This window comes from Streptomyces sp. NPDC045431 (assembly GCF_040646655.1).
Taxonomy (GTDB): domain Bacteria; phylum Actinomycetota; class Actinomycetes; order Streptomycetales; family Streptomycetaceae; genus Streptomyces.
On the sequence record NZ_JBEZAQ010000015.1, the window covers coordinates 57672 to 168666 of the forward strand.

At 72.3% G+C, this 110995-nt stretch carries 104 protein-coding genes and 4 pseudogenes (2 of these 108 only partly in view); 47 read left to right on the forward strand and 61 right to left on the reverse strand.

Annotated elements, in window-relative coordinates:
- Both AB0A69_RS25660 and AB0A69_RS25665 read right to left on the reverse strand, forming a co-directional pair.
- Positions 1–1263, reverse strand: the 5' portion of a protein-coding gene (locus tag AB0A69_RS25660; RefSeq protein ID WP_361426492.1) for an extracellular solute-binding protein. It extends 303 nt beyond the left edge of the window; only the first 1263 of its 1566 coding nucleotides appear in the window; it begins with the start codon at positions 1261–1263; the stop codon falls past the left edge of the window.
- Positions 1264–1526: 263 nt separating this feature from the next.
- Positions 1527–2543 (reverse strand): LacI family DNA-binding transcriptional regulator, encoded by a 1017-nt coding sequence (locus AB0A69_RS25665; RefSeq protein ID WP_361426495.1) that lies wholly within the window; start codon positions 2541–2543, stop codon positions 1527–1529.
- A 188-nt stretch (positions 2544–2731) separates the two neighbouring features.
- Here AB0A69_RS25665 and rhaI point away from each other — a divergent pair, with 188 nt between their 5' ends.
- The 9 genes from rhaI (at position 2732) to AB0A69_RS25710 (ending at position 15695) form a co-directional block, all read left to right on the forward strand.
- Positions 2732–3901, forward strand: a complete 1170-nt coding sequence (gene rhaI, locus AB0A69_RS25670) for an L-rhamnose isomerase (protein ID WP_361426498.1) — start codon at positions 2732–2734, stop codon at positions 3899–3901.
- Between the two features lie 108 nt (positions 3902–4009).
- Positions 4010–6049, forward strand: coding sequence for a bifunctional aldolase/short-chain dehydrogenase (locus AB0A69_RS25675; RefSeq protein ID WP_361426501.1), 2040 nt, complete (start codon positions 4010–4012; stop codon positions 6047–6049).
- Between the two features lie 149 nt (positions 6050–6198).
- On the forward strand, positions 6199–7728 hold the full coding sequence (locus tag AB0A69_RS25680) for a rhamnulokinase family protein (RefSeq protein WP_361426504.1): 1530 nt from the start codon (positions 6199–6201) through the stop codon (positions 7726–7728).
- Positions 7728–8483, forward strand: coding sequence for a (Fe-S)-binding protein (locus AB0A69_RS25685; RefSeq protein WP_361426507.1), 756 nt, complete (start codon positions 7728–7730; stop codon positions 8481–8483). The genes AB0A69_RS25680 and AB0A69_RS25685 overlap by 1 nt, the downstream gene beginning before the upstream one ends.
- Positions 8480–9904 carry a LutB/LldF family L-lactate oxidation iron-sulfur protein gene (locus AB0A69_RS25690; RefSeq protein ID WP_361426510.1) on the forward strand — a complete coding sequence of 475 codons (1425 nt, stop codon included), beginning with the start codon at positions 8480–8482 and terminating at the stop codon, positions 9902–9904. Before AB0A69_RS25685 ends, AB0A69_RS25690 begins: the two co-directional genes overlap by 4 nt.
- Positions 9901–10539, forward strand: coding sequence for an LUD domain-containing protein (locus AB0A69_RS25695; protein ID WP_361426513.1), 639 nt, complete (start codon positions 9901–9903; stop codon positions 10537–10539). Before AB0A69_RS25690 ends, AB0A69_RS25695 begins: the two co-directional genes overlap by 4 nt.
- Before the next feature lie 304 nt (positions 10540–10843).
- Complete coding sequence (locus AB0A69_RS25700; protein WP_361426516.1) at positions 10844–12325, forward strand: hypothetical protein; 1482 nt, start codon at positions 10844–10846, stop codon at positions 12323–12325.
- A 293-nt stretch (positions 12326–12618) separates the two neighbouring features.
- On the forward strand, positions 12619–13197 hold the full coding sequence (locus AB0A69_RS25705; protein WP_361426519.1) for a hypothetical protein: 579 nt from the start codon (positions 12619–12621) through the stop codon (positions 13195–13197).
- A gap of 284 nt (positions 13198–13481) precedes the next feature.
- On the forward strand, positions 13482–15695 hold the full coding sequence (locus AB0A69_RS25710; protein WP_361426522.1) for an MMPL family transporter: 2214 nt from the start codon (positions 13482–13484) through the stop codon (positions 15693–15695).
- 25 nt (positions 15696–15720) lie between these two features.
- Here the strand turns inward: AB0A69_RS25710 and AB0A69_RS25715 are convergent, their stop codons facing one another.
- Entirely contained in the window at positions 15721–16035 is a 315-nt protein-coding gene (locus tag AB0A69_RS25715; RefSeq protein ID WP_361426525.1) for a beta-ketoacyl synthase N-terminal-like domain-containing protein, read from the reverse strand.
- A gap of 1003 nt (positions 16036–17038) precedes the next feature.
- On the reverse strand, positions 17039–18004 hold the full coding sequence (locus tag AB0A69_RS25720) for a pirin family protein (RefSeq protein WP_361426528.1): 966 nt from the start codon (positions 18002–18004) through the stop codon (positions 17039–17041).
- Between the two features lie 136 nt (positions 18005–18140).
- Here AB0A69_RS25720 and AB0A69_RS25725 point away from each other — a divergent pair, with 136 nt between their 5' ends.
- From AB0A69_RS25725 to trxA, 3 genes are all read left to right on the forward strand, one after another.
- Positions 18141–19775 (forward strand): alkaline phosphatase D family protein, encoded by a 1635-nt coding sequence (locus tag AB0A69_RS25725; protein ID WP_361426531.1) that lies wholly within the window; start codon positions 18141–18143, stop codon positions 19773–19775.
- A 71-nt stretch (positions 19776–19846) separates the two neighbouring features.
- Positions 19847–20302, forward strand: a complete 456-nt coding sequence (locus AB0A69_RS25730; protein WP_361426534.1) for a hypothetical protein — start codon at positions 19847–19849, stop codon at positions 20300–20302.
- 101 nt (positions 20303–20403) lie between these two features.
- Positions 20404–20778, forward strand: a complete 375-nt coding sequence (trxA, locus tag AB0A69_RS25735; protein WP_361426537.1) for a thioredoxin — start codon at positions 20404–20406, stop codon at positions 20776–20778.
- A gap of 82 nt (positions 20779–20860) precedes the next feature.
- Here the strand turns inward: trxA and AB0A69_RS25740 are convergent, their stop codons facing one another.
- From AB0A69_RS25740 to AB0A69_RS25750, 3 genes are all read right to left on the reverse strand, one after another.
- Positions 20861–22045, reverse strand: a complete 1185-nt coding sequence (locus AB0A69_RS25740; RefSeq protein WP_361426540.1) for a thiolase family protein — start codon at positions 22043–22045, stop codon at positions 20861–20863.
- A gap of 106 nt (positions 22046–22151) precedes the next feature.
- Positions 22152–22421 (reverse strand): hypothetical protein, encoded by a 270-nt coding sequence (locus tag AB0A69_RS25745; protein ID WP_361426543.1) that lies wholly within the window; start codon positions 22419–22421, stop codon positions 22152–22154.
- Between the two features lie 81 nt (positions 22422–22502).
- Positions 22503–23525, reverse strand: coding sequence for a LacI family DNA-binding transcriptional regulator (locus AB0A69_RS25750; protein WP_361426546.1), 1023 nt, complete (start codon positions 23523–23525; stop codon positions 22503–22505).
- Between the two features lie 263 nt (positions 23526–23788).
- Here AB0A69_RS25750 and AB0A69_RS25755 point away from each other — a divergent pair, with 263 nt between their 5' ends.
- Positions 23789–24985 carry an MFS transporter gene (locus tag AB0A69_RS25755; RefSeq protein ID WP_361426549.1) on the forward strand — a complete coding sequence of 399 codons (1197 nt, stop codon included), beginning with the start codon at positions 23789–23791 and terminating at the stop codon, positions 24983–24985.
- A gap of 56 nt (positions 24986–25041) precedes the next feature.
- Positions 25042–25740 (forward strand): alpha/beta hydrolase, encoded by a 699-nt coding sequence (locus AB0A69_RS25760; RefSeq protein WP_361426552.1) that lies wholly within the window; start codon positions 25042–25044, stop codon positions 25738–25740.
- A 63-nt stretch (positions 25741–25803) separates the two neighbouring features.
- Here AB0A69_RS25760 and AB0A69_RS25765 read toward each other — a convergent pair whose 3' ends face one another.
- Both AB0A69_RS25765 and AB0A69_RS25770 read right to left on the reverse strand, forming a co-directional pair.
- The gene (locus AB0A69_RS25765; RefSeq protein ID WP_361426555.1) at positions 25804–26604 is read right to left on the reverse strand and encodes a VOC family protein; all 801 of its coding nucleotides are present in this window, start codon (positions 26602–26604) and stop codon (positions 25804–25806) included.
- A 174-nt stretch (positions 26605–26778) separates the two neighbouring features.
- Positions 26779–27618, reverse strand: a complete 840-nt coding sequence (locus tag AB0A69_RS25770) for a TIGR02452 family protein (protein WP_361426558.1) — start codon at positions 27616–27618, stop codon at positions 26779–26781.
- 134 nt (positions 27619–27752) lie between these two features.
- Between AB0A69_RS25770 and egtA the strand changes: the two genes are divergently transcribed.
- Genes egtA through egtD form a run of 4 tightly spaced genes read left to right on the forward strand, consistent with a single transcriptional unit; the run spans position 27753 to position 32114 of the window.
- Entirely contained in the window at positions 27753–29057 is a 1305-nt protein-coding gene (gene egtA / locus AB0A69_RS25775) for an ergothioneine biosynthesis glutamate--cysteine ligase EgtA (RefSeq protein ID WP_361426561.1), read from the forward strand.
- A complete protein-coding gene (gene egtB / locus AB0A69_RS25780; protein ID WP_361426564.1) occupies positions 29054–30364 on the forward strand; it encodes an ergothioneine biosynthesis protein EgtB in 1311 nt (436 codons plus the stop codon). The genes egtA and egtB overlap by 4 nt, the downstream gene beginning before the upstream one ends.
- The gene (gene egtC / locus AB0A69_RS25785; RefSeq protein WP_361426567.1) at positions 30364–31125 is read left to right on the forward strand and encodes an ergothioneine biosynthesis protein EgtC; all 762 of its coding nucleotides are present in this window, start codon (positions 30364–30366) and stop codon (positions 31123–31125) included. Before egtB ends, egtC begins: the two co-directional genes overlap by 1 nt.
- The gene (egtD, locus tag AB0A69_RS25790) at positions 31122–32114 is read left to right on the forward strand and encodes an L-histidine N(alpha)-methyltransferase (RefSeq protein WP_361426570.1); all 993 of its coding nucleotides are present in this window, start codon (positions 31122–31124) and stop codon (positions 32112–32114) included. Before egtC ends, egtD begins: the two co-directional genes overlap by 4 nt.
- Before the next feature lie 173 nt (positions 32115–32287).
- Here the strand turns inward: egtD and AB0A69_RS25795 are convergent.
- From AB0A69_RS25795 to AB0A69_RS25805, 3 genes and pseudogenes are all read right to left on the reverse strand, one after another.
- Positions 32288–32869: pseudogene (locus AB0A69_RS25795) on the reverse strand (lysophospholipid acyltransferase family protein); the annotation flags it as partial.
- Positions 32869–33687, reverse strand: a complete 819-nt coding sequence (locus AB0A69_RS25800; RefSeq protein ID WP_361426573.1) for a GNAT family N-acyltransferase — start codon at positions 33685–33687, stop codon at positions 32869–32871. The pseudogene AB0A69_RS25795 and the gene AB0A69_RS25800, both read right to left, overlap by 1 nt.
- A gap of 524 nt (positions 33688–34211) precedes the next feature.
- On the reverse strand, positions 34212–35471 hold the full coding sequence (locus tag AB0A69_RS25805) for an extracellular solute-binding protein (protein WP_361426576.1): 1260 nt from the start codon (positions 35469–35471) through the stop codon (positions 34212–34214).
- A 263-nt stretch (positions 35472–35734) separates the two neighbouring features.
- On the opposite strand from AB0A69_RS25805, the gene AB0A69_RS25810 reads away from it, so the two are divergent.
- Entirely contained in the window at positions 35735–35962 is a 228-nt protein-coding gene (locus AB0A69_RS25810; protein ID WP_361426579.1) for a dodecin, read from the forward strand.
- Positions 35963–36047: 85 nt separating this feature from the next.
- On the opposite strand, the gene AB0A69_RS25815 is transcribed toward AB0A69_RS25810, so the two are convergent.
- On the reverse strand, positions 36048–36536 hold the full coding sequence (locus tag AB0A69_RS25815; RefSeq protein WP_361426582.1) for a hypothetical protein: 489 nt from the start codon (positions 36534–36536) through the stop codon (positions 36048–36050).
- A gap of 68 nt (positions 36537–36604) precedes the next feature.
- On the opposite strand from AB0A69_RS25815, the gene AB0A69_RS25820 reads away from it, so the two are divergent.
- Positions 36605–37618, forward strand: a complete 1014-nt coding sequence (locus AB0A69_RS25820) for an MsnO8 family LLM class oxidoreductase (protein WP_361426585.1) — start codon at positions 36605–36607, stop codon at positions 37616–37618.
- A gap of 90 nt (positions 37619–37708) precedes the next feature.
- On the opposite strand, the gene AB0A69_RS25825 is transcribed toward AB0A69_RS25820, so the two are convergent.
- From AB0A69_RS25825 to AB0A69_RS25845, 5 genes are all read right to left on the reverse strand, one after another.
- Positions 37709–38536, reverse strand: a complete 828-nt coding sequence (locus AB0A69_RS25825) for a tyrosinase family protein (protein WP_361426588.1) — start codon at positions 38534–38536, stop codon at positions 37709–37711.
- A 17-nt stretch (positions 38537–38553) separates the two neighbouring features.
- Positions 38554–39000 (reverse strand): tyrosinase cofactor, encoded by a 447-nt coding sequence (locus AB0A69_RS25830; RefSeq protein WP_361426591.1) that lies wholly within the window; start codon positions 38998–39000, stop codon positions 38554–38556.
- A gap of 314 nt (positions 39001–39314) precedes the next feature.
- The gene (locus AB0A69_RS25835) at positions 39315–40064 is read right to left on the reverse strand and encodes a succinate dehydrogenase/fumarate reductase iron-sulfur subunit (RefSeq protein ID WP_361426594.1); all 750 of its coding nucleotides are present in this window, start codon (positions 40062–40064) and stop codon (positions 39315–39317) included.
- Complete coding sequence (locus AB0A69_RS25840; RefSeq protein WP_361426597.1) at positions 40061–42007, reverse strand: fumarate reductase/succinate dehydrogenase flavoprotein subunit; 1947 nt, start codon at positions 42005–42007, stop codon at positions 40061–40063. Before AB0A69_RS25840 ends, AB0A69_RS25835 begins: the two co-directional genes overlap by 4 nt.
- A gap of 1 nt (position 42008) precedes the next feature.
- Positions 42009–42713, reverse strand: a complete 705-nt coding sequence (locus tag AB0A69_RS25845) for a succinate dehydrogenase cytochrome b subunit (RefSeq protein WP_361426600.1) — start codon at positions 42711–42713, stop codon at positions 42009–42011.
- A 96-nt stretch (positions 42714–42809) separates the two neighbouring features.
- Between AB0A69_RS25845 and AB0A69_RS25850 the strand changes: the two genes are divergently transcribed.
- Entirely contained in the window at positions 42810–43742 is a 933-nt protein-coding gene (locus AB0A69_RS25850; RefSeq protein WP_361426603.1) for a LysR substrate-binding domain-containing protein, read from the forward strand.
- On the opposite strand, the gene AB0A69_RS25855 is transcribed toward AB0A69_RS25850, so the two are convergent.
- The 3 genes from AB0A69_RS25855 to AB0A69_RS25865 all read right to left on the reverse strand — a co-directional run bounded on the left by AB0A69_RS25855 (position 43682) and on the right by AB0A69_RS25865 (position 48078).
- Positions 43682–45874: an EAL domain-containing protein gene (locus tag AB0A69_RS25855; RefSeq protein ID WP_361426850.1), complete on the reverse strand. Its 2193-nt coding sequence runs from the start codon at positions 45872–45874 to the stop codon at positions 43682–43684. The two genes, AB0A69_RS25850 and AB0A69_RS25855, sit on opposite strands and share 61 nt — an antisense overlap.
- A gap of 2 nt (positions 45875–45876) precedes the next feature.
- Positions 45877–46695: an SAM-dependent methyltransferase gene (locus tag AB0A69_RS25860; protein ID WP_361426606.1), complete on the reverse strand. Its 819-nt coding sequence runs from the start codon at positions 46693–46695 to the stop codon at positions 45877–45879.
- Positions 46696–47031: 336 nt separating this feature from the next.
- Positions 47032–48078, reverse strand: a complete 1047-nt coding sequence (locus tag AB0A69_RS25865; RefSeq protein WP_361426608.1) for an SCO0930 family lipoprotein — start codon at positions 48076–48078, stop codon at positions 47032–47034.
- 217 nt (positions 48079–48295) lie between these two features.
- Between AB0A69_RS25865 and AB0A69_RS25870 the strand changes: the two genes are divergently transcribed.
- From AB0A69_RS25870 to AB0A69_RS25880, 3 genes are all read left to right on the forward strand, one after another.
- Positions 48296–48862, forward strand: coding sequence for a hypothetical protein (locus AB0A69_RS25870; protein ID WP_361426853.1), 567 nt, complete (start codon positions 48296–48298; stop codon positions 48860–48862).
- Between the two features lie 52 nt (positions 48863–48914).
- A complete protein-coding gene (locus AB0A69_RS25875; RefSeq protein ID WP_361426611.1) occupies positions 48915–49679 on the forward strand; it encodes a DUF4239 domain-containing protein in 765 nt (254 codons plus the stop codon).
- 156 nt (positions 49680–49835) lie between these two features.
- Positions 49836–50372, forward strand: a complete 537-nt coding sequence (locus tag AB0A69_RS25880; RefSeq protein WP_361426614.1) for a hypothetical protein — start codon at positions 49836–49838, stop codon at positions 50370–50372.
- Positions 50373–50485: 113 nt separating this feature from the next.
- Here AB0A69_RS25880 and AB0A69_RS25885 read toward each other — a convergent pair whose 3' ends face one another.
- Positions 50486–50986, reverse strand: a complete 501-nt coding sequence (locus tag AB0A69_RS25885; RefSeq protein ID WP_361426617.1) for a hypothetical protein — start codon at positions 50984–50986, stop codon at positions 50486–50488.
- 315 nt (positions 50987–51301) lie between these two features.
- On the opposite strand from AB0A69_RS25885, the gene AB0A69_RS25890 reads away from it, so the two are divergent.
- Positions 51302–51958, forward strand: a complete 657-nt coding sequence (locus AB0A69_RS25890; protein ID WP_361426620.1) for a class F sortase — start codon at positions 51302–51304, stop codon at positions 51956–51958.
- 64 nt (positions 51959–52022) lie between these two features.
- Here the strand turns inward: AB0A69_RS25890 and AB0A69_RS25895 are convergent, their stop codons facing one another.
- Positions 52023–52967: a polysaccharide deacetylase family protein gene (locus tag AB0A69_RS25895; RefSeq protein WP_361426623.1), complete on the reverse strand. Its 945-nt coding sequence runs from the start codon at positions 52965–52967 to the stop codon at positions 52023–52025.
- A gap of 183 nt (positions 52968–53150) precedes the next feature.
- Between AB0A69_RS25895 and AB0A69_RS25900 the strand changes: the two genes are divergently transcribed.
- Positions 53151–54599 (forward strand): amino acid permease, encoded by a 1449-nt coding sequence (locus AB0A69_RS25900; protein ID WP_361426626.1) that lies wholly within the window; start codon positions 53151–53153, stop codon positions 54597–54599.
- Between the two features lie 13 nt (positions 54600–54612).
- Here the strand turns inward: AB0A69_RS25900 and AB0A69_RS25905 are convergent, their stop codons facing one another.
- Positions 54613–55872 carry a CapA family protein gene (locus tag AB0A69_RS25905; RefSeq protein WP_361426629.1) on the reverse strand — a complete coding sequence of 420 codons (1260 nt, stop codon included), beginning with the start codon at positions 55870–55872 and terminating at the stop codon, positions 54613–54615.
- 280 nt (positions 55873–56152) lie between these two features.
- Between AB0A69_RS25905 and AB0A69_RS25910 the strand changes: the two genes are divergently transcribed.
- Both AB0A69_RS25910 and AB0A69_RS25915 read left to right on the forward strand, forming a co-directional pair.
- Positions 56153–56686 carry a sigma-70 family RNA polymerase sigma factor gene (locus AB0A69_RS25910; protein ID WP_361426631.1) on the forward strand — a complete coding sequence of 178 codons (534 nt, stop codon included), beginning with the start codon at positions 56153–56155 and terminating at the stop codon, positions 56684–56686.
- A gap of 170 nt (positions 56687–56856) precedes the next feature.
- Entirely contained in the window at positions 56857–57372 is a 516-nt protein-coding gene (locus tag AB0A69_RS25915; RefSeq protein ID WP_361426634.1) for a hypothetical protein, read from the forward strand.
- A 95-nt stretch (positions 57373–57467) separates the two neighbouring features.
- Here the strand turns inward: AB0A69_RS25915 and AB0A69_RS25920 are convergent, their stop codons facing one another.
- The 5 genes from AB0A69_RS25920 to AB0A69_RS25940 all read right to left on the reverse strand — a co-directional run bounded on the left by AB0A69_RS25920 (position 57468) and on the right by AB0A69_RS25940 (position 62002).
- On the reverse strand, positions 57468–57689 hold the full coding sequence (locus AB0A69_RS25920) for a DUF6296 family protein (protein ID WP_361426635.1): 222 nt from the start codon (positions 57687–57689) through the stop codon (positions 57468–57470).
- A 100-nt stretch (positions 57690–57789) separates the two neighbouring features.
- Positions 57790–59019, reverse strand: coding sequence for a histidine kinase (locus tag AB0A69_RS25925; protein WP_361426637.1), 1230 nt, complete (start codon positions 59017–59019; stop codon positions 57790–57792).
- Positions 59016–60764, reverse strand: a complete 1749-nt coding sequence (locus AB0A69_RS25930) for a cation acetate symporter (protein WP_361426640.1) — start codon at positions 60762–60764, stop codon at positions 59016–59018. The genes AB0A69_RS25925 and AB0A69_RS25930 overlap by 4 nt, the downstream gene beginning before the upstream one ends.
- A complete protein-coding gene (locus tag AB0A69_RS25935; RefSeq protein WP_361426643.1) occupies positions 60761–61174 on the reverse strand; it encodes a hypothetical protein in 414 nt (137 codons plus the stop codon). Before AB0A69_RS25935 ends, AB0A69_RS25930 begins: the two co-directional genes overlap by 4 nt.
- 75 nt (positions 61175–61249) lie before the next feature.
- Positions 61250–62002, reverse strand: a complete 753-nt coding sequence (locus AB0A69_RS25940) for a LytTR family DNA-binding domain-containing protein (protein ID WP_361426646.1) — start codon at positions 62000–62002, stop codon at positions 61250–61252.
- Between the two features lie 136 nt (positions 62003–62138).
- Between AB0A69_RS25940 and AB0A69_RS25945 the strand changes: the two genes are divergently transcribed.
- Positions 62139–62858 carry a zf-HC2 domain-containing protein gene (locus AB0A69_RS25945; RefSeq protein WP_361426649.1) on the forward strand — a complete coding sequence of 240 codons (720 nt, stop codon included), beginning with the start codon at positions 62139–62141 and terminating at the stop codon, positions 62856–62858.
- Positions 62859–62860: 2 nt separating this feature from the next.
- Here AB0A69_RS25945 and AB0A69_RS25950 read toward each other — a convergent pair whose 3' ends face one another.
- From AB0A69_RS25950 to AB0A69_RS25965, 4 genes are all read right to left on the reverse strand, one after another.
- Entirely contained in the window at positions 62861–63733 is an 873-nt protein-coding gene (locus AB0A69_RS25950; RefSeq protein ID WP_361426652.1) for a DNA-formamidopyrimidine glycosylase family protein, read from the reverse strand.
- A 14-nt stretch (positions 63734–63747) separates the two neighbouring features.
- Entirely contained in the window at positions 63748–65208 is a 1461-nt protein-coding gene (locus AB0A69_RS25955) for a wax ester/triacylglycerol synthase family O-acyltransferase (RefSeq protein ID WP_361426655.1), read from the reverse strand.
- A gap of 98 nt (positions 65209–65306) precedes the next feature.
- Positions 65307–67415, reverse strand: a complete 2109-nt coding sequence (locus tag AB0A69_RS25960; protein WP_361426658.1) for a SpoIIE family protein phosphatase — start codon at positions 67413–67415, stop codon at positions 65307–65309.
- 72 nt (positions 67416–67487) lie between these two features.
- Positions 67488–68639, reverse strand: coding sequence for a DUF6777 domain-containing protein (locus AB0A69_RS25965; protein ID WP_361426661.1), 1152 nt, complete (start codon positions 68637–68639; stop codon positions 67488–67490).
- 199 nt (positions 68640–68838) lie between these two features.
- Between AB0A69_RS25965 and AB0A69_RS25970 the strand changes: the two genes are divergently transcribed.
- From AB0A69_RS25970 to AB0A69_RS25980, 3 genes are read left to right on the forward strand one after another with little or no spacing between them, the layout of a single operon-like run.
- On the forward strand, positions 68839–69705 hold the full coding sequence (locus AB0A69_RS25970) for a YndJ family protein (RefSeq protein WP_361426856.1): 867 nt from the start codon (positions 68839–68841) through the stop codon (positions 69703–69705).
- On the forward strand, positions 69702–70244 hold the full coding sequence (locus tag AB0A69_RS25975) for a DUF1990 domain-containing protein (RefSeq protein WP_361426664.1): 543 nt from the start codon (positions 69702–69704) through the stop codon (positions 70242–70244). The genes AB0A69_RS25970 and AB0A69_RS25975 overlap by 4 nt, the downstream gene beginning before the upstream one ends.
- 22 nt (positions 70245–70266) lie before the next feature.
- Positions 70267–71700: a lipase maturation factor family protein gene (locus AB0A69_RS25980; protein WP_361426667.1), complete on the forward strand. Its 1434-nt coding sequence runs from the start codon at positions 70267–70269 to the stop codon at positions 71698–71700.
- A 68-nt stretch (positions 71701–71768) separates the two neighbouring features.
- Here the strand turns inward: AB0A69_RS25980 and AB0A69_RS25985 are convergent, their stop codons facing one another.
- Both AB0A69_RS25985 and AB0A69_RS25990 read right to left on the reverse strand, forming a co-directional pair.
- On the reverse strand, positions 71769–71939 hold the full coding sequence (locus AB0A69_RS25985) for a hypothetical protein (RefSeq protein ID WP_361426670.1): 171 nt from the start codon (positions 71937–71939) through the stop codon (positions 71769–71771).
- A gap of 249 nt (positions 71940–72188) precedes the next feature.
- Complete coding sequence (locus tag AB0A69_RS25990; RefSeq protein ID WP_361426673.1) at positions 72189–73655, reverse strand: SDR family NAD(P)-dependent oxidoreductase; 1467 nt, start codon at positions 73653–73655, stop codon at positions 72189–72191.
- A gap of 174 nt (positions 73656–73829) precedes the next feature.
- On the opposite strand from AB0A69_RS25990, the gene AB0A69_RS25995 reads away from it, so the two are divergent.
- Complete coding sequence (locus AB0A69_RS25995; RefSeq protein WP_361426676.1) at positions 73830–74780, forward strand: DMT family transporter; 951 nt, start codon at positions 73830–73832, stop codon at positions 74778–74780.
- Here AB0A69_RS25995 and AB0A69_RS26000 read toward each other — a convergent pair.
- Positions 74661–75905, reverse strand: a complete 1245-nt coding sequence (locus AB0A69_RS26000; RefSeq protein ID WP_361426679.1) for a transglycosylase family protein — start codon at positions 75903–75905, stop codon at positions 74661–74663. The two genes, AB0A69_RS25995 and AB0A69_RS26000, sit on opposite strands and share 120 nt — an antisense overlap.
- Positions 75906–76200: 295 nt before the next feature.
- On the opposite strand from AB0A69_RS26000, the gene AB0A69_RS26005 reads away from it, so the two are divergent.
- The gene (locus AB0A69_RS26005) at positions 76201–76563 is read left to right on the forward strand and encodes a hypothetical protein (RefSeq protein ID WP_361426682.1); all 363 of its coding nucleotides are present in this window, start codon (positions 76201–76203) and stop codon (positions 76561–76563) included.
- Positions 76564–76746: 183 nt separating this feature from the next.
- Here AB0A69_RS26005 and AB0A69_RS26010 read toward each other — a convergent pair whose 3' ends face one another.
- The 4 genes and pseudogenes from AB0A69_RS26010 to panD form a co-directional block, all read right to left on the reverse strand.
- On the reverse strand, positions 76747–77385 hold the full coding sequence (locus AB0A69_RS26010) for a response regulator transcription factor (protein WP_361426859.1): 639 nt from the start codon (positions 77383–77385) through the stop codon (positions 76747–76749).
- Positions 77382–79166: a histidine kinase gene (locus AB0A69_RS26015; RefSeq protein WP_361426685.1), complete on the reverse strand. Its 1785-nt coding sequence runs from the start codon at positions 79164–79166 to the stop codon at positions 77382–77384. Before AB0A69_RS26015 ends, AB0A69_RS26010 begins: the two co-directional genes overlap by 4 nt.
- 87 nt (positions 79167–79253) lie before the next feature.
- A pseudogene (locus tag AB0A69_RS26020) lies at positions 79254–79981 on the reverse strand (DUF2625 domain-containing protein).
- A 421-nt stretch (positions 79982–80402) separates the two neighbouring features.
- Positions 80403–80831: an aspartate 1-decarboxylase gene (panD, locus tag AB0A69_RS26025; protein WP_361426688.1), complete on the reverse strand. Its 429-nt coding sequence runs from the start codon at positions 80829–80831 to the stop codon at positions 80403–80405.
- Positions 80832–81128: 297 nt separating this feature from the next.
- Between panD and AB0A69_RS26030 the strand changes: the two are divergent.
- Positions 81129–81308 (forward strand): annotated as a pseudogene (locus tag AB0A69_RS26030) (hypothetical protein); the annotation flags it as partial.
- Between the two features lie 283 nt (positions 81309–81591).
- The gene (locus AB0A69_RS26035; RefSeq protein ID WP_361426691.1) at positions 81592–81978 is read left to right on the forward strand and encodes a zinc-binding dehydrogenase; all 387 of its coding nucleotides are present in this window, start codon (positions 81592–81594) and stop codon (positions 81976–81978) included.
- Between the two features lie 85 nt (positions 81979–82063).
- Here the strand turns inward: AB0A69_RS26035 and AB0A69_RS26040 are convergent.
- Positions 82064–82473: pseudogene (locus tag AB0A69_RS26040) on the reverse strand (DUF1345 domain-containing protein); the annotation flags it as partial.
- A gap of 322 nt (positions 82474–82795) precedes the next feature.
- On the opposite strand from AB0A69_RS26040, the gene AB0A69_RS26045 reads away from it, so the two are divergent.
- Positions 82796–83929: an SAVED domain-containing protein gene (locus AB0A69_RS26045; protein ID WP_361426694.1), complete on the forward strand. Its 1134-nt coding sequence runs from the start codon at positions 82796–82798 to the stop codon at positions 83927–83929.
- A gap of 201 nt (positions 83930–84130) precedes the next feature.
- Here the strand turns inward: AB0A69_RS26045 and AB0A69_RS26050 are convergent, their stop codons facing one another.
- The 7 genes from AB0A69_RS26050 to AB0A69_RS26080 all read right to left on the reverse strand — a co-directional run bounded on the left by AB0A69_RS26050 (position 84131) and on the right by AB0A69_RS26080 (position 90084).
- The gene (locus tag AB0A69_RS26050) at positions 84131–85870 is read right to left on the reverse strand and encodes a ThiF family adenylyltransferase (RefSeq protein ID WP_361426698.1); all 1740 of its coding nucleotides are present in this window, start codon (positions 85868–85870) and stop codon (positions 84131–84133) included.
- Complete coding sequence (locus AB0A69_RS26055) at positions 85867–86871, reverse strand: cyclic GMP-AMP synthase DncV-like nucleotidyltransferase (protein ID WP_361426701.1); 1005 nt, start codon at positions 86869–86871, stop codon at positions 85867–85869. Before AB0A69_RS26055 ends, AB0A69_RS26050 begins: the two co-directional genes overlap by 4 nt.
- 653 nt (positions 86872–87524) lie before the next feature.
- Positions 87525–88043, reverse strand: coding sequence for an ImmA/IrrE family metallo-endopeptidase (locus tag AB0A69_RS26060; RefSeq protein ID WP_361426704.1), 519 nt, complete (start codon positions 88041–88043; stop codon positions 87525–87527).
- Positions 88030–88347, reverse strand: a complete 318-nt coding sequence (locus AB0A69_RS26065) for a helix-turn-helix transcriptional regulator (protein ID WP_361426707.1) — start codon at positions 88345–88347, stop codon at positions 88030–88032. Before AB0A69_RS26065 ends, AB0A69_RS26060 begins: the two co-directional genes overlap by 14 nt.
- Before the next feature lie 346 nt (positions 88348–88693).
- Positions 88694–88903 carry a hypothetical protein gene (locus AB0A69_RS26070; protein ID WP_361426710.1) on the reverse strand — a complete coding sequence of 70 codons (210 nt, stop codon included), beginning with the start codon at positions 88901–88903 and terminating at the stop codon, positions 88694–88696.
- 198 nt (positions 88904–89101) lie between these two features.
- On the reverse strand, positions 89102–89458 hold the full coding sequence (locus AB0A69_RS26075) for a hypothetical protein (protein ID WP_361426713.1): 357 nt from the start codon (positions 89456–89458) through the stop codon (positions 89102–89104).
- A 437-nt stretch (positions 89459–89895) separates the two neighbouring features.
- Positions 89896–90084, reverse strand: coding sequence for a hypothetical protein (locus AB0A69_RS26080; RefSeq protein ID WP_361426716.1), 189 nt, complete (start codon positions 90082–90084; stop codon positions 89896–89898).
- Between the two features lie 419 nt (positions 90085–90503).
- Here AB0A69_RS26080 and AB0A69_RS26085 point away from each other — a divergent pair, with 419 nt between their 5' ends.
- Entirely contained in the window at positions 90504–90866 is a 363-nt protein-coding gene (locus AB0A69_RS26085) for a hypothetical protein (RefSeq protein ID WP_361426719.1), read from the forward strand.
- 150 nt (positions 90867–91016) lie between these two features.
- Here AB0A69_RS26085 and AB0A69_RS26090 read toward each other — a convergent pair whose 3' ends face one another.
- The 9 genes from AB0A69_RS26090 to AB0A69_RS26130 all read right to left on the reverse strand — a co-directional run bounded on the left by AB0A69_RS26090 (position 91017) and on the right by AB0A69_RS26130 (position 98643).
- The gene (locus tag AB0A69_RS26090) at positions 91017–91676 is read right to left on the reverse strand and encodes a nucleotidyl transferase AbiEii/AbiGii toxin family protein (RefSeq protein ID WP_361426722.1); all 660 of its coding nucleotides are present in this window, start codon (positions 91674–91676) and stop codon (positions 91017–91019) included.
- Positions 91673–92035 carry a hypothetical protein gene (locus AB0A69_RS26095; protein WP_361426725.1) on the reverse strand — a complete coding sequence of 121 codons (363 nt, stop codon included), beginning with the start codon at positions 92033–92035 and terminating at the stop codon, positions 91673–91675. Before AB0A69_RS26095 ends, AB0A69_RS26090 begins: the two co-directional genes overlap by 4 nt.
- 720 nt (positions 92036–92755) lie before the next feature.
- The gene (locus tag AB0A69_RS26100) at positions 92756–92998 is read right to left on the reverse strand and encodes a DUF5302 domain-containing protein (RefSeq protein ID WP_361426728.1); all 243 of its coding nucleotides are present in this window, start codon (positions 92996–92998) and stop codon (positions 92756–92758) included.
- A gap of 96 nt (positions 92999–93094) precedes the next feature.
- Complete coding sequence (locus AB0A69_RS26105; RefSeq protein WP_361426731.1) at positions 93095–94492, reverse strand: DEAD/DEAH box helicase; 1398 nt, start codon at positions 94490–94492, stop codon at positions 93095–93097.
- 171 nt (positions 94493–94663) lie between these two features.
- Positions 94664–95080: a hypothetical protein gene (locus AB0A69_RS26110; protein WP_361426734.1), complete on the reverse strand. Its 417-nt coding sequence runs from the start codon at positions 95078–95080 to the stop codon at positions 94664–94666.
- A 46-nt stretch (positions 95081–95126) separates the two neighbouring features.
- Entirely contained in the window at positions 95127–95501 is a 375-nt protein-coding gene (locus AB0A69_RS26115; RefSeq protein ID WP_361426737.1) for a protease inhibitor I42 family protein, read from the reverse strand.
- 106 nt (positions 95502–95607) lie between these two features.
- Positions 95608–97191 carry a peptidoglycan-binding protein gene (locus AB0A69_RS26120; protein WP_361426740.1) on the reverse strand — a complete coding sequence of 528 codons (1584 nt, stop codon included), beginning with the start codon at positions 97189–97191 and terminating at the stop codon, positions 95608–95610.
- An 11-nt stretch (positions 97192–97202) separates the two neighbouring features.
- The gene (locus AB0A69_RS26125) at positions 97203–97577 is read right to left on the reverse strand and encodes a hypothetical protein (protein ID WP_361426743.1); all 375 of its coding nucleotides are present in this window, start codon (positions 97575–97577) and stop codon (positions 97203–97205) included.
- A gap of 172 nt (positions 97578–97749) precedes the next feature.
- Positions 97750–98643 (reverse strand): DUF4437 domain-containing protein, encoded by an 894-nt coding sequence (locus AB0A69_RS26130; RefSeq protein WP_361426746.1) that lies wholly within the window; start codon positions 98641–98643, stop codon positions 97750–97752.
- 85 nt (positions 98644–98728) lie between these two features.
- On the opposite strand from AB0A69_RS26130, the gene AB0A69_RS26135 reads away from it, so the two are divergent.
- Together AB0A69_RS26135 and AB0A69_RS26140 are read left to right on the forward strand one after the other, a co-directional pair.
- Positions 98729–99307, forward strand: a complete 579-nt coding sequence (locus tag AB0A69_RS26135) for a TetR-like C-terminal domain-containing protein (protein ID WP_361426749.1) — start codon at positions 98729–98731, stop codon at positions 99305–99307.
- Positions 99304–100047 (forward strand): hypothetical protein, encoded by a 744-nt coding sequence (locus AB0A69_RS26140; protein WP_361426752.1) that lies wholly within the window; start codon positions 99304–99306, stop codon positions 100045–100047. The genes AB0A69_RS26135 and AB0A69_RS26140 overlap by 4 nt, the downstream gene beginning before the upstream one ends.
- 13 nt (positions 100048–100060) lie before the next feature.
- Here AB0A69_RS26140 and AB0A69_RS26145 read toward each other — a convergent pair whose 3' ends face one another.
- Entirely contained in the window at positions 100061–101512 is a 1452-nt protein-coding gene (locus AB0A69_RS26145) for a dihydroorotase family protein (RefSeq protein WP_361426755.1), read from the reverse strand.
- 273 nt (positions 101513–101785) lie between these two features.
- Between AB0A69_RS26145 and AB0A69_RS26150 the strand changes: the two genes are divergently transcribed.
- The 3 genes from AB0A69_RS26150 to AB0A69_RS26160 are packed head-to-tail and all read left to right on the forward strand — an operon-like array spanning position 101786 to position 105253.
- Complete coding sequence (locus tag AB0A69_RS26150) at positions 101786–102982, forward strand: CoA transferase (protein ID WP_361426758.1); 1197 nt, start codon at positions 101786–101788, stop codon at positions 102980–102982.
- Positions 102979–103800 (forward strand): cyclase family protein, encoded by an 822-nt coding sequence (locus tag AB0A69_RS26155; RefSeq protein WP_361426761.1) that lies wholly within the window; start codon positions 102979–102981, stop codon positions 103798–103800. The genes AB0A69_RS26150 and AB0A69_RS26155 overlap by 4 nt, the downstream gene beginning before the upstream one ends.
- Positions 103793–105253: an MmgE/PrpD family protein gene (locus AB0A69_RS26160; RefSeq protein ID WP_361426764.1), complete on the forward strand. Its 1461-nt coding sequence runs from the start codon at positions 103793–103795 to the stop codon at positions 105251–105253. Before AB0A69_RS26155 ends, AB0A69_RS26160 begins: the two co-directional genes overlap by 8 nt.
- Positions 105254–105262: 9 nt before the next feature.
- Here AB0A69_RS26160 and AB0A69_RS26165 read toward each other — a convergent pair whose 3' ends face one another.
- Positions 105263–106123, reverse strand: coding sequence for a CoA ester lyase (locus tag AB0A69_RS26165; protein ID WP_361426767.1), 861 nt, complete (start codon positions 106121–106123; stop codon positions 105263–105265).
- Between the two features lie 291 nt (positions 106124–106414).
- Between AB0A69_RS26165 and AB0A69_RS26170 the strand changes: the two genes are divergently transcribed.
- The 3 genes from AB0A69_RS26170 to AB0A69_RS26180 are packed head-to-tail and all read left to right on the forward strand — an operon-like array spanning position 106415 to position 108809.
- Positions 106415–107467, forward strand: coding sequence for a hypothetical protein (locus AB0A69_RS26170; protein WP_361426770.1), 1053 nt, complete (start codon positions 106415–106417; stop codon positions 107465–107467).
- Positions 107464–108153 (forward strand): neocarzinostatin apoprotein domain-containing protein, encoded by a 690-nt coding sequence (locus tag AB0A69_RS26175; RefSeq protein WP_361426773.1) that lies wholly within the window; start codon positions 107464–107466, stop codon positions 108151–108153. The genes AB0A69_RS26170 and AB0A69_RS26175 overlap by 4 nt, the downstream gene beginning before the upstream one ends.
- A complete protein-coding gene (locus AB0A69_RS26180; RefSeq protein WP_361426776.1) occupies positions 108150–108809 on the forward strand; it encodes a neocarzinostatin apoprotein domain-containing protein in 660 nt (219 codons plus the stop codon). Before AB0A69_RS26175 ends, AB0A69_RS26180 begins: the two co-directional genes overlap by 4 nt.
- 41 nt (positions 108810–108850) lie before the next feature.
- Here the strand turns inward: AB0A69_RS26180 and AB0A69_RS26185 are convergent, their stop codons facing one another.
- Both AB0A69_RS26185 and AB0A69_RS26190 read right to left on the reverse strand, forming a co-directional pair.
- Positions 108851–109522 carry an isochorismatase family protein gene (locus AB0A69_RS26185; RefSeq protein WP_361426779.1) on the reverse strand — a complete coding sequence of 224 codons (672 nt, stop codon included), beginning with the start codon at positions 109520–109522 and terminating at the stop codon, positions 108851–108853.
- A gap of 1 nt (position 109523) precedes the next feature.
- Positions 109524–110717 carry a CoA transferase gene (locus AB0A69_RS26190; protein WP_361426782.1) on the reverse strand — a complete coding sequence of 398 codons (1194 nt, stop codon included), beginning with the start codon at positions 110715–110717 and terminating at the stop codon, positions 109524–109526.
- A gap of 77 nt (positions 110718–110794) precedes the next feature.
- Between AB0A69_RS26190 and AB0A69_RS26195 the strand changes: the two genes are divergently transcribed.
- Positions 110795–110995: the start of a hydroxymethylglutaryl-CoA lyase gene (locus tag AB0A69_RS26195; protein ID WP_361426784.1), read on the forward strand. 804 nt of this gene lie beyond the right edge of the window; the window shows 201 of its 1005 coding nt (coding positions 1–201); its start codon is at positions 110795–110797; its stop codon lies beyond the right edge, outside the window.

A 110995-nucleotide genomic window follows, 5' to 3' on the forward strand; every position in this document is an offset into this window, starting at 1 on the left:
CTGCAGGAACTTCACGGCCGCTTCGAGCTTCTTGCCCTTGACGGTCGACGGAATCATGTAGTTGGTGCCGCCGACACCGGCCCCGAACCTCGCCGGAGCGCCATGGGCGAGCGGCGTGGACTCCTTGGTGATCTGTGGGAACGGCATGCTGGCGAAGTCGAACTTCACATCCTGCAAGGAGGTGATACCGAAGTTGACCCCCCACGCCATGCCGGCCTTGCCGGCCGCGAAGTCACGCAGTCCGACCACGGCACCGTTGAGCCCCTCGGTGTTGCCCGACCACTGCTTGTCGACGCAGGAGTCCCACACCTTCTTGAGGAGCTTGAGCGACTCGGCGGCCTCGGGCGTCTTCGGCGTCAGATCGCCGGAGAGCACGGCCTTGGCGAGCGACTTGTTGGTGACGACGGGTTCGCCCGTCGCCGAGGTCGCCTTTCCGGGCTTGCCGTCCGCCGAGTAGACGTTGAGCCGGTCGACGTGCTTGTCGAGCAACATCCCGCTGATCGCGGTCATCGTCCAGTCGGGGCCCAGGTCGGACCGGTCCATCGCGAGCGGTGTGTAGCCGGCCCCCTTCAGCTTGGCGCACCCGTCGATGAAGTCCTCGAAGGTTTTGAACGGCCCCGTCAGTCCGGCCTTGCCGAACGCCTCCTTGTTGTAGAACAGCCCGGTCCCGGCCAGGTTGAAGGGCACGAACTCAAGCTTGCCCTCAGCGTTCCGGAGCGCCGGATTCTCAAGCCCGTAGTAACGCTTGCGGAAGGCGTCGGCCCACTTCTCGCTACCCGGTCCGGACGTGATGTAGGGGTTGGGTTTCGCGAGGTACTCGTCGAGGGCGTGCACCATGTGCGGCTTGTGAGGTACCTGACTGAACACCAACTCCGGTGCGGTACCGGCGGCAAGGTGCGTGGAGATCGTCTGCGCGAAGCTGTTCAGCGGCAGCACGACGGTCTTGACCTTGATGTTCGGCTCCGCCTTCTGGAAGGATGCGACGAGCTCCTCCCACGGCTTCCCGAACGACGAACCACTCTCGCTCCACTGGTTCGGGCCCTCCAGGGTGATGGTCACGGTGTCCCCGGACGACGAATCGTCCGCGCCGGAACCGCAGGCGGTCAGGCTCAACGCCAGAGCTGCGGTGGTCGCGGTCAGGCTCACCGCGGCCGAACCCCGCGACCGTGGGAATCCGCTGCGTGATCGTTCGCTCAAACCCCATCTGAGCATGCGTACACCCTTCTTAGCCCCGCGACTGTGCAGTCTGGGAGTGGTGCCCAAAGACGCTCTGGATCGTTTCAATTGGCTGGGCGTGAACCTAGGTCCGCGATCCAGCCACTGTCAATACTGTGACGGGATTCACACAGAACTCTGTTGCGGCGCAGGTGGCGGGCCGCATGAGGACCACGAGGCCGGTGTCTCCTCCCCAGCGAGGAGCGGGACGACGCGATGTGTGTACTCACCCGGCTCGCCCAGCGCACGCCCGCCCGCGCCGGCGGCAGTTCTCGACGCTGCGCGGCGGGACCACGGGGGGCGGACTCAGGTCAGGGCCGCGGCATGCTCGACCTGCGCACGACGAGCTCCGGCTGGAGCACGATGCCGGTGTGCCGATGGTCGCGCTCCGGGTCCGACGGCTCGAGCTCCTCCAGCAGGAGTCGTGCCGCGAGACGGCCGATCTCCGCGGCCGGATGGCGTACCGAGGTCAACGGGATGAGGCTCGCCCCCGCGAACTCGATGTCGTCGTAGCCGACGACGGCAAGGTCGTCCGGGACGCGTACGCCCGCATCGAAGGCCGTCTGCATGACGCCCAGGGCCAGAAGGTCGTTCGCGCAGAAGACGGCCGTCGGTCGGGGCGACAGGCCGATGAGCCGGGCCCCGGCGTCCCGGCCGGCGCCGACGTCCAGCTTCTCGACGGGGATGTCGACGATCGCGTCGGCGCCGAGCCCCGACTCCTCCACCGCGCGGACAAGGCCCTCGCGCCGATCCCGGACCTGCTGCAGATGACCGGGGCCGCGCACGTAGGCGATACGCCGATGGCCGGCGGCGAGCAGGTGCCGGCCCGCGAGCTTGCCTCCCAGGACGTCGTCGGCGGCGACGGAACAGGCCGTCTGCGCGTCGACCGCCCGGTCGGCGATGACGAACGGGATCTTCGCGCGGCGCAGCGCCTCCCATGGTTCACCGTCGGACGCGACCGGTGCGAACACGACACCGCGCAGACGCTGCTCGACGAAGAACGACAGGTAGGCCTGCTCGGCCGAAGCGCTCTCGGCACTGTTGCACACCATCACACCGAGGCCCGCTTCGACGGCCACCCGCTCGGTGCCCTGGGCGAGGACGGCGAAGAAGGGGTTCCTGGTGTCCATGACCAGCAGCCCGAGCATGCGGCTCCGGCCGGCACGCAGTTGCCGCGCCGACTCACTGCGGACGTACCCCAGCAGGTCGATCGCTGCGTGGACACGGGCTCGGACCTCACTGGAGACACGCTCGGGCCTGTTCAGGACGTTGGAGACCGTCCCCACGGAGACGCCCGCCTGGCGCGCCACGTCCTTGATGCCCACCACTGCCGACCGCCCTTTCGCCTCGGATCCGTGCGCTCACCATCCTAGGCCGCCTCCACACCCTCCGGGGTGAATCCTTTCATCATGTTTCACTCGGGCCCTTGACCGCTCCGCACGTACATGCTTCGGTATCGATGAAACGATTCACGCGCCGACGCGGTACAGCGCGGCCCTGGTTGCGAGGTTGCCGAATGACTGTCGTGCGGGACGCCGTGAAGGCCGTGCTCAAGGCCCAGACCATCGAGACACCCTCCTGGGGCTACGGGAACTCGGGCACCCGCTTCAGGGTGTTCGCCCAGCCCGGTGTCCCCAGGACGCCGTGGGAGAAGCTCGACGACGCCGCGAAGGTGCACGAGTTCACCGGCATCGCCCCGAAGGTCTCCCTCCACATCCCCTGGGACCGTGTCGACGACTACGCCGAGCTGGCCGCGTATGCGAAGGAGCGCGGCCTGGAGCTGGGGGCGATCAACTCCAACACCTTCCAGGACGACGACTACCGGCTCGGCAGCGTCTGCCACCCGGACGCGAAGGTGCGCCGCAAGGCCATCGACCACCTGCTGGAGTGCGTCGACATCATGGACGCGACCGGCTCGTCGGACCTGAAACTGTGGTTCGCCGACGGAACCAACTACCCCGGCCAGGACGACGTCGTGACGCGCCAGGACCGTCTCGCCGCTGCTCTTGCCGAGGTGTACGAGCGGCTCGGTGACGAACAGCGCCTGCTCCTGGAATACAAGCTCTTCGAGCCGGCCTTCTACACCACCGACGTCCCGGACTGGGGAACGTCCTACGCCCACTGTCTCAAGCTCGGGCCCAAGGCCCAGGTCGTCGTGGACACCGGCCACCACGCGCCGGGCACCAACATCGAGTTCATCGTGGCCTTCCTCCTGCGCGAGGGGAAGCTCGGCGGCTTCGACTTCAACTCCCGCTTCTACGCCGACGACGACCTGATGGCCGGCTCGTCCGATCCCTTCCAGCTGTTCCGGATCATGCACGAGGTCGCGAAGAACGGCGGCCTCGCCCCGGCCGCGAACGTCGCCTTCATGCTCGACCAGTGCCACAACATCGAGGCGAAGATCCCGGCCGTCATCCGCTCCGTGATGAACGTCCAGGAGGCCACCGCCAAGGCCCTCCTCGTCGACGTCGACGCGCTCGCCACCGCCCAGCGCGACGGTGACGTCCTCGCCGCGAACGCGGTGCTGATGGACGCGTACGACACCGACGTGCGCCCGTTGCTGCGCGAAGTCCGCGAGGAACAGGGGCTCGCACCGGACCCCGTCGCCGCGTACGCCGCTTCCGGGTGGCAGGAGCGGATCGCCACCGATCGTGTCGGCGGCGAGCAGGCCGGCTGGGGAGCCTGACCGCCCGGCTTCCCAGGGCTCAGTCCGCAGGACCGTAGGACGCCCGCCCCTCCGGGGCGCCCTCCTTCCCCCTTCCCGCGCACGTCGACTCCGAAGGACCGATCGCACATGGCCACCCACCCCGAAGTCGCCGGGCTCCTCGGCCGCGCGCACCGGCTGGGCTCTGACCCCCGCAACACCAACTACGCCGGCGGCAACGTCTCCGCCAAGGGCAGGGGCACCGATCCCGTCACCGGCTCCGACACGGAGCTGATGTGGGTGAAGGGGTCCGGCGGCGACCTCGGCACGCTCACCGAGGCCGGCCTGGCCGTGCTGCGCCTCGACCGGCTGCGGGCGCTGAAGGACGTGTACCCCGGTGCCGAGCGTGAGGACGAGATGGTCGGTGCCTTCGACTACTGCCTGCACGGCAAGGGCGGCACCGCCCCGTCGATCGACACCGCCATGCACGGCCTGGTGGACGCCCGGCATGTCGACCACCTGCACCCCGACTCCGGCATCGCCCTCGCCTGCGCCGCCGACGGCGAGAAGCTGACGGCGGAGTGCTACGGCGGAAAGGTGGCGTGGGTGCCGTGGCGCCGGCCCGGCTTCCAGCTCGGCCTGGACATCGCGGCGATCAAGGAGGCCCACCCGGAGGCCGTCGGCGTCGTCCTCGGCGGGCACGGGATCACCGCCTGGGGCACCACCTCCGAGGAGTGCGAGACGAATGCCCTGTGGATGGTCCGCACGGCCGAGGCCTTTCTCACCGAACGGGGCGGGAAGCAGCCGTTCGGCTCCCCTCTGGAAGGCTACGCGGCGCTGGACGAGGAGAAGCGCCGGGAGCGGGCCGCCTTGCTCGCACCCGTCATCCGCGGTCTGGCCTCCCAGGACCACCCGCAGGTGGGGCACTTCACCGACTCGGAGGTCGTCCTCGACTTCCTCGCCCACGACCAGCACCCGCGCCTGGCGGCCCTGGGCACGTCCTGCCCCGACCACTTCCTGCGGACGAAGGTGCGCCCGCTGGTCCTGGACCTGCCTCCCACGGCTCCGCCGGACGAGGCCGTGGCCCGGCTGAGGGAGCTGCACGCGGAGTACCGGGAGGAGTACGCCTCCTACTACGAGCGGCACGCCGGCCCCGACGCGCCCGCGATGCGCGGCTCCGACCCGGCGATCGTCCTCGTTCCCGGCGTCGGCATGTTCTCGTTCGGCAAGGACAAGCAGACCGCACGCGTGGCGGGCGAGTTCTACGTCAACGCGATCAACGTCATGCGCGGTGCCGAGGCGGTGTCGGCGTACGCGCCGATCGAGGAGGCGGAGAAGTTCCGGATCGAGTACTGGGAGCTGGAGGAGGCCAAGCTGCGGCGCATGCCGAAGCCGAAGCCCCTCGCCACCCGGGTCGCTCTGGTGACGGGTGCGGGCTCGGGCATCGGCAAGGCGATCGCGCACCGGCTGGTCGCCGAGGGCGCCTGTGTCGTGGTCGCCGACCTCAACGGCGAGAACGCCGCCGCCGTGGCCGAGGAGCTGGGCGGCCCGGACAAGGCCGTGGCCGCCACCGTGGACGTCACGTCCGAGGAGCAGATCAGCGCCGTGTTCCGCGAGGCCGTCCTCGCCTTCGGCGGTGTCGACCTGGTCGTCAACAACGCCGGCATCTCGATATCCAAACCCCTGCTGGAGACGACCGCGCAGGACTGGGACCTCCAGCACGACATCATGGCCCGGGGCTCCTTCCTGGTCTCCCGCGAGGCCGCGAGCGTCATGATCGAGCAGGGCCTCGGCGGCGACATCGTCTACATCGTCTCCAAGAACGCCGTCTTCGCCGGCCCGAACAACATCGCCTACTCCGCCACCAAGGCCGACCAGGCCCACCAGGTGCGGCTCCTCTCCGCCGAACTCGGGGAGCACGGCATCCGGGTGAACGGCGTCAACCCCGACGGGGTCGTACGCGGCTCCGGCATCTTCGCCGCAGGCTGGGGCGCCCAGCGCGCCGCCACCTATGGCATCGAGGAGGAGAAGCTCGGCGAGTTCTACGCTCAGCGCACCCTCCTCAAGCGCGAGGTCCTGCCCGAGCACGTCGCGAACGCGGTCTTCGCCCTCACCGGCGGCGACCTCACCCACACCACCGGCCTGCTCGTCCCCGTCGACGCCGGCGTCGCCGCGGCCTTCCTTCGCTGAGGCCCCTTCGATCGCCCTGGGGCGGGTTGCCGACGCACTCGCCCCAGGTGCCTCCGCGGACCGGCGGCGCACCGCCGTACGGGAACCGGCCCCCACACGGTGCCCGCCGGGCGCCGCCGGTCCGCCCCTTGTTCCCCCTTTGCTCCTCGATGAGCCGCCCGCACCGGAGAGGTATCCACGTGACCACCACTCCCCCGCCGTCCGCCTTCGCGTCCGCCTTCGCCGCGGTCGATCTCGGCGCCACCAGCGGACGGGTGATCGTCGGCCGGGTAGGTCCGGACGACCTCGACCTCACCGAGGTCCACCGCTTCCCCAACACACCCGTGCGCCTGCCGGACGGGCTGCGCTGGGACACCCTCGCCCTGTTCCAGGGCGTCCTCGACGGGCTGCGCGAGGCCGCCCGCTCCGGCGGCGTCGCTTCCCTCGGCGTCGACACCTGGGCCGTGGACTACGGCCTCCTCGACGCGGACGGAGCCCTGCTGGGTCACCCGTTCCACTACCGCGACGACCGGACCGACGGCGCCGCCGCCCGTGTCTGGGCCAAGGTCGGGCCCGAGGAGCTGTACGGCATCACCGGCCTCCAGCACCTCCCGTTCAACACGGTATTCCAGCTCGCCTCCACCGAAGGAACCGCCCAGCGACGGGCCGCCCGCACGCTGCTGCTCATCCCGGACCTGCTGACCCACTGGCTGACCGGGTCCATCGGAGCCGAGGAGACCAACGCCTCCACCACCGGCCTCTTCGACGCCCGCACCGGCGCCTGGTCCAAGGACCTCATGAACCGGCTCTCTCTCGATCCCGGCCTCTTCCCGCCGTTGCGCGCGCCCGGCGACCCGGCCGGCACCCTGCTGCCCCACGTCGCCACGTACACCGGGCTCGATCCCCGGACGCCGGTGACGACGGTCGCCTCGCACGACACCGCCTCCGCGGTCGTCGCCGTGCCCGCGACCGAACCCGGCTTCGCCTACATCTCGTGCGGCACCTGGTCGCTCGCCGGCCTCGAACTCGACACCCCGGTCCTCACCGAGGCCTCCCGGGCGGCGAACTTCACCAACGAACGCGGCATCGACGGCACCGTGCGCTACCTGCGCAACACCATGGGCATGTGGCTGCTCGAAGAGTGCCGGCGCACCTGGGAGAGGGAGAACCTGCCCACCCACATCCCCACGCTCCTCGCCGACGCGGCCCGGGCCGAACCCTTCGCTTCCCTCGTCGACCCGGACGCCCCGGAGTTCCTCGCCCCCGGCGACATGCCGGCCCGCATCCGGGACCACTGCGCCCGCACCGGGCAACGCGTCCCCGGCAGCCAGGGCACAGTCGTCCGCTGCATCCTGGAAAGCCTGGCGCTCGCCCACCGCCGCACCCTGCGCCAGGCCGCCGAGCTCGCCGACCGCGACATCACCCGCATCCACCTCGTCGGCGGCGGATCCCGCAACGACCTCCTCTGCCGGCTCACCGCCGACGCCACCGGCCTGCCGGTCATCGCCGGCCCCACCGAAGCCACCGCACTGGGCAACATCCTCGTCCAGGCCCGCGCCGCAGGCCTGGTCGGCGACCTCGCCGACATGCGCCGCCTGATCGCCTCCACACAGCACCTGCGGCACTACGCCCCCCAGGGTGACCCCGCCGCATGGAACGCGGCCGCCGCCCGACTCGGCCTCGCCCCGAGGAACCCCTGATGCGCGTCGCCCTCTTCGTCACCTGCGTCAACGACGCGATCCACCCCTCCACGGCCGTCGCCACCGTCAGACTCCTCGAACGCCTCGGCGTCACCGTGGACTTCCCCGCCGCCCAGACCTGCTGCGGCCAGCCCCCGTACAACACCGGCTACCGCCTCGAGACCGAACCCCTGGTCCACCGCATGGCCCGCACCTTCGAGGGCTACGACCACGTGGTCACCCCGTCCGGCTCCTGCGTCGCCATGGTCCGCGACGCCTACCCGAGGATCGCCCGGAGGGCCCGCGCCGAAGGCCGCGGCGACACGCTGGCCAAGGCCGCCGACTCCCTCGTCCCGAAGACGTACGAACTGACGGAGTTCCTCGTCGACGTCCTCGGCGTGACGGACGTGGGGGCGTACTTCCCCCACAAGGTGACCTACCACCCCTCCTGCCACGGCCTGCGCCTGCTCGGCCTGGGGGAACGCCCGCGCCGCCTCCTTCAGGCGGTGAAGGGCCTGAGGCTGGTGGAGCTGCCCGGGGCGGAGGAGTGCTGCGGCTTCGGCGGCACCTTCGCGGTGAAGAACCCGGACGTGTCGGCGGCCATGGGCGCCGACAAGATCCGCAACTCCCTGTCCACCGGCGCCGCGGTCCTGTGCGGCGCCGACAACTCCTGCCTGATGCACCTCGACGGCATGCTGCGCCGCCAGGACGCCCCGCAACGCGCCCTGCACATCGCCGAGATCCTCGCGAGCACGGAAGAGGAGCCACTGGCATGAGCGGGACCTTCATCGGCATGCCGGCCTTCCCCAAGGCCGCGCACGACGCCGTACGCAACGACACCCTGCGCGCCAACCTGCGCCACGCCACCCGCACCATCCGCGACAAGCGAGCCATGGCGGTGTCCGAACTCGCGGACTGGGCCGGGCTCCGCGAGGCCGGCAAGCAGATCAAGGACCTCACCCTCAGCAGACTCGACCACTACCTGCTCCAGCTGGAGGAAGCAGTCACCGCGGCCGGCGGCACCGTGCACTGGGCGGCGGACGCGGCCGAGGCCAACCGGATCGTCGCGGACCTCGTCAAGGCGACCGGCGAAAGGGAGGTCGTCAAGGTCAAGTCGATGGCCACGCAGGAGATCAGCCTCAACGAGGCGCTGGAGGCCGAAGGGATCCGGGCCTACGAGACCGACCTCGCCGAGCTGATCGTCCAGCTCGGCGACGACCGGCCCTCCCACATCCTCGTCCCCGCGATCCACCGCAACCGCGGCGAGATCCGCGACATCTTCCGTACGGAGATGGGCACGTGGGGCCGGGAGGCACCCGACGGCCTCACCGACAGCCCGGCCGAACTGGCGGAGGCGGCCCGGCTGCACCTGCGGGAGAAGTTCCTGCGCGCGAAGGTCGGGATCTCCGGGGCGAACTTCATGGTCGCCGAGACAGGCACCCTCGTCGTCGTCGAGTCCGAGGGCAACGGCCGCATGTGCCTCACCCTCCCCGAGACCCTCATCTCCGTCGTCGGCATCGAGAAGGTCGTCCCCGCCTGGCGGGACCTGGAGGTCTTCCTCCAGACGCTCCCCCGCTCCTCGACGGCCGAGCGGATGAACCCGTACACGAGCATGTGGACCGGAACCACCGACGCGGACGGGCCGACGGCCTTCCACCTCGTCCTCCTCGACAACGGCCGGACCGACACCCTCGCCGACGAGGTCGGCCGCCAGGCCCTGCGCTGCATCCGCTGCTCCGCCTGCCTCAACGTCTGCCCGGTGTACGAGCGGACCGGCGGCCACGCGTACGGCTCCGTCTACCCCGGCCCGATCGGCGCCATCCTCACCCCTCAACTACGGGGCACGCAGAGCGAGATCAACGCCTCCCTTCCGTACGCCTCCTCCCTGTGCGGGGCCTGCTACGACGTGTGCCCGGTCGCCATCGACATCCCCGAGGTCCTCGTCCACCTCCGCGAGAAGGTCGCCGGGGAGGGCGGGAAGGGACACCGGCTGGAGAAGGCGGCGATGAAGGCCGCCGGCTGGGTCCTCAACCGCCCCGGCGTTCTCGCCGCCGGCGAGCGCGTCGCGTCGAGGACGCGCGCGCTGCACCCGAGGAAGCTGCCCGGGCCGGGCGTCGGCCCGTGGTCGGAGAGCCGCGACCTGCCCGAGATGCCCGCCGAACCGTTCCGTGACTGGTGGAAGAAGAACCGCACATGAAGCAGAACTCCCGCGAACGCGTCCTGGACCGCATCCGCCGGGCACGCGCCGACGCGCCACTCGCCCCGGAACCGGCACGCGGCTACCTCACCACCCACACCCCCGACACCCCGGACACCATCCTGGACCTCCTCCACGAGAACCTGGCCGACTACCGCGCGATCGTTCATCGCACCACGGAGACCGGGCTCCCCGCTCTGGTGGCAGAACTCCTCGACCGGCACGACGCCCACACCGTCGCTGTGCCCCCCGGGTTGCCCGCCGCATGGCTGTCCGCGACGACGGCCGAGCAGCACCACGACGCGGACACCACGCTCACGCCACACGAGCTGGATACCACAGACGCCGTGGTCACCAGCTGCGCCCTCGCCATCGCCGAGACCGGCACGATCGTCCTGGACGGCGGCCCCGGCCAGGGCCGCCGCGCCCTCACGCTCGTCCCCGACCTACACGTCTGCGTCGTACGCGCCGAAGACCAGGTCGTCGCCTCCGTCCCTCAGGCCCTGCCACGCCTCGACCCGACCCGCCCCCAGACCTGGATCTCCGGCCCCTCCGCCACCAGCGACATCGAACTCGACCGCGTCGAAGGCGTGCACGGCCCACGACGACTCGATGTGGTGATCGTCACCCGCTAAGACGTCGTTGCTCCAACAGCAGCGGTGACGGCGGCTTCGTAGGACTGGGCGCTCTTGTCGTAGCGGGCGGCGATGCCGCGCCACTGCTTCAAGCGCATGCTGAAGTCCGATGGAGTCGAGGCGGGGTGGCGCCGTGAGCGGGCCGCCCGGGAGTCGGACCCGCACGGCGGATCCGGCTGCGGAGGCGCGACGCGGGCCGGGCGCGGGCCCGGCGCGGGCCGGGCGCAGGCCGGGAGCGGGCCGGGCGCAGGCCGGGAGCGGGCCGGGCGCGGGCCCGGCGCGGGCTGTCGGTAGAGTCGGGCCCATGCAGCGCACCACCGTCGACGGTGTCACCGTCCTGTGGGCCCCGGGCCCGGCTCCCCTCAGCGCGACGCTCACCTTCGGGTGCGGTGCCCGGGATGAGAGTTTCCGCACCATCGGTGTCACCCACCTCATCGAACACTTGGTGATGAGCACGCTGCCCCGCCTGCACCACGAACACAACGCCTCCGTCGACCTGGAAGCCACCCGCTTCACCGCTTCCGGACGTCCGGAACAGATCACCGCTTTCCTGGCGGCGGTCTGCGCCGCCCTGTCCGACCTGCCGCTGGACCGGATCCAGCACGAGGCGGGCATTCTGACCGCCGAGGCGTCCTCGGTCACGTCCCCGGCCGCCGCCTTCCTGCTCAACCAGCGGTTCGGGGCCCGGGGTCCGGGCCTTGCGCCCTACACCGGGCCAGGCTACGACCGGCTTTCCGCGGACGCCGTCCAGGCCCACGCCGCCGCGTACTTCACCCGCGCCAACGCCGTCCTCCAACTCACCGGTCCTCCGCCCCGGGACCTGCGGCTCCCCCTGCCCGAGGGCCGGTCGCCGCAACGCACGACCCCGGCCGCACGTACCGGTGCGTCCTGGGACGAGGCGCCGATCGAGGGCGCCGCCCTCGCCCTGACCATGCCCCTGGGCTCAGCGGCCGCCGCTCTCGGCGTCGCGCTCCTCGAGCACCGGCTCACCGAGCTCGCACGGCACCGCCGGGGCCTGAGTTACGCGGTCCAGGTCGAGTCGAGCCTGCGTGACGGGCACACCCTGGACACCCTGCTCTCACTGGACTCCCGCCCCGGGCAGGACGCCGAGATAGCGGAGCTGCTCTGGCAGGAGGCACTGCGCCTGGGCCGGGAGCTGCCCTCCGAGGACGAGCTCAAGGAGGAGATCGAAGGCTTCCGGGAGAGCTACGCTCACCCGCGCGCCGTGGAGGCGGAGCTGGACCTGGCTGCCGCTTCCCTTCTGTTCGGACTGCCGTCACGGGACGCCGCGGCCCGGCTGGCCGCCCTTCGTGCCGTAGTACCCGAGGACGTACGAGCCTGCTTCGCGCAGGCCCTGGTCACCGCGCAGCTGGCCGTGGCGCCGGATGTCGAGCCCCGGCTGACTGCCCTGGACGGACGGCCACTGCCTCGAGGGGCCTGCTGTGAGGACGGCGGGCTGCCGGCAGGCGAGGTGTTCCGGCCGCCACTGCTGGCGCGCGCGAAGTACGGCGCGGCGCGTCGCTCCCGACTGGTGCTGACCGACGACGGCGTGGCGGAGCTCGACGGGGACGGGCGACTGCACCGCATACGCTTCGACGAGATCGTCGGCGTGGAGATGGATGGTGAGGACCGCACGCTCTTCGGGGCGTCCGGCTGCCTGATGGAGCTGTCGCCCCAGAAGTACAGCGGGTGCGACAAGGTGATCCGGGCGGTGGACGCCGCGGTGCCGACCGGCCTCGCGTACGAAGCCTCGGCCCTGGCACCGCGAGACCCCGAGAAGCAATAGGGGCAAGCCTGGCCGTCGACGAAGACCAGTTGGTGATCGGGTCCGGCACCGGCCACCCGCTGACGTTCGTGCCCGCGTCGTTCCCGGAGCGCGGCTTCGCACCGCGCCGTCCACGGACCAGCCAACTCCTCGATCAGATAGCCGAGATGTGCACGGTCAAGGCCGCAGAAGGCGGGGTGGGGCATGACCGCGCGGGCGGAGAAGGGCGTCACAATCCACTCAACCCGCGCGACCATCGTCATGTCACCGCCGGCCCCGCGCCACCGGGTAACAAGTTGTCAGGCTCTTGATCCGTGAGCATCCCACCGTCGACCGACTGGGCTGGCCTGTACCACGCCTACGGCCGGGCCGCGGACGTCCCGGGTCATCTGGCGGCTCTGTCCAGCTCCGACCCGGCCGTACGCCGTGCGGCCACGTCGGCCCTCACCAGTAGCGTCTACCACCAGGGCACCCGGTGGCCAGCCAGCGCGCGTGTGGTGGCTCCGCTCGTCGCCCTCGTCGACACTCCCTCGACTCCCGACCGGGACACCGTCCTCCACGTACTGCATGCCGTCGCCATCGGCAACCTGCGCGACGACGAACTGCCTTTCAACCCCACGCGGGCCTTCGCCGACGCCGACCGGGTACGCCCGGCGGACGAGGATGCGGTGCTCCGGGTTCTCTTCGAGGAGGAGGACCCGGACATCGATGCCGTCGCCGACGTGGCCGACGCCGTGGCACTGCACTGGGCCGCCGAGGCCTACCGTGCGGCCGAGCGTCATACGGCCTCCTTCCTGAGGTGGCTGCACGATCCCGACCCCGCCGTGGTGACCCTCGCGGCGGGCGGCCCCGCCCTGCTGCGCCTGTCTGCCCTCGCCGGCCGTCGTACCTGAGGGCGCCTGCAGGGAAGGGGGTCAGCAGCACGCCATCGCTGGTCACGGTGGTCATATCAGCCCTGGATGAGCCGCTGCTGATACACACAGATAGTAGGTGGACACGGCCAAACGAACGGTCGACGTGGCGGCAGACCGCGCAGCTGTCGAGCATCCCCTTCTTGGCAGGATATGGATAGCGGTGTCCAAGCAACACCATGGGATCCGGGGCGGCCGGGAACGCTACTCAGGCAGTCGCTGCAGCTCACCCTTGAGTCTCCCGCACCCAACGGGCGGACGAAGGGATGACATTCGTGCAGTGCCCGACAACGAAGCGTTCTTGTCTGGTGATCACAGGAGCACTGCTCGTCACGCTCTTCGCCGCCGCGTTCATGGTCCCGGCCTTCAACGGACTGGGCTCGGGCGGCACACTCGCCGTCGATACACAGGCCGCGCGTGCGGAGCAGCGAGCCGTAGAACTCGGTATCCCGCCTGCGGACCTGATCCTCTCCCTCTCCATGGGTTCGGCCGCCTTGCACTCTTACCAACCAGTGTCCGCTGGGGACCGGTCGGTGGTGGGTCTGCTCAGCCGGGATGATGCCGTTCTGTCCGTCCGGTCCCACGGTACGACCGGCGATGCGTGGCTGCGCTCGGACGACGGGCGGACAAGCCTGATCACGGTGAGTCTGTCCGGGGACGAACGGCAGCAGGCGCGCGCCGCTGAACGGCTCGTTGGCCAAGTCCGAAGGTTCGTTCCGGAGTTGACGGTAGGGGCAACTGGGCGGGCGTGGATCACCGCGCAGATCGATCGGCAGTGCGCAGTCGACCTGCTGCGTGCCGAGTTGCTGGCTGCTCCTGCGGTCCTGCTGGTGCTGCTCATCGCCTATGGCTCGTTGGTGTGCGCGCTCCTGCCCGTGCTGGTCGCCGCGCTGGCCGTCACGTGCACTGTGCCCGTCGTGGCTCTGCTCGCTCGAGTGGCGGACATCTCCGTCTTCGCGGTCAACGCCGCTGTCGCCATCGGCTTCGGTCTGGCCGTCGACTACACCCTCTTCCTCCTCTCCCGCTACCAGGAAGAACTCCGCCGCGGCGAGAGCCGGGCCGCCGCACTGAGCACCGCCATGCGGACCAGCGGGCGCTCCGTGGCGTTTTCCGCCGGGGCGGTGGCCACCTGCCTGGCGTGCACTCTGCTGGTACCGATTCCCCTGCTGCGTGGTCTCGCCGTGGCCGGGATCACCGTCAGCATGCTGGCCGCGGCAGCGACTCTGCTCGTCCTTCCCAGTCTGCTCGTCCTCCTGGGCGACCACCTGGGCCGGGCCGATCCACTTCGACGGATGCGCCGCTCCGCCTTGGGAGACGCCAGTCGGTTCTGGCGGTCCACGGCCCGCCGCGTCACCACCCGGCCCGTGCTCGCCGCTACGGCGGCCGTCCTGGCACTCGTCGCTATGGCGCTGCCCTTCACCCGCGTCCACCTGGACGTCGTCGATCAGCGCTCACTGCCTGCCACCGCTTCTGGCTCCGTCGACTCCGCGCACGTTTCATCCAGTTTCGCTCATCCTCCCGAGCGCGTACTCACCGTCATCACCGACGTGTCCGCCCCGAGTACGGCAGGTCGCCGCGCATGGGCGGAGTATCGCAAGGCGGTCGCTGCGCTGCCGCATGCCACGAGCATCCGCATCGTGCCGCGCCCGCCCGGTACGCCGTCTGCCGCTCCCGGCGTCGTGCTGGTGGCAACCGACGCCGATCCCGCCAGCCGGGAGGCGGCTGACCTGGTCCACGCCCTGCGCGCCGTACCGGGCACCGCTCTCGTCGGCGGGAGGGCAGCAGAGATCGGGGACACCGTCCGCGCCGTGCGCCAGTCCCTCCCCCAGGTGGCATGGCTGCTGGCAGCCGCGCTCGCCGTTCTGCTGGGCGCGTTCACCCGGAGCGTCGTCATCCCTCTCAAAGCGGTCACGGTGGCGGCACTCAGCCTGGGGGCAAGCCTGGGCGCGCTCGTCGTGGTCTTCCAGTTCGGCCACGGCAGCGGCGTGCTGGGACACTTCACCGTCACCGGCGGCCTGGACGCCTCACTGCTGCTGTTCACTCAGGCCATCGCGCTGGCCCTTTCCGTCGACTACGAGGTCTTCCTGCTGGGACGGATCAAGGAAGCCTTCGACCGTACGGGCGACAACACCGAAGCTGTCATCGACGGCATCGCCCGCACGGGACGCCTGATGACCTCCGCTGCCGCAGCTGTCGCTGTCTCCACCGCAGCACTGGCTACCTCCCAGGTCACCGCCCTGAAGGTCCTCGGCCTCGGCGTCGCCCTCGCTGCTCTCACCGATGCCGTTGTCATCCGCGGCATCCTCGTCCCCGCTGTCATGACCGCCCTCGGGCCCGCCAACTGGTGGCGCCCCACCCTTTATCGCCGCACCCACCAACGCCGACCAGGTGCGGCCAAGCGGCCCGAGTCCCGCGCTTCGCAGCCCTGCCCGTCCAGCTCCACGCCGCCCGCGGCGGCGAGTGACGGCCGACCGGTCTAGGGCCTGTCTTTCGGATCAGGCCGGATTAGGGAGCGGGGTCTGGTGCCGGGCCTGGTGGGGTCCCACTCGCGCGGTCGAGTCCCGCGTCGGCGACTGCCCGGCGGGAGGCGACCATGGCGAGTTGGCAGAAGCGGTCCAGACGCCATGCGTCTCGACCGATCTCGTGTGCTGCGTCGAAATCGTCGATGCGACAGGAGAAGTCCACCGGAAGCCCCGCCATGGTCGGGTCGGTTCGAGCCCGGCTCTCGCCAGCCAGCATAGTGGCCCACGGGGCGGACCAGTCCCGGCCACCAGGAGTGAGGAGGCCGATCCCCGTGATGGCCGGTGTCTGCCGAGTCATGTGGTCACGTGATCCGTGGCCGGCTGGTCTCCTGCCTCCGCCGCAGCTCCGGCCGGCCTTCAGCGTCTCCAACCGGGTGGCAATCGCGGCCAACGTCGTTGCGGGCCCCGGCTGCTCAGGCTGATCGAGGGGGCTGACCCCATAGTTTCTTCCTGGCGGTCGCGACGAGTGCCGAGGCGATGGTGAGCATGGTGGGGTAGCGGGTTGCGAGTGGGCTCAGGTGAAGTACGGCCTCTGTGGTGGCTCGTCGGCTCAGCTCCGGGAGCAGGCAGTTCCGCCATTCCCGGGCCTGCTCCTCCGCGCTCACCCAGTGCGCCTCAAGGAGGGCTGGTCTTCTTCGGGTGCGTACAGGCCGCTGAGCCCTATGTACAGGTCGGCGATGCTGGCCTCACTGAGGGAGTTTGGGATCCGCTCCGCATCAGCCCTCGCGCAGGCTTCGGCCAGTTGCGGCCGAGTTCCGGGTCGGTCGCTGTGAACGTCTTGACGCGGGTCCAATGCGCTTCGGCGTCCGCAGTAAGCAGGGCGTGGGCCGCGACGATGGCGGCCCGTGTGGCAAGCGGAGATTCCCGGGGCTCGTCCAGAGCGCCAGCAATGAGGCTGCGCGCGGTCCTGCTGAAAGCTGTGAGGAGGGAGGCCAGGATGCTGTGCCAAGTACGCAGCGCGGTCTCGCGTGCCTCGTCACTGTCCGGCAGGCGCATGGGGTGGTCTTCGCTCACCGTTGGGCCAGCTCCGGCACCGTGCACGGCCCCCGGCGCGATCCCGAGACCGATGGCAAGCTCAATGGCCAGATGCTCCAGGGCCGTGCGTATTTCCATGGCCCAGCGCGGGTCAACGGGGTTGAGTTCGACGGGCTGTCGGGCGTCAGTGAGTGCCGCCCGTGCCCCCTGGGTAATGCGGAGGGCCAACGATTCGGGTGCCTGGCGGGCGGCCAGGCGCAGGAGGTCAACCCGTGCGGGCTCCATATAGCTGGTTGAGATCCCTGGCCGCAGCATGGCAGGGCAGGTCAGCGAACCCTTCCTCGCGGTTTCAGCGCCACCGGCGGGAGTTCAGGAGCAGGCAGCCGGCCCCCGTCGTAGCCTTCGACTTCGCCGAAGCGGGTGCCTTGCATCCAGTCCTCGCGCGCCTGTTCGATCTCCTCGTGGGACCGGCCGACGAAGTTCCACCACATCACGAGCTCCTCCTCGAACGGCTCACCGCCCAGCAGCATCACGGCCGCGTCCGATTCGGCGCGCAGGGGGAGGGAGGTGCGGCCGCAGCCGAGGTAGAGCATGGAGCCGGGGAGGACCGGTACGCCGTCGACGTGGGTCTCGCCCGACATGGCGAGGACCGCGTACTCGAAGTCGGGCTCAAGCGGCAGATTCGTTTCGGCGCCGCGCGTCAGGGCCAGGTCCGCGCCGATCAGGGGGGTGTACGTGGTGCCGGGCGAGCGGGTGTCGTCGAGTTCGCCGAGCATCACCGTGGCGGTGAGGCCGGGGGCGGTGACGAGGGGCAGGTCGGCGTGGTGCTGGAAGTGGGGTTCCACATGGCGGTGCGCGTCGGGCAGGGCCACCCACAGCTGGGCTCCGTGCAGGAAGCGGGCGTGGGGCCGGGGGCTCTCCTCGGAGTGCGAGATGGCGCGCCCCGAGGTCATCAGGCCCAGCTCGCGCGGGCGGATCGTCTGCAGGCTGCCGGTGCTGTCGCGGTGCAGCACCTCGCCCTCGTGGAGCCAGCTGACGGTCTGGAGACCCATGTGGGGGTGCGGGGGCACCTGCATGCCGGGTTCGTCGGCGATGTCGTCCGGGCCGTAGTGGTCCACGAAGGCCCACGCGCCCACCATGCGGCGGCCGAGGTTGGGAAGCAGTCGTCGCACTTCGGTCGATTCGCCGAGCCGGACCGTGCGGGGGCTCAGGAGTTCGCGTACCGGCTCCGCGACGACGAATCCCCGGCCACCGCAGAGCGAGGGAGCGGCCTGACGATCAAGATTGCTCATGCCGCTCAACCTAGCGAACCCCTCGGCCGCCGAGCAGCGTTATGGGCGGTGACCATACGTCAGGTGGAGGGCGGTCAACGGCACGGACCGCACACCACCCGGATGGGCAGGGCAATAATGATGATGAACCGGGCATATGACGCACCATATGAGAACTCACCTGCCCGAGCTCCGGGCCGCCGCCCAGCGCATCGGCCGCCGCCGGTTCCTCACCGTCGCGGGGGCAGCCGCCGCGTTGGCCTTCACCACCCATCTACCCGCCGCCGGTGCCGCGGGCGCCGCCGAGCTGGACGCCAGGAAGATCACCAAGGATCCCTTCACCCTGGGTGTCGCCTCGGGTGATCCGCTGCCGGGCTCCGTCCTGCTGTGGACGCGCCTGGCGCCGGCTCCGTACGAAGCGGACGGCGGCCTGCCCGCCGAGCGGGTGGAGGTGGAGTGGGAGGTGGCCTACGACGAGGGCTTCGCCTTCGTCGTCGAACGCGGGACCGCCACCGCGCATCCGGAGTTCGCCCACAGTGTGCACGTGGAGGTGCCGGGCCTGATGTCGGACCGGCACTACTACTACCGCTTCCGGGCCGGTACCTGGATCAGCCCGGTGGGCCGTACGCGTACGGCGCCGGGGGACTTCGACTTCGGCTCCCAGCTGTCGTTCGCGGCCGTCGCGTGCCAGGCGTACTTCGACGGCTACTACACGGCGTACCGCCACCTCGCGGGCGAGGAGGTGGACTTCGTGGTCCATCTGGGGGACTACATCTACGAGTACCCCGTCGACGCGGCGGGCGGCCACCGCCGCTACACCGACCGGCAGCTGCCCGCGCACTTCAACCGGGAGACGGTCACCCTGGAGGACTACCGCCTGCGGTACGCCCTCTACAAGACCGACCCCGACCTGAAGGCCGCGCACGCCGCCCACCCCTTCGTCGTCACCTGGGACGACCACGAGACCGAGAACAACTACGCCGGCGCCGTACCCGAGAACGACGTACCGCCCGCCGAGTTCCTGCTGCGGCGGGCCGCCGCCTACCGCGCGTACTGGGAGCACCAGCCCCTCCGGGCCCCGCAGCAGCCGACCGGGGCCGACATGCGGCTGTACCGGCGCCTGCACTTCGGCGACCTCGCGCAGTTCGACATCCTCGACACCCGCCAGTACCGCTCCAACCAGGCCTACGGCGACGGCTGGCAGACCCCCGGCCCCGAGTCGGAGGACCCCGCCCGCACCATGACCGGCGCGGAGCAGGAGCGCTGGCTCCTCGACGGCTGGAAGGACTCCGGCGCCATCTGGAACGTCGTACCGCAGCAGGTCACCTTCGCCCAGCGGCGCAACGCCCCCGGGCCTGGCTACAAGCTGTCCATGGACGCCTGGGACGGCTACCCCGCCTCCCGCAAGCGCATCCTCGACGGCGCCCAGGCCGCCGGGGTGAAGAACCTGATGGTGCTGTCCGGCGACGCGCACGACGCCTACGCCTTCGACCTCAAGGCCGACTTCAACGTCCCCACCTCACGCACGGTCGGTACGGAGATCGGCACGACGTCCCTCACCAGCGGACGGGACGGCATCGACAGACCGTCCAACTGGGACGCCCTCACCCAGGCCAACCCGCACATGAAGTTCTACAACGGCCGCCGCGGCTACACGCTGATCAGGCTCGGGTCCTACGACGCCCGGATCAGCTTCAAGACCGTCTCGGCGGTCACCACGCCCACCGGGACGCTCGCCACGGCCGGCTCCTTCGTCACCCTGACGGACAGCCCCGGCCTGCTGCCGGCCTGAGGCCCGGTGGCGTTCGCCCGTTCGGAGGCATCCGCGGGGCGCGTCACCCCGCCCGGCCGTGCAATGGGGGCATGGGCGTCCACCTCCACTCGTACCGCGCCGCGGCGCGTTCCGCCGCGCTTCTGCTGTGCGCGGCCGGCGCCCTCGCCCTCTCCGGGTGCGCGGGCGCGCGCATGACCCCCGCGGAGGAGGAGCGCGCCGCCACCGACACGCTGTGCGAGGACCTCGGCGGGCTTCGCATGGACGCCGGGAAGCTGGCCGACCTCGGCCTGACGACGACGCGGCTCGACGACGTCAGGGACCTGAGGGACGACGTGGCGTACGCCCTCGACACCGTCACGCACAGCGCGCAACGGGTCGGGAAGGCGAAGGCCGACGCGGTGACGGAGGCGTACGACGGCCTCGCCCGGGCCATCGACGCCCTGCCGCGCGATACCACCGGCGCCCAGGCCGCCGAGCGGATCAGGCCGCAGCTGGAGGCGCTGGACCAGGCGATCGCCGCCTCGCAGGCCTCCGTCAAGTGCTGAGCGTGTACGACGCCACCGCACGGGCAGGGGGAATAGCGCAGGCCCCGGGCACCGTTGTGCGGGGACAGCCATACCGACGGACACCGGGAAGAGGTAGGCACATGAGCACGGTCGAGCTCACCAAGGACAACTTCGATCAGGTCGTCAGTGACAACGATTTCGTTCTGATCGACTTCTGGGCGGAGTGGTGCGGGCCGTGCCGGCAGTTCGCCCCGGTGTTCGAGAAGGCGTCCGAGCGCCACCCGGACCTGGTGTTCGCCAAGGTGGACACGGAGGCACAGACGGAGCTGGCGGCGGCGTTCGAGATCCGGTCGATCCCGACGCTGATGATCGTCCGGGACAACGTCGCGGTCTTCGCCCAGCCCGGGGCGCTGCCCGAGGCCGCCCTGGAGGACGTGATCGGGCAGGCCCGCAACCTGGACATGGACAAGGTGCGCGCGTCGATCGAGGAGGCCAAGACGAAGGGGCAGGGCTGACCTTCCCGGCCCGCAGGGCTGACCTCCCCGCCCGCAGGGCTGACCCTCCGGAGCCGCAGGCCTGCCGCCCCGCCCCGCGTTCCTAGCGTTCCAGTACGAGGGCGAGACCCTGGCCCACTCCGATGCACAGGGCCGCCAGACCGGTGCCGGAGCCCGCGGCGGCGAGCTGGTGGGCGACGGCCCCCGCCAGGCGGGCGCCGGAGGCGCCCAGGGGGTGGCCGATGGCGATGGCGCCGCCGCGCGGGTTGACGACGGCCGGATCGAGGTCCGGCCACTCGGCGAGGCAGCCGAGCGACTGCGCGGCGAACGCCTCGTTCAGCTCGAACGTGGTGAGGTCGGCGAAGGTCCGGCCGGCCTTGGTGAGCGCCCGCTGCACCGCCTCCACCGGGCCGAGCCCGAAGAGCTGCGGTTCGATGCCGGTGACGGCGGAGGTACGGATACGGGCCAGCGGTTCGCGCCCGCAGGCGCGCAGGCCTTCCTCGTCGACCAGCAGCAGGGCGGCTGCGCCGTCGTTGAGCGGCGAGGCGTTGCCCGCCGTGACCGTGCCGTCGGGACGGAACGACGGCTTCAGCTTGGCCAGTGCCTCCATGGACGTGGTGTCGCGGATGCACTCGTCGCGGGTCAGGTCGACACCGTCGTACGGGACGACCTCCCCGTCGTACAGGCCCTTCGCCCAGGCCTCGGCGGCCTTCCGGTGGCTGGCGAGGGCGAAGGCGTCCTGCTGTTCGCGGGTGAGGGCGTGCTTGTCGGCGATCAGCTCGGCGCCCTCGCCGAGGGAGACGGTCCACTCGGCGGGCATCCTCGGGTTGGTCATGCGCCAGCCGAGGGTGGTCGAGTGGAGCTGCTGGTGCCCGGCGGGGAAGGCGCGCTCCGGCTTCTGCAGCACCCAGGGCGCGCGGGACATCGACTCGACGCCGCCCGCGAGGACCACGGAGGCGTCGCCGAGCGCGATGGCGCGGGCGGCCTGGATGACGGCTTCGAGGCCGGATCCGCACAGGCGGTTGACGGTCACGCCGGGCACGGAGACGGGCAGTCCGGCCAGGAGCACGGCCATGCGGGCGACGTCACGGTTGTCCTCGCCCGCGCCGTTGGCGTCACCGACGTACACGTCGTCGATCCGGGCCGGATCGAGGTCGGGCGTACGGTCCACGAGCGCCCTGACGACGTGGGCGGCGAGGTCGTCCGGTCGTACGGAGGAGAGGGCACCCCCGAACTTGCCGATCGGCGTGCGGACGGCGTCGACGATGTAGACGTCGCGGATGCTCATCGGGTTTCTCCCACGTCACCTCGGGCGTTCGCCAGGTGAAATTCTCTTCATCGCTGGCCTCAGCCGAGTTTCCGTTCCGGACCGCCGCCGTGTCAACGCCGACCGCTCAAAAGTCCGTCCGGGCGGACACCCGCGCCGAGAGCCCGTAGTCCAGCTCCGCGCCGTCCACCAGCAGGCCCTCGACCGTGCGGGTCTCCGGGTCGATGTCCGCCTCCATCCCCTCGCCGACGTAGTGGGGGTAGCCGGACACGCCCACCTCGCCGGTGGCGCGCACCACGGCCGAGCGGAGGGCGACCTCTTCGAGGTGCGCCGCGTCACGGCCCTCGGCGTGCTCGGGGACCAGAAGGATCTCGAAGCGCTGCGGAACGGTGCTCATGCAGGCGACGCTAGAGACGTTCGGCGCCGCCCGCACGTCAGCCGTCGGCGGGGGCGGACGATGTTCCCGAGCGGGCGCGGTTCAGGTGGACTCGCGGGGGATCAGCCGGGCCGCCATCAGGTCGTGCCGCTCGGGGGCGGCGTCCGGGTCACGGACGATCCGGTCGACGAGCCCGGCCAGGCGCTGGCCGGTCTCCATGGCGATCCTGACCGTCGACAGCCGGGGCCGCAGCAGCTTGCCGAGGAGGAGGTCGTCGGCGCCGACGAGCGCCGTGTCGCCGGGAATCGCGACGCCCGCGTCCTGGAGGGCGCGCATCAGGAGCATGGCGTACTCGTCGTTGTACGCGAAGACGGCGTCGAGCCCCAGCTCGGGCCAGCGGGCGGCGAGGGCGGCGGCGGACTCCTCGGTGTAGGCGAGCGGGAGTGGCCGGATCTCGGCGCCGGCGCCCGCCGCCGCGGCACGCACACCGTCGAGGCGCGGCCCGGAGAACATCTCCAGACCCGGCTCCTCGGGCACCACCACGCCGATGCGCCGGTAGCCGCGCTCCAGCAGGTGGGCGCCCGCGCACGCGCCCACCTCCCGTTGGTCCATGGCCAGGGTGTGGGCCCCCTCGACGGATTCGGGGCCCAGCGTGATGACGGCCCGGGCGCCCGAGCGCTTGAGGACGTCGACGCCGTACGGGGTCAGGGCCACCTCGCCGAACGACACCACGGCGACCGGGCGCAGCTCCGCCCAGGCGCGGGCCGCCTCGTCACCGTCCAGGCCGGTGCTGCCGTATTGCACGACGGTGTAATCCAGGCGGCGCAGGGCGGCCTGGAGCTCGCTGAGGAAGCGGCTGTAGAGCGGGCCGACGGGGACGTGCGCGGTGGGCAGCAGCACGATCCGGGTACGGCCGGCGCGCAGGCTGCGGGCGGCGGCGTGCGGGACGTAGCCGAGCTCCTCGGCCGCCTGGCGCACGCGCAGGCGGGTCGGTTCGCTGATGCGGACCGCCGAGGTGTTGTTGAGCACGTACGAGACGGTGGCCCGGGAGACACCGGCCAGCCGCGCGACATCGGCGCTGGTCGGGACCGGGCGTTCGGCGGGCTGTCGGGGTGTCTGGCTCATCGCTCGCGTCATCTTTCCAGACCGGTCGGCGCGCGGGTCTGGCGGTTGGCCGGAAGAGGGTGCTAGACAGTGGGCCACACATCACTGACACGTGTCACCAGGTCGATGTCGTCAGGATAAATCCCCATCCTCTGGAGGGCACTGTGGCCGTTTCCCCGCCCCCATCCCCGTCCCCCTCGTCGCCGTCCTCGTCGTCGGCGGCCTCGTCACCGTCCTCGCCGTCGCCGTCGCCGTCTCCGTCTCCGTCTCCGTCCGCGGTCGGCGTGCGCCGGGCGACACCCGGACTGCTGCCGCTGCTGCTCGTCGGGAACGCCGCGATGTACGCGCTGTACATCGGGGTGCCGGGCGTGCTGCTCGCCCTGCACATCGAGGCCATCGATCCCGCCGGGAAGGTGGCGAGCTTCGGCCTGGTGTCCGGCGTCTCGGCGGTCTTCGCGACCGTTTTCAACCCGGTCGCCGGGGCGCTGTCGGACCGCTCCGGCCGCCGCAACCCGTGGATCCTGGCCGGCGGGCTGCTGGCGGTGCCCGTGATGCTGCTGCTCGGCAGCGTCGACACGGTCCTGCTGGTGGCGATCGCCTGGTGTCTGGGCCAGGCGGTGATGAACGTCTACCAGGCCGCCCTCACCTCCGTCGTCCCCGACCGGGTGCCGCTGACCGCGCGGGGCCGGGCGTCGGCCGCCGTCGGGCTGGGGCTGCCGGTCGGGACGACCGTCGGCGCCCTGCTCGGCGCGGCGTTCGCCGACGACCACCGCACCGGCTACCTGGTGTTCGGCGTGATCGTCGCGGCGGCGGCCGTGCTCTTCAGCGGGCTGGCGCGGGAGGAGCGGCTGCCCGCGCGTGCGCCGGTGCCGGTGCGGGCGCAGATCGCCGCGTTCGGCAGTGCGTTGCGGGCGCACGACTTCCGGTGGGCGTTCATCGGGCGGGCGCTGCTGATCCTCGGCTACTTCTCGGTCGCCGGTTTCCAGCTCTACATCCTCAAGGACCACACCGTCCTGCCGGCCGGGATGGCGGCGGAGGAGGCGGTGGCGGTCCTGATGCCGGTCAACGCCGTGGCGATGGCCGTCTCGACCGTCGTGGGCGGCTGGCTGTCGGACCGGTTCGACCGGCGCAAGCTGTTCGTGGGCGCCTCCGCGCTGCTGGCGTCGATCGCCCTGCTGATCCCGGCCGTGTCGACGAGCTGGACCGCGATGCTGGTCTTCTCCGTGGTCAACGGTCTCGGCTTCGGCTGCTACATGGCGGTCGACACGGCGCTCGTCACGATGGTGCTCCCGAAGGCGGAGGACGCCGCCCGCGACATGGGTGTGCTCAACGTCGCCAACGCCGGGCCGCAGATCGTCGCGCCGTTCCTCGCCTCGGTGCTCGTCTCCATAGGCGGCGGATACACGCTGCTCTTCCTCGTCGCCGCCGGCTTGTCGGTGCTGGGCGCGCTTGCCGTGCGGCCCATCCGTACCGTGTCCTGATCCCTCTCCTGTTGTGTTCCTCCACCCCCGACTGACCGCGAACGAAAGGCTTCATCGTGCGGCTGCACACCACCACGTGGGGCGAGGGCGACCGGGTCGCCCTGCTGATCCACGGCATCATGGCGGACCACCGGACCTGGCGCCGGGTGGGACCCGCGCTGGCCGACCAGGGATACCGGGTCGTCGCCGTCGACCTGCGGGGACACGGCGCCAGTGCCCGCGCGGCGTCGTACGCGGCGCGGGAATTCGCCGACGACGTCGTCGAGACCCTGCCGACCGGGGCCGAGCTGGCGATAGGCCACTCGCTGGGCGGGCTGACCCTGTCGCTCGCCGTCGAGCGGCTGGCGCCGCGGCGCGCGGTCTACTCGGACCCCGCCTGGCACCTGCCGGCCGGTGACGATGGCTACCGTGGCGAGCTCTTCGCCCAGGCCAAGGCCGCGACGGCGGAACAGGTCGCCGCGATGAACCCGCGCTGGGAGGCGGTGGACGTCGACATCGAGCTGGAGACCCTGAAGGTGTGGGACGAGGCCACGGCCTACGGGCTGGAGGCGGTCGCCGGCACCGACCTGCTCCCGGCACGGCCGGTCGTGCCGTCGCTGGTGACGCTCGCCGACCCGAGCATGCTCGTGTCGGCGGAGCGCGCCGCGCTGCTGGTGGAGCGCGGCTTCGAGGTACGTACGGTCGCGGGCGCGGGTCACACCATCCACCGGGACGACTTCGACGCCTTCATGGCGGCGCTCGACGGCTGGATCTGAGCACGCTCGGCAGCCCCTGGGCCACGGTCGGATCATCGGCCACGATCAGCCCATCGGCAAGGGTCAGGTCATGGTCGGATCCCCCTTGATCAGGGCGAACGGTGCACCGGCCGGATCCGTCAGCATGGCGATCCGGCCGACGCCCGGCACGGTGACCGGCGGCACCAGAGTCGTGGCGCCGAGGCCGGTGGCCGCGCCGTACACGGCGTCGCAGTCGGCCACGCCGAAGTACGGATGCCATTCGGAGGTCGATCCGGCCAGGATGTTCTCCTTCCCCAGGCGCATGAGCCCGCCCTGTCCCGTATCACCCTCCTTGCCGCCGCCCGGCGCGGAGATGACGCTGTAGACCACGCCGTCGCCCATGTCCATGTCCTGGTACTCCCAGGAGAAGACGGCGCGGTAGAAGTCCTTCGCGGCGTCCGAGTCCGTCGTGTAGAGCTCGGTCCAGCACAGGGCCTTCGGCTCCATGACCACGTCCATGCCCGTGATGTCGCCCGGCTGCCACACCGCGAAGTCGGCGCCTGTGGGGTCGGTGAAAGCGGCCATCCGGCCCGCTGTGAAGACGTCCATCGGCTCGACGCGCACGGAGCCGCCGGCCTGCCGCACCGCGTCCATCGTCGCGTCGGCGTCGCGCGTCGTGAAGTACGTCGTCCAGGCGGAGGACGCGCCCTCCTCCATCAGGGGCCCGACGCCGCCCACCGTCCGGCCGTCGAGCTGGAAGAAGCCGTAGCCCCCGGAGTCCGGGCCGGCCGACTGGACGGTCCAGCCGAACACCGCGGAGTAGAAGGCGACGGCGGCGTCGACGTCCGGGGCGCCGAGATCGATCCAGTTGGGGGTGCCGGGCGCGTAATCGGTCGTCAGCATGGTGATCCTCCGATGCACGGGTCGTGACGCCACCCGGACTCCTGCCAGGCCGGGTTCCACGCCGTGATCCAGCATGGCAGGGGGCACTGACAGTCGCCCTCCCACGACGCCGCGCCGGGTGTCCACGCAGGCCAGAGCCAGGCCGGCGCCGCGCAAGGCCCCGCCCGGCGCCCCTCAGCGGCGGGACGCGAGTCCCGCGAACACCTCCCGGAACGCCCCCAGCGTGGCGCCCTGCGCCGTCCGGTCCAGCACCGCGAACACGACCTCCTCGAAGTGGCCCGCGAACCGCCCGTCCCCCACCAGCAGGGCCCGGAACGCCTCCGCCACCCCCGCCGGGTCGTTGCGGAACACGCCGCAGCCCCACGCGCCCAGCACCAGGCGCCGGTAACCGCCCGCCACCGCCGTCTCCAGCACCCTCTCCGCCCGGGAGGCGAGCGCCGCCGGTACCCGCCCGGCCCGCTCGGGGGTACGGCTGAGGATGACGCCCGCGTTCGGCGCCGGCGAGGTGAGGAACCCGACGGTGAACGGGGCGTCCAGCAGGCGGCCGCGGTCGTCGCGGAAGACGGGGACACCCGGGGAGTGGATCACCCGGTCGGTGTAGAACGGGCTGCGGTCGGCGCGGTGGTGGTCGTAGTACTCGGGGACACGCAGCAGCGTGGCGTGGAGCGCGGAGGCGCGGCAGAGAGCCTCCTCCTGCGCCTGTGCGCCGTTGAGATAGCCGCCCCCGGGGTTGCGCGCGGAGGCGAAGTTCAGGACGGCGACCGGGCGGTCCGGGTCGGCGCCGACGAGACGGTGCGCGGCCTCCAGGCTGGACTCGCCGGTGACCTCGAACCGCGTCGTACGGTCGGAGTCAGGGGTGACGGGCACGGGCTCGGGGCCGTACATCCGGGTGCCGGCCAGGGCGGCGGCCAGCGCGGGTTCGAGGCTCACCTCGCGGCCTCCGGGGGCGCGGTACCGGCCCGCCGCGACGATCTCCTCGGTCTGCTTCGCGATCCCGCGCAAACGTGCACTCATACCCCTGATCCTCATGGGTCAATCAGGGGTGCGGCAAACGATTTACCGCGCCCCGCGCACCACCCCGGGGCACTCTTGTGCGAACGGACAGCGGTGGCTTAGGTGGAACGGAGCCCTTCGACAGGAGGAGTCCCATGCCACCGCGCGACCTGCCGGAGAGCGGCACCCCGCTCTCCGAGGACGAAGCCGAGGACCTGTTGCGATGCATCTGCTTCAAGACGGGCCCTCCGCGTACCACGGGGGTCGAACTGGAATGGTTCGTCCATGAACCGCACGTCCCGCAACTCACCGTCTCCGCCGACCGGTTGCGCGCCGCCTTCACCCGGCTGCGTGCCCTGCCCCTGAGGTCGGCGCTCACCTTCGAACCAGGCGGGCAGCTGGAGCTCAGCTCGCCGCCCGCGGCCTCCCTCATGGAGTGCGTCACCACCGTCTCGGCCGATCTGGCCGCCGTACGCGGCGCGCTCGGCGGTCTCGGCCTCACCCTCGCCGGTTTCGGCACCGACCCCTGGCAGCCGCCGCGCGCCCGGCTGCTGCGCGAGCCGCGGTACGACGCCATGGAGGCGTACCTCGACCGGTCCGGGCCGGCCGGACGGGCCATGATGCGCGACTCGGCCTCCGTACAGGTCTGTCTGGACGCGGGGCACGAGGAACCCGGGCCGCTCGGGTTCGAGCGGCGCTGGCGGCTGGCGCACGCGCTCGGGCCGGTCCTGGTGGCCGCGTTCGCCAACTCGCCGTCCCTGCACGGCACCCGCACCGGGTGGCGTTCGACGCGGCAGTCGCTGTGGTCGGCGCTCGATCCGGTACGGGGCATGGCGCCGCCCCTCGCCACCGAACCGCGCGCGGCATGGGCCGCGCACGCGCTGGACGCACCGGTGATGTGCGTGCGGGGCGACGACGGGCCGTGGGCGGTCCCGGACGACCTGACGTTCCGGCAGTGGCTGCGCGACCGGAGCCCCAGGGCCGCCACCCGCGCCGACCTCGACTACCACCTGACCACCCTCTTCCCGCCCGTACGGCCGCGCGGTCACCTCGAACTACGCATGATCGACGCCCAGTCCGGTGAGGACGGCTGGATCGTCCCGCTCGCCGTCACGGCCGCACTGTTCGACGACCCGGAGGCCGCAGACGCGGCGTACCACACCGTCGGCCCCCTGCTGGACGACACCGGGCCCGTCGGCCCGCCGCGTGACGCGCTGTGGACCACCGCCGCCCGGGACGGGCTCACGCATCCGGCGCTGCACGCCGCCGCCGTCTCGTGCTTCGCGCTCGCCCTGGAGGCGCTGCCCCGTATGGGGGCCGGCCCGGCCGTACGGGACGCGGTGGCCGCCTTCCACGAGCACTACGTCGTACGGGGCCGGTGCCCCGCAGACGACCACCTCTCCCCCATGACCGGCACCGGGACCGGCTCCGGCACCCCCGGGAAGGACGTCCTTACATGACCGACCCCGACACGCTCCGGCGGCGGGCGCTCGACGCGCTGACCACCGCCCGGGCGCGCACCGCGCTGCTCACCGACTGCGTGGACGACGCCGAACTGACCGCGCAGCACTCCCCCTTGATGTCCCCGCTGGTGTGGGACCTGGCGCACATCTCCAACCAGGAGGAGCAGTGGCTGCTGCGGGCCGTCGCCGGCCGCGAGGCGCTGCGCCCCGAGATCGACTCGCTGTACGACGCGTTCGAGCACCCCAGGGCCACCCGCCCCTCGCTGCCGCTGCTCGCCCCGGCGGAGGCACGCGCGTACGCCGCCGACGTGCGCGGCCGGGCCCTGGACGTCCTCGAACGCACCCCGCTGGAGGGGCGGCCCCTCGTGGACGCCGCCTTCGCCTTCGGGATGATCGCCCAGCACGAACAGCAGCACGACGAGACCATGCTCATCACACACCAGCTGCGGCGCGGCCCGGCCGCGCTGGACGCCCCCGCGCCGCCGCCGGCGACGGACACGCGCGGACTGCCGGCCGAAGTGCTGGTGCCGGGCGGGCCGTTCACCATGGGCACCTCGGCCGAGCCCTGGGCGCTGGACAACGAACGCCCCGCCCACGCGCGCGTGGTGCCGGATTTCCTCATCGACACGGTGCCCGTCACGAACGGCGCGTACCTGGCCTTCATCGAGGACGGCGGCTACCGCGACGAGCGCTGGTGGGCCCCCGAGGGCTGGGCGCAGATCCGTACCCACGGCATCGGCGCGCCGCTGTTCTGGCGCCGTGAGGGAGGCCAGTGGCTGCGGCGGCGCTTCGGGGTCGTCGAGCCGGTGCCCGAGGAGGAGCCGGTGGTGCACGTCAGCTGGTACGAGGCCGACGCCTACGCCCGCTGGGCGGGCCGGCGCCTGCCGACCGAGGCGGAGTGGGAGAAGGCCGCCCGCCACGACCCGGTCACGGGCCGCTCCCGCCGCTACCCGTGGGGCGACGAGGACCCCACCCCGGCGCACGCCAACCTGGGCCAGCGGCATCTGCGCCCCGCGCCGGCCGGCAGCTGCCCGGCGGGGCGGTCGCCGCTGGGCGTACGGCAGTTGATCGGCGACGTGTGGGAGTGGACGTCGAGCGACTTCCTGCCGTACCCGGGATTCGTCGCCTTTCCCTACCGCGAGTACTCGGAGGTGTTCTTCGGCCCGGCGCACAAGGTGCTGCGCGGCGGTTCCTTCGCCGTCGATCCGGTGGCGTGCCGGGGCACCTTCCGCAACTGGGACCTGCCCGTGCGGCGCCAGATCTTCGCCGGGTTCCGTACGGCGAGGGACGCGGAGGGAAGCTGATGTGCCGACACCTCGCCTACCTCGGCCCCGAGGTGCCGCTCGGGGACGTGCTCGTGGAGCCGGCGCACGGCCTGTACCGGCAGTCCTGGGAGCCGCGCCGGCAGCGGCACGGGACGGTCAACGCGGACGGCTTCGGTATCGGCTGGTACGCGGACGGGGGCGCGGACCCGGTGCCCGCCCGCTACCGGCGCGCCGGGCCCATCTGGGCGGACCTGTCGTTCGCCGACCTGGCCAGGGTGGTGCGCAGCGGTGCCCTGCTGGCCGCCGTGCGGGACGCCACCCTGTCGGGCGCCGACGCGGAGGCCGCCGCCGCGCCGTACACGGCCGGGCGGTGGCTGTTCAGCCACAACGGCGCGGTGCGGGGCTGGCCGGGCTCCCTCGCGCCCCTGGCCCGGCAGCTGCCGGGGGACGCGTTGCTGTCCCTGGAGGCCCGGAACGACTCGGCGCTCGTGTGGGCGCTGGTCCTGCACCGGATGCGCTCCGGGGACGAGCCGTCCGACGCGCTGGCGGCCACGGTGTACGAGGTCGCCGCCGCGGCCCCCGGGTCGCGGCTGAACCTGCTGCTCACGGACGGCGAGACCATCACCGCGACCGCCTGGGGGGACACCCTCTGGTACCTGACCGGCCCCGGCCGTCGCGTGGTCGTGGCCTCGGAGCCGTACGACGACGATCCCCGGTGGCGCGAGGTGCCCGACGGCACCGTGCTGACCGCCACCCGTACCGACGTATCGACGAACCCGCTCAAGGAGCCGCCCGCGTGAGCCCGTTCCTGCTGACCCGCACCCTGCCCGAGGACGCCACCGGGGCGGATCTGCGCGCCGACGTCCTGCACGGTCTGACCCGTACGCCGAAGGAGCTGCCGCCGAAGTGGTTCTACGACGCGCGGGGCAGTGAGCTGTTCGAGGAGATCACCCGGCTGCCCGAGTACTACCCCACCCGCGCGGAGCGGGAGATCCTGATCGCCCGGGCCGGTGAGATCGCCGCCGCCACCCGGGCCCGCACCCTGGTGGAGCTCGGTTCCGGTTCGTCCGAGAAGACCCGCCACCTCATCGACGCGCTGCTGCCGGCCCTGGAGGGCTACGTCCCGGTGGACGTCAGCGAGAGCGCGCTGCGCGGCGCCGCCGAGGCGCTGAGCGCGGAGCGGCCCGGGCTCCAGGTGCACGCCCTGGTCGCCGACTTCACCCGGGGGCTCGCCCTGCCGGGCACCCCCGGTCCGCGTCTGGTCGCCTTCCTCGGCGGCACGATCGGCAACCTGCTGCCGGAGGAGCGGGCCGTCTTCCTGCGCTCCGTACGGACGCTGCTCCAGCCCGGCGACGGACTGCTCCTGGGCACCGATCTGGTCAAGGACGAAGGGACGCTGGTCGCGGCGTACGACGACGAGGCCGGGGTGACGGCCGACTTCAACAAGAACGTGCTGTCCGTACTGGCCCGGGAGCTGGGCGCGGACGTCGATCCGGACGACTTCGACCACGTGGCCGTGTGGGACCGGGAGCGGGAGTGGATCGAGATGCGGCTGCGCGCGCGTGAGGCGGTGACCGTGAAGATCCCGGAGCTGGATCTGGCGGTGCCGTTCGAGGCCGGCGAGGAGCTGCGTACGGAGGTGTCGGCGAAGTTCCGTCAGGAGGGCGTACGCCGGGAGCTGGCGGGCGCGGGGCTGGAGCTGACGCACTGGTGGACGGACGCGGAGGGGAGGTTCGCGCTGTCGCTGGCCACGCCGGCGACGCCCGGGACGGCTGCCACGGCGCTCTGAGCGGCGCGCGCCAGGGAGCGGCGGTCGGGATGGCGGTCGGCGGGGATCGGGGGCAGGATCCGGATCTCCGCCGTCAGCCCCCGGGCCGCCGCGACCCGCCACAGCGATGCGGTGAGCGGGTCGTCGCCGACGAAGGCGGCCGGACCGGCCGGCGCGTAGGCGATGCGTACGGGCTGGACGCCGGCGCCCGCGTCCAGCGCCGCCTGGAAGGCGGCCGGGCGGAAGCGCCCTCCGGCGCGGCCGCACCAGGTCGAGCCCTCGGGAAACACGACCACGCGCGCGCCGCCGCTCAGCGCCCCGGCGAGCTCGCGGACGGTGGCGGGCAGGGCGCGCAGCCGGTCGCGTTCGAGGAAGAGGGTGCCGCCCCGGGCGGCGAGCGCCCCCAGCAGGGGCCAGCGGCGCACGTCGCTCTTGGCCAGCATGCGGCCGGGCAGGACGGCGGCGACGAGCGGGATGTCCAGCCAGGAGATGTGGTTGGCGACCACGAGCCGCGCGCCCGTCCCTTCCGGGGGCGTACCGGTGATCCGTACGCGCACGCCGAAGGCGCGGAGCACCGCCCGGCACCACAGCCGCGTCAGACGCCCTCGTACGGCCCGCCCGAGCGGCACGGTGAGCGGCGCGCACACCACCCCGGCGAGCACGGCCAGGACCCCCGCGGCCAGCCGGAGGACGGCCCGCGGGAACGGGGCGGGCGGTCCGGGGTGGCGGGTGCAGTGGTCCGGGGTGCAGGGGGAGGCGGGCAGCCAGGCGCTCATCAGGCGGGGGCGAGGGAGAGGAAGTGCCGCAGGTAGCGGGGGTTGGTGCGGCGCAGCGACAGCAGGACGTAGAGGTCCGCGACGCCGAACTCGGGGTCGTGGGCCGGGGCCCCGCACACCCAGGCCCCCAGGCGGAGGTATCCGCGCAGCAGGGGCGGGAGTTCGGTGCGGGCCGCGTGGCGGGGCGCGCCGTCGGCGGACCAGAGCTTGTGCGGGGTGACCCAGTACTCCTCGGATGCGAGGTGGCGGGCCCTGACCGTGTCCCAGGTGGCGGCGGCGAGGGCGCCGCCGTCGGCGAGCGGGACGGAGCAGCAGCCGGCGAGCCAGTCGTGTCCGGTGCGGGTCATGTAGCGGGCTATGCCGGCCCAGATGAGGGAGATGACGGCGCCGTTGCGGTGGGCGGGGTGCACGCAGGAGCGGCCGACCTCGACCAGGTCGTCGCGGATGGGGGCGAGCCGGGAGAGGTCGAACTCGCCCTCGGAGTAGAGCCGCCCGGCGACGCGGGCCCGGTCGGGCGGCAGCAGCCGGTAGGTGCCGACGACCTCGCCCGTCGCCTCCTCCCGTACCAGCAGGTGGTCGCAGTACGCGTCGAACGCGTCGCCGTCCAGGCCGGGTTCCGGCCCGTCGAGACGGGCTCCCAGCTCCCCCGCGAACACCAGGTGGCGCAGCCGCTGCGCCGCCCGTACCTCGTCCTGCTCGCGGGCGAGGGAGACGGCGTACCGGGGGCGGGGTCCCGCGTGAGCCGGCGCTGGGGTGGGCACGGGGGCGGGGGCGGCCGCGGGAACGGGGAGGGGGGCGGCTGTCGGGGATGCGGTCATGGCGGTCTCCTCTGCCGGAGGGAAGGCGGCGGGCCACGACTGGGCCGGCCCGGCCCCCTACTTCTCCCGCGGCAGGCTGGATTCGACATGACCGTCCGGCGGAGCGCGGATGTGCGCCTGCTGAATCCCGGGTACGCGCGCGGGCGACGGCTCCGGGCTGCGGTGACCGCGTACGCGCGGGCCGACGGCAGCGGGCCCCGGCGGCCGGGTACGCGCGCGGGCGGGCCGCACCAGGCTCCGGCAACCGGCTACGCACGTGGGCGGGCCGCACCGGCCTCCCGCGCGGCTACGGACGCGGGTCCCACGCCGGGCCCCCGGCGACCGCGTACACGCGGGGCGACGACACCGGCTCCGGCAACCGGGTACGCACGCGGGTCCCACGCCGAGCTCCGGCCACCAGGTCCACTCGCGGGCCGGCCGCACCAGGCTCCGGCGCGCGGCTACGGATGCGGGCCGCCGCACCGGGCTCCGCGCGTGGGCAGGGACGCGTGCCCCGCGCCCGGATCCGGCCGCGTGCGGGGCGGTCAGTGGGCGAGCGCCCTGGTGATCCGGTCCGACGCCGCCTTCGCCGCCCGCTTCGGGTCCTGGCCCTCCAGGACGGCCGTCATGTAGGGCTTGATGGGGTTGGCCTCCTCGACCGCCGCCCACTGGGGCGCATTGGGCGTGGCCCGGCCGCGCGCCGCGCCCACGGCCATGGCGGCGGTGGCCTCCTGGCCTTCGACGACCCGTGCCAGGGAGGTCTTGTTGGGCACGTAACTCATGGTCCGGGCGAGGTCGGTCTGCCACTTCTCGCCCGCCAGCGCCGTGACGACCTCGATGGCGGCGTCCCGTTCCCTCGCCTTCTCCGGGACGATCAGGTCCGAGCCTCCGGTGAAGACGGCGCAGGGCGTGTCGGCGGTCTTGCCGGGGATGGGGAAGAAGCCCAGCTTGCCCTTGAGGGCCGGGGTGCGCTCCTCGATGGCGGCGGCGGCGCTCGGCGGCGCGATGATCTGGGCCACATCGCCCTCGGCGAAGACGCCGGCCTGGGGCGGGGTCTCCTCGTCCGCGCCCTTCGGGCCGGGGCCGAGTGCCTGGAGGCGCTGGTAGAAGGCCATGCCGCGCAGGGCGGCGGGGGTGTCGAGCGCGCCGGTCCACTCGCCGCCCTTCTCGACCGCCAGGTCGCCCCCCTCGTCCCAGATGAACCCGGCGAGGGTGTACCAGTCCTGCCCCGCCAGGTAGATGCCGTGCCGTCCGCCGCCGCCGAGCTTCTCGGTGACCTCGATCCACTCGTCGCGGGTCTTCGGGGGCGTGGTGATGCCGGCCTCCGCGAAGAGGTCCTTGTGGTAGATGACCACCCGGTTGGCCGCGTACCAGGGGATGCCGTACTGGACGCCGTTGATGCTGCCGGGCTCCTTCAGGCCGGGCAGCCAGTCCGCCTGCCCCAGGTCCCGGACCGATTCCAGCGTGAGGTCGTACAGCAGGCCGGTCGCGGCGTACCGGGCCACCTGGGTGTTGCCGACCTCGATGACGTCGGGGGCGTCGCCGCTGTGCAGGGCGGCGGTGACCTTCTTGCCGATGCCGGTCCACTCCTGGAGGGTGATCTCGAGGTCGACGGCGTGTTCGTCCTCGTACGCGCGGGTGAACCGCTCCAGGAAGTCGTCGGAGACGCTGCCCTTCATCAGCCAGACACGGACGGTCGGCGTTCCGGCTTCGTCACCGGCGAGAGCGCCGCAACCGGTCGCCGTCATGGCCATGATCATGGCTGTCGTCAGCGCGGCGGCGCGGGCGAGGATGCGCTTCTTCACGTAGGGCACCTTTTGCGTGAACAGGAAGTGGACCCGGCGTGGGGGAAGCGAACGAATTCGCCACGGGCGTGATGGCTGGATTTTGGTATGTACCAATGGGCGGGTCAACCCCTGGAGCTCTCCCCGAGCAGCGTGCGTTCCCCCGTGTGCCCCTCGGCGCGCCGCCGACGCCTCGCGGTCCCCGGCGCCGTGGGGCACCGTGGAAGGAGGCACCGCCGGGCGAAGGCTCCGGCCGAAGGCACCGGGCGAACGAGGAGACCTCCATGTCGCACCACACCTACCGCGTCACCGAGATCGTCGGCACCTCGCACGAGGGCGTGGACGACGCCCTGCGCAACGGCATCGCGCGCGCGGCGGAGACGCTGCGCAATCTCGACTGGTTCGAGGTGACGCAGGTCCGGGGCCACATCAAGGACGGCCGGATCGCGCACTACCAGGTCGGCATGAAGGTCGGCTTCCGTCTGGAGGAGCCGTCGGAGCACGGCGCCTGAACACGGCCTCCGACGGAGCACGGCGCCTGAACGCGGCGCCTCGACGCGGCCTCCGACGACGGCGTCCGACCACGCCCCGCCGGGCTCAGGTACGGCCCTCCCTCTCCTGGGCCTGCTTCAGCTCGTCGGAGCTCTCCGCCCAGCGGGCCCGTACGACCGGGAAGCCCGCCCGTTCGGCCGCATCGCAGACCAGCTCGTCGTCGTCGACGAGCATGCGGACCTCCCGGCGCTGCGCCAGCCTGCGCAGCGTCTCCAGCTTGGTGTGGCGCGCCGGCCGCCGGTCGTCGTTGCGCCGCATGTGGATGCGGCCCTCGGGCAGGCCGTGCTCCGCCAGCCACGCCACGGTGTCCGCCCGGCACCGCTCGGGCCGCCCGGTGAGGTAGACGACCTCGCACGTGTCGGCCGCCTCCCGGCACATGGCCACGCCCCGCGCGAGCGGCGGGTCCTGTGTCGCCGCGGCGAAGAAGGCGTCCCAGTCGCGGGGCCTGCGCTCCAGGAAACGCTGCCGGTGGCGGGCGTCGGACAGGGTGTTGTCCAGGTCGAAGACGGCCAGGGGTCTGCTGTTTCGCGTCACGCGCCCCAGCGTAGGCACGTCCCCGGCCCCGTGGGGAATCCTCGCGCGCGCCAGGCGTTGAAAGGGGCGTGAGCTCATTGATCGCTTCGGCCAGGTTCTCCGTGCTGGACCGTTCCCGCACCCGCGAGGGGCAGGACGGTCCCCAGGCGCTGCGTGACACGGTGCGCCTCGCCCAGGAGGTGGAGGCGCTCGGGTACCACCGGTTCTGGGTGTCGGAGCACCACGGGGTGCCGGGGGTAGCGGGTTCGGCGCCGACCGTGCTGGCGGCCGCCGTCGCCGCCGCGACGCGGACGATCCGGGTCGGTACGGGCGGGGTGATGCTGCCGAACCACCAGCCGCTGGTGGTGGCGGAGCAGTTCGGGGTGCTGGAGTCGCTCTTCCCGGGCCGGATCGACATGGGGCTGGGCCGTTCGGTGGGCTTCACGGACGGGATACGGCGGGCCCTCGGCCGGGACAAGGAGGACGCCGACGACTTCGCCGCCCAGCTGGCGGAGCTGCTGGGCTGGTTCGACGGTACGCAGTCGGCGCACCCCCGGGTGCGCGCGCGTCCCGCCGAGGGTCTGCGGGTGCCGCCGTTCGTCCTGGCCACCGGTGAGGGCGCGGAGATCGCCGCGGCGGCCGGCCTGCCGCTGGTGATAGGCGACCTGAAGGGGCGGCCGAAGGTGGTGGCCGCGATCGAGCGGTACCGGGCCGCCTTCCGCCCGTCCGCGTGGGCCGAGGAGCCGTACGTCGTCGTGGCCGGCACGGTGGTGGTCGCGGAGAGCGAGGAGCAGGCGGCGCGGCTGCTGACACCGGAGGCGTGGTCGCTGGCGTACTCCCGTACGAAGGGCGACTTCCCGCCGCTCGCGCCGCCGGAGCGGGTCGCGGGCCTGGAGATGACGCCGAAACAGCGGGAGTTCTACGAGGCGGGGCTGCGGGGGCACATCCACGGCACCGAGGAGCAGGTGCGGGACGCGCTGGAGGAGGCGGTGAAGGAGACCGGCGCGGATGAGGTGCTGGTGACGACGAGTACGTACGACGGCGCGGCGCTGGTGGACTCCTACCGCCGCCTCGCCCGCCTCGCGGGCCTGGCCCCGCGCTGAAACCGCCCTCGCGGGCCTGGCCCCGCGCTGAGACCGCCCTCGCGGACCCGGCGCCACACCGGCGCCAGGCCCGCGAGGGGGCGCGGCGGCTCAGGCCGCCGTGTCGTAGGTGTAGTGGCGGGTGTGGTCCAGCATGTCCGCCGGGGTCACGTCGTTCCAGGGGCGCATGGTGTCGCGCAGGTCCACGACGTTCGGGGTGCCGGCGGCCGGGAGGTAGCCGGATCCGGGGTGGCGGGCCTGCCAGTCGGCCCACAGCTTGTCGATGAACGCGTGGTGCAGCCAGAACACGGGGTCGTTCGGCGAGGCCCCGGTGGCCATGTGGCCGCCGACCCAGACGTGGACGCGGTTGTGCAGGTTGACGCCGCGCCAGCCTTCGAGGTGGTTGCGGAAGCCGTCGGAGGAGCTGTTCCAGGGCGCCATGTCGTACGTCGCCATGGCCAGGACCGAGTCGGCCTCGGCGCGCGTGGGCAGCTGGCGGCCGCCCGCTCCGAGGGCGCGGCGCAGGTAGTCGCGGCCGTCCACGCGGACGGTGATGGTCCAGCGGCCCCCGGAGGCGGCGAACGGCCCGTCCATGACCTGGCCGTCGCGGGCGCGGCCGGTGCCGCCCATGAAGTCGGGCGCCCAGAGGGAGGAGGACGCCGTGCGGTCCGCGGTCCAGTCCCAGTAGGGCAGGGCGACGGCCGGGTCGACGGCCTGGAGCGCCTGCTCGAACTGGAGCAGGAACCTGCGGTGCCAGGGCAGGAAGGACGGCGAGCGGTGTCCGACGCGGTCGCCGCTGTCGGTGTCGCTCATGATGAAGTCGTTGTGGGTGGAGACGAAGGAGTCGTACCGGCCACTGCGCTTGAGTTCGAGCACCGCGTCGACGAAACGCTTCTTCTCGGCGGCGGTGAGCTGGGACTGGTTCTTGCGTACGGTCATGGTGCTGTGGCTCCGGTTCAGGACGTGGCGAGGGGGACGAGCGAGGCGCCCTGGAGTTCGCGGACGGCGGCGCGGGCCACGGCTCGGGGCGTGGCGACCGGCTCGTAGTGGTTGATCACGCTGATCCAGGTGCCGTCGGCGTTCTGCATGACGTGCAGTTCCTCGCCGTCGATGCGGACGGAGTAGCCGGAGCCGTGGCCGCCTCCGTGGTGGCCCCCGTGGTGTCCGCCCCCGCTCTGCGTGGGGCCGCCCTGGATGCGGCGGCCCAGGAATATCTCGTCGAAGGGCGCGGGACCGGCGCCGTGCGCCGATGCCGCGTCGGACGGGACGGAGGCGGCCGTACCGGAAGACGCCCCACCTGCGGCGGTGGTCTCGGGCGCGGCCGTGGCACGCCCCGCGGCGGTAAGGCCGAGCGCCGCGCCGGCAGTGACGCTCATGGCCTGGCGGCGGGTGATTCTGGACATGGAAAACCCCCTGATGGTGCGGTGGTGCGGTGATGTGCTGCCACCGGGGGCTTGGTCATTTTCCCCCGGCACATGCCATGCCTATCGGGGGTTGTCGGAGCCCGGAATTCCGCAGGGGCGGGTTGGCCGTTATACGGACAACACGCCATCATTAGTACGATGTTGAACGGAATTGATCTTGCTGTTCGCAGGCACGGAAACGCCCCGGAACGGAAGTCTTGCGGCGAATGTGGCGAACTCGCGCAGGATCTTCCGTTCCGGGGCTCCGGACGTGTCCCGGGTCACGCCCGGGAAGTGGCTTGAATCAGCTTGCGTCAGCTGCGGCGCACCTTGCGCGTGGCCCGCAACCACTCCTTGTTCATGGCGGCGATCGACGGCAGCGGAATGCCCTTCGGGCAGGCCGTCGCGCACTCGCCGGTCAGCGTGCAGCCGCCGAAGCCCTCGGAGTCCATCTGGGCCACCATGTCGAGCACCCGCGTCTCGCGCTCCGGCGCGCCCTGCGGCAGCACGTTGAGGTGGTTGACCTTCGCCGAGGTGAAGAGCATCGCCGAGCCGTTCGGGCAGGCCGCCACGCACGCCCCGCAGCCGATGCACTCGGCGTGCTCGAAGGCGAAGTCCGCGTCCGCCTTGGGCACGGGCGTGGCGTGCGCCTCCGGCGCGGAGCCGGTGGGGGCGCTGATGTAGCCGCCGGCCTGGATGATCCGGTCGAAGGCGGACCGGTCCACCACCAGGTCCTTGACCACCGGGAAGGCGGCGGCGCGCCACGGCTCGACGTCGATCGTGTCGCCGTCCTGGAAGGACCGCATGTGCAGCTGGCAGGTGGTGGTGCGCTCCGGCCCGTGGGCGTCGCCGTTGATGACGAGCGAGCAGGCGCCGCAGATGCCCTCGCGGCAGTCGTGGTCGAAGGCGACCGGATCCTCGCCACGGAGGATGAGCTCCTCGTTGAGGGTGTCGAGCATCTCCAGGAAGGACATGTCGGACGAGATGTTGTCCACCTCGTAGGTGGCCATGGCGCCGGGGGCGTCGGCGTTCTTCTGGCGCCAGACGCGCAACTTGAGCTTCATGCGTAGCTCCGCTGAGTGGGGTGGACGTACTCGAAGACGAGGTCTTCCTTGTGCAGGACGGGCGCCTCGCCGGTGCCGCCGAACTCCCAGGCGGCGGCGTACGAGAACTCCTCGTCCTTGCGGGCCGCCTCGCCGTCCGGCGTCTGGGACTCCTCGCGGAAGTGGCCGCCGCAGGACTCGGTGCGGTGCAGCGCGTCGAGGCACATGAGCTCGGCGAGCTCCAGGTAGTCGACGATGCGGTTGGCCTTCTCCAGCGACTGGTTGAGCTCCTCGCCGGTGCCCGGCACCTTGATCCGGCGCCAGAACTCCTCGCGGATGGCGGGGATCCGCTCCAGCGCCTTGCGCAGGCCCTCGTCGGAGCGGGCCATGCCGCAGAACTCCCACATGAGCTCGCCCAGTTCGCGGTGGAACGAGTCGGGGGTGCGGTCGCCGTCGACGGCGAGCAGCCGGGCGAGCCGGTCCTCGGTCTCCCCGACCACGTCCCGTACCACCGGGTGGTCGGCCGTGACCGGGTCCGTCAGCGGGTTGCGGGCGAGGTAGTCGTTGATGGTGGACGGCAGGACGAAGTAGCCGTCGGCGAGGCCCTGCATCAGCGCGGAGGCGCCGAGGCGGTTCGCGCCGTGGTCGGAGAAGTTCGCCTCACCGATGGCGAAGAGGCCCGGGACGGTCGTCTGGAGGTCGTAGTCGACCCACAGGCCGCCCATCGTGTAGTGCACGGCGGGGTAGATCCGCATCGGCACCTCGTACGGATCCTCGTCGGTGATCCGCTGGTACATGTCGAAGAGGTTGCCGTACTTCGCCTCGACGGCAGCCCGTCCCATCCGCTGGATGGCGTCCGCGAAGTCCAGGTACACGCCTTGCCCGCCGGGGCCGACACCGCGGCCCTCGTCGCAGACGTTCTTGGCGGCGCGGGAGGCGATGTCACGCGGGACGAGGTTGCCGAAGGAGGGGTAGATGCGCTCCAGGTAGTAGTCGCGCTCCTCCTCGGGGATCTCGTGCGGCGGCCGGGTGTCGCCCTTCGCCTTCGGCACCCAGATGCGGCCGTCGTTGCGCAGCGACTCGCTCATGAGGGTCAGCTTGGACTGGTGGTCGCCGGTGCGCGGGATGCAGGTGGGATGGATCTGGGTGAAGCAGGGGTTGGCGAAGTACGCACCGCGCCGGTGCGCCCGCCACACGGCGGTGGCGTTGGAGTTCATGGCGTTCGTCGACAGGTAGAAGACGTTGCCGTAGCCGCCGGAGGCCAGCACCACCGCGTCCGCGAAGTGCGTGGTGATCTCGCCGGTGATCAGATTGCGGGCCACGATGCCGCGCGCCCGCCCGTCGACCACGATCAGGTCGAGCATCTCGGTGCGCGGGTGCAGCTCGACGTTCCCGGCCGCGACCTGCCGGGAGAGCGCCTGGTACGCGCCGAGGAGCAGCTGCTGGCCCGTCTGGCCGCGGGCGTAAAAGGTGCGGGAGACCTGGACGCCGCCGAAGGAGCGGGTGTCGAGGAGGCCGCCGTACTCGCGGGCGAAGGGCACGCCCTGGGCGACGCACTGGTCGATGATCTCCACCGATATCTGCGCGAGGCGGTGGACGTTGGACTCGCGGGCGCGGAAGTCGCCGCCCTTGACGGTGTCGTAGAAGAGGCGATGGACGGAGTCGCCGTCGTTGCGGTAGTTCTTCGCGGCGTTGATGCCGCCCTGCGCGGCGATGGAGTGGGCACGGCGCGGCGAGTCCTGGTAGCAGAACTGGACGACGTGGTAGCCCTGCTCGGCCAGCGTCGCACCGGCGGAGCCGCCCGCGAGGCCGGTGCCGACGACGATGATCGTGTGCTTGCGGCGGTTGGCGGGGTTCACCAGCTTCGCCTCGAAGCGGCGCCTGTCCCAGCGCTCGGAGATGGGGCCCTCGGGGGCCGCCTTGTCGACGACCGGCTCGCCGGTCGTGTAGTCGAGGTAGCTCATGTCAGCTCACCACTCCGGTCATGACGGCGACGGGTACGGAGACGAAGCCCGCGGTCAGCACCAGCGCGAGCCCGTTGGCGAGGGTCTTCAGCGCGCGGTCGCGGGTGGCGTTGCCCACGCCGAGGGTCTGGGCGGCCGACCAGAAGCCGTGCCGGATGTGCAGCCCGACGGCGAGCATCGCGACGATGTAGATCACGTTGCCGTACCAGGTGGAGAAGGTCGCCACGACGTTCTCGTACGGGTGGCCGGCCTGGGCGTTCGGGTTCACCGTGAGCGTCGTCAGGTCCAGGATGTGCCAGACGATGAAGAGCGCCACGATCACCCCGCCCCAGCGCATGGTGCGGGTCGCGTAGCTCGCGCGGCGGCGCTTGTGCGCGTACGCGGTCGGGCGCGCCTTGATGTCGCGCCGGCTCAGCTGGTACGCCGAGACACCGTGGGCGACGACGGCGGTGAGCAGCACCACGCGGGCGATCCACAGGCCCCACTCGTGGTGCAGCACCGGCGCGCCCATGGTCCGCAGCCAGTGGCCGTACGCGTTGAACTCGCCGGGGCCGAAGAAGACCTTCAGGTTGCCCATCACGTGCGCGACGAGGTAGCCGATCATGATCAGCCCGCTGACGGCCATGACCGTCTTCTTGCCGACGGTGGATCGCCAGAAGGTGCGCGTGAGGGACGGTTGTCGATCCGTCCGCGTTGCCAGAGCCATGCACTCGACGCTAGGCGGGACAGGGGTGAGAGGTCCAAGACATGGTGCCGCTGATCTCCATAGGGAGTGACTATCGAACGGGCCTATCGTGGAGATATGCAGTTCCAGCAGCTCGTCTATTTCGTGGCGGTCGCCGAGACCCGGCACTTCACGCACGCCGCCGAGCGCGTGCACGTCTCCCAGCCCTCGCTGTCCCAGCAGATCAGGGCCCTGGAGAAGGAGCTGGGCGCGGAGCTGTTCAGCCGGGCACGGGGCAACATCGCGCTCACGGACGCGGGCGAGGCGCTGCTGCCGCTGGCCCGCCGCATCCTCGCCGACACCGACACCGCGCGCCACGAGGTGCAGGAGGTGGCGCAGCTGCGGCGCGGGCGGGTGCGGCTGGGCGCGACGCCGAGCCTGTGCACCGGCCTGCTCCCCGATGTGCTGCGCACCTTCCACGACCTGCATCCGGGGATCCAGCTGCTGATCGAGGAGAGCGGCTCCCACGATCTCGTACGGGAGCTGGCGCGCGGCGCGCTCGACCTGGCGCTGGTGGTGCTGCCGCTGCCGACCCCCTCCCCCGCACTCACCACCATCGAGCTGCTCCAGGAGGACCTGGTGGTGGTGTCGTCCGCGGCCTCGCCGCCACCGCGCCGCCCGGTGCGGATCGCCGATCTGCGCGACCAGCCGCTGGTGATGTTCCGGCACGGCTACGACCTGCGGGAGCTGACGGTCGCGGCGTGCCGGGCCGCGGGCTTCGAGCCGTCGTTCACGGTCGAGGGCGGCGAGATGGACGCGGTGCTCGGCTTCGTACGGGCGGGGCTCGGGGTGGCCGTCGTACCGAGCATGGTGGCGGCCAGGGCGGGCCGCGACCTGCGGGTGACGGCCCTGGCACGGCCCGGGCTGCGCCGGACGATCGCGCTCGCGCACCGCAGCGACGTGGCACCGCCGCGGGCGGCGCGCGAGCTCCAGAAGGTCCTGCTGCGGTCTCAGACCGCGTCGGCCAGCACCAGCGAGTGGATCCGGTCGGGGGCGCCCGGGCGGGCGTAGTACCAACCCTGGGCGGTGTCGCAGCCCAGCTCCCGCAGCTGCTCGGCCTGGACGCCGGTCTCCACGCCCTCCACCGTCACCGCGAGGTCCAGGCTGTGGGCGAGGGAGACGATCCCCTCGACGATCTTGAGGTCGACGGGGTCGGCCGGGTGCCGCTGCATGCCCTGGGTGAAGGAGCGGTCCAGCTTCAGCACGCTCACCGGCAGGCGGCGCAGGTTGGCCAGGTTGGAGTAGCCGGTGCCGAAGTCGTCCAGGGCTATGTCCACGCCCATCTCGGCCAGCTGCCGCAGCGGCTTGAGCAGGTCCTCGTCGGCGCCGATCAGGGCCGACTCGGTCACCTCCAGGCACAGCGCCCCGGGCTCCAGCCCGAAGCGGTCCAGTACGTCGACGATGTCGGCGACCAGGCCGGTGTGGTGCAGCTGCGTCGGCGACAGGTTGACGTTGATCCGCAGCGGCCCGCCGTCGGAGTGGCGCCGGTTCCAGAACCTGGCCTGGCGGACCGCCTCCTGGAGCACCCAGCGCCCGAGCGGCACGATGAGCCCGGTGTGCTCGGCGAGCGGGATGAACCGGTCGGGGCCGAGCACCCCGTGCTGCGGGTGGCACCAGCGCACCAGTGCCTCGGCGCCGTGCACGCTGCCGTCGCCGAGGTGGACGAGCGGCTGGTACTCGATGAAGAACTCCTCGCGCTCCAGCGCCGCCGGCAGCGCGGTGGTCAGCCCGTGCCGGGTGATGGCGCGGGCGTCGGCCTCCGGGTCGGCACGCTCGAAGCGGTTGCCGCCCGCCGACTTGGCCCGGTACATGGTGATGTCGGCGCTGCGCAGCACCTCCGCGGAGCCGCGTTCCCCCGCCGGCCCCTCGACGATGCCGACGCTGCCGCGCACGGTGAGCTCCCGGCCGTCCAGCCGGATGGGCGTGGCGAGGGCGGCGAGGATGCGGTGGGCGAGCTCGTCGGCCTGCCGCTCGGTGTCCGTGCCGGTGGTCAGCGCCACGAACTCGTCGCCGCCGAGGCGGGCGACCATCTCCCCCGGCCGGGTCGCGACCGACTGGAGCCGGTCGGCGACCTCCACGAGCAGCCGGTCGCCGGCCGCGTGGCCGAGGCTGTCGTTGATGGCCTTGAAGCCGTCCAGGTCGAGGTAGCAGAGCCCGAAGCGGGCGCCGTCCCCGGCCGAGAGGGCCTTGTCGAGCCGCTCGAAGAACAGCGTCCGGTTGGGCAGCCCGGTGAGCGCGTCGTGGGTCGCCTCGTACCGCAGCCGCAGATTCAGCAGGCGGCGTTCGGTGGTGTCCTCCATCAGCGCCAGGGTGTACTGCGGGTTGCCCTCGGTGTCCCGCAGCAGGGAGACGGTGAGGTTGGTCCACAGGACGGTCCCGTCGCCCCGGTAGAAGGGCTTCTCGACGCGGAAGTGGTCGCGTTCGCCGCGTACGAGCTCGCCGTAGAGGTTCCAGACGTGCGGTGCGTCCTCGGGGTGGACCCACTCGGACACCTTGCGGCCGCGCACATGGCGCTCCAGGCCGCCGAACATGCGGGTGAGGGCCCCGTTGACCTCCAGCACGTTGCCCTCGAGGTCGGCGATGCCGATGCCGATGGCCGCGCCCTCGAAGACGGCCCGGAAGCGGGCCTCGGTGGCGTGCAGCGCCCGTTCGGCGAAGCTGCGGGCCGAGAGCGCCGAGCGGGCGATGGACTCCTGCTCGGTGCGGGTGCGCTCGCGCAGCGCCTGGGCGAAACCGGCGGCCAGGGCGTGCTGGAGCCGGGCGCAGCGGGCCCGGAGCTCCTCGGCGGGGAGGTCGGGCGGCCCGGGCGGGCCCGGCGGCGCTTCGGCGTCCCGGCAGTACAGCACCAGGTAGGAGTCGACCACGCCGAGGGTGCGGCTGAGCGCGTCGGGGTCGGTGCAGTGGGCGGCCACCAGGGCGGCGCCGACGCCGTGCGCGGGCGCCGGGTCGAACGGCCGGGCGTGCAGAGCGCCGCTCAGCTCCCGGGCGAGCGGCAGCAGGTGCCGTTCGAATTCGGGGCGGGTCAGCGACGTGGCCGTGACCGGGAAGATCGCCCGGCTCCAGATCGTCGCGAACCGCCGGAGTCTGTCCTCGAGGCCGTCCGGCTCCGCGCCGGAGCCGGCCCCGGGTTCCTGCGGCGGCACGCTCACGCCTTGCGCCCCACCCCTGCGAAGCCCGCGAAGGCGTATGGATCCTCCTGCTCGACCGGGCTGTCCGGCTCGGGCCGCCAGTGCGGCATCGACACGACGCCGGGCTCGACGAGCTCGAACCCGTCGAAGAACCGCGTGACCTCCTCCTGCGAGCGCATGACCAGTGGGTTGCGGATGTCGCGGTAGACGCCCACCGCGCCGCCCGCCCGCTCCTGGGGCACGGGGACGCCCTCGTACGAGGCGTGGGTGACGATCAGCAAGCTGCCGGGCGCCAGGGCGTCGCGCAGCTCGGCGACGGAGCGCTGCGGGTCGTCGGCGTCCTCCAGGAAGTGCAGGACGGCCACGAGCAGCAGTGCGACCGGGCGGTCCAGGTCGAGCAGCGCGGTCGTCTCGGGGGCGGCGAGGATGTCCTGGGGCTTGCGCAGGTCGGCGGCGACGACGGCGGCGTGCTCGTTGCCCTCCAGGACGGCCTTGCTGTGGGCGACGGCGACGGGATCGTGGTCGACGTACACCACGCGGGCGTCGGGGCGGGCACCCTGGGCGATCTCGTGGACGTTGCCGAAGGTGGGGATGCCGGAGCCTATGTCGAGGAACTGGGTGATGCCCTCGCTCACGGCGTACCGCACCGCGCGGCGCATGAACGCCCTGTTCGACTGCATGATCTTGGGCAGTCCAGGCATGAACTCCATGGCCCTGCGGGCGGCTTCCCGGTCTACTTCGAAATTGTGCGAGCCGCCCAGGTAGTAGTCGTAGATGCGGGACACGCTCGGCACCGAAATGTCGATACCCGGCGGGACCCAGGCGGGACGCTCCATCGATGTCTCCAACAAGTAGCCACGGGGGTTGCGGCCGTGTTCATGGCCGGTGTTCGAGCCGAGGCTACTGATCGCCCGCCAGGAGGGCGAGAGGAAACGGAAAATAGCGGTCCGTTCTTGGTCACACGCCTTTGGCACGTGCGGAGTTCGAGCAGCATACGGGCGGTGCGGGACGGGGTGCACGAGCGGGCGGGCCCGCCGGTCCACGCGGGGGGCGTGGACCGGCGGGCCGACGGGGTGTCCGGCCGGTGGGAGACCGGCCACCCGGGGCCGGAGGCGCGTGGGGACTGCGCTGGGCGCTCCGGCCGGCTGTGGGGGGAATGGGGGGGCGACGGGCTACTTGACGAGCTTGCCGTCGGGGGAGACGGCGAACCAGGTGCCGCCGACGCCCTGGCCGTTGGTGTCGCCGGGCTTCCTGTCGCCCGCGAAGGTGTAGATCGGCCAGCAGTCGATGGTCTGCTGCTTGATGCCGTCGGGCCGGTTGAAGGTCACGAAGCCCTTGAGCTTGACGCCCTCGGTGTCGTTCTTGTCGACGGGGGCGACCACCGGCCACTTCTTGAGGCAGTCGCCGGTGCAGGCGGTCTTCATCGGCCAGGCGGAGTCCTTCTGGAACCGGTAGACCGTCATGCCGTTCTTGTCGACGACGATCTCGCCCAGCTTGGGGTCCTTGCGGACCGACAGGCCGGCCGGGTCGGCCGGGGTGCCGGCGTCCTCACCGCCGCCTTCGCCGCCGCCCTCGCCGGTCGCGGGCTCCTCCGGCTTCTCCGCGTCGCCGGAGCCGCCCGAACCGCCGGAGCCGCCGTTGCCGGGGGCCGCCTTCTTGCCGTCGGGGGACGCCGCGTACCAGGTGCCGCCGACGCCCTGACCCTTGGCCTCGCCGGGCTTGGTGTCCTTGGCGTACCGGTACATCGGCCAGCCGTCGACGGTGAGTTGCTTGGTGCCGTCGGCGCGGGTCACCGTGCCCATCAGGGAGGCGTCGACACCGGCCGGGGGCTTGGCGCCGTCGGCGGAGACGACCGGCCAGGTCTTGGCGCACTCGCCCTCGCAGTTCGACTTGGGCGGGCTCGCCGTGTCCTTGTCGAAGCGGTAGAGCGTGAAGCCCTCGCTGTCGGTGAGGACCTTGCCGAACTCCTTGCTGTCCCAGACGGCGAGTTGACCGGCCGGCTTGGCCGCGGCGGCACCGCCCTGGGCCGCGGCGCCGGCGCCGTAACCGCCGTCGGAGCCGTAACCGCCCGCGTTCTCGGCGGGAGCTCCGGCGGGTGCGGCGGCACCGACGGCCTGGCCGTTGGGGCTCTGCGTGCCCTTCTCCTGACCGCACGCCGTCGTCAGCGCCAGCACGGCCGCCGCGGTCACCGCGAGCGAGGCGTTCCGCCAGGTCTTCATGTCAACTCCCGTTGGGTTCTAGCCGGTTGTCGGCGCCGCGTGTGCGCCGTTCACGGTCCTAGGTACGGGCGGGGAGGTGGCCGGTGTTCAACGCGGCGAGCGAAAATTTCTCCGCCGGGCAAACACAGGTCGCCGCAGAACCGCTCCTTCAGGGGAATCACCCTGGTTCGCGCCCTGCCGCGCCACCGGTCTGATCATGCTGTTCGGCGTGTACGCAATGATCGTCTCGCGGCTGGTTCCGGCCGCCACCCTCGCCTGGCTGCTGGTGGCCCCGCTGCCCGCCGCCGCCGACAGCTGCGCCCACGCCGTGATCGGGCCCTCGGGACCGGAGAACGCGGTGGCGATCGCGGGGAGCGACACCTGCACCCCGTCGCCGTCCCCTTCCCCGACGCCCACTCCCACGCCGACACCCCCTCCCCCACCGCCGCCGCCACCGCCACCGGAGCCCGTACCGCCCCCCGCGCCGAAACCGACGCCGAAGCCCAAGCCGAAGCCGAAACCGAAACCCAAGCCCCCACCGCCGGCTCCCGTACGGCTCGCGCCGGTGCCCCCGCCCCCTCCCCCGCCGCCACCGGCACCGAAACCGGCGCCGCCGTCCGTGCGGCCACCGAAACCGCCGGCTCCGGCGCCGCCGCCGTCCCCGTCCCCCGTACCGCTGCCCGCCTACCAGCGCATCGCGCCGCCGGAGCCGGACGGCGGCCCGTCCCCGGTGTCCGTGATGCTCCTGGTCACGGCGCCCGCGGTGCTCGCCGCCGCCGCGCTGCGCGGCCGCTCGTCCCGCTGATCCGGGCTCACCCGCACTCATCCGCACTCACAATCACCGACGGAGAGACGCCTTGTCGGAATGGCTTGTTCTGTCCATCGCGATGGCCGCCGCGTGCGCCGTCGTCCTCACCATCGTCGTCATCAACAACCGGCGGGTCGGCGATGACGACGATCCGAGCGAGACCCCGGACGTCATCGAGTACATGACGATGATGATCGGCGTGGTGTACGCGATCGTCCTCGGCCTCGCGATCGCCGGCGTCTGGGAGGGCCGCGGCGCCGCCCAGGACACCGTCCGCCAGGAGGCCCAGGCCCTGTACCAGGTGGACCGACGCGTCGAGGTGTGGCCCGAGGCCGTGCGCGAGGGCGTGCGCGACGACGTACGGGCGTACGTGTCCCACGTCGTCGACACCGAGTGGCCGCACATGGCCGAGCGGGGCGAGCTGACCGAGAAGGGCACCGAGCTGCTGGAGCGGCTGCGGCGGAGCGTCACCGACTACCGGCCCGCCGACGCGCACGAGGGCGAGGCGTACCAGCCGCTGGTGGACCAGGTGGCGCTCGTGGACGACGCCCGCGCGGCGCGCGCCGAGAGTGCGGGCGCCACCATGCCGGGGGTGGTGTGGTTCGGTCTGATCATCGGCGCCCTGGTCACCGTCGGCATGATCTTCATGCTCCAGATCCGGCGTACGTTCCGCGAGCTGCTGCTGGCCGGTCTCTTCAGCGCGCTCATCGCGTTCCTGCTGTTCCTGATCTGGGCGTTCGACGCGCCGTTCGGCCGCGGGGTGTCGGCGACACCCGACCCGCTCCTCGCCCTCTTTCCGCACGTGCGGAGCTGAGAGTATCCGCCGTCCGGGGGACTCCGGTGCCCCATTCGCCCGTCTGGGATCGCGGGTGTGGTACGGCGCTCCTAGCGTGTCGGGCATCGAGGTGCATATCAGACCCTTTGTGGAAATCCGTTCCGCAGCTGCCCCTCGGGACCCGGAGGATCGACCATGCGCGCGATACGTGCCGCGTCCGCCGCTCTGCTGGGAGCGGCCGCTCTCGCCCTCGCCACTCCCGCCGCCGCGCAGCAGGGCGACTTCCTGATCAGCCCGACGAGCGTGCAGCCGGGCGGCAGGATCACGCTCTCCGCCCCCGGCTGTCCGGGTACGGCCATGGCGTCGGCGGGCGTCTTCGACACGGTGACCATCCCGGCCGGCGGGTCGGCGACGGCCACCGTCGACTGGGACGCCAGGCGCGGCGCCGTCTACACGGTGAACTTCACCTGCGCGGGGGGCAGCCCCGGCTCCGTGGACCTCAGGATCGCCATGGCCACCTCCACCCCGACGACCAGGTCCACCGCCGTTCCGACCGTCACCAGAACGGCCACCGCGACGGTCGCACCCACCCGTGGCGCGCGCGGCGGCCTCGGCGGCAGCATCGGCGGCTGGCACACCGGCCAGCTCGCCCTCGGTACGGGCCTGGTGGTGGCCGCGGCCACCGGCGTCATCTTCGTGGTGCGCCGCCGGGCCGACCACCGCCGCCACTGACCGAAAGCACCGAAGCACCGAAGGAAAAGCACCCGCGGGAAGCCCGTCGCCCCGAGCCCTCAGCGAGGACTCGGGGCGACGGGCGTATTCGGCCGACCGGGAGGTTCGGCCGGTCAGACCTTTCCGCCGCTCAGGCGGCGCCGGCTGATGAACAGCCCGCCGCCGAGGGCCGCCGTGCCGACGAGCGCGGCGCCGATGGCCATCTCGGTGGAGCTCGGGGCCATGGAGCCGCCGAGGCCGCCCTGCGCGCCGCGGCCGGCGATGACCGTGAAGGTGCGGGTGACGACCAGGGCGCTGTCGTTGCACTTGACGGCCAGGTTGTACTGGCCGGGCGTGGCGTGGTCGTAGATCCGGGGGGTGGCGGCGGAGTTGCCGGAACGGTTCAGGGTCAGTGCGGTGGGAGGGAAGGCGTTGGACGTGACGCTGCCGCCGCGGTTGCACCCCGAGGCGCTCACCGCGAGCTGGCCGCCCTGGTGCACCTGCGTGGGACGGACGGTGACGTTGGTGGGACCGTTGCCGCCGGTACCACCACCGGTGGCGACGGCCGCCGGAGCGCAGACTCCGACGGCCGCGAACGCGGTGGCGGCCACCGCGAGAGCGCGTGAAGCACGCATGGTTGAACCTCCAGTGGAAGACGCCCCGAAGCGGCGCTCCGGGAAATTCGACGAGTACGTCTCTCCACGTCGAACCATCACAAGCCGGTCGGATCACCGCATTTTGGGCATTGGTCCACACCGGTGAAGCGACACACCGGCGCCGCGCCGACGGAGCTGACGGAGTCGCAGGTCACAGACCGTCAGGCCGGTGGTGGACGACTACACGTATGGGTCATCACCCGTCCGGCACCCCCGCCACCCGTTCGCGCCTCACTGATCGCCCGCCCCTTGCGCCGCCCTTACCGTGCGTACAGACGCCTCGAAGGGAGAACCATGGGTCTGGACCACACCGGCTTCGACTGGCGGAGACGCCCGCCGTGGGGCGCACTGGCCCTCGTCATGCTCACCGGTCTCGCGATGGTGCGGAACGGCGTTGACGACCAGCTCGGTCCGCCGCAGCCCGCGGCCCTGGCGACGCCTTCGGAGCGCGGTGTCGCCGCGGCCCCCACGCCGCCGGCCTCGCTGCAGACACTGGCATACGCGCCCGCGTCGCGCATCCGGATCGAGGCGGTCAACGTCGACGCCCCGATCATGGACGTGGGTCTGGACAAGGAGGGCTGGATCGACGCCCCGCCGGCCCAGGACCCGAACCTGGCGGGCTGGTACCAGAACGGCATCTCGCCGGGCCAGCGCGGTACGGCGGTCGTCGTGGGCCATGTCGACAACGAGTCGGGGCCCGCGGTCTTCTACCGGCTCGGCTCGGTCAAGCGCGGCCAGCTGGTGGAGGTCACGCGCTACGACGGCCGGGTGGCGGTCTTCGAGGTGTACGGCATCGAGGTGTTCTCCAAGCAGGACTTCCCCGGCGTGCGCGTCTACGGCGACACCGGCCACGCGGAGCTGCGCGTGATCACCTGCGGCGGCGGCTACTCGAAGGCCGGCGGGTACGACGGCAACGTGGTGGTCTTCGCGCGGATGGTGCAGGCCCGCTGAGCTCCGCCGCGCACGCACCGGCCGCCGGGGTACGTACCCCGGCGGCCGGTTTCGTACGCAGCCGTCATCTGCGCGGCACGGTCACGTGGTAGCCGGCCTCCAGCAGCCGGGGCAGATAGGTCTTCAGCGCCGCCACGCTCTGCGAGCGGTCGCCGCCCGCGTCGTGGGAGAGCACCACGACGCCCGGCCCCGCCCCGTCGAGGACCCGGCTGACGATGCTCGCGGTCCCGGGCTCGGTCCAGTCCAGGGTGTCGACGGTCCAGGCGAGCGGCTCCATGCCGAGCTCGGCGCCGATCTCGAACGAGTGCCGGTTCCAGGCGCCGTACGGGGCCCGGTACCACAGGGGCGGGGAGCCGGTGACGCGCGCGATCACGTCGCTGGTGGAGCCGAGCTCGTCACGGATGCGCGAGGGGGGCAGCTTGGTGACGTTCGGGTGCGACCAGGAGTGGTTGCCGACGACATGGCCGTCGGCGGTCATCTCGCGCAGCAGGTCGGGGCGTGCGGCGGCCAGTTCACCGCAGACGAAGAACATCGCGCGCACGTCGTACGCGCGCAGGGTGCGCAGCACGGCGGGGGTGTAGCGGGGGTCGGGCCCGTCGTCGAAGGAGAGGACCATCGTGCGGCCGGTGCCGGACATCCGCAGGAAGGGCCGCTGCCGCACCGGCGGCAGGGCGCGCCGGAAGCGGGCGGGGCTGTCCCCGGCCATGGGTTGGAGGCGGTACGCGGAGGGGGCGAGGCGCGCGCGGGCCCGCGCCTGGGGCCCGGCGGCCGCGGGCGGCGCGACGGCGGCCCGCCCCGGAGCGCCGGCGGCATCGGGGACGCCCGGGGCGCCGGGGCCGCCCGGGAGGCCCGGGGTGAGGGGGGACGTGGACGGGCCGGGCGCGGAGGTGGTGCGCCCGGGCGACGCGAACCGGTCCGATGCGAAGAGCCCGACGGTGGTGGTGGCCCCGAGCGCGGCGGCGATGCGCAGCACCATCCGCCGCCCCGTGGGCATCTGATCGTTTTTCATGATTAATAACTCGCATGGCGGATGCCCTCTCCCCCTGACCCACACCGGCCGGGGCCTCCGATTGCACTCGTTGGGACGAGTGGCGCAATCGGGGCCCCTGGTGTGTGGTGTCTTCCGCCCGGCCTGCGGCTGAGCCATCATGATCGGCCGTCAGCCGATGCCGTATGCAAAGAGGTGACGCCCATGGCCGGACTCCGCGCGGGGCAGGGGATTCTGCGCCGCAAACCGATCGAGCACATCGAAGAGGGCGAGGCGGCGGAACGCCTCACCAGGACACTGGGCCTGTGGCAGCTCACCGCCATCGGCGTGGGCGGCATCATCGGCGCGGGCATCTTCACCCTCGCCGGCACCGTCGCCAACGGCACGGCCGGTCCGGCGGTGCTGATCTCGTTCCTCATCGCGGGGGTGGCGAGCGCGGCCGCCGCGTTCAGCTACGCCGAGTTCGCCGGGCTCATCCCGAAGGCGGGGTCGGCGTACACGTACGGCTACGCGGTCCTCGGCGAGATCGCCGGCTGGTTCATCGGCTGGGACCTGCTGCTGGAGTACACCGCCATCGTGTCGGTCGTCGCGATCGGCATCTCGGGCTACTTCACCTTCCTGCTGGACGAGGTGGGCGCGGAGCTGCCCGCCTGGATGCTGGGCGCTCCGGGCACGGGTGAGGGCCACAAGGTGGACCTCTTCGCCGCCCTGCTCTGCCTGCTGATCGCGTACCTGCTCACGCTCGGCATCAAGAACGCGGCCCGCGTCGAGACGGTCGTCGTGGTGCTGAAGGTGCTCGTGGTGCTCCTGGTGATCGTGGTCGGCTTCTTCCACATCACGACCACGCACTACAGCCCGTTCTTCCCGTTCGGGGTGAGCGGGGCGTTCACCGGGGCGGCGACCGTCTTCTTCGCGGTGTTCGGCTACGACGCGATGTCGACGGCGGCGGAGGAGTCCAAGGACGCCCAGCGCCACATGCCGAAGGCGATCGTGTACTCGCTCGCCGTCTCGATGGTGCTGTACGTGCTGGCCTGCCTGGTGCTCACCGGCATGCAGAAGTACTCCGAGATCGACAAGGAGAGCGGCTTCTCCACGGCGTTCCAGTCGGTGGGCCTCGACGCGCTCGCGGACGTCATCGCGGTGGGCGCGATCATCGGCATCCTCACCGTGATGTTCACGTTCATGCTGGGCGCCACCCGTGTGTGGTTCTCCATGTCCCGGGACGGGCTGCTGCCGCAGTGGTTCGCCAAGACGCACCCCACGCGCCACGTGCCGGTCCGGGTGACGTGGATCGTGGGCATCGCGTCGGCGCTGATCGCCGGGTTCCTGCCGATCAACGAGGCGGCCGAGCTGACCAACATCGGCATCCTGCTGGCCTTCGTGGTCGTGTGCATCGCCGTCATCGTGCTGCGCTACAAGCGGCCGGAGCTGCCGCGCACCTTCCGTACGCCCGGGATGCCGTTCGTGCCGGCGCTCGGTGTGGTGTTCTCGCTCTGGCTGATCACGTTCCTGCAGTGGCAGACCTGGGCGCGGTTCGCCGTCTGGTTCCTGCTGGGGCTGGTGGTGTACTTCGGCTACTCCTACCGCCGGTCCCACCTGGCCGGGAGCGAGGCCCGGACGGGGCAGGCGCCGCCGCCCGGGCCGGAGGCGTAACGCTACCTCCGCGTCACTTCCCCATCAGCAGGCCGTCCTTGTCCGCGCCTCGGCTGAGGACGGCCTGCCGGATCTCGTCGCGTACGGCGGTGAGGCTCTTCTCGCCCCGCTCGATCGCCGCGTTGACGTTGATCACCCGGCCCGTGGCGGTCTTGAACCAGTGCGGGAGGTACTCGGCCTTCTGGACCTCCCACCGGCCGCCGGGCTTCGCGGGCGGCGCGAAGGTGAAGCGGCCGATGGTGCCCTGGTTGCCGCGCGGGTCGAAGGCGCCCTGGTTGTTGATCATGTCACCGGCGATCTGGTCGCCCATGCCGTAGACCACCCACGTGCCGTTCACCTTCTCGTAGGCCTGCGGGGCGTGGACGTGTGTGCCGATGATGAGGTCGATGTCGGGCCGGCCGCCCGCGCCGGAGGCGGTGAGGGAGCGGGCGAGGCTCAGCTGCTGCTGGTCGACTTCCGTCTGCCACTCGGTGCCCCAGTGCATGCTCACCACGACGACGTCGGCGCCGGCCTCGCGGGCCGCCCGCGCGTCCGTGACGATCCTGTTCTCGTCGATGAGGTTGACCGCCCAGGACTGCTCCTGCGGCAGCGGGTCGGCGTTGGTGCCATAGGTGTAGGCGAGGTGGGCGACGGTGGCGCCGCCGGCCTTCAGCAGGGTGGGCCGGGCGGCCTCGTCGGCGGAGCGGGCGGACCCCGCGTGCCGGACGCCCGCCTTGTCGAGGGCGTCCAGGGTGCGGCGCAGGCCGTCGAGGCCGTCGTCCAGGGTGTGGTTGGAGGCGGTGGAGCAGGAGTCGTAGCCGGTCTCGCGCAGCGCGGTGGCGATCTGGGGCGGCGACTTGAAGGACGGGTAGCCGGTGTAGGGGCCGCCCTCGGGGCCGTACACCGTCTCCATGTGGCAGATGGCGAGGTCGGCCGCGGAGACGACGGGCTTGGCGCCGGAGAGCATCGGGCCGAAGTCGTATCCGCCGCCCGCGCCCGTAACGTTCGCGTCCGCCTGGGACTGGCGGATGATCGAGGCGTGCGGCAGGACGTCGCCGCTGGCGACGAGCGTGAAGCCGCGCCGCTCGGAGTGGGCGGCGGCGCCGCCGGCGGAGGACGGCACGGCTGCGGCCGACCGGTCGTGGGCCCCGTTCTCGTGCCGTGCCGCGGCGGGCGCGCCGGAGGGCTGTGCGCCCGCACAGCCCGCCGTCACGGAGAGTAGTACGGCGGTCGCGGCCACCGTCTTGCGTCGGATGCGTGGGCGGGTGCGCGGGGTGGTCATGGCGGTGGTCATGGCCGGGCTCCGTAGGGCTTCGGGTGGGGGTGCACCAGGTGCTGGCTCCCTGGAATCCCTACGGGATCCAGGAATCATTCAATCCTTTAAGTCGGAAAATCACACAAATTGCCTGAACCGGACCAAGGGCATCAACGCACCGCGGCCGACCGTTCGCCGCACCATTCGTCGCTCGGTGCGACCGCTCGTCGCAGATCGCGGTGCGCCGCCTGTCCCTCCGCGCCCGGATGCGTTCGGATACGGACCGAGCGACGCGGCACGGCGCGAAGGGATGTGAACGATGACGACGGCGACGGCGACGCCGACCACCGACGAGCGGACCCTGGCGGAGCTCCAGCGAGAGCACGGCAACGCGCTGCTGAACTTCCTGCTCGGCCTGACGTACGGTGACCGGCAGCGCGCCGAGGACCTGATGCAGGAGACGCTGGTCCGCGCCTGGCAGCACCCCGAGGCCTTCGAGGCGCCCTACGAGTCGATGCGGCCGTGGCTCTTCACGGTGGCACGGCGCCTCGCGATCGATGCCCGCCGCTCCCGTCTGGCCCGCCCCACCGAGATCGGCGACGGCGCGCTCGCCGCCACCCCCGACCCGGCCGACGCCACCGAGTCGGCGATGGCGGCCCTCGACGTCCGCGCCGCGGTACGGGAGCTGAGCCCGGAGCACCGCGCGGTGCTGGTCCGGATCTACTTCGACGGCCTGTCGGTGAAGGAGGCGGCGGCGGAGCTGGGCATACCGGCCGGGACGGTCAAGTCGCGCTCGCACTACGCGCTGCGGGCGCTCGGCCGGTGCCTGCCGGGCTACCCCGAACGCCCCTGACGGCCCTGGTTCCCCCCGGCCCCCGTGGGTCACGGCCGCGGCCGGAACGTATTCGAAACCACAGCACCGAGTTGGGCAAAAGCGCACCCCCGGCCGTGTCCCACGGTGGAGGCTCGTCGTCTGGAAACACGCACCGCGCACGCAAGAACGTCCGGAAGAAGGTGGGAACGTTGCGGCCCGAGAGCACGAACGGCACCGACGGGGGCGGGCTGGCGGTCCCCATGGCCTGGCTGTGTGCCGAGTACTTAGCCGATGAGCTGCTGCGCTCGGGCGGACTGGTCGCGCCCGGTTCGCTCGAATACCGGGCGGGCCGCCGGACGCTCGCGCTCACGTTCTACCTCTGCGACGGGGTCGCCGTGGTCTCCTCGGAGGCCGGGACGGAGGCCCGGCTGGACGAGTGGCTCGCGCTCACCGCGTACGGGCACCCCTGGGACACCTGGGTCCGCGAGCGGCTCGCCGCGCGGCGCGCGGCGGACGAGGAGCTCGCGCGCCCGCAGGACGCGGGGCTCGCGCTCGCGCACGAGACCTGGCGCCTGCTGGACTCCACGCAGCTGCTGGCCACGGACCTCGGCGCGCTGTCCGCCGCCCCGGCGGCCGGCCTCGCGGTGGACGAGTCGGCACGCGTGTGGCTGCCCGCCTGGCAGGTGGGCCTACCCCTCGGCCACCTGGCGCTGCGCCTGTACTGAGCGCGCGCCCGTGACCGTGCGCGTACGCGTGCGTCGGCGGCGATCGTATGCGATGCGCCGCACGCGGGCGCGGCACGTGGGTGTCGGCGCGGGTGTCAGTGCGGCTGGACGGGACGCGCCCGGACCCTCGCGGCGGGGTCCTGGTGGCCGCCGCTCGCCATCATCCGCACTTCGCCCTGGTCGCTGATCTCCGCCAGGACGATTCCCGTGTCGTCGGCGTACACCGGGTGCCCGCCGGCGCCGGTGCGGTCCGTGCGGTGCACCTCCACCACTGTGTCCTGCCCGAAGTCCAGCTCGTAGTGGTCATGGATGGGCATGGCTGCCTCCCGGTGGCTGCCTTCCGGTGGATACCTCCCGGTGGCTGCGATCGCGTGGAGCGGTCGCCGCCCTGCACCCGCGTCCCCAAAACGGGACTTTTCATACCTGGCCGGACATGGGTGGGGTGCGGTGCACACCCGCGTGATACTTCGGGACACGCACCGTCACCTTCATGCCCGCGCCCACGGCCGTCTCCACCACCAGCCCGTAGTCGTCCCCGTACACCTGGCGCAGCCGTTCGTCGACGTTGGACAGCCCGATGCCGGAGGACCGGGGGCGCTCGCCCGCGAGGATGGCCCGCAGGACGGCGGGGTCCATGCCGACGCCGTCGTCCTCGATCGTGACGACCGCCTCGGCGCCCGCGTCGCGCGCGGCGATGGTCACACGGCAGGTGGTGCGCGAGTCCTCCAGGCCGTGCTTGACGGCGTTCTCGACGAGCGGCTGGAGGCACAGGAACGGCAGCGTCACCGGCAGCACCTCCGGCGCCACCTGCAGGGTGACCTGGAGCCGGTCGCCGAAGCGGGCCCCGGCGAGCGCCAGGTACTGCTCGATGGAGCGCAGCTCGTCGGCGAGGTGGGTGAAGTCGCCGTGCCGCCGGAAGGAGTAGCGGGTGAAGTCGGCGAACTCCAGGAGGAGTTCGCGGGCGTGCTCGGGGTCGGTGCGGACGAACGAGGCGATGGCGGCGAGCGAATTGTAGATGAAGTGCGGGGAGATCTGGGCCCTCAGGGCACGGATCTCGGCCTCGATGAGCCGGGTGCGGGACAGGTCGAGCTCGGCCAGCTCCAGCTGTACGGAGACCCAGCGGGCCACCTCGGTCGCGGCCCGCACGAGTACGGCCGACTCGCGCGACCCGTACGCGACGAGGGCGCCGAGCACGCCCTCCTCGCCGGTGAGCGGGGCGAGGACGGCCCAGCGCAGCGGGCAGTCCAGGTCGCCGCAGTCGGTGCGCACGCTCTGGCTGCGGCCCGAGTCGAGGAGCTCGGCGACCCGTTCCATCACCTGGTCGCGGTGGTGGTCGGCGCCGGGCCCGTCCCAGGCGAGGACGGCGGTGCGGTCGGTGAGGCAGAGCGCCTCGGTGCCGAGCAGCGGCCGCAGGCGCCGGGCGGCCTTGCGGGCGGTGTCCTCGGTGAGCCCGGCGCGCAGCGGCGGTGCGGCGAGGGACGCGGTGTGCAGGGTGTGGAAGGTGGCGCGTTCGACGGGGGTGCCGAGGTCGAGGACGTCCCGCCCGGCGCGGCGGGCGGTGAGCCGGCCGAGCGCGAATCCGGCGGCGAGGAGCACGGCCCCGGCGGCGGTGAGGGCGGCGAGCAGGGTCCCGGGGGTACCGCTCATCGCTCGGCCCCCTCGCGGTCGGGGCGGCCGACGAGCCCCTCCGGCAGGTGGAGCCGGGCCAGGATCGCCGGCGTCCCGGCGGGCACGTGGCGGGGCGTCGCCAGGGAGACGCCCACCATGGTGAGGAAGCCGAGCGGCACGGACCAGACGGCGGGCCAGGCCATCAGGGTGTGCGGCCAGCCCTCGGGGGCCAGGCCCGCCCGGGTGGCCATGACGGCGGTGAGCGCGGCCCCGCCGCCGGTGACGAGCCCCGCCATGGCGCCGGGCGGGGTGAGCCGCCGCCACCAGATGCCGAGCACCAGCAGCGGGCAGAGCGACGACGCCGACACCGCGAACGCCAGGCCCACCGCGTCCGCCACCGGCACCTTCGTCGCCACCAGGCTCAGCCCCAGCGGTACGGCCATGGCGAGCGGTGCGGCGAGCCGGAAGTGGCGTACGCCGCGTGAGGGGAGCACGTCCTGGCCGAGCACCCCGGCCACCGACATGGTCAGCCCGGAGGCCGTCGACAGGAACGCCGCGAAGGCCCCGCCCGCGAGCAGCGCGCCGAGCAGGTCCCCGGTGAGCCCGCCCACCACCCGGTCGGGCAGCACGAGGACGGCGGCGTCCGCGGCGCCGGTCAGCGCGAGCTCGGGCGCGTAGATCCGGCCGAGCGCGCCGTAGACGGGCGGCAGGAGGTAGAACACGCCGATCAGGCCGAGGACGACGAGGGTGGTGCGGCGCGCGGCGCGGCCGTGGGGGCTGGTGTAGAAGCGGACGGCGACGTGGGGCAGGCCCATGGTCCCGAGGAAGGTGGCGAGGATCAGCCCGTACGTGGCGTACAGCTGCCGCCCGTCGGGCTGGCCGCCGTCGCGCCCCCCGGCCAGGGGCTGCGACCAGCCGAGGGGGTCGGTCCCGGTGGCGGCGCGCTCGGGGACGCGGGCGCCCGCGGGGAAGCCGAGCGTGGTGCCGGCCTCGACGTGGTGGGTGCCCTCGGTGAGGGTGACGCGGCCGCCGTCGTACGCGACCCGGTCGACGCGGCCGGAGACGGTGAGGGTGAGCGGGGCGTCGACGTCGATGCGTACGGTGTCGTCGACGCGGACCTGCGTGTGCTCCCGGAAGACGGCGGGCGCGTCGAAGCGGGCGCGCGGGGCGTCGTCGCCGAGCCAGGCCGTGACGAGGAAGAGGGCGGGCACCAGCAGGGCGGTGAGCTTGAGCCAGTACTGGAACGCCTGGACGAAGGTGATGCTGCGCATGCCCCCCGCCGCCACGGCTCCGGTGACGACGACGGCGACGACGAGCCCGCCGACCCACTCGGGCGCCCCGGTGAGGATCTCCAGCGTCAGCCCGGCGCCCTGGAGTTGCGGCAGCAGGTACAGCCAGCCGATGCCGACGACGAGGAGGCTGGCGAGCCGCCGGGCGCGCGGCGACTCCAGCCGGGCCTCGGCGAAGTCGGAGAGGGTGTACGCGCCCGAGCGGCGCAGCGGGGCCGCGACGAGGACCAGCAGGACCAGGTACCCGGCGGTGTAGCCGACCGGGTACCAGAGCATGTCGGGGCCCTGGAGCAGGACGAGCCCGGCGACGCCGAGGAACGAGGCGGCGGAGAGGTATTCGCCGCTGATGGCGGCGGCGTTGAGGCCCGGGCGCACGGTGCGCGAGGCGACGTAGAAGTCGGAGGTGGTGCGGGAGATGCGCAGGCCGAGGGAGCCGATGAGCACGGTGGCGAGGACGACGGTGGTGACGGCGGCCACCGCGTAGGTCTGGTTCACCGCCCTTCCAACCGGCCTTCCAGCAGCCCGGTGAAGTCGCGTTCGTTGCGCTCAGCGCGGCGCACGTACCAGTGGGCGACGAGCCACATGACGGGGTGGACGCCGACGCCGAGGGCGGCCCAGACGAAGGGCGCGGGCGACGGCGCGGTGGAGTCGAGGGCCTGGGGCAGCGCGAACAGCAGCGGCAGGGTGCCGACGACCAGGGCGAGGGTGGCGAGCGCCGACAGCGCGGCGCGCAGCTGGCTGCGCATCAGGGAGCGTACGTAGGTGTGGCCGAGGGAGGTCTGCTCGCTGATCTCGGAGCGGGCCGGGGCGTGACCGGGCGGGCGGGGCGGCCTTCGGGCGGAGCGCGGCACGCCGGTCACGGTCTCGCGGCGCGGGCGGCGCGCGGTGGGCTGCTCTGCGGGCATCGTCGTCCGGGGCTGGTGGGTCGGGGGCAGGGGTTGTGGAGTCTACGCAGCAGGTCCGGCCCGGGGTAGGGGGTTTCAGCCCCGGACGCGCCGCATCAGCAGCTCGCGCAGCTGGCGGGCGTGGCGGCGGCTGACCGCGAGCTCCGCGCTGCCGACGCGCACGGTGGTCGCCCCGGCGTCGAGGCGCAGTTCGTCGATGCGGCCGAGCGCGACGAGGTGGCTGCGGTGGATCCGTACGAAGCCGCGCTCCGCCCACCGCTCCTCCAGCGTGGACAGCGGGATGCGCACGAGGTGGCTGCCCTCGTCGGTGTGCAGGCGCGCGTAGTCGCCCTGCGCCTCGACGTAGGCGATGGCGTCGACCGGTACGAAGCGGGTGACGCCGCCGAGTTCGACCGGTATCTGCTCCGGGGCTGCGGCGACGCCCGGCCGGTCGGCGGGGGCGGTGAGGTCGGCGACGCGGCGTACGGCTTCGGCGAGGCGCTCCGTGCGGACCGGCTTGAGGACGTAGTCGACCGCCTTGAGGTCGAACGCCTGGACGGCGAAGCCCTCGTGGGCGGTGACGAACACGATCAGCGGCGGCCGGGCGAAGCCGGCCAGCAGCCGGGCGACGTCGAGGCCGGTGAGCCCGGCCATGTGGATGTCGAGGAAGACGACGTCGATGGCCTCCTCCCCGCCGGGCCCCGCCTCCAGGGCCCGGCCGATGCGGCGCAGGGCCTCGGTCGCGTCGGTGGCGCCTTCCGCACTGCGCACCCGGGGGTCGCGGCGGAGCAGGTAGAGCAGCTCCTCGAGGGCGGGCTTCTCGTCGTCGACGGCCAGTACGCGCAGCATGGTGCGGAGTGTAGGCGCGGGGTGATTGAGCGAGAAGCCGCTCGTCTGCGTACTCGTTCACGACGGCACAGCGGGACGATCCCGGCACCGACGGGACGCTGACGAACGACGACGATACGGGGAATGGGGCACAGCCATGGGTCTGCGGGAGCGGCACCACGATGCCGCCGATGCCGCCGATGTCGCCGCCTATGCGCTGGGCGTGCTGGAACCGGCGGACGCGCTGCGCTGCGAGGAGCACCTCGCGGCGTGCGTGCCCTGCGCCATGCGGCTGGCGGACCTCACCGGGACGGTGGCGGCGCTGGCGCAGCTGGCCGGCCGGGAGCCGCCGAGGCCGGGACGGGTGGCGGGACGGGTGGCGGGCCCGGGGCAGGGCCGGGGGCCGGGGCGGAGGACGCGGCGCGGGCGGGGGCACCGGCGCGGCGCCGCGCGGCTTCCGCGGGTACGCCGGTGGCGCGGGCGCCTGGTCGCGGCGGCCGCGGCACTCGCGGTCGGCGTGCCCGGAGCCGCCCTCCTCGTGGCCGGCGACGAGCCGGCGTCACCGGGGCGGGCCGCGGTCGCGGCGACCGACCCGGCCACCGGGGTGACGGCGGCGCTGGCGCTGCGGGACCGGGCGTGGGGCACGGAGCTGGCCGTGCGGGTGGCGGGGGTGCGGGGGCCCCGCGTCTGCGACCTGGTGGCGGTGGGGAGGGACGGGCGGGAGTGGCCGGTGATGAGCTGGGCGACGCCCGTGGACGGTCACGAGGACGGTGACGAGCCCGTCATCGAGGGCGGTACGGCGCTGCGGCGCGACGAGATCGCCCGGCTGGAGGTGCGCGACCGCGAGGGGCGGCGGCTGGTGTCGGTGCTGCCGTAGACCTACTTCAGCAGGCGGGACAGGCGGCGGTCGGCGAGCGGCTTGCCGCCGGTCTGGCAGGTGGCGCAGTACTGCAGCGAGGAGTCGCTGAAGGAGACCTCGCGGATGGTGTCGCCGCAGACCGGGCAGGGCTCCCCGGTGCGGCCGTGGACGCGCAGCCCGCTCTTCTTCTCCGCCTTGAGCCGCCCGGCGGCCAGCCCGTGCGAGCGCTCCACCGCCTCCCGCAGGGTTGCGCGCATCGCCTCGTACAGCGCGGTCGTCTCCTCCTGCGTGAGGTTCCGGACGGGCTTGAAGGGCGACATGCGGGCGGCGTGGAGGATCTCGTCGCTGTAGGCGTTGCCGATCCCGGCGATGAGGCTCTGGTCGCGCAGCGCGCCTTTGATCTGGCGCCGTTCCCCGGCGAGGAGCGCCGCGAAGGCGTCCCGGTCGAAGTCGTCGGCGAGCGGGTCGGGGCCGAGGCGGGCGACACCGTCCACCGCGGCCGGATCGCGTACGAGGTGGACGGCGAGGCGCTTGGTGGTGCCGGCCTCGGTGAGGTCGAAGCCGTCACCGCCGGTGAGCGCGACGCGCAGCGCCAGCGGCCCCTTGCCGGGGCGGGGCGGGCCGGAGGGCAGGACGTCCCGCCACTGCAGCCAGCCGGCGCGGGCGAGGTGGATCACCAGGTGCAGCTCTCCGGCCGGCCCGGCCGTCGCGATGTCGAGGAACTTCCCGTGCCGCGCCACGCCGGTGACCTCGCCGCCGTCGAGGGCGCCGAGCGGCGGGTCGTACGTCTTCAGCACGCTGATGGCGACGGGCAGGGCGCGGGCGATCTCCTTGCCGACGAGGTGCTCGTCGAGGAACTCGCGCAGCGCTTCGACCTCGGGCAGTTCGGGCATGGTTCCAGCTTGCCTCAGGACCCGGAGGAACGGTCGGTGGCCTTGACCAGCGCGGCGAGTTCGGTGTGCAGGGCGTGCGCGATGCGGTCCAGGTCGGGCAGGGCCCGGCCGTCGGCGACGAGTCCGGTGTGGACGCGTCCGCCGTACGGCGACATGGCGATGGCGAGGGCCTGGCCGCGGGCGAGCGGGGCCATCGGGTACAGGGCGCGCAGCGGGCTGCCGGCGAGGGAGAGCGTGGAGCGGGGCAGGGGCACGTTGGTCACCAGGAGGTCGAACAGCATGCGGGCCGCGCCCCCGGCCAGCGGTGTGCCGAAGCGGTGGGCGAGCGGCGGCAGTTGGTCGGCGAGTACGGCGACGGCCCCGGGCCCGCGCGAGGGCCCGGCCGCCTTGTTGCGGTCCATGCCGCGGCGTACGGCGGCGAGGCGGCTCAGCGGGTCGGGGTCGCCGAGGGGCAGGTCGAGGAGGTACGCGGAGAACCTGTTGCCGCAGTCGGGCGGCGAGCCGGAACCGGAACCTGCACGGACACCGGGCCTGCGCCGCGAGACGGGCACCAGCGCGCACGGGTCGGCGGCGGGGAGCGGGTCGCCGCGCTCCAGGAGCCAGTGGCGCAGCGCGCCGGCGACCACGGCGAGCAGTACGTCGTTGGCGGTGCCGCCGGTCACCCGGCGTACCCGGCGCACCTCCTCCAGGTCCAGTTCGGCGGTGGCCAGGCGCCGTGTGCCGCTGGTTTCCGCGGCCAGCGCCGGGGTCCCGTGGGGGTCGTGGCGGCCGGCCCGTACGGCGGAGGCGCCCAGGACGGAGGCGCCGACGCCGAGGGCGCGGCCGAGCTCCTCGGCCCGGCCGCGAACGGCGCCCGCGACACCGGCCACGTGCCAGGGGCCGGGGAGCCACGAGCGGGGCGTCGCCGGGCGCGGACGGCGGACGGTGGTGGTGGTGGTGGTGGTGCGGGGCCGTGCGTCGGCGATCTCGTCGAAGATCCCGGCGCCGATGGCGACGGCGCGCATGCCGTCGGCGAGGGCGTGGTGGAGTTTGACGAGTACGGCGAAGGGCCCACCGGGGGTCCCGGTCAGCAGGTACATCTCCCACGGCGGCAGCTCGCGGGCGAGCGGGCGCTCCATCAGCTCCCCGGCGAGCCGCGTGGCGGCGGCGGCGAAGTCGCCGTCCTGGTCCTGGGGGAGCCGGACGTGGCGTACGTGCCGGTGGACGTCGAAGGTCTCGTCCACGCTCCAGCGGGCGCCGCCGACCGGCAGCAGGACGTCCCGCACCCGCATCCGCAGGCGCGGGATGGCGGCGGCGCGCTCGGCGAGCAGCGCGAGCACGGACGCGGCGTCACCGGCCGCGGCGCCCGGCGCGGAGTCGGGCGCCTCACCCGGTGCGGGGTCGAAGCGGGCCAGCGCACCGAGGTGCATGGGGTGGCCGGCCGATTCGAGATGCCAGAAGGCCAGATCGAGAGGTGCCAGCAGATCGCTGCTCAAGGAATCCCCAGGTCGTCGAGGGCGGGGCCACGGAACGGCAGTCAATCGCCTTCGGTCGGTTACCGTCAAGCACGATCGCTCTACAGACAGTTAACAAATCATGTCGGTCGGGTTTCCGCTATGACGGAAGACCTGTGCACCTCCGGCCGTTCCGCCACACCGAACTCGCACCACACGCACTTGCCGCCGCCGCGGGACTCCACGCCCCAGACGTCGGCGAGCCGGTCCACCAGCAGCAGGCCCCGGCCGGATACCCCGGAGTCCCCCGCCTCCCGACGGCGCGGCAGCACGCTGGAGCGGTCCTCCACCTCGACCCGCAGCCGCCGCTCGTGGCCGGCCAGCATCCGCAGGGTGACGATCGCGCCGCCGTCGGTGTGGAGCAGCGCGTTGGTGATCAGCTCGTCGGCGACGAGCTCGACCTCGTCGGCCCGCTCCGCCGCGCCCCAGGCGCGCACCGCCGCCCGGATCATGTGGCGGGCCGAGCGCAGCGCCTCGGGATCGCTCTGCCCGACGTGCTGCTGGAGCCGTCCGCCGGCCTGCGGGGTGTAGCCGCCCCTGCGGCGCAGCAGCAGGACTGCCACGTCGTCGTCGCCGCCGCGCTCGTCGACCACGTCGCACAGGTGGTCGGCGAGCAGCTGGAGGTCGTCCGGACCCTGCCGTACGACCGAGGTCAGCCACTGCATGCCCTCGTCGAGATCGGAACCGGGCTGCTCGACGAGCCCGTCCGTGTACAGCAGCAGGGCCTGGCCCGGGTCCAGCTCCAGGATGGAGACGGGGTAGTCCAGCCGCCCGAACTCCGCCGAGAGGCCCAGCGGCATACCCCCCTGGACGGGCACCCGGCGGCAGCTGCCGTCGGTGTCCCTCAGCAGCGGGTCGACGTGGCCCGCCCGCACGATCTGCACCACGCCCGTCGCCAGGTCCGCCTCCAGGTAGGTGCAGGTGGCGAAGCGGTCGGTGTCCAGCTCGTGCAGGAAGACCGAGGCCCGCGCCATCACGGTGGCGGGGGTGTGCCCCTCGGCCGCGTACGCGCGCAGCACGATGCGCAGCTGCCCCATCACGGCGGCCGCGTGCGTGTCGTGCCCCTGTACGTCACCGATGACGGCGCCCACGCGGCCGCCGGGCAGGGGGATGACGTCGTACCAGTCGCCGCCGATGTCCCGGCCGAGCCGGGCGGAGCGGTAGCGGACGGCGATGTGCGCCCCGGCCACCTGGGGGATCCGGCGCGGCAGCATCGCCTGCTGGAGGCCCTCGGCGAGGTCGTGCTCCTGCTCGAAGAGCATGGCGCGCTGGAGGCTCTGGGCGATGCTGCTGCCGAGTGCGACCAGGACGTTGCGGTCCTCGGAGGAGAAGCCGTACTTGTCGCTGTAGAGCAGCCCGAGCGCGCCGATGGGCCGGGCCTGGGCGATGAGCGGCAGATAGGCGGCGGAGGTGATGCCGAGGCCGCTGATGTGCGGCCAGAGGATGGGGTACGAGTCGGCGAAGTCCTCGGGGGACTCGATGAACCGCGGCGCGAGGGTGCGGATCACCTCGCTCATCGGGTACTGCTCCTCCACCCGGGTGTACCGGGTTCCCGGCACGAAGGAGCCGTCCGGACCGTCGGCGACCAGGTGGATGCGTCCCGACTCCAGCAGGCCCATGACGACGCTGGTCGCACCGAGGTGTTCGAGGCCGTGCGAGTCGCGCAGGACGTCGATGACGTCCTGGACGGTGCGGGCGTGCGCGAGGGCCGCGGTGGTGGACTCCACGACGCTGGTCTGGCGGCGCCGCTCGGCGTCCACCTCGATGCGCGCGGTGGACTCGGTCAGTTCCTGCGTGGCGTCCCGGACGATGCCGATGATGCGGCGCGGGCGGCCGGTCTCGTCGCGCCGGATGAAGCCCTGGGTGTGCGTCCAGCGGAGGTTGCCCTCGCGGTCGCGGATGCGGAAGTACGCGCCGTAGTGGCTGCTGCCGCTCTTCAGCGCCTGGGTCACCATGCCGTCGAGGCGGATCGCCTCGCTCGGTGGGACGCGCGGGGCGAGGCTCTCGGGCCGTCCGTCGTACTCGTCGGCGTGCACCTGGAACACGCCGAGGGCGGCCTGGTCAAGGTGCATCAGCCCGGTGTCCAGGTCCCAGTCGAAACTGCCCATGCGGTTGAGGGACAGACTCAGATCCGGGCGGGCGGGCCAGTCCTCGGGAAGCGACAGGGCATCCGCTGCCGGATCAACCATGGGGCCACTCTGCCATCATTTGTCGGCTTTTTCGACCGCGCGCGAGAGCGTGGGGAGCGTTCACGAAGGCCGTCAGCCCTCGTGGGGCTCCGGCTCGACGGCCGCGTTGTCCGGCCCCATGAGGTGGCTCTGGTCCTGGTCCGCCTCCTGGCCCTGTACGCCTTCGTCTTCGCCGGCGTCCTGGGGGGCGCCGCCGCCGGCCTGGAACTCGGTCTCGGCTTCGGCCTCGGCCTCCGGCTCCGGCTCCGGCTCCGGGCCCGGGTCGAGGGGTTCGGGCGCCGCGGGCTGCGGCGCGGCGGGCTCGGGGGCCGGAGGCTGCGGCGCGGCGGGCTCGGGGGCCGGGGGCTGCGGCGCGGCGGGCTGTGGCGCGGCGGACGGAGAGGTGGCCGATTCGGGGGAGCGCGCGGCCGCGAGGACGCTTTCGTCGGTCACGATGCGGTCCTGCTCTCCCTCGGTGCCGGCCTTGCGCTCGATCAGCGTGTTGCTGACGACACTGACGATGAACAGGCTGTCCACGACGTGATGGGTGGCGTTGACCGTCACGACCCGTCCGGGGTCGAAGCCGGGCCAGGGCTGCCCCTTGTGCTCGACCGCGCCCTCCTCGGGGACCGGCGAGCGCAGCGGGCTGCCGGAGGCGCAGCGCACGCGCGGCGCACCGTACTCGTCCACCAGGACGGCGGTTCCGGCCTGGAGGACGGCCTGGAAGTCGGCGGCCGAGCCGTCGCGGTAACCGTGTCCGGTGACGCGGGTGTCGGACCGCAGCACCACGGGCGTGAGGCCGTCCAGCCAGTCGGCGAGCCGGGTGTGGGCGACGCCGGCGGCCTGGGCGAAGGCGGCCGCCTTGGCGTCGTCGGAGGTGAGGAGGCGGGTCTGGCGGGCCACGTCGCAACTGGCGACCGAGCGCGCGCCGCCGTACAGGCCGGGGGTGGCGCCGGAGACGATGCCGGTCGCCGGTGCGGTGCCGGGCTCGGCCGACGGCGGGGAGCCGGGCGCGTCGGGTGAGGGCCTGACCGTGGAGGGGGTGAACGGGGCGGGGCCGTGGGCGGAAACGGCCTGGAGCAGCACCTCGCCCGGCCCGGGAAGACCCTCCACCGCTCCGCCGCCACGGGGTTTGCCGCCGTCGCCGTCGCCTCCGCAGCCGGTGGCCAGCACTCCAGCGGTGACGGTGGATGCGGCGAGCGTGGCGAGCGCGCCGTACCGGCGACGACGTGGGGTGGTACGCACGGAGGCCCTCCCGCCTTTCAACACTCGCTTCAGTCTTGCTTGCCCGGGTTGCCCCGGTTGCCCTCTATGTCTGCCGGATCCGCCCTCACCCCGCAACCGGAAGCACCCACCCTCCACACGACTTGAACGCGTTCAATGAAGCCTCTAGGCTCAGCCCGAGAGTTGAACATGTTCAACCGAGGGGAAGGGGGTGGGTGCGTTGTCCGTGCTCGTCGGGCTGATCGTGGCGCTCGGCATGCTGGTGATCGTCCCGGCGGGTCTGCGCCTGATCGATCCGGAGGACGGCGGGGGGACGGCGGCCGTCCGGACGGTCTGGCCACTGTTCGCGCTGCCGGGAGCGGCGTCCCTGTGGTTGCCGCGCGGCATCGCCGCCACCGCGCTCGCCTGCTGCTACGCGGTCGGCACCGCGCTCCTGGCACTGCACGCGCCGGGCCGCCTGGTCCGTACGTCCGCGTCGGCACCGCCGGTCCGGATCGCCGTGGCGACCGCGCTCGTGAGCCCGTCGGTCGCCGCGGTGGCGCTGGTCGCGGAGCGCCTCGGGCACCCGCTGTTCGGCTTCGACCTGGAGATCCTGGCGCTGACCGTGCCGCACTTCCACTTCGCCGGTTTCGCCGCCGCCCTGGTGGCCGGTCTCGTCTGCCGGGCCACGGACCGGCCCGCCGGGCGCTTCGCCGCGCTGAGCGTGCCGCTCGGCACCCTGCTGGTGCTGCTCGGCTACTTCCTGGACGACTGGGCCGAACTGGCCGGGGCACTCGTGCTCACCGCCGGCATGTGGGCCGTCGCCCTGCTCACCTGGCAGGATGTCCGGAGCGACGGGCCCGACCGGCTCACGAGAGCGCTGCTCGCCGTCTCCGCCGCCGTCCTCGTGGCGACCATGCTGCTGGCGCTCAGCTGGGCACTCGGGGAGGCCACCGGACTCCCCCACCCGAGCCTGACCTGGATGGCCGCCACCCACGGCCTCGGCAACGCCCTCGGCTTCGCCCTCTGCTCGGTACTCGCCTGGCGACGCCTCGCCCGCACCACATCCCCCGCCCGCGCCACATGCCTCAAGGAGCCCGTGGCATGACCCGCCTCATCCGCAGCCTCGCCACCGCCGGTCCGCCCCCGCTCAGCTACCCCGAGGTCGGCGCCACCCGCACGCGCCCGCTCCCCGCCGGCTACCACCACCTGCGTGTGGAGGTCCCGATCGGCAGCGGCAGGGACGTCTTCCGCACGGCAGGCGCGGCCGTCACCACCTGGCGCGTGCATCGCGCCTCGGGCGCCCGGATCCGCGCCGAGTCGCCGCGCGCGGAGCCCGGCGCCGGCGTCGAGGTCTCCCTGGGCCTGGGCCCGCTGCGCCTCACCGCGCCCTGCGAGGTGGTGTGGACGGTGTACGAGGACGACCGCGCGGGCTTCGCGTACGGCACCCGACAGGGCCACCCGGAGCGCGGCGAGGAGTCGTTCGTCGTGGATCTGCGCGCGGACGGGTCGGTGTGGTTCACGGTCACGGCCTTCAGCCGGCCCGCCCGCTGGTACACGCGCGCGGGCGGACCGCTCGTCCCCGTGGTGCAGCGCTGGTACGCGCGGCGACTCGGCCGGACGCTGCGAAAGATCGCGGCGGGATGATCCACGGCCGATACTGGAACCGATGGAGTGGTTCTGGTTCACCTCGTCCGACTACTGGCTGAGCAGACTGGTCTTCCAGCGGGCGCTCGCCGGGATCTACCTGGTCGCCTTCCTCTGCGCCGCGCTCCAGTTCCGCGCGCTGATCGGCGAGCGGGGCATGCTGCCCGTCCCCGCCTACCTGCGGCGCGTGCCGCCGCGCCGCGCGCCGAGCGTCTTCCACTGGCACTACTCGGACCGGTTCTTCGCCCTCTGCGCCTGGAGCGGCGCGGCGCTCGCCGCCGCGCTGATCGCGGGGGCGGGCGACGCGGTGCCGCTCGCGGTGGCGATGCTGATGTGGGCGGTGCTGTGGGCGCTGTACCTGTCCATCGTCAACGTCGGACAGACCTGGTACGGCTTCGGCTGGGAATCGCTCCTCCTGGAGACCGGCTTTCTGGCGATCTTCCTCGGCAACGAACGCACCGCGCCGCCCGTGCTGATCCTGTTCCTGCTGCGCTGGCTGCTGTTCCGGGTGGAGTTCGGGGCCGGGCTGATCAAACTGCGCGGCGACCCCTGCTGGCGGGACCTGACCTGCCTGTACTACCACCACGAGACGCAGCCGATGCCCGGGCCGCTGAGCTGGTTCTTCCACCGTCTCCCGAGGCCCCTGCACCGGGTGGAGGTCGCGGCCAACCACGTGACGCAACTGGTCGTCCCGGTGCTGCTCTTCACGCCGCAGCCGGTGGCGAGCGTGGCGGCGGGCATGGTCATCGCCACACAGCTGTGGCTGGTGCTCTCCGGCAACTTCTCCTGGCTGAACTGGATCACGATCGTGCTCGCCGCCTCCGCCGTGGACGGCTCGCTCGTCGCCGACCCGCCCGCGCTGCCCGCTCCCCCGCTCTGGTACGGAATCCTCGTCCTCGCCGTCACCGCCTTGGTGCTCTTCCTCAGCCGGCGCCCGGTACGCAACCTGCTCTCCCGCCACCAGGCGATGAACATGTCCTTCGACCCGCTGCACCTGGTCAACACCTATGGCGCGTTCGGCACGGTCGGCCGCGTACGCCACGAGATCGTCATCGAGGGGACGGACGAGCCGGTCCTCCACGCGGGGACGGTGTGGCGGGAGTACGAGTTCAAGGGCAAGCCCGGCGACGTCCGCCGGCTGCCGCGCCAGTTCGCCCCGTACCACCTGCGGCTGGACTGGATGATGTGGTTCGCGGCGCTGTCCCCCGCGTACGCCCACTCCTGGTTCGGCGGGCTGGTGGAGCGGCTGCTCGACGGGGACCGGGACACGCTCCGGCTGCTGCGGCGCAACCCCTTCCCGGACGCGCCGCCGGTGGTCGTCCGCGCGCGGCTCTACCGGTACCGGTTCACGACCTGGCGCGAACTGCGCGCCTCGGGCGCCTGGTGGCACCGGACGTACGTCCGCGAGTTCATGCCGCCGACGCGGCTCGCCGGTGCGGACGAACGGGAGCGGTGACGACACGCGCGTGCCCTCCGGCAGAAGACGGAGGGCACGTGGGCGAAGCGTGTGAATCGCAATCCGGCTCAGTCGATGCCGGGCAGGATGTGCGGCTCGGCGAGGTCGTCCTCGTATCCGGCCAGGCGGATGGGGGCCGAACGGGCCCACACTTCGAGGCTGCCGAGCGTGTCCGATGGACCGGACCCGTCGCCGTCTCTCGCCGAACGCTCTTCCTGCTTCGTCAGTTCTGGTGTCACCGCGCACTCCTTCGTGTCGCGAACCTATGAGGACATAGCTGCCGATCGGTCGCGGTGGCGCCGGTACTGGGGCGGGACCGCAGCCTTGGTGGCAGGCCTTGTCCCCGGGTCGGCCTGAAGGGGGTTTCGTGGATCCCTGTCGGCCGACCGTCGCTCCAGGTTAACCAAATGAGCACGCTTGCGCTCGATGGAACGCGTCACATAGGCAGGTTCCGGACACTCCGCAAGCATCCGGTCACCGGACGGCGCTCACCAGTTGGCGGGCGCGTAGTCCTTGAGGAAGCAGCCGTACAGGTCCTCGCCCGCCTCGCCGCGCACGATCGGGTCGTAGACCCGGGCCGCGCCGTCGATCAGGTCGAGCGGGGCGTGGAAGCCCGCCTCGGCGAGCCGGACCTTGTCCGGGTGCGGCCGCTCGTCGGTGATCCAGCCGGTGTCGACGGCGGTCATCAGGATGCGGTCGGACTCGAACATCTCCTGGGCGCTGGTGCGCGTGAGCATGTTCAGGGCGGCCTTGGCCATGTTGGTGTGCGGGTGCCCGGCGCCCTTGTAGCCGCGGCTGAAGACGCCCTCCATCGCGGAGACGTTCACCACGTACGTACGCCGGGCCGGGGAGGCCGCCATCGCCGAGCGCAGCCGGCTGATCAGGATGAAGGGCGCGGTGGAGTTGCACAGCTGCACTTCGAGGAGCTCGACCGGGTCGACCTCGGAAACCGTCTGGATCCAGCTGTTGGTGTCCGCCAGGTCGGGTACCAGGCCGCCCGCGTCGATCGCGGTGCCCGCGGCGATCCGCTCCAGCGACGCGGAGCCGCTGACAAGAGCGAGCTCTGCCACCTCCTGGGCGGACAGCCCGCTGCCGTTGCGCGACGACGGCAGGGCCGCCATCGTCTCCACGGCGCCGCTGCCGAAGGTGCCGATGATCTCGGCGGGCGGCAGCTCACCGGCCGGCAGCGGCGCGGACTCGGCGGCGACGAGCTCGCGGTAGGCGCCCGGCGAGCGGCGCACGGTCTGCGCGGCGTTGTTGATCAGGATGTCCAGCGGGCCCTCGGCGGCGACCGAGTCGGCGAGCGCGACGACCTGGGCCGGGTCGCGCAGGTCGATGCCGACGATCTTCAGTCGGCCGATCCACTCGTCGCTGTCCGGCATCGCCTTGAAGCGGCGGATGGCGTCCTTGGGGAAGCGGGTGGTGATGGTGGTGTTGGCACCGTCACGCAGCAGCCGCAGCGCGATGTACATGCCGATCTTGGCGCGGCCGCCGGTGAGCAGCGCGCGGCGGCCGGTCAGGTCGGTACGGGCGTCGCGGCGGGCCCGGTTCTCGGCGGCGCACTTCGGGCACAGCTGGTGGTAGAACGCGTCGACCTCGACGTACCGGGTCTTGCAGATGTAGCAGGAGCGGGGGCGCTGGAGGATGCCCGCGATCTCGCCGCTGACCGAGGAGGAGGGCAGCAGGCCCTGCGTCTCGTCGTCGATGCGCTCGGCGGAGCCGGTGGCGGTGGCCTCGGTGACCGCCTTGTCGTGGGCGGTCTTGGCGGCCCGGCGCTCCTGGCGGCGGCGCTGCTTCACGGTGCGGTAGATACCGGCCGTGGCGCGGCGGACGGCGATCGCGTCCGGGTGGTCGACCTCCAGCTTGTCGAGCTCCTCGAGGACGCTCAGGCAGACGGCCAGACGCTCGGGGTCGATGCCCGGCCCGTACGCCTGGTTCTCTTCAGTCACCGTCATGGCCTCTTCGGTTCCTCGATCACTCGTCTGGCACGTTTCAAAAGCCGAACTTTACGTCAGCGCGGGGCCTCGCCGCCAAACGGCCCTCTCGTACTCCCGTACTCCATCGGGAGTACGACCGATGGAGTGCTCAGGGACGACGACGGGAACGATCTCGGGCGCCATCGTGAGGGCATGAGCCTCCTCGCCCTGTCGGTGCTGTTGTCGCTGGTCTCCGCGGTCGCCTACGCGGCCGGGGCGGTCACGCAGGAGCGCGTCGCGGCGCGCCCGGGTGCGCCGACGCGCTCCGCCGCCTGGTGGGCGGCGGTGCTGCTGAACGGTCTCGGCGCGCTGCTGCACGTCGTGGCGCTGGCGTACGGGCCGCTGAGCCTGGTGCAACCGCTGGGCGCGCTGACAATCGTGTTCGCGCTGCCCCTGGCCGCGCTCTTCACCCGGCGGCGGGCGGGGGCGGCCGCTTGGCGCGGCGTGGTCATGGCGACGGCGGGGCTGGCCGGGCTGCTCGCGCTGACGGGGCAGGCGGGGGCGCCGTCGGTGGACGGCGGGGCCCGGCTGCTGCTGGCGGGGCTCGGCGCGGGGACGATGGCCGTGCTGTACGCGGCGGCGCGGGGCCTGGCCCGGCGGCCGGGGGCGCGCGGCGTGCTGCTGGGCGCCGGGGCGGGCGTGGCGTTCGGGACCGCGTCGGTGTTCACGAAGGCCGTCGCGGCCGGCTTCGTCTCGGTCGGCTCCGTCGCGCGCGACCCGCTGGGCCAGTGGCCGAGCCTGTTGGCCGTCGCCGTGTTCGCGACGGCCGGGCTGGCACTGTCGCAGGCGTCGTACCGGGGCGCGGGGCTGACGGCGCCCCTGGCGACGGTCACCGTGGTCAATCCGGTGGTGGCCGCCGCCGTGGGGCTCACGCTGTTCGGCGAGGAGTTCCGGTACGGCGTGCCGGGAACGGTGCTGGCGCTGGGCTGCGGTGTGGTGGCGGCGGGCGGCCTCGTCCTGCTGAGCACGGTTCCCGGCGGGGGGTCAGAGCCGTACGCCACCCGACCTGAGGTACGCGAGGGGGTCGATGTCGGAGCCGTACCCCGGCCCCGTCCGCACCTCGAAGTGGAGGTGCGGTCCGGTGCTGTTGCCGGTCGATCCTGAACGGGCGATCCGCTGGCCGCTGTTGACGCGCTGCCCTTCGCGGACGGTGAGCGCGGACAGGTGGGCGTACTGGCTGTACCTGCCGTCGTCGTGCCGGATGACGACCTCGTAGCCGTACGCGCCGCCCCAGCCGGCGGACACCACGCGCCCGGGCGCAACCGCCTTGACGGCGGTGCCGGTGGGGACGGGGAAGTCGATGCCCGTGTGGTAGCCGCTGGACCAGGAGGAGCCCGCCTTGCGGTACGCGGTACCGGGGTTGGCCTCGACGGGGGCGCTGAAGCCCACGCTCCGGGGCTTCGTGGCGGAGGCGGGTTTGGCGGCCGGCTTGGCCGCGGGTTTGGCGGCCGGCTTCTTCGCGGCCGGGGGCTTGGGTGCGGGCTGCGGCGCGGGCCTCGTGGCGGGCTTCTTCGCCGCCGGTTTCGACGGGGCCGGCGGCTTCGCGGACGGGGTGGCCGGCGGCTTCGCCGGCGCCGTACGCAGCGTCAGTTTCTGGCCCGGCATGATGAGGTCCGGATCGCCGCCGATGACCGCGCGGTTGGCGGCGTACAGGCCCCGCCACCCGCCCTTGACCTTCCGCTCCTCGGCGATGCCGGAGAGCGAGTCGCCGCGCGCCACCGTGTAACTCTCGCGCTGCCCGGGCACGGTGGTGGGCGTCGCGGGGGCGGAGCGTGGTCTGGCGGGCGGCGTGGCGCGGCTCGTGGCGGGTGCCGCGGCCTTCGCCTGCGGCGCGATGTCCGGCGCTTCGCCGCCCCGGGTGAGGCCCGCCTTCACCGAGCAGGTGGGCCAGGCGCGCGGGCCCTGCCCCTTGAGCACCTTCTCGGCGACGGCGATCTGCTGGTCCTTGGTGGCGAGGTCGGCGCGCGGGGCGTAGCGCGTGCCGCCGTACGCCTCCCAGGTGGACTGGGTGAACTGCAGCCCGCCGTAATAGCCGTTGCCAGTGTTGATCTTCCAGTTGTTGGTGGACTCGCAGGCCGCGACCTTCTCCCACACGTCCACGGACGCCGCGTGCGCCGCGCCCGCCCCGAGGAGCGGGAGCGCCATTCCGGCACCGCCCGCGGCGACGGTGAGCGACGCCTGGTTGATCCGGCTCGGCTGGTACCGGCGGTGTCGTCCGCGTACGGCCATGGTCCCCATTCCCCCCTTGCCTTGCACACAGCGGCAGGCGCCCAAGCTATGGGCAGCGACGGGCGGTGACAAGGGGGCATGCGGGGCACGGCGGGGCGCTCAAAAACCCGTTCGTGCCGAACGGTTCGGCCCGGCTCAGGGCTAGCCCTGATGTGCCCCGGGGCGCGGAGCCCTAGATTCGGTGTCGCGGGTCGGCGGGCACCGCGAAGTCGCGACTCCTGGACGGGGGAAGGGTGTTGCGGCCGGGTGCCCGCCGATGACCGCGCTGATGACCACGAACTGGGGGAAGCTCCACATGAACAGGACCAGGAAGCTCGTGCGCAGCGCCACCGTGGGGATCGCGTCCATCGGCCTGGCCGCGGTGACGCTGTCGGGCGCCACGACCGCCAGCGCCGGCAGCAACGGCAACAAGCTCAAGGTGCACACCACCTATGCCGACCAGATCCAGCTCGAGGGGTACAACCAGCACGGCGACAAGGTCACCACGCGCTGGATCGCCACCCCGGATGCCTGGACCTGGGTCCATGGCTGGTGGTGGAAGGGCAACGTGAAGGTCAAGGGCACCGGCATTTACAAGGGCAAGAAGGTGTCCAAGACCGTCACCTGCTTCGTCCCCGGCGAGGCGGCCGACGACTGGATCAACTGCCGCGCGCTGTGATGCGCCTCTGACGCTCCTGTGTGCGCCCGGGGACCGTACGTGAGGGGACAGGGGGCCACGTACGGCGGCGGGGGACGCGGCCGGACGGCGTGGCGCGGGTTTGGGGGCCCACGCCCGTCACACCGGCCGGCCGCGTCCGCGACGTCCGTGGGGCCGCGGCACACGCCGCCGCACACCGCTTCGTCAGGCCTGGAGGTACGCCAGGACGGCCCGGACCCGCCGGTGCTCGCTCGGGTCGGGTTCGAGGTGGAGCTTGGTGAAGATGCTGCGGACGTGGGTCTCCAGCGTCTTGGCGGCGATGTGCAGGCAGGCGCTGATGCCCTCGTTGGAGCGCCCCTCGGCCATCAGGGCCAGGACCTCGCGCTCGCGGGGAGTCAGCGTGTCCAGCAGACAGGCCGGCCCGGGGCGGCGCATCAGCCGTGCCACGACCTCCGGATCGAGGACGCACTCGCCGCAGGCCACCCTCTTCAGTGCGTCGAAGAGCTCCTGCGCGTCCGTGACGCGTTCCTTCAGCAGATAGCCCACGCCCTGTCCGTCGCGGGTGAGCTCCTCCAGCACGCTGCCCGTCTCGACGTACTGGGACAGCAGCAACACCCCGGTGCCGGGCCGGCGCAGGCGGATGGCCCGCGCGGCCCGCAGGCCCTCGTGGGTGTGGGTCGGCGGCATCCGGATGTCGAGGACCACCACGTCGGGCCCGGTCCCGTCCACGAGCTCCACGAGCCCTTCGGCGTCACCGCGCTGCGCGACCACGGTGATGCCGCAGTCCTCCATCAGGCGGACCAGGCCCTGCCGCAGCAGAGCGGAGTCCTCGGCGAGAATCACGCGCACGGCAGCTCCGCCTCGATCCGCGTGCCGTCACCGGTCGGGGAGCTCACCCGCAGGCTGCCGCCGACGGCGGCCACCCGGTCCGCCAGCCCGCGCAGGCCGCGGCCCTCCGGATCGGCCCCGCCGACGCCGTCGTCCACCACCTCGACCACCACCCACAACCCTTCCCTGCGCACGGTGACCGTCACCGCCCGCGCCCCCGAGTGCTTGCCCGCATTGGACAGGGCCTCGCTGACCACGTAGTACGCCGTGGCCTCCACCAGCTCCGGCAGCCGGACCGGATCGGCCATCACCACCACCGGTACCGGCGACTCGTCGGCCAGCCCGGTCAGTGCCGCACGCAGCCCTTCGCGCGCGAGTACGGCCGGGTGCAGCCCCCGGGCCAGCTCCCGCAGCTCCGTCAGTGCCGTGCGCAGCGTCTGCTCGGTCTCGTCGACCGCGGCGCGCAACTGCGGGTCGCGGCCCCACTGGGTGCCGATCCGGCGGAGCCCCATGAGTGCGAACACGAGCCGGCCCTGCGCTCCGTCGTGCAGGTTCCGCTCCAGGCGCCGCCGCTCCTGCTCCTCCGCGGACAGCAGGCGCAACTGCAGCTCCCGCGCCCGCTCGGCGTTCCGTGCGGCCCGTTCGGCGAGCTGCATGGTGCGCAGGCACAGCCCCACGGACGCGGAGACCGCTTCGAGCAGCTCCGGTTCCTGCGCGAGCGCCCGGTCGTGCACCAGCACGGCCGGCGGCGTACAGCCGGGTCCGAGCGGTGTCACGGCGGCACCGGCGCCCGGGCGGCCCCGCGACGCCGGCCCGCCGATCGCGCGCCCTTCGGGGTCGGTGTACAGGCCGGACACGGTGGCGTGCGGGATCCCGAGCCGCAGCGTCGGGTCTCCCAGGACCTCACGCAGCGCCGTCTGCAGCTGGGACGGCGTCGGGTCGGGCCCGGCGGCGATGACCAGGTTCCCGACGTCGGCGCGTCGCAGGCGTATCCGGAACAGTCCCACCAGGAAGGCCGCGGGGAGCGCGACCTGTGCCAGGTCCGACAGCACCAGGGGCAGCAGTTCGCCGCCGCGCAGCAGCCCGGGGTGGAGGACGTACACCACCTCCCAGCCGACGAAGGCGACCGTGAGCGCCAGCGGCACGGCGACCGGCACCAGGACGCGGCGGTACGCGGGGCTGCCCGCCAGCCACCGGCTCACCATGAGCACCGCCACCCACAGCGTGAGCGCGGCCCCCACCCACCGGTAGGCGAGGTCGACACCGGCGAACACGGCGGGATCGCGCACGAGGAGCAGCGCGTTGCCGCGGCAGTCGTCGCAGAGGAGGTACGAGCTGCCCGGGTCGGCCGCCGGGTCGTAGCTCAGGGCCCGCACGAGTCCGCCCACCGCCACCAGCGTGTACGCGGAGCCCACCGTGATCCGGGCCCGGCGCGGCGCCACCCGCCCCTCGGGGAAGGCCAGCAGCAGGTGGGCCAGTACGGCGAGGTTCAGCGCCTCCCACCAGGCCCCCATGCCGACCAGCAGCGGCTGGTCGAAGCCCTGCAGGTTCCCGATGAACCAGGTGAGCCCCTCGGCGAGCATCAGCCGCCCGGTGCCGTTGGCGGGCCGCCGCCAGAGCGCGATGAGGCCCGCGGTCGCGTAGGTGAGGCCCGTCAGCACGTCGACGACCACCGCCGACGGCTCGGCGCCCGTACGCGCGTACCCGACGGTGCCGACGGTACCGGCGGCCACCGCGGCGACCGCCCATGCCATCAGCCGCCCGGCCTCGCGGCTCGCTCCAGGCCTGTGTTCCACCCCAGCGTCCCCCGCGTATTCCGACCGTGCTCGCGCCGGCCGCCATTGTGTCATCGTCGGCGGTGGTCGCCGCGCGGGGAGGGACGGCTACACGGCACCGAGGAAGCCGGGGTCGGCCCCGTCGAGCTGCCGGCAGGAGGCGCGGCTCGCACCGAGGAGCTCGGCCATCGGCACCGCGCGCCGGCCGGCGGCCGACAGGTCACGCCGGGCCTCGGCCGTCCACAGGGGCGGGAAGAAGGACAGCCCCTGCCCGGCGGTCAGCGCGCGCACCTCGTCGCGCCAGTCCGGCCGGCGCAGTGTCCCGTAGAACTCCTCGAGCGCACCGGAGAGGATCCACGACAGCCATGCCCCGTGTCCGGCGCCGAGTGCCTCCCAGCGGAGGGAGTCGGGCGCGAAGTACACCACCTCGCCGGGCGCCCCGGGCCGTCCGGCCTCCTCGGGCGCGGCGCCGTTGACGGCGAAGACGCCGCCGAGGACGTCGTGCGCGATGACCAGCCCCGCCTCGGCCTGCCAGTCGGCGTCGAACGCCGCGGGGAAGCCGTTGGCCCGGGCCAGGGCCGGCAGGCCCTGGGGGTTCGCGGGCGCGGGGCTTCCGTAGACGCGCAGCCAGCCGTGGTCGAGCACCAGGCCGCCGCAGTGCAGGACGAGGCGCCCAGGTAGGACCTGGCCGTGATCTGCAGCTGCAGGAGCGCGGTGCGTCCCGCCCGGCCATCGGCGGGCACGGCTTCGACCGGCACCCGGCTGGAGGCCAGCTCCTGCCGGATCTCGGGCCAGGCGGGGTCGTCGACGCCGATCACCTCGGGCAGCTCACGCACCGCCGCATCCTCGCACGGCCGCCGGTCAGCTCATCGGGCCGGGCTCCGGTTCCGGCCCCGGCACGGGATCGGGTCCGGGCGGCTTCGGCACCGGATCCGGCGCCGGCCCGGGCGGCGGCGGCCCCGGATGCGGCGGAGCCGGTACGGGACCGGGCGCGGGGCCCGGCTCGGGCCCCGTCGGCCCGGGCTGGGGCACGGGCGTCGGCGGCACCGGGTCGGGCGGCACCGGGCTCGGCGGCGTCGGCGACGGGGGTACGGGGTCGGGGGTCGGCGGATTGGTCATGGCGTCCATCCCCTCGGTGATCGAGCGGACCCGATCAAGCGGGCCCGTTCCAGCCTCTCGCGCTGCGCGTTCCCCGGCGCGCCCGGATCACTCATCAGGGTGGCGACCGCCGCCGCGCGCCCCGCCGGGTCCGGCCGCTCAGCCCCGCGCGGCGGGAACGGCGTGCGGGCTGCGCGCGGTGTCGCTGCCGGGCACGGGTGCGGAGGCGTCGGAGCCGAGCTCCACGATCCGGTTCGCGGCGTCGACGTGCACCACCCGCGGCACGAGCGAGCGGGCCTCTGCGTCGTCGACCTGGGCGTAGCTGATCAGAATGACCAGGTCCCCGGGGTGCACGAGATGCGCCGCAGCCCCGTTGATCCCGATGACCCCGGAGCCGCGCTCGCCCTCGATGACGTACGTCTCCAGGCGCGCGCCGTTGTCGATGTCGACGATGTGCACGAGCTCGCCGGGGAGAAGGTCGGCGGCCTCCATGAGGTCGGCGTCGACGGTGACCGATCCCACGTAGTGCAGGTCGGCCTGGGTGACGGTGGCGCGGTGGATCTTGGACTTGAACAAAGTACGCAGCACTTTGGACTCCCTGAGGACGGCTCCCTGCCTGCTTTCTGCAGGTCAAGGGCGATATCACTCTACAACTGGGACGCGCCTGACTCGAAGATTGTGAGGAACATCGCTTCACTTCGGTGAGCCGGCTCACTGCCTGGGCTTCCGTGCGAACCAGGCTGTTGTGGCTCTTCGAATACGCCCCTACCCGAACACTCTTCGCGGAACGCGCCAGGACCGATGCTGACGAAACGCTGACTTACCTGACGGCATATCAGGAGCCTGAGGGCATAGGGCGGGTCACTGCCCAAAGGGGCCGCGCCCATGAACGCCGTGCGGCCACGAGCGAGTCGGGCGCCGCTTCCGTCTCCGTACCGAACTCTGAGCCCCTTCTACCCCATCGGCGCCGTCAAGGACTCCGTCGCCATCACGCCCGGCCACGAGGTGGCCGGCGTCGTCCACACCGTCGGCCCCGAGGTGAAGGGCGACTGGACCCCCGGCCGGCGGGTCGTGCTCCAGGCCGGGCAGGCGTGCGGCGACTGCGCTGACTGCTTGCGCCACATGCTCTGCCGCCAACCCCTGGCCGGGGAGTGGACTACGACGGGGGCTGGGCCCAGTACGCCCTCGCCCGGGAGGACACCCTGCTCCCCATCCCAGACCACCTGCCGTTCGACCAGGCCGCGATCACCCCCGACGCCGTCTCCACCCCGTACGCCGCGATCGTGGACACCGGCGCGGTCCGCCCCGCGCAGGCCGTCGCTTCGGCGCCGACCACGCGCTCGACCCTATGGCCGGAGACTTCGCCGAGGCGGTGCGCGAGGCCACGGCGGGCCGGGGCATCGACGTCGCCTTCGAGTTCGCCGGCGTCGGAGCGGCCCGCGCCCAGGCCACCACCGTGCTCGGTCCGAACGGCGTCCTGGTGCTCGCTGGCCTCACCCCGGAGCCGGTCACCGTCGCCAACAGCATCGACTTCTGCTTCAACGTCCGGCAGATCCGCGGACACTACGGCTCCGAGCCGGAGCACGTGGAACAGCTCGTCGGACTGGCCGCCGCCGGGCGCATCGACCTCGGCCCCTCCGTCAGCGCTCACATCTCGCTGGCCGAAGCCGCAGACGCCGTCGCCCGACTGGAGAAGAAGATCGGAGACCCGATCCGCCGCGTGCTCACCCCCTAAGTAGGAGGGGCGGTGGCCGACTCATCCCGCACGGCGCGTGCGATCCGGTCACCGCCCCCCACCGTCCGAGGACCAACGGCACCTGTCAGGCAGCACCCTGCCCACTGTCGAGCACCGTGACCATGCCGGCCACGATCACCGTGTTGAAGTTGAAGACGAACGCGATGATCGCGTTGGCCGCCACCGTCCGGCACATCTCCCGCGACATCACCGTGACGTCCGTCGTACCGAACGTCGTCATGACGGACAGGGCGAAGTACACGTAGTCGGCCCAAGCCGCTGTCTCCCCACCCGGGAAGTCCAGCGCCGCCTCGTCCTCCACGAGGTTGTCGGCATGGAACGCGACCACGAAAGCGACCGGGACGCAGATCCAGGCGACAACGACGAGACGAGCGCCATCAGGACCCGCACCGTCGCCGGGAAAGCGGAACCCAGATGCCCGGGACGCCAGACCGCCGACGCGATGAGGACCGACATCCCGGGCCCCGGTGAAGTCGAGGCGCAGCTGGCGTCCAGCCGGCCGTATGACTCGCAGGTGCAGCGGGGGCTGGATATGCCGGCAGCTCTACTGAGGCTTCCGACGGCGCCCGCTATGGGCGCGTATCGGTCCGCCACGGACACGCCCTCGTGCGGAGCCGCACTTCCAGGGTGCGCCGCGCTTTGTCAAATCCCCCTGGTGTCAGGGGAGGTGTCGTCTAGCGTCTGGTCTGTCGCGAAGGGATGGAGGCAGTGCTTGATGAGCGGGAGCGGCGGGAAACGGAGCCGTCTTTCATCCAAGGCGGTTCTCGCCGTGTGGGTGCGCAGTGGAGGCAGGTGCATGCTGTGCAACGCGTACCTGCTGGAGGGGGTGATGTCTGGACGGACGCTTCCTTTGGGGGAGGTCGCGCACATCGTCGGGCAGAGCACTGATCCGCGCTCGCCGCGCGGCGGGGATCTGTTGGAGAAGGCGCTGCGGGATGAGGCAGACAACCTGATGCTGCTGTGTGCCCAGCAACATATGGAGATCGATGCGAAGGCCACGCTGGACGTCTTCACTGTCGAGTGGCTGCGCCGTGTGAAGCAGGAGCATGAGGACCGTGTCAGGCACCTGACCGCGCTGGGGCCGGAGAGGGCCACCACGGTGGTGCGGATGGTGGGGTCGGTGCACGGAAATGCGGTCGAGCTGTCGCGGGAGACCGCTGCGGACGCTGTGACGGCAGGCCGCCGATTCCCTTTGTACCTGGAGTCCTACACCCGGCACGGTGTGGAGATAGATCTGCGGCACACTCCCGGCGAGCAGGCAGCCGCTGCCTGGGACGCGGAATCTGCCGCCGAGGCCAGCCGTCACTACTATCGGCAGGCGACCAAGGTCATCGATGACGTGGTCCGCAACCGGCTGCGACCAGGGATAGAGCGGGAATCCGTGCAGCACGTGAGCGTGTTCGGATTCGCGCGTCTGCCATTGCTGGTCTATCTCGGGTCGCTCTTGGACGACACCGTGCCGACGGACATCTACCAACGTCACCGGCACGAGCAGTCCTGGGTGTGGCCTGCCGAGAGCGGCCCGGTCACCGAGTTCGCCGCGCATCCGGTTCAGGCCGGGGCGGACGGGGACGAGGCTGTCGTCATGGTGAACATCTCCGGCATCATCGCCCCTTCTGAGGTTCCGCGGGAGCTTTCGGCGCTGCGCCGCTACGAGGTCAGCCCGGTGGGCACGCATGCTGGTCCGGACGTACTGCGGTGCCGGGCGTCACTGCGACAGCTGGAGGAAACGCTACGGACGCTTCTCGCGCGGCTGGAAAGGGAGGCTAAGTCGCTGCGCCGCCTGCATGTCCTGCCTGCCGTTCCCCTCTCCGCGGCTATCGCCCTGGGCCGTGCTCACCATCCGCAGGTGCACCCGCAGCTCGTGATCTACGAGCGCTTGGCGGGCAGCTACGTGCCCACCTTGGAGGTGGGGCAGGTTCCCGGCTGACCTGCGCACGGCGGCCCGCCGTGCGGCGCCGTGGATCGCCTTCTCATCAGGGCTTGGAGGTGTGTAGCCGCGGCCAGGTATGCCGAGTTCTGCCGGAGCGGCGCTGGGGGTGCGGGTCTTGCCGACGCCCGGCAGCCTCAAGGGGCTGGCGGCCCTGCCGGGGATGCAGGGCCGCAGGTCCAGAGACGCGGGGAGTGCTCCCTACTCGCTGTGAGGGATGAAGCGGTGTGCCGGGGCTGTCCCGGTGTGGGGCTGGGCGCACAGGTGGGTCCCGGATACAGGGTGGCGCATCTGGATGCCCAGCAGGGTGACCAGGGTGGCGGTGGTTGCCATCAGGTCGGCGGCGGAGCCGTGGAATGTGGGAGTGGAGCAGCCTCTTGTGGGGCGCAGTTCGTCGTCCGGGGAGGGTTCGGCCCACAGTGCGTGGTACGCCTCAAGGTTCGGGGCGTTAAGGACGTGGCCGCCAGCGGTGTGATCGATGCTGGACAGGGGGGTGTGGGTGCCGGGGGCGGCGATGGTGAGGATTCCCAGGCTGGCGGTGAGGCTGTCCGTGGCGAGCTGGGCCAGGACGGCTTTGCGGTGGGGCTGCTGGGCAAGGAGGTCGAGGAAGCGTCCGGCGGTGATGCTGACGGTGGCGTCGATGATGAGGTCGGCTTGGTCCGCGGCGGTCAGGAGGGCGGGGTCGGGGGGCGGGATGGCGATGTCGATGCGGATGTCGTCACGGATGGTCCGCAGGTGGGAGGCCAGTGCTGCCGCCTTGGTCATGCCGATGTGGTGTTCGGTGTAGTTCTGCCGCACCAGCAGGCCGCCGGTGACACGGCCGGGGTCGCTGAGGGTGAGATGTGAGGCGCCGGCCCGGGCCACCATCTCGGCTGCCCAGGAGCCGATGCCGCCGCAGCCCCAGATGTGGATGTGACAGTCCTGGAAGGCGCGGACGGGGCGGAGGGTGTCACGGCGGGTGGTGACTTCGGCGCGTTCGTCGGAGAGGTAACACCATGCGATGGGGGCGTGGGCCAGGTCCTCGGGCAGGCTGCCCAGGCGGCTGGGGGTCGCGCGGCGTGCGAGGCGGCGCAGCGTGTCGCCGGCCTGGGGCGGCAGGCGGCCGGCGAGGAGGAAGGGGGACACTGCGGGTGTGGCGGGGTGTCGGACGGCCAGGACGAAGTACTGGGCGGTGCCTTCGGGGTTACGCAGGGCGCTGGCGGCGAGTGCGGTCAGCAGCGCCGGGGATGGGGCGTCGGCCGGTTGCGGGGTGTGGGCAGTGGCAGAGTGGGTGAGGGTGAGGAGTTCGGCAAAAGTGCTGCCCGCGCCCAGGGGCAGCGCGTCCGCTGGCAGGATCGGGGTGCGGTGGCTGTGGGAGTCTGCGGGGGCGCTGGTCAGGTCGAGCCGGTCGGTGGTGCGCTGGGTGAGCCATGCCGTGGCCGACCGGTGGGAGACAGGTTCTCGTACGACGACGGTGGGAGTGCCCGGGGTGTGGTGCAGGACCCCGCCTACGGGGTGGTAGAGCGCCGTGGCGGGATCGAACCTGCCGGCTGCGGCGTCGGTGAGCCACTGCCACAGGCGGTTGATGACGGGGGCGATTCCGGCAGCGGGGTCCCATTCGCGGGCCGGGTCGAGGTAGAGGCACAGTCGATCACCCTGCAGGACGTGCGGGGTGCCGGCGAACCGAATGTGGGGGGTGCGCACCTGGGGCGGCATCATCGGGGTGGCGGGCAGAGTGAGGAGGAAGTCCTCACTCTCCTTGAGCTGCAGTCCTCCTGGAGCATGTGGCATGCCGCCGGTGCAGACACTGATGGGGATGGTGACCAGGCCGTCAGTGTCGGTACGGGGGCGGCCGGTGATGCGCAGGTCCGGCTCGTGCGCGGCTGCCAGCGCTGTGAGCTCCTCCAGGAGGCGACGCTGGGAGAGGCTGGGGCGGGCTGCGGGCGACTTGTGCTTGGTCATCCGGCACGTCCGGTGCGGGAGGTCGTGGTGATGAGCAGTGGGGTGGCGAATTTGGCCACCGTGGGGGTGAGGGAGGCGGCGGCACGCGGCTGGCCGGGGAAGGCGTCGCCGAACAGCTTGCGCCACAGCCGCACGCTGCGGTCGTAGTCCGGCTCGTCGTAGGCTTCGCGGATCTCGCGGGCGTGGGCGTGGATGCGGGCCCGGAAGTAGCTGTAAGTCGTCTGGTCCCAGCGGTGGTCGAAGGTGACGCCCGATCCGGAAGGGTCGGCGATGGAGGGCTTGTAGGGGCGCTCCTGCAGCCATCGGTCGAGGTCCTCGACGATGGCGAGCAAGGTGGTGGGCACGTCGCTGTAGCAGCCGGGGTCCATGAGCTTCTTGATCTCCTCGACGCGTTCGCCGAGCAGGGTGGTGAGGATGATGGAGCGGGTGCCGGTGAAGGAGCCGCGGTGGTTGCGCAGGTACTTCATCAGGCGGATGACCTTGCGCAGGTTGTTGTTGGCGATGCCGTCCTTCTTCTGCATCCAGGCGGTAAACCCGGCCGGGTTGGTCTGCTCCCAGGTGTTGGCGTCGCGGTTGACGATCACCTCGCGGCCGTCGGCCAGCTGAAGGTAGGGGACGATGTCGACGTGCATGGAGTTGGCGTAGCTGAGCTGCACGCAGCGGCACTTGCGGGTGTGAGGCATGGCGCCGTAGATGCTGTGACGGTGGAGCGCGGCGTAGACCTTGTCGATGTAGGTCTTGGGGCTGTCGGCCCACTCGGTGTTCTCGGTGAGGTGGAGCATGAAGTCGGCGTCGAACTCGCTGTCGCCGACGGGGTTGATGATGGTGCGCTGCGCCCAGGAGCCCTGAGGCTTCTTGCCGCGGATGAACGAGCCGAGTTCGGGGTCGGCCTTGAGGGCCTTGTAGATGGCCTCGACGCGTACGTCGAGGAGGGTGAGCTTGGCCTGGCTGAGGTTCACGGTGTTCTTGAGGAAGGTGTCGAAGTTCTTGCGGCATTGCATGGCGAGGGTTCCTTTCTGCGGCGAGCCGGCTGAGGACTCAGGGTGACGAAATGGGTGTGGGGCATGCCTACGGGAGACGTGACGGCATAGGGCATGGAGAGACCGCGAAGGCATGTGGGCTTGCCCGCGAGGGGGCGCAGGGGTGCGGACATGGGTGTGCTTGCGCGAGGGGCCTGGTGTGGGCTCGCGGAGGGGGCCGGCCATGGCACTGGGCAGAGGGTTGGCCGATGCACAGCATCAGCGGATGGCCTTGGGTGACGGCTGGCCATCGAGGGGAGCCGGTGTGGTCCGGTCGACGATGCCGGCCATCACGGCCAGGCACGCGTACGCGGTACCGCCCGGGGGTGGATTGTCCCGTCAGCCTCACGCCGAGTAGGGGCCACCCGTTGTGCACAGAGACCAGTCACTCTCTGCGGTAACAAGTGCACCACACGCAGCGACACTCACGCAAGACGTTTTTTGAAGGTCAATCTGGCTGACATCTCTTCAGTGCGGGCCAGACAGTGGCTGGTTCGGCTCCTCCCCTCAGCCTTTGGCAAACTGGGGCGGGAGAGGCAAGAGGGGGCACGGCTCCCAAGCGGGCGTGGCAGGGCGGCGCCAGGAACGCGCAGCGCGCGGCAGAGGGTCGGGCCGGCGGCCGGGTCCAGGTAGTGTCAGTGAGCGGGGCCGGAAACGATACCGAGGTTCATCAGACGGTAGGTCATGGCCATCTCACTCACCTGGAAACGCTTGGCCAGGACCCGCACGAGGTCGTCCGTCGTGCGGAAGCTGATGTGCTGTGCCGCCCGGCGGACCATGTCCTTCGGGGCCAGCAGCGCCGCGGCGAATCGGTTAGCGTCGATCTCCTCGCGGTCCGTGGCCATGCTCGAGACCGCGTTGCGGTAGTTCACGCGCGCGTCGGTGTCCAGAATAAGCGGGCGTCCTTCGTGCAGGCGCAGGTGCCCCAGTTCGTGCGCCACCGTGAAGCGCCGCCGTTCGAAGGAGTGCGCCTGGTTGACGCCGATGACGCAGGCTCCGTCCTTACGCAGGAGCATGCCAGAGACGTCGTCGTCCATGTGCTGCGGGACGACCAGGACGCCGAGGTGCTTGGCCAGGGCGAAGGGATCGACCGGCGGGGCGTCGATCCGGAATTCCCGCAGCAGCCCGCGGGCCGCCAGGTCAGCCTTCGCCACGGACACCCCTCCTCTTCGAGGCCTGCGCCCACACCGCGGCAACATCGGCGGCATGCCGCGCGGCAAGTCCGGACGCTTCGTCCAAGTGGAGCGAGGGAAGCAGGTCCGCAGGGTCCGCGTTGACCGCTGCGGCAATCAAGGCAAGCCGGTAAAGAGGCGGGGACTGGGTTCCGGACTCGATGTTCGTGATCGAACCGCGCGTCAGCCCCGCCTGACGCCCTACGTACTCCTGCGTCACCCCGGCACGCATCCGCGCCTCACGGATCAGCCGGGCAACGGTCTCGTTGAACTCCCGCTCGTCCACATATCCCCCAAGCGCTGCCAGTCTCACTGACAACCTAGTTCCCTGCCCTGCACCCGACCAGCCCTGGGCGGTGACACGCTGACCGGACCGGCCTGCTTCACCTGGCCGCCGGACCGGAAGGTTTGCCTCGGCATGGCGAGATGCCGTCACTCGACAGAAGGCGCACAGTGCCTGCGGTGACAGGAGCACTGTCGATCGCCTACCGGGGCAGGGGTACAGCCATGCGGCGCGCCCGCGCATTTCTATCCCGCCGGGTTGGCCCTGCGATGGCCAGCGCGCGCCAAGATCCGGACCATTCCTGGACCAGCTCACGCCAGGAGGCCACACCGGCTGCCGTCTTGCCAGGTCAGCAGGGGCACCCCCGCTGTACCACCAGCGGACGAAGAACCTGCTGTTCCCTCGAATCCGGAAATCGAGCTGCTTCCCAGAGGCTGGCGTCCAGGATCCGGGCGGCCTTGGTGATGCTGCCCGGCATCAGGTGCCGGTAGGTCCGGTACATCTCCTCGATGGACTTGTGCCCGCGTTTGGTGAAGTAGCCGCCCAGGCCCCGCAGCAAGTAGCCGTCCTTCGTGGTGCCGTGCTTCTTTTCGCACCGCTCGATCGCCTCGCGGACCGATCGCGGCTAAGGCACCTCCCGGAACTGCCCACCTTGCGGTGCTTCAGCTTCGCCGGCTTCAGCGTGTTGGAATGGATCTGCTCACGCACCCGGTACACGTCCTGCGCCACCACGTTGTTGACGTTCACCGCCCGCGCCTCACCGTTGCGCAGGCCGCACCCCACCATCTTGACAATCTCCAGCGCCAAGTCCTCGTCGGCGACCGTTAGCGCCTTCTTCACGTAGGCGAGCGACGGAATGGCCACCTGCTCCGGACGTATTCGGGTTCAGCCCGTAGTCGTCCACCTGGTCGGCGGAGAGCGCCGCCGGCTCCCTGGTCCGCTCGGTCGCCACGTACAGCATGATCACGAACATGCCGAAGAACAGCAGCGACGCCATGGCCCCCTTGGCGTACGCGTCCTGAAGAATCGTCTTGAGGACCCGGAATATGCTCACCTGGTTTCCCCGACCGACCATGTCGCTCTCCATCTCGTCCAGGAACCGCTCCACCACCATCGGCGTGACCGAGCTCAGCTCCGTGATCCCAGGCGCGGGACGATGTGCACGTTGATCGAGCTGTCGACGTGCCAGCCGGTGAAATAGTCCGTCATCCTGCGCTGGCGGAGGCGCCACTGCTTGGCGTACTTCTCGACCGTCAGCTGCCCAAGTTTCCGACGGGCCGCCGCCACCGACAGCGTCGTGGTCTTCTTCTCCGCGTAAAGCTGCGTGAGGCGTTCGAACGCATCGTCCTGCGTGGCGTATCAAGACTCGTCGCGCTGCTTGCCGAGCGCGTCCCGGAAACGGGTGGGGCAGCGGGTGAGCTTCGCACAGCCGCAGTCCTTGAAGGGGGACCCCATGCCGCGGGCGAGCTGTCGGGCCGTCGATGAACCATCCGTTCAAGCCCAAGACCCGGGGCGGCCTCGGTCAGGCTCGGCTGCGGTACTGCCCGCAAGTCAGCCGCGGAATCCGCGGTGGGGGTCTCGCGCTTGGACGTTCAGGAACGCTTCGAACCAGGCTGCGGCACGGAGATCGCCGATGCTCATGTGCTGATTCGTCTCGCCGTCCGGGTCCTCGATCCCGTCGAGGCGAGCGCTGTAGAGCATCAGCACGTCGGTGTCCTGGACGAACACTTCGGAGCACATGCCGAAGTCGTAGTCGTCACGGTGGCTGGGCAGCTTCCCGTGGTCACCAGCAGCATCGTCTTCAACCTCGCGGTCGGCCGCGTCACGAATGGCGAGATGAAGAACAAGCTCCTCGGCCGTGCAGGTGGGCTCGGGCCACTGCCCGCGTTCGAGGTCACTGGCGAGGTCGTCAGCGGCTCGGGCGAACCTACGGCGCCACTGGAGGAACGGATCTCGTCCATCACACCCCCTCGGTTACTGCGGGCTGATCAGCGGCGATCGTACGAGGCGGCACCAACATTCGAAGGGCGAGCCGGACGTCGCGGTGGACGTCCCCGCTCCCCCGTCTCCGAGGCGGCGCGCGGGCAACTTCTCAGATCCAACCTCGGCACCGCCCCGTCTCGATACCGTGTCGCTCCAGTCGACTGGAGGGGGCTCACATGAAGTATGGAGATGCGGACTACATGGCTGCCCGGGACGCCATGGTAGTGATTCTGAAGGGGTGGGCCCGAGAGGGCCGGACCGACACCTACAAGGCGCTGAGCGAGGCCGTGGCACCGGAGCACCGGGTGCACTACCACGGCCGGATGATGTCGCTTCTGCTGGCAGACGTCTGCCGCCGGGACAGCACCGGTCCCGAGCCGATGCTGTCAGCACTGGTAGTCAATGGATCCAGCCGGAAGCCTTCCGACCAATTCTTCGAGCTGGCCGTTACCGAATTCCACCGTCGAGACCCGGACTGGACATGGGAGTGGGAGCGGGATGCAGTGTTTGACCGTTACCGCAGCCCGGTTTCGCCGTGAGTCCACTGCGGGTATCGCTCGGCTGCCATGCACATCCGTCGTGCAGGGCAGCCACCCCCCACCGTGGACGGCTCGGGGTTGGAACCTGCCGGCTACACCGCATCCTCTTGTTGCAACGGCGGTAGAGGGGATGGACGCGATGACCGCCTCTCAAGCGTTCTCGTCATGGATCCGCGCACCCAGATCCTCCGCCCACTCCAGCGCCCACGCCTTGAGTTCTTCGATCTGCCGGGAGGTGAGCCCGTATGCGGTGTAGTCCTCATCCTCGTACCAGTCAGCGCCGATCAGCCGGTCCCGGAGGTCTTCGAGGCTGAACTCGTCGGGGGCGCGGCGGCGGCCCAGGGATTCGAGGTCGGCGGTGGAGCGGTGGCGGGAGGCAGCCTGGACGTCGATGAGGTCGCGGACGGTGCCGCGGTCGGCGAGGGCACGGACCTTGGTGCCGATCACGTCGTCGAGGGAAAGAACGGGGCCGTAGGGGGTCTGGGCAGGCGGAGCCCAGAACGCCTCCTTGAGGACATCGACCTCACACTCCTCGCCGGTGTCCGGATCGGTGACGAGAAACCGGCCGCTGAGCGGATCGGTCTGGACGTGCGTGATCCGCCATCCGCGCGCGCTGAGGCCGGCTGTGAGTGAGGCGACGATCTCCTGCATCGGAGCGGGGTTCTCGGTGGCGACGTCGAGGTCACGACTGAAGCGTTCGACCAGGCCGTGGGCCTGCACGGCGTATCCGCCGGTGAGGACCAGAGGGTAGGGGGAGCCGAGGTCGAGGATGTCGGCGAGGAGACGCTCGTGGAGCGGAGTGAGCTTCACGCGGCGGTCGTGTCGGCCGGAGCGGTGCGAAGCAGCTCGGGGAAGGCGTCCTCCCAGACCTCGCGGATGTAGGGACTGATCAAGCGCCGCAGCACGGGCCACTGCTCGGCGAGCAGCCGGTAGTGCAGGAGGGTCACCAGGTCCTCGCGCAGTCCTTCGGCGAGGACGGTCCGGTAGAGCGTCATGCAGGACTTCGGACGGTCAAGGCTGTAGCTCGTCCGCCCGGACCAGACGATGTGGAGCGGCAGGTCCACGTTGCCCTCGATGGGGCCGGCCAGCTCCTGCAAGCGCTCGGGCAGTCGGCTGCGGTAGCGGTCCCGCAGCACCTCGGCGCGGGGCGCGGTGGTCGTCGTGTCCATGCATCCAGTATCGCTGCTGGGAGGCGGCGGAATGGCGGATACGGGGGTCCCCTGTCGCACGTACGTCGGGCGGGCGCCCGCCCTTCCCTCGGCCATCTCGCCCAGTGGGCGCCTAGCGCATCATCGCCTACCTGTGCAGGCCCCTAGGTGGCGCGGCAACCGGCTGCCCTGCAGACCCGGGACCAGCCCCGCTCACGGGCGCGGGTGATCATGACGCCGCAGGTTACGCGGAGGGCCGCCGCAGTGGAGTCGGCTGGGGCTTCGGTCTCGGCGTCGGAAAGGACGACGTTGCCGAAGCCGAGGCTCATGGCACCGGCGCATTGAACGAGAAGGACACCAGGGCGGGCGAGGTCGCGGTAGCGGCCGGAGGGACAGGCGGCATCCACAAGGCACGCCGCTTCGGCCTCGAAGGCAGCCCAGTCGCTCAGAACCCATGCCGCGGACGAGCTGTCGAGTAACGCAGCGAGCGTCCCAAGCGGGAGCTAGGCACCTGAGTCCAGGTCGCCGTCATGACGGCCACCTGGTCAGCAAGCTGGGACGCTCCCGCGCCCGATGCTGACCGCTTGCTGACCTGAGCGGGGCCATCAAGCCACTGAAACCAAATGAGATGACGTCCTAGCTGGTCAAGCAGGCGTGCGCGTGGCGGGCCACCGCACCGGGAGCGCGAGTGGGTAGCGCTCGGGGTGCCGGCGCAGCGGCTGGAGCCCGGGACCGGTCGGCTCAGCCGCCGCTCTTGCGCCTGAAGGACCGCTGGCTCGCGGCGGGGCCGTGCGCCGCGCGCACCTTCGACGCATCCCGGTTGGCGGCGACGTCGGCCGCGTCCGTCTGTGCGCCGCGCTTGCGCGCGAGGGCTTCACGGAACTTGCGCTTGAGGTCGTACGTGCCGTCGCTGTCCGGCGCCAGAGGGGACGTCTCGGGGGCGGCCGGCTCCGAACCTTCCGTAGTAACGGGCTCTGCGGTCATGGTGACCTCCTGGGGTTCGGGGGTGGGCAAGCACAGCTTGTCATGCCGAGCGCAGTGGAAGCGCCGGCAGCATCATCGGAGAAAGTCCAACGGCTCTCAGCCGTTGCGCCGCACGAGGGCCGCCTTGCGGGCCTCGGCCAGCTTGCGGGCCTCGCCGGCCTTGCGGGACTTGCCGCCGGCGCCGCGGGAGGGGTCCTTGCTGGTGCCGAGGCCGCGGAAGGGAGCGTTGCCGTTCTTGGGGCGGGGGACGGCGGGCCCGCCGTCGAGCGGGATGCCGGAGGGAGCCTTGGCGCCGGTGATCCGGCTCAGTTCGGCCTCGCCCGAGCGCACCTTGGTGACGGTCGGCTCGATGCCGGCCTCGGCCATCACGCGGCTCGTCTCGCGGCGCTGGCCCGACAGCACGAGTGTGATGACCCTGCCGGACTCACCGGCGCGGGCGGTGCGGCCGGCCCGGTGCACGTAGTCCTTGGGGTCGGTGGGCGGGTCGACGTTGACCACGAGGTCGAGGTCGTCGACGTGCAGGCCACGGGCCGCGACGTTGGTCGCCACCAGGACGGTGATCTGGCCGTTCTTGAACTGTGCCAGGGTCCGTGTGCGCTGCGGCTGGGACTTGCCGCTGTGCAGGGCCCCGGCGTGCACCCCGCCGGCCCGCAGGTGCCGGGTGAGCTGGTCGACGGCGTGCTTGGTGTCGAGGAACATCAGGACGCGGCCGTCACGGGCGGCGATCTCCGTGGTGACGGCGTAGCGGTCGGGGCCGTGGACGACCAGGACGTGGTGTTCCATCGTCGAGACCGCGCCCGCGGAGGGGTCGACCGAGTGGACGACGGGGTCGTGGAGGTAGCGGTGGACCAGCTGGTCGACGTCGCCGTCCAGGGTGGCCGAGAACAGCATCCGCTGACCGTCGGGGTGTACCTGGTCGAGCAGGTCGACGACCTGCGGCAGGAATCCCAGGTCGCACATCTGGTCGGCCTCGTCCAGCACGGTGATCCTCACCCGCCCCAGGCGGCAGGCGTTGCGCTCGATCAGGTCGTGCAGGCGTCCGGGGGTGGCGACGACCACCTCCGCGCCCTGGCGCAGGGCGGCGACCTGCCGGCCGATCGAGACGCCGCCGACGACCGTGGCCGTCCGCAGCCCCAGCGCCTCGGCGTACGGCGCCAGCGCCTGGGTGACCTGCTGGGCCAGTTCCCGGGTGGGTACGAGGATCAGGGCGAGGGGCTGCTTGGGTTCGGCGCGCCGCCCGGCCGTACGCGTCAGCAGCGGCAGGCCGAAGGCGAGCGTCTTGCCCGATCCGGTGCGGCCGCGCCCCAGGACATCGCGTCCCTTCAGGGCATCGGGCAGGGTGGCGGCCTGGATCGGAAAGGGTTCGCGCACCCCGAGTTCGTTCAGCGTCCGCAGTACCTCCACCGGCAGGCCGGCGAAGGAGGCGGCCGGGGGCGTGACCTGGGACCGGGCGGCATCGCCGTGGGGGGTGCCGGAGTCGCCGGGATGCTTCATGGACAGCCTTCCGCAGGGGAACGTACCGAGGAAGGCCCGGCGGGGATCAAGGGCCCGGGCACCAGCGGAACCGAACAGGGAGATCGCCCACCGCGACGACCACGCAAACGCATGACACTAACACATTTCCCGCTCTTCCCCGGATCCTGCGGGAGGTGGCTGGTCGCGCGGCTACGCGGACCCCGTGCTCCGGCCCCGCGCCCGGTTCAGCCGCTTCACTTCGATGAGGGTCGCGACGGCGCGCAGCCAGGTGGCCGCGGTGTCGTCGGCGGTGGTTCCGCCCGCGATCTCGGTGCCGGCGCGCAGCCACTCGCGTACGAGGGCGGCCGCCTCCGGGCGGGGCAGGGGCTCGGGGAGCTCCACGGCGTGGGTGAGGCCGCCGGCGCGGACGGTGTCGGCGAGGAAGGCGACCGAGCGGGGCTCGGTGGCGAGGCGGTCGAGGAGGACGGCTGCGGCCGCGGCGCCGTCGCCGAACAGGGCGGTGCGGCGGGGGCCGGGCTCGGCGGTGAGGCCATAACGCAGCAGGACGGTGAGGTCGAGCTCGGCCAGCTCGTCGTCCGTGAGCTCCGGTGGATACGGGTCGTTCATGGTGGGACCTCGGGTGTCTCGTCGCGTCCGGCTGGGCCGCCGCGGCTCAGTCGACGGTGACGGTGTAGGTGATGCGCTCGGGCGCCGGGGAGGGGGTGGCCGTCCCCGCGGTCGGGGTGGCGAAGGGTCCGGTCGCCCCGGGGGGCAGGCTGGAGGTGTTGCCCTTGCAGGTGGTGAAGGTGCAGTGCAGCAGCGTGAAGTGCGTGGTGCCCTTGCCCTTCGCCTCGAAGGTGAAGGTGAGCCGGCCGCCGCCACCGGCCTCGTCGCCGGAGTCCGACACGTACTCCTGGTCGCTGCTGACGAGCACCGAGCTGTCGGGCAGGGGGTCGACCAGGTACCAGTACTCGCGGGTGGAGACGTTCTCGTGGACGGTGAGCGTGAAGCGCTCACCCGGCTTGGCGCTGATGCTGGTGTCTTCCACCGGGTGGCTCACGGTACGGGGGGAGCCGCCGGGGTCGTCGGTGGCCGGGCCGCAGCCCGTGGCGAGAGCGAGGAGCGCGGCCGCCGCGCTCGCGGCACCGCCCCGGCTAGCGCGGAAGGTAGACACTGTACGCGTTGGGGAGATCACTGCTGGAAGCCTTGCCCATGTTGCCGTTGATGAAGTCGTCCTCGCTGACCCAGGTGGTCGTGCCCCAGGGGTTGTACACCTGCAGCATGTCACCCTCCTGGGCGATGATGGTCATGGCGTGGGCACCGTCCTTGCCCGAGACGTCGACCGGCACCGGCCGCCCCTCGGCCACCGACTTCTCGACCTCGGTGAGGACCGCCCGGCGGTCGGCGGCGCTGTTCAGGTCCTGGCGCTGATAGTCGGTGCCGGTGGCACTGCCGACGTGGGTGTCGTTGATCCGCTCCTGCCCCTCGGGGCCCATGCCGGTCCACTTCTCGCCGCCTTCGCCCTCGGTGTGCAGGCGGTGCTGTTCGGCCACGAGGCGCTGCCTGAAGGCGACGGGGTCGTCCTGCTGCCCGTCGGGGCCGCCGGTGAGCTGGAGCGCGTACACCGGGTCGACCATGGCGCGGGACGTGACGGTCGACGAGGCCACGCAGGTGCCCTCGGAACCGTCGCCGCCCTGGATCCACCCCTGGCCGTTGAACGTCACCTGCTCCTTGTTGACGTTCGAGCCGTCCGACTCCAGGCCCCTGTCCTTCATGCTGTCCGCGCCGGTGACCACCGGAGAGAGGTGCCGGCGCATCCACTCGGGGTCCTTGCCGTGGATCTTGTCCTGGAACTTCCCGATCTCGGTGACGCTGTGCCCGGCGGCCAGGGCCTTCATCAGGTAGGCCCGTTCCTCCGGACTGTTCGACTTCGCCAGCATCCGGTCCATGGCCGTCGCGTCGTCCAGGCTCAGCTGGTCCATCCGGGTCGACGCGCGCGCCAGGTCGCTGGGCGTGAGGATCTCGTTGAGCTCGGTGTGGGCGCCCGCGACGCCGGTGTCGGCGAGCATGATCTTGTCGACGGCGGTGAGTTCGCTGGTCCCCATCTTGCCGGCCCGCGCTTCGGCGGCCCACTTGTTCAGGTCCCGGGCCGCGTTGCGGCAGGCCTCCTGCGCCTGGGAGACGGCGGCGTGCATCATGTCGACCGCGTAGGAGCCGAAGTGGGCGGCGTTCAGACGGTCCCACTCCTCCTCGTCGTCCTCGTGCAGGTCGTCGAAGAAGCCGTCCCTGCCGCCGAGCATCTTCTTCTGCTCCAGCAGTTGTCCGCGGCCCTCCTGGTCCTTGCGCTGCGCTTCGTCGATCGCGTCGGCCAGCGTCAGCAGGGTCGTGGCGCAGCCGTTGAACGCCTCGCTCATCTGGGTCACGGACCGCCCGGTGGCGTTCACCGCGTCGGAGGCGAGGACGCTCGTGTCACCGACCCACACCTCCGGGAGGCCCTTGCGTCCCACCCGATCGACCCTGTCGAAGACGGTGCCCACCGGGTCGACCTGGCTGCGGTAGAGCCTCGCCACGCCCTCCAGCAGGGCCCGGTCGCCGCCCGGTTCGGGCACCGAGAGGGCGTTGTCGATCAGGTCGAGGAGCTCGTTCTTGCTTTCGACACCGAGCATCTTCTTGGACAGCCCGGCGAGCCAGTCGAGGCGGAAGGACGGGGAGTCGAAAGGGGAGGAGAAGAAGGACACCGGTCCGCCCCTCAGTAGCTCGAGAGGGCCGAGGAACGCCGCTCGCCCTGTGTCGATGTGTCGGTGAGGCCGCTCGTGCCGCCGGCGGGGACGCCGTCCACCCGCGTCTGCACCAGGCCGTCGGTGCCGCGGTAGGTCTTCTTGGCCAACTGGACCTTGGCGCCGAGCTCGTGCAGCGCGGCCGCCACCGTCTTGGCCTCCGCTTCCCACGCCTTGACGAAGGCGTTCAGCGCCGACGCGGCGTCTTCGCCGCCGACGTTGCCGTACGAGTAGATCGTGCGCGGCTTGACGGCCGCGCTGACGGCGTCCATCTCCGTACCGGCGTCGTCGAGTTGCTGGGCCTGGCCGGTCATACCCGCCTTGACCTGGTAGCCGTCAGAGACCACCGTGCCTCCCCCGTGTGCATACGATCATGATCGCGGGCAGGCTAACACGCACCGTACATACGAACGATTACACGACGTTCGCCCCACACACCCCCTCCACAACACGCCCACGGCACGCCCGGTATCCGGTCCGGCGTGGCCGTCATCGGGGGTGGTGGCCGGATGGGCGACGTCACTGCCGCGAGGGGTCCTCCCACGGGCCGATGCTGCGGGAGCGCACGGGCTCGACGAAGCGGGGCGGCGCGGTGTCGGGGTGGTCGGGGCCCCAGTTGAGCGCCTCTCCGGTCATGACCACGCGCGCGTCGTCGGTGTACCAGTCGACGAGGTCGCTGTCGGAGCGGACGAGCCACGTGCAGCCCTTCTCCGCGTCGGCCGTGAAGTCGCCGTGGCGGATCAGCGGCGGACGCCAGAAGTAGGTGCCGGGCCACATCTTGCCGTAGTTGTACTCGAAGGCGCCGTCCAGGCAGTACGCCTCCTCGCTGCACGGGTGGTGCGCCAGGGGTTCCTCGCGCCAGCCCGGCTTGGCCTTGATGAGACGGGTGTAGAAGCCGGTCTTCTCGTCGCGGTGCAGCAGCTTGATGTACAGGCCCGGCACGGGGGTGCCGCCGAGGTCGAAGCGCATGGGGCTGCCGTCCCTGACGTCGATCCACGGCATGTCGGAGGTCCGGAGGACGACGAGCCTCTGGTCCTCGCGCACGCCCGGCCGATCGCGGTCGGCGAGGTCGAAGCGCCAGTCGCCGTACTCGCGGAAGAGGAGGATCTCGGTGCCGGCGACGGCCCGGACCGGGGGCGTGAGGACGCCGGCGGGCGCGGTCCAGTAGCCCTCGGGGCCGAGGGTCGAGTCGCCGATCGTGACCTCGCCCGCGAGGACGTACCACTCCGTGTCCGCGTGGTGGACGCCGGCGGGCCGCGACCAGTCGCCGGTGAAACGGACCTTGAGGGACGCCGAGCCGTCCTCCTCGTCGTAGCTGAGGTTGAGCTGTTCGGCGGTGCCCGTCGCGTGCTGGAACTCGGCGGGGTGCCAGATCAGGTCGCGCTCGTCGACGAGCTCCACGTGTGGGCGCATGGGTCCTCCTCCGGTGGCTCACTGAGGTTTCCGATGCAGAACGTACTGCTTATCAATACCCGGTGCAATGTGTATCGTTAATCTCATGACGCGACCCGGCCGGCCCGCGGGGCCCACCGACGACACCACGACGGTCGTGCTGACCGCCGCCCTGGAGCTGCTCCTCGCCGAGGGGGCCGCGGCGCTCACGCCGCAGCGCCTGCACACCGTGACGGGGGTGTCCCGTTCGACCGTCTACCGGCACTGGCCGACTCCGTACGCCGTGCTGGCGGCGCTCATCGACGTCGCTCCGCTGCCCCCGCGCGAGTCGACGGGCGACCTAGCCGCCGATCTGCACGCCGAGGTGGACCTGCTGTGCAACCGGCTGCGCGACAAGCCCGTCGGGGGGTTCCTGCAAGCTCTGATCGCCGCGGCGTCCCTCGACCCGGCGACGGCCGGGCTGCGGCGCCGGTACGTCGGCGACCTGCTGGCCCCGTTCCACGACGCGCTGCGCGCCGCCGGGGTCGCCCGGCGGGAGCGCGAGGACGCCGTGGCGGCGATCGCGTCGCCGCTGCTGGTGGAGGCCCTGCTCCTCGACCGGCCCACCGGGCGGACCAGGGCGCACCGGACGGTGGACGAGGTGCTCGCGAAGCTGGTGCGCTCGGAAGGGAGGGCGGACCGGTGACCAACGCCGTCGGACCGCGCGCCGTCTTCGGAGTGGTCGTCCCCAGCACCAACACCGTGGTCGAGCACGACTACTGGACCGCGGGCGTCCACGGCGTCGCGTATCGCGCCGGGTCGATGTACATCCCCGACCCGGTGATGGGCGACGACCGCGGTTTCCAGGCGCTGCTGGTCCAGATCAGGGCGTCCATCGACACCGCGGTACGGGACGTGCTGACAGCCGAGCCGGACCGGATGGTCATGGGGATGTCGGCCGAGACGTTCTGGGGCGGGGTCGAGGGCAACGCGGCGTTCGAGCGGCGGCTGCGCGACCGTACGGGCCTGCCCGTGACGACGGGGGCGAGTGCGTGCCGGGCGGCCCTGCGGGAGCTGGGCTGCCGCCGGATCGCGGTGTTCTCGCCGTACCAGCCGGTGGCGGACCGGGAGGTGGGCCGGTTCTTCACCGAGGCCGGGTTCGACGTGACCGCCGTGACCGGCCTGCGCTGCCCGACCGCGATGGACATCGCGCGCGTACCGGACGAGCGGCTGCGGCGCGTGGTGGACGAGTTGGACGGGCCGGACGTCGACGCCGTCGTGCAGGTCGGCACCAACCTGTCGTTCGTGGCGCTCGCCGACGCGCTCGAAGCCGAGCTCGGCAAGCCGGTGATCGCCATCAACAGCGCGACGCTGTGGCACGCGCTGCGCGAGCACGGCATCGAGGACCGCGTGGACGGGGCCGGCTCGCTGCTGCGTGAGCACTGACGTACGCGTCGAATCAGTCTCGGCGGACGTACCGGCCCGAGGGCTCGCCCACCACGACGCCGTCGCGGTACGCGACGCGGCCGCCGACGATGGTGGTGACCGGCCAGCCGCGCAGCTCCACTCCCTCGAACGGGCAGTGGTCCTGGCCGGACAGCAGGAGCTCCGCCGACACGGTCCGCCGTCGGTCGAGGTCGGCCACGACGATGTCCGCGTCGGCGCCCACCAGCAGGGAGCCCTTGCGGGTCAGGCCGTACGCGCGTGCCGGGTTGGCGGACACCAGCTCGGCCACCCGGTGCAGCGGCAGGCCGCGCCGGTGGTGGCCCTCGGAGAGCAGCACCGGGTACAGCAGCGCCGTGCCGCCGAACCCGGGCAGGGCGGGCCACAGGTCGTCCCCCTTGTGCTCCTCCATGCAGCAGGCGTGGTCGGAGGCGATCCAGTCGACGTCACCGCCGAGCACCCCGGCCCACAGGGCGTCGTTGTCGTGGCGCGTGCGCAGGGGCGGGTTGACCTTGGCGCCGAGCCCGGCGCCCGCCGCGTCGAGCGAGGCGTGGTCCAGGCACAGGTGGTGGAGGGTGACCTCGGTGCGTATGTCGAGGCCCGGGTGGGCGCGCCGGGCGGTGCGCGCCGCGTCCAGCGCGTCGGCGCCGGAGAGGTGGAGCAGATTGACCGGGCAGCGGGCGGCGTGGGCCAGCGTGACGGCCTCGCCGATGGCGACGCGTTCGGTGAGCGGCGGACGGCCCTCGTGGTAGGCGGCGAGGGTCTGCGGGTCGCCGTTCTTGCGTACGCGGTCGATGAACAGCCGCATCAGCTCGGACTGTTCGCAGTGGAGGGAGAGGGAGACGCGGCCGCCCGGGCGGCCTGGGGCGGCGGCCGCCGCGACGCCTTCCATCAGCTCGAAGAGGTGCCCGAGGTCGTACTCCTGGCCGTCGTCGGCCATCCGGAACGCCTGGGCGTCGCGGGAGCTGGAGGCGAGGTTGAAGCCCTTGTAGAACATGTAGTACTTGAACGAGGTCACCCCGTGCTCCGCGATCAGGCGCGGAATCTCGCCGATCTGGCCGGTGGTCATCGGGGCGAGGTGGAAGCCGTAGTCGGTGAACGCCCGGCCGGCCACGGCCCGCAGGACCTCGGGGAAGATGTCCTCGTAGCTCCCGGTGCGGTTGAGGTAGTGCTCTCCGGTGCGGAAGTACGACAGCACGGTGGTGGCGCCGCCGACCAGTGAGGACCGGGTCTCCTCGTACGCGTCCAGCGCCAGGTCGCGGTAGATGCCCAGGTGGTAGTGGGCGTCGACGGCGCCCGGCAGGACGACGCGGCCCGTGGCGTCGAGGACTTCGTCGGCGTCGGCGGTGGGCAGGTCGTGCCCCAGGGCGGCGACGCGGCCGTCCTTGACGGCGAGGTCGGCGCGCACCTCGCCGACGTAGGGCTGGATGAGCGTGCCGTTCGTGATGAGCAGGTCGTAGCGCGCCATGGCTCGGGGCTGCGGAGAGCAGCCCCCACCCCCTTCGATGCCGAAGACGAATTCCGGAGTCGGATGACGGAGTCGGATACCGGTGTCGGATGACGGAGTCGGTGACCGGAGTCGGATACCGATGTCGGCCGGGGAAGCCCCAAGCCTCCCCGCTTGTTTCGGTGAACGGAACAGCGTTCCCCTGTCGGGGCGTGACGGCACATGCTAACTTCGGCACTCCCGTTCCACAATGAGGAACAGGATTTCCCTCACGGCACCGGGAGGTGAAAGCCCATGTCCGACGGCCCCTTGCACGGCGTCTCGGTCCTCGACTGCGCGACGCTCTTCGCCGGGCCCCTGGCCGCGACGATCCTGGGCGACTTCGGCGCGGACGTCGTCAAGGTCGAGCACCCGCGCAAGCACGATCCCGCGCGGACGCACGGCCCCGTGAAGGACGGCGTCGGCCTGTGGTGGAAGTCGCTGGCCCGCAACAAGCACACGGTCACCATCGACCTCGGCACACCGTCGGGCGCGGCCCTGCTGCGCCGGCTGGCCGCGCGGGCGGACGTCCTGATCGAGAACTTCCGCCCCGGCACGCTCGAACGGTGGGGCCTCGGGCCGGACGTCCTGCACGAGGCGAACCCCCGGCTCATCGTCGCCCGGGTGACCGGCTTCGGCCAGTTCGGGCCGTACGCCGGGCGCCCCGGGTTCGGCACCCTCGCCGAGTCGATGAGCGGCTTCGCCGCCGTCACCGGCGAACCCGACGGCCCTCCGACCCTGCCGCCCTTCGGCCTCGCCGACGGCGTCGCCGCGCTCACCCTCGCCGGGGCCGTACAGACGGCGCTGTACCACCGCGATGTGCGCGGCGGTCCGGGCCAGGTCATCGACCTGGCCATCATCGAGCCGCTGTTGACGCTGCTCGGGCCGCAGCCGATGGCGTACGACCAGCTGGGCGTCGTGCCGCGGCGCACGGGCAACCGGTCGGCGAACAACGCCCCGCGCAACACCTACCGCACGCGCGACGGCAGGTGGGTGGCGGTCAGCACCTCCGCGCAGTCGGTCGCCGAGCGCGTGCTGGCCCTGGTCGGCCATCCGGAGGTGACCACCGAGCGGTGGTTCGCCACCGGTTCGGGCCGTGCCGCGCACACCGACCTCCTCGACCGGTACGTGGGCGACTGGATCGCGGCCCGCGACCTCGCGGACGTCCTCGACGCGTTCGGCGAGGCGCAGGCCGCCGTGGCGCCCGTGTACGACATCCGCGACGTCTTCGCCGACCCGCAGTACCGGGCGCTGGACTCGCTCACCACCGTCGAGGACGAGGACCTCGGGCCGGTGCGCATGCAGAACGTCCTGTTCCGCCTGTCCCACTCCCCCGGCTCCATCCGCTGGACCGGGCGCCGCCCCGGGGCCGACAACGACGCGGTCTTCTCCGGCCGGCTGGGCCTCGGCGCCGACGAGCTCGCCGCCCTGCGTGAGGAAGGTGCCATTTGACCAGTCCGACGAGCCGCCTGTGGGAACGCACCGCCCGGGCCGAGGTGTTCGACCTCGCGCAGCCCATGCGCCGCGGCATGCCCCAGTCCCCCAACCATCCGCCGTTCCGGATGCTCCTGGAGCGCCGGCACGGCGACACGGTGCGCGCGGACGGCGGTTCGGCGGCCAACGAGCTCATCGTCACGGGCGGCCATGTGGGCACCCACGTCGACGCGCTCGCCCATGTCTCCCACGAGGGACGGCTGCACGGCGGGAAGCGGGCGGGGGACGTGCAGAGTCACGAGGGCTTCGGCGCGCTGGGCATCGAGGAGTTCTCCCCGTACGTCGGCCGCGGCGTCCTCCTCGACGTCGCGCGGCTGCACGGCGTGCCGGTGCTCCCCGCCGGACACGAGGTGACGGCCGGCGAACTCGCCGCCGCCGAACGCCGCCAGGGTGCGGCCGTCCGCCCGGGTGACGCCGTGCTCGTCGGCACCGGCTGGTCACGGCTCTGGCACGACGCCGACACCTTCACGGGCACGACCGGTGGGGCTCCCGGGCCGGGGCCCGGAGCCGCGCGCTGGCTGGCCGAGCGGGGCGTCCGGCTGGTCGGCGGCGAGACCATCGCGTTCGAGCACATCGCGCCCGGCAAGGGCCACGCCACCCTCCCGGTCCACCGGATCCTGCTGGTGGAGGCGGGCATCCACATCGTGGAGACCATGCGCCTGTACGAACTGGCCGACGCGGGCGCCGGCGAGTTCCTCCTCGTGCTGGCCCCGCTCCCGCTGGTCGGCGCCACCGGCGCGCCGGCCCGTCCGCTGGCGGTGGTGGAGCGTGGCTGACGCGACCGGCTCCCCGGCCGTGCCGTACGCCCACCGGCTCGCCGCCTTCGCCACCGCGGCCCGGGACGAGCCGCTGCCGCCCGCCGTCACGGCCGATGTCGTCGGCCGGATCCTCGACACCGTCGGCAACTGCCTCGCCGCGCTGGAAGGGGGCGAGGGGTCCGAGGCGCAGGCCGCCGTGGGGCGCATGGCGCGGCGGGCCGGCGGCGTACCCGAGGCCTCGGTGATCGGCTCGGCGGAGCGGCTGCCCGCCGACCGGGCCGCTCTGCTCACCGGCACGCTCGCCCACGCGCTCGACTTCGACGACACGCACCTGCCGTCGGTGCTGCACCCCTCGGCGTCCGTGGTGCCCGCCGCCCTCGCCGCGGGCGAGGCGGCGGGCGCGTCGGGCCGCGAGCTGATCGCGGCCGTGGCCGCCGGCGGCGAGGTCTGCGTACGCCTCGGGCTCGCCTCGTACGACGCGGCCCTGCGCAACTCGGTGTTCTTCGAGAAGGGCCTGCACGCCACGTCGATCTGCGGGACCGTGGGCGCCGCCGTCGCCGCCGGGCTGCTCTACGGCCTCGGCGGCGACCGGCTCGCCGACGCCCTCGGCATCGCGTGCTCCCTGGGCGGGGGGATCATCGAAGCGAACCGCACGGGCGGGACCGTCAAGCGCGTCCACTGCGGATGGGCGGCGCACGCCGGTGTCAGCGCCGCGCAGCTGGCCGCCGAGGGGATCACCGGGCCGCCCACCGTACTGGAGGGGCGCTTCGGGTTCTTCCGCGCCTATCTGGACGACGCCTGGCACGCGGGACCCTTCCTCGCGGGCCTGGACCGGATGGGCCTGGACGGTGCGTGGGAACTGCCGCGGACCGTGTTCAAACCGTATCCCTCGAACCACTTCACCCACCCGGGGATCGACTGCGCGCTGGCCCTGCGTGCCGCCGGGCTGGACCCGGACACGGTGGAGTCCGCCGAACTCGGGGTCGCCGCCGCGCCGTTGCGGACCATCGGCGAGCCGCGCGCGCTCAAGGTCCGGCCGACGACGCCGTACCACGCGAAGTTCTCCGGCCCGTACACCGTCGCCTCCGCGCTGATCGGGGGCGGTGGGCTCGGCCTGCACCTCGACGACTTCTCGCCGGAGGCGTTCGGGGACCGGCGGCGCCTGGCGCTCGCGGAGAAGGTGGGCGTGGTCGTGGACGAGCGGTGCGACGAGGAGTTCCCCCGGTCCTTCGGCGCGGTGCTACGGGTACGGACCTACGACGGCCGGCGCTGGGAACACCGGGTGCGCTCCTCGCGCGGCGGCCCGGGGAACCCGCTCACGCTGGACGAGCTGGAGACGAAGTACCGCCTCAACGCGGCACGCGTGCTGCCGGAGGAGGAGGCCACGGCGCTGGCCGCCCGGATACGGGCGCTGCCCGACCGCGGTGACCTGCGCGGGCTGCTGCCCACGCGGGGCGGGCGGGCCGGATAGGAGGCGCCGTCATGCGGTTCGGCCCGCCGCGAGGACGCGGCGGGCACCGCGTACGACCGCCTCGTCGATCATCCGGCCGTCGTCGGTCAGCACCGCCTGCCCGGCGCGTAGGGCCGCCTCGTACCGGTCGACGAGCCGCCTGGCCCGCTCCACCTCGGCGGGCGTGGGCGTGAACACCTCGTGGACGACGGGAAGTTGCGCGGGGTGGATGCAGGCGCGGGACCGGTAGCCGAGTCGGCGCAGCGCTTGCGTGGAGCGCCGCAGGGCGTCCGCGTCGCGGTAGTCGGTGAAGACCGGACCGACGGGTGGGCGGATACCGGCGGCGGCGGACGCCAGCAGGACGTGGGTGCGCAGGGCCAGCAGTTCGCGCTCGTCCTCCCCCGGTTCCATGCCGAGCTCGGCGCACAGGTCGGCCTCACCGATCTGGAGTTGTACGACGCGTGGCGAGGCGGCGGCGATGGCGGGTGCCGCCAGCACCGCAGCGGCGTCCTCCAGGAGCGGCGACACCGCGATCCGGCCCGCGGCGACGCCCGCCTCGCGCTCGCGTTCCGTGAGGACCGCGTCCAGCGCGCGGACGTCGTCGGGCCCGGCGCACTTGGCCATGATCACGCCGTCCAGGGCCGGGGCCGCGACCGTCCGGGCGTCGGCGTGACCGGCCTCGCCGGGGTTGATCCGCACCCAGAGGGAGCACGGCCCGCCGGGTCGCTGCGCGGCGGCCCAACGGGCGGCCTGGTCGCGGGCGGATTCCTTCGCGGACACCGGTACGGCGTCTTCGAGGTCGACGATCACGGCGTCGGCGCCCCGGGTGAGGGCCTTGCCCAGCAGCGCGGGCCGGTCGCCGGGCACGTACAGCCAAGAGCGCGGGGTCACGGTCACTCCATCCGTCCTCGGGCGCGGCCGCCCATCGGCGACGCACGCCGACGCACGCCGCGGCGGAAGCCGGGCGGGGTGGGGAACGAGCGGCGGCAACCGTAGCGGCGCCCGATTCCGGGGGTCAAGGCGGGCTTCCGTTCGTGTTTCGCATGACGATCCAGCGTTTCCCGTCCCAACTCTTGACAGCGAGACGGGACACGGGCTGTATAGGGGACCTGATAGGCAACACCGTTTCCCTGCTGGAAACGACTGTCCGTCCCTCTCCTCCTGCTCCGGAAGGAGCACCCCATGACCGCCGAGCCACCGCGGCCCCGCGTCGTGGACGCGTTCACCGGTGCCGCCGCCGGACTCGTACCCGGTTCCCTGCTGGTGGGCGCTCCGCTGCTCGGCGGTGTCGTCGGGATGCCGGGCTCCGCCCTCCGTTACGTGCTGCTCTCGGCGGGACTGCTGAGCGGCCTCACGGCGGTTGCGGCCGCCCGGCGGCGCCGGCGGGCGGGGTCCCTCTCGGCCACGGCCGCCGCCCGGTACGCCGCGGTGGCCTGTCTGCTGACGGCTGTCGCGGGGGTGTGGCCGTCGGTGGCGGTGTTCTGTACGGCGGTGGCGGCCGCGGCCGTCCTCGGGGCCCCCACGCTGTCCCGGCAGCCCGGTACGACGCCGTGGTACGCGGGCGTCCTGGCCGGCTTCTGCGCGGCGGGGGCGGTGACCGGAGTGCTCGCGGACCGGCCCGGCACGGCGCTCGCCGCGTGTGGCTGCGCCGGGGCCGTCCTGCTGATTCCGGCGGCGGTCGGCGGCGGGACGGCCCCTGCCGGGGGTGCGGCGCCCGCACGGCGGGGCGCGTGGGCGGCGGTCGGGGCGGGCACGGCGGCCGCCCTGTCGGCCGCACAGGACTTCTCCGTCTTCCGGTTCGAGCTTCTGGGCGGATCGCTCGCCCTGTTCACGGCCGGCGCGGCGGGAGTGGCCGTGGGCTTCTTCGCGGCCGGGGCACTGGTCAGCCCCGTGTGGCGCGGCCCTACCGCCGCGAGGCCGCCCCTGCTCCTGCTCGCCCTGGGCGCGGCGGTGACCGCCTGCGCGGTGGCGGCGAGCGCCTGGCAGCTCACCCTCGCACTCGCGGGCGTCCTCGCGGTGGCGGCCGGGTGCGCCCGCCTGCTGCCCGGCCGGTACGCCGCGTGGGGGCTGTGCGGGGCGGCGGCCGGTGCGGGGCTCTGGGAGGCGGCGGGGCGGCTGGTCACGGCCGCCGACGCCCTGGTGGTGGTCGCCCTGTGGCCGGCGGGCGCGGCCGTGGCGTACGTGGCGCACGCGCCCGCCCGGCGCGTACGGCAGGACAGGAAGGCATCCTCATGACACGATCCGCGTCGGCCCGGTCCGGTTCGTCCGGACGGGCCTCCGCCGTCGCCACGGTGTGCGCGGCCCTCTGCCTGTGCGGCGGCGTCGGCGGCGGCACGAGCGCCGCGGCGGCGGACGGACCGGCGACGGCGAAGGTGTCCGCGGCCGTCGGGCTGACCGACGGTCAGGAGGTCACCGTCACCGGTCGGGGCTTCCGGCCCGGTCTCCCCTCCGTCGCGGTCGGCCTCTGCCGGGAGGGTTACACCGGCATCGGCGACTGCGACCTGGGCGGCGGCGCCACGCTGGTCAACATCGACGGCTCCGGGCGGCTGCCCACGGTCAAACTCACCATCCGGTCCAGGTTCCTCGGCTTCGACTGCCGGACCACCGCCTGCGTGGTGGGCGTCTCCCCGCTGCCGTCCGCGGCCCCCGCCGCCGTGCGTGCCGCCAACACCGTCGACATCCCCGTGGGTTTCCGCGGCGGCGCCGTACCGGGCGAGCCCTCGGGCACCGGCAGCGCCGCCACCGGTCCCGGCTCCTCCTCCGCCCCGGACGGGCGCGGGGACGGGCGCTGGGGCGGGCCGTCCACCGCCCTGTGGGCCGCTTCCACCGGCGTGACCGTGCTGTGCGCCGTCTCGTCCCTCGTCCTCTCGCGACGTGGTCGATCCCGTTTCCCTCACACCGCTACCGGAGGTACACCATGACGTCCCTGCGTCCGTCCCGTCGCACCGCCGCCCTCGCGGCGGCAGCGGCCCTCGCGGTCACGGCGCTCGCCGCTCCGGCCGCGGCGGCGCCCTCGCTGACCGTGAGCAAGTCCACCGGCCTGGCACCCGGTGAGAAGGTCACCGTCTCCGCGAAGGGGCTCAGCCCCAACCAGCCGTTCGTTCCGATCGGGCTCTGCACGCCGAACCCGGCCAAGCCGACGGACTGCGACACCGCACCGGAGTCCTCGGTCATCGGGAGGACCGACGCGTCCGGTGTCTGGCACAGTGCGTCCTCCAACGGCACCACCGCGCGGATCACCGTCAAGGGGAAGGTGGGTGGCGTCGACTGCACCGCGAAGGCGGGTGCCTGCGTCATCGCGGTCTCCATCACGGCGACCAGGGAGCTGGCGCAGGTGCCGCTGACGGTCGGCGCGGGCGGCGGCACGGGCGGCACCGGTGGCGGTACGGGTGGCACGGGCGGCGGCACCGCCCCCTCGCCCGGTACTCCCCGGCCGTCGAGCACCGCCACCACGCCCAGCCTCCCGAAGACCGGTCCCGGCGACACGGTCCCCGTGGCGCTGATCGGCGGCGCCTTGATCGTGCTCGGCGCCGGGGGGATGTTCGTGGCGCGACGGCGACAGGCCGCCAGGCACTGAGACCGTGCCGGGCACCGGTTCGGTGAACCGGTGCCCGGCACTCATCCCGTTCTCGGCTGTCCGCGTGTCCGCTGTCCCCCGCCGAGTGCGGCGCAGGCTTCGCCGAGGCTCACGACGTCGGCGTACTTGGCGTCGAGGTCGAAGAGGTTCGCCTCGTGCGGTGCGGCATCGCGGTCGGCCACGGCTTCGCGTACGACGAGGGGCCGGAAGCCGTGCTGGAGGGCGTCGAGGGCGCTGGCGCGGACGCAACCGCTGGTGGAGAAGCCGCCGATGACGACGGTGTCCACGCCGTACGACGTCAGCCGGTCGTGCAGGCCGGTGCCGAAGAAGGCGCTCGGGTAGTGCTTGTACACCGTGTCGTCCCCGAGGGCGGGCGGGCACACCGCGGTGAAGCGGCCGTGCGGGCTGTCCGCGCGGAAGGCGTCGAGGCCCGGGACCTTGCGGTGGAAGTGCGGTACGTGAAGGGCCGGTTCGCGGGCGTAGCGCACGGCGGTGAACACCACCGGCAGGCCGGCCCGGCGGGCGGTGCGGGCGAGGCGCTCCATGGCGGCGAGGGCGTCGGCCGCCGTCCGCAGGAAGAGCGGGGAGTCGGGGTCGGCGTAGGCCCGTACCGGATCGACCAGCAGGACGGCCGGCCGGCGCCCCCAGCCGACGCGGCGGCCGAATCCGGCGGCCCGGTAGTCCTCGTCCAGCCCGTCGGACGCGGCGGACACGTCAGATCACCCCTTCCGCGGCCAGTTTGTCGCGCCGCTCGTCGGTGAGGCCGAGCAGCTTGCCGTAGATCTCGTCGTTGTGCTCGCCGAGGGCCGGACCGGCCCAGCGGACGGCTCCCGGGGTTTCCGACAGGCGGGGGACGACGTTCTGCATGGGGATCTCGCCGAAGTCCGGGTGCGGGACGCGCACGATGGCCCGGCGGGCGGCGAAGTGCGGGTCGGCGAGCATGTCGGCGGCGGTGTAGGTCTTGCCGGCCGGGACCCCGGCCGCGTGCAGGGCCGCGAGCAGGTCCTCGGAGTGCTGCCGCGCGGTCCACTCGGCGATGAGGTCGTCCAGTGCGCGCTGGTGGGCGCCGCGCGCCGTGTGGGTGGCGTAGTGGGGGCTGTCGGTGAGGTCTTCGCGGCCCATCACCTCGGCCAGGCGCCGGAAGACGGTGTCCTGGTTGGCGGCGATGAGGACGGTGGCGCCGTCGGCGGTCGGGTAGGCGTTGCTCGGGGCGACGTTGGGGAGGACGGCTCCGGTGCGTTCGCGCTGGTAGCCGCCGATCTCCCACTCGGGGAGCAGCGACTCCATGTAGGCGAGGACGGCTTCGTACAGCGCGGAGTCGACGACCTGCCCCCTGCCCGTGCGCTCCCGGGCGTGCAGCGCCATGACGGCTCCGTACGCGGCCATCGTGCCGGCGAGCGCGTCGCCGAGGGAGACGCCGGTCCGGGACGGGGGCCGGTCGGGCTCGCCGGTGATGTGCCGGATGCCGCCCATGGCTTCGCCGATGGAGCCGAAGCCGGCGCGGGGCGCGTACGGTCCGCTCTGCCCGTACCCGGTGACGCGGACGAGGACGAGGCGGGGGTTGAGGGCGGCGAGCTCGGCGTAGCCGAGGCCCCAGCGTTCCAGGGTGCCGGGGCGGAAGTTCTCGACCAGGACGTCGGCGCGCGCGGCGAGTTCGCGGGCGAGGGCCTGCCCCTCGGGGTGGCGCAGGTTGCAGGTGACCGACTTCTTGTTGCGGGCGACGACGGGCCACCACAGTGATTTCCCGTAGGGGCGTTCACGCCCCCACTGGCGCATGGGATCGCCACGGCCGGGGTCTTCGAGCTTGATGACCTCGGCGCCGTGGTCGCCGAGGAGTTGGCCGCAGAAGGGGCCGGCGAGCAGGGTGCCGGTCTCCAGGACACGGATGTCGGACAGAGGTCCAGTCATGGCCGCGAGTGTAGTTTTGGGAAACGCCGTTTCGCTAGAGGAACCGACAGGGCAGAATGCGGCGCATGGAGAACTCGATGGGGAAGTCAGTGACTCACGCGCCCTCCGCCTCCGTCGGCGTGGTGGAGGTCGCACCTCGCGACGGCCTGCAGAACGAAAGCACCGTCCTCACCCCCGAGTCGCGCGCCGAGCTGGTGCGGCACGCCGTGGCGGCGGGCGCGCGGCGGATCGAGGCGGTGGCGTTCGTCCGCCCCGACCGCGTGCCGCAGATGGCGGGC

What these genes read in the sequence shown, in the direction of transcription:
- AB0A69_RS25680 (WP_361426504.1), top strand. Translation starts at nt 6,199, where the DNA reads ATGAGCCGCCCGCACCGGAGAGGTATCCACGTGACCACCACTCCCCCG.
- AB0A69_RS25950 (WP_361426652.1), bottom strand. Translation starts at nt 63,733, where the DNA reads ATGCCCGAACTGCCCGAGGTCGAAGCGCTGCGCGAGTTCCTCGACGAG.
- AB0A69_RS25695 (WP_361426513.1), top strand. Translation starts at nt 9,901, where the DNA reads ATGAAGCAGAACTCCCGCGAACGCGTCCTGGACCGCATCCGCCGGGCA.
- AB0A69_RS25975 (WP_361426664.1), top strand. Translation starts at nt 69,702, where the DNA reads ATGACCCGCCTCATCCGCAGCCTCGCCACCGCCGGTCCGCCCCCGCTC.
- AB0A69_RS25935 (WP_361426643.1), bottom strand. Translation starts at nt 61,174, where the DNA reads ATGCCCGCAGAGCAGCCCACCGCGCGCCGCCCGCGCCGCGAGACCGTG.
- AB0A69_RS25715 (WP_361426525.1), bottom strand. Translation starts at nt 16,035, where the DNA reads ATGACTCGGCAGACACCGGCCATCACGGGGATCGGCCTCCTCACTCCT.
- AB0A69_RS26095 (WP_361426725.1), bottom strand. Translation starts at nt 92,035, where the DNA reads ATGGACACGACGACCACCGCGCCCCGCGCCGAGGTGCTGCGGGACCGC.
- AB0A69_RS26055 (WP_361426701.1), bottom strand. Translation starts at nt 86,871, where the DNA reads ATGCAATGCCGCAAGAACTTCGACACCTTCCTCAAGAACACCGTGAAC.
- AB0A69_RS26050 (WP_361426698.1), bottom strand. Translation starts at nt 85,870, where the DNA reads ATGACCAAGCACAAGTCGCCCGCAGCCCGCCCCAGCCTCTCCCAGCGT.
- AB0A69_RS26035 (WP_361426691.1), top strand. Translation starts at nt 81,592, where the DNA reads ATGGCCGGAGACTTCGCCGAGGCGGTGCGCGAGGCCACGGCGGGCCGG.
- AB0A69_RS26170 (WP_361426770.1), top strand. Translation starts at nt 106,415, where the DNA reads ATGACCGCCGAGCCACCGCGGCCCCGCGTCGTGGACGCGTTCACCGGT.
- AB0A69_RS26000 (WP_361426679.1), bottom strand. Translation starts at nt 75,905, where the DNA reads ATGGCCGTACGCGGACGACACCGCCGGTACCAGCCGAGCCGGATCAAC.
- AB0A69_RS25730 (WP_361426534.1), top strand. Translation starts at nt 19,847, where the DNA reads ATGGGCGTCCACCTCCACTCGTACCGCGCCGCGGCGCGTTCCGCCGCG.
- AB0A69_RS25685 (WP_361426507.1), top strand. Translation starts at nt 7,728, where the DNA reads ATGCGCGTCGCCCTCTTCGTCACCTGCGTCAACGACGCGATCCACCCC.
- AB0A69_RS26175 (WP_361426773.1), top strand. Translation starts at nt 107,464, where the DNA reads ATGACACGATCCGCGTCGGCCCGGTCCGGTTCGTCCGGACGGGCCTCC.
- AB0A69_RS25690 (WP_361426510.1), top strand. Translation starts at nt 8,480, where the DNA reads ATGAGCGGGACCTTCATCGGCATGCCGGCCTTCCCCAAGGCCGCGCAC.
- AB0A69_RS26190 (WP_361426782.1), bottom strand. Translation starts at nt 110,717, where the DNA reads ATGACTGGACCTCTGTCCGACATCCGTGTCCTGGAGACCGGCACCCTG.
- AB0A69_RS25980 (WP_361426667.1), top strand. Translation starts at nt 70,267, where the DNA reads ATGGAGTGGTTCTGGTTCACCTCGTCCGACTACTGGCTGAGCAGACTG.
- AB0A69_RS25825 (WP_361426588.1), bottom strand. Translation starts at nt 38,536, where the DNA reads ATGACCGTACGCAAGAACCAGTCCCAGCTCACCGCCGCCGAGAAGAAG.
- egtB (WP_361426564.1), top strand. Translation starts at nt 29,054, where the DNA reads ATGACCGACCCCGACACGCTCCGGCGGCGGGCGCTCGACGCGCTGACC.
- AB0A69_RS25710 (WP_361426522.1), top strand. Translation starts at nt 13,482, where the DNA reads ATGACATTCGTGCAGTGCCCGACAACGAAGCGTTCTTGTCTGGTGATC.
- AB0A69_RS26150 (WP_361426758.1), top strand. Translation starts at nt 101,786, where the DNA reads ATGTCCGACGGCCCCTTGCACGGCGTCTCGGTCCTCGACTGCGCGACG.
- AB0A69_RS26005 (WP_361426682.1), top strand. Translation starts at nt 76,201, where the DNA reads ATGAACAGGACCAGGAAGCTCGTGCGCAGCGCCACCGTGGGGATCGCG.
- egtC (WP_361426567.1), top strand. Translation starts at nt 30,364, where the DNA reads ATGTGCCGACACCTCGCCTACCTCGGCCCCGAGGTGCCGCTCGGGGAC.
- AB0A69_RS26110 (WP_361426734.1), bottom strand. Translation starts at nt 95,080, where the DNA reads ATGAACGACCCGTATCCACCGGAGCTCACGGACGACGAGCTGGCCGAG.
- AB0A69_RS25990 (WP_361426673.1), bottom strand. Translation starts at nt 73,655, where the DNA reads ATGACGGTGACTGAAGAGAACCAGGCGTACGGGCCGGGCATCGACCCC.
- AB0A69_RS25745 (WP_361426543.1), bottom strand. Translation starts at nt 22,421, where the DNA reads ATGAGCACCGTTCCGCAGCGCTTCGAGATCCTTCTGGTCCCCGAGCAC.
- AB0A69_RS25890 (WP_361426620.1), top strand. Translation starts at nt 51,302, where the DNA reads ATGGGTCTGGACCACACCGGCTTCGACTGGCGGAGACGCCCGCCGTGG.
- AB0A69_RS26080 (WP_361426716.1), bottom strand. Translation starts at nt 90,084, where the DNA reads ATGTGCTCCGAAGTGTTCGTCCAGGACACCGACGTGCTGATGCTCTAC.
- AB0A69_RS25885 (WP_361426617.1), bottom strand. Translation starts at nt 50,986, where the DNA reads ATGCGTGCTTCACGCGCTCTCGCGGTGGCCGCCACCGCGTTCGCGGCC.
- AB0A69_RS25840 (WP_361426597.1), bottom strand. Translation starts at nt 42,007, where the DNA reads ATGAGCTACCTCGACTACACGACCGGCGAGCCGGTCGTCGACAAGGCG.
- AB0A69_RS25905 (WP_361426629.1), bottom strand. Translation starts at nt 55,872, where the DNA reads ATGACCACCGCCATGACCACCCCGCGCACCCGCCCACGCATCCGACGC.
- AB0A69_RS25835 (WP_361426594.1), bottom strand. Translation starts at nt 40,064, where the DNA reads ATGAAGCTCAAGTTGCGCGTCTGGCGCCAGAAGAACGCCGACGCCCCC.
- AB0A69_RS25850 (WP_361426603.1), top strand. Translation starts at nt 42,810, where the DNA reads ATGCAGTTCCAGCAGCTCGTCTATTTCGTGGCGGTCGCCGAGACCCGG.
- AB0A69_RS25895 (WP_361426623.1), bottom strand. Translation starts at nt 52,967, where the DNA reads ATGAAAAACGATCAGATGCCCACGGGGCGGCGGATGGTGCTGCGCATC.
- AB0A69_RS25675 (WP_361426501.1), top strand. Translation starts at nt 4,010, where the DNA reads ATGGCCACCCACCCCGAAGTCGCCGGGCTCCTCGGCCGCGCGCACCGG.
- AB0A69_RS25740 (WP_361426540.1), bottom strand. Translation starts at nt 22,045, where the DNA reads ATGAGCATCCGCGACGTCTACATCGTCGACGCCGTCCGCACGCCGATC.
- AB0A69_RS26075 (WP_361426713.1), bottom strand. Translation starts at nt 89,458, where the DNA reads ATGGTGGTGGAGCGGTTCCTGGACGAGATGGAGAGCGACATGGTCGGT.
- AB0A69_RS25830 (WP_361426591.1), bottom strand. Translation starts at nt 39,000, where the DNA reads ATGTCCAGAATCACCCGCCGCCAGGCCATGAGCGTCACTGCCGGCGCG.
- AB0A69_RS26145 (WP_361426755.1), bottom strand. Translation starts at nt 101,512, where the DNA reads ATGGCGCGCTACGACCTGCTCATCACGAACGGCACGCTCATCCAGCCC.
- AB0A69_RS26100 (WP_361426728.1), bottom strand. Translation starts at nt 92,998, where the DNA reads ATGACCGCAGAGCCCGTTACTACGGAAGGTTCGGAGCCGGCCGCCCCC.
- AB0A69_RS25960 (WP_361426658.1), bottom strand. Translation starts at nt 67,415, where the DNA reads ATGGTTGATCCGGCAGCGGATGCCCTGTCGCTTCCCGAGGACTGGCCC.
- AB0A69_RS25750 (WP_361426546.1), bottom strand. Translation starts at nt 23,525, where the DNA reads ATGAGCCAGACACCCCGACAGCCCGCCGAACGCCCGGTCCCGACCAGC.
- AB0A69_RS25860 (WP_361426606.1), bottom strand. Translation starts at nt 46,695, where the DNA reads ATGGAGCGTCCCGCCTGGGTCCCGCCGGGTATCGACATTTCGGTGCCG.
- AB0A69_RS25865 (WP_361426608.1), bottom strand. Translation starts at nt 48,078, where the DNA reads ATGAAGACCTGGCGGAACGCCTCGCTCGCGGTGACCGCGGCGGCCGTG.
- AB0A69_RS25870 (WP_361426853.1), top strand. Translation starts at nt 48,296, where the DNA reads ATGATCGTCTCGCGGCTGGTTCCGGCCGCCACCCTCGCCTGGCTGCTG.
- AB0A69_RS25920 (WP_361426635.1), bottom strand. Translation starts at nt 57,689, where the DNA reads ATGCCCATCCATGACCACTACGAGCTGGACTTCGGGCAGGACACAGTG.
- AB0A69_RS26180 (WP_361426776.1), top strand. Translation starts at nt 108,150, where the DNA reads ATGACGTCCCTGCGTCCGTCCCGTCGCACCGCCGCCCTCGCGGCGGCA.
- AB0A69_RS25725 (WP_361426531.1), top strand. Translation starts at nt 18,141, where the DNA reads ATGACGCACCATATGAGAACTCACCTGCCCGAGCTCCGGGCCGCCGCC.
- AB0A69_RS25910 (WP_361426631.1), top strand. Translation starts at nt 56,153, where the DNA reads ATGACGACGGCGACGGCGACGCCGACCACCGACGAGCGGACCCTGGCG.
- AB0A69_RS25945 (WP_361426649.1), top strand. Translation starts at nt 62,139, where the DNA reads ATGGGTCTGCGGGAGCGGCACCACGATGCCGCCGATGCCGCCGATGTC.
- egtA (WP_361426561.1), top strand. Translation starts at nt 27,753, where the DNA reads ATGCCACCGCGCGACCTGCCGGAGAGCGGCACCCCGCTCTCCGAGGAC.
- AB0A69_RS25700 (WP_361426516.1), top strand. Translation starts at nt 10,844, where the DNA reads ATGCAGCGCACCACCGTCGACGGTGTCACCGTCCTGTGGGCCCCGGGC.
- AB0A69_RS25925 (WP_361426637.1), bottom strand. Translation starts at nt 59,019, where the DNA reads ATGAGCGGTACCCCCGGGACCCTGCTCGCCGCCCTCACCGCCGCCGGG.
- AB0A69_RS25720 (WP_361426528.1), bottom strand. Translation starts at nt 18,004, where the DNA reads ATGAGCAATCTTGATCGTCAGGCCGCTCCCTCGCTCTGCGGTGGCCGG.
- AB0A69_RS25995 (WP_361426676.1), top strand. Translation starts at nt 73,830, where the DNA reads ATGAGCCTCCTCGCCCTGTCGGTGCTGTTGTCGCTGGTCTCCGCGGTC.
- AB0A69_RS25765 (WP_361426555.1), bottom strand. Translation starts at nt 26,604, where the DNA reads ATGCTGACGACCGATTACGCGCCCGGCACCCCCAACTGGATCGATCTC.
- AB0A69_RS26130 (WP_361426746.1), bottom strand. Translation starts at nt 98,643, where the DNA reads ATGCGCCCACACGTGGAGCTCGTCGACGAGCGCGACCTGATCTGGCAC.
- AB0A69_RS26135 (WP_361426749.1), top strand. Translation starts at nt 98,729, where the DNA reads ATGACGCGACCCGGCCGGCCCGCGGGGCCCACCGACGACACCACGACG.
- AB0A69_RS26045 (WP_361426694.1), top strand. Translation starts at nt 82,796, where the DNA reads ATGCTGTGCAACGCGTACCTGCTGGAGGGGGTGATGTCTGGACGGACG.
- AB0A69_RS25880 (WP_361426614.1), top strand. Translation starts at nt 49,836, where the DNA reads ATGCGCGCGATACGTGCCGCGTCCGCCGCTCTGCTGGGAGCGGCCGCT.
- AB0A69_RS25900 (WP_361426626.1), top strand. Translation starts at nt 53,151, where the DNA reads ATGGCCGGACTCCGCGCGGGGCAGGGGATTCTGCGCCGCAAACCGATC.
- rhaI (WP_361426498.1), top strand. Translation starts at nt 2,732, where the DNA reads ATGACTGTCGTGCGGGACGCCGTGAAGGCCGTGCTCAAGGCCCAGACC.
- AB0A69_RS26105 (WP_361426731.1), bottom strand. Translation starts at nt 94,492, where the DNA reads ATGAAGCATCCCGGCGACTCCGGCACCCCCCACGGCGATGCCGCCCGG.
- trxA (WP_361426537.1), top strand. Translation starts at nt 20,404, where the DNA reads ATGAGCACGGTCGAGCTCACCAAGGACAACTTCGATCAGGTCGTCAGT.
- AB0A69_RS25940 (WP_361426646.1), bottom strand. Translation starts at nt 62,002, where the DNA reads ATGCTGCGCGTACTGGCCGTCGACGACGAGAAGCCCGCCCTCGAGGAG.
- AB0A69_RS25810 (WP_361426579.1), top strand. Translation starts at nt 35,735, where the DNA reads ATGTCGCACCACACCTACCGCGTCACCGAGATCGTCGGCACCTCGCAC.
- AB0A69_RS26085 (WP_361426719.1), top strand. Translation starts at nt 90,504, where the DNA reads ATGAAGTATGGAGATGCGGACTACATGGCTGCCCGGGACGCCATGGTA.
- AB0A69_RS25845 (WP_361426600.1), bottom strand. Translation starts at nt 42,713, where the DNA reads ATGGCTCTGGCAACGCGGACGGATCGACAACCGTCCCTCACGCGCACC.
- AB0A69_RS25800 (WP_361426573.1), bottom strand. Translation starts at nt 33,687, where the DNA reads ATGACCGCATCCCCGACAGCCGCCCCCCTCCCCGTTCCCGCGGCCGCC.
- AB0A69_RS25770 (WP_361426558.1), bottom strand. Translation starts at nt 27,618, where the DNA reads ATGAGTGCACGTTTGCGCGGGATCGCGAAGCAGACCGAGGAGATCGTC.